The following is a 115,343-nucleotide window of genomic DNA, read 5'->3' as shown; positions in this document are numbered from 1 at the left end:
CGCCTAAGCAATAAGGACAAAAAAACTGTCCAATATGATGTATCCGATTACGAGAGCTTCTTGGAATAATCCATTTTGGACTTCCATTAATAAAAGTATTTTCACCATTAATCTCATATAAAATTGAATACAGAGAATGGCTTTGGAGTTTAACAGAATCATTAATTGATAAACTCGTGATGTCTGTATAAATTTGTGGCTCTATAGACTCAAATCCACGGTCTAAATCGTAAGTCCATAAACGGTATTCACTCCAGTAGAAGCCAGTGAAAACAAGTGGCTCCGTACCACAATCTAATGCTGAGCGAATTAGCCAAGACGTAATACTTTCATCAGGATAAATTGCGGTTTTAATTGAAGAGTCTTTTATCCTATAATTTTTCGTAAGCCTTGTGTTGGTTGTACCCATGAGTGCTTCTCTATAATCGCTAAGGTAATTTGTTCTGTACCACTAGTAATTGCTTCAACAGTACAAGCCACTAATAAACGATGAACATTTCCTAAGTTCCCGCCGGAGATAGTGTGAATTTTAGCTGCCAGTGCAGGGTCCTGTAAGTTTGAACAATTTTGTAGTGGTAATACACTTTGAAACTGAAAAAGCAGTTGTTGGAATTTATGGTCAAGTTTCCAAGTTGGTAGCTCAGCTACATCAAAACGACTAGCGTGTTGTGGATCTGTGTGTAGTACTCTTATCGCGTCCCGAGTGCCTACACCAACGATCGGAATCTGCAATTCATTACACAGCATCTTAATGGCATTCATTACTTGGCGCTGCAAACGAGGCGTACCTACTAATAAAGAATGAAACTCGTCAATAATCAGCATTTTTACTTTGTATTCTCTAAAAAGATGTATAGTCTGATAGCGAAGTTTCACGAGACTGTCTGTTGGTCTATAAGGCACATAGAAGCGCTCAAGCAATGAGACATATAACTCTTTCTCATTTGCACTTGGTGGAGCTTCAGCCAAGATTATAGGGCGTATACCGTTTGAATGGCTGTCAACATGAGATTCCCCATATAAATCATAAAATCGTCTAATTAGCGTAGTTTTTCCGTTGTTAGAATCACCAATAACAAGTAAATTTAACATTCTTGGTCGTTTGGGCTTATTCATCAGAGAAACTAGGTTTTCAATTATGTCTTTAGCGATGTCATAACCAATCCAGCGAGGCTCGTCTAAAAAAGCAATTCGTATATCATTAGGTGCGGTCACTAAATGACGAAACTTTTCATGAACGTATGTATATAATTCATTCATTATTCAACATCTCCAAAACTGAACTCAGCATCGTTTGAAAGTAATCCATCATTTAGCGTTTTAGCTTGCTTCATTACTGGTTCTTGGTCTTTAATATTTTGCACCTTAGTGTTAATGATTGACTTACTTTTCTTGTGCGTTTTTTGTCTTTGTGCTTGCCTACGAGCTTTTTTAGTCCGCTGTGCTGATTCATTAACATGTTCACGCATTGCTGTTAAAGCTTCGTTTATTTGCTGCGTGTGAACGTACTTTTCACTATTATTCTTTTTTATATATGAACGAACTTGCTTGTATTCCCAAATACTCATATCAGGTAAAGTTTGATCTGCAAATGGAATTGGGAAATAACATTTTAATTTGGGGTCATAAAACCAAAGACGTCCAATATTTCGAGGATCACGCCGAAAGAGAAATTTTTTACTCTTGTTATCCTCATCAGTATCATTAATATACATATTTAACGCTACGTCGTAGTAACGTAAACCATCAATTGTTACTCCATTGGGTTGGATGGTACGCCTCATGCTTGGCAGGAAGTCTAATAGTACAGTTTGCTCATCTACAGGCATTTGTGGATAACCACAGCCAATATGATCTTCATCACCAAAAACACCTAAACTCCACTGTTGAACTGGCGATATCCCTAAAGATGAATGTGTTCGCTTATGATAAATATTTACAATAAAATTTAATAACCAGGTTTCAAACTCATCTAATGTCATTATAGATTCAGCTTCTGAGTCGTAATTATCTTTTTCTTTAATATTAGAGAATGTAGTTCCGCCTAAATTATGAACTTCTTTCATAAATGTTCCGATAACACGCTCAATATGCCCCCCAAATTCAGGGCGCCCCACAGGACGAAATTCAAGAGCAATACCATGTGCTTCACAAGACTTTGCTAAATCAAGAGAGCGAAAATCAGCACCGTTATCGACATGGATTTTATTCGGGTACCCAAATACATTCCACTCACCTTTTACATTGTGATCCAGCAATAATTTTTCTTTTGGTAAAATACTGCGAGCAATGCACATCGCGACAGATGTTACAGATGGCTCATCAAGTGATAAGTAGTAGCCGGTAATCATTCGACTATAAATGTCCATTGCTAAGGTTAAATGAGGTCTGCCGATTGGTTTACGATATTTGTTATCTACGATTATTAAATCTACTGGAGTATGGTCGATTTGAATCACACTTAATGGATAATCTGCATTTGGAAAGCTATTTGGTTTTGGGGTGAATTTATTATTGGCTTTCTCTTTTTGTCCCCGCTTTCGTAAGCGCTCATTCTCAGAGATTTGTAAAATACGTTTACGGATAGTTCGCTTGCTTGGACTATTTATTTTCTTAGTACTAGCTATGCGTTGGACTTCTCTAATAGTTTGTTCAATTGTGGGGCGTTGTTTATGAAGATAGAAATCGTTTATCACTTGAGAAACTAATTCGTCTTGTTCTTTATTTAAGCGAGAGCTCCCAGCTTGCCAACCGCGTTTTTGATCAACTAATCCAGCAATAGAGCCGATAGAGTTATAAGCTTGTAACCAGCGATATAGGGTGCGGTCGCTTACACCCACCGTTTGTGCTCGTTTTTTAATTGCATTGGGATTGTATTGTTCAGCATTAAGCAAAGGTTTAATTGCTTCATATTTTTTTAATGCTTTTTCCCAATAGTCTTCGTCGATTGTACTCAAATCAACTGATATATCTTCACGTTCATTGATTTTAATGTTTTCTAATTGATAAATACTAGCAATCTTACTTTTTCGAGTATGGAGGTTACGAATCATTACTTGAGCATTTTCATCTAGATATTCAATTAATTCATATTGATTGCCATCATCACGATGGAGGTAGATATTGCCTTTTTTGAGTATGATTCGCCCGCGCTGCAAACGATTGTGCTCACGTTGTTCTATAATGCCTTTTTCAAATAACTCATTATCCATTTTCATAACTCCATACTTCGCTAAATTCGTTTATTGGATCAAACCAGTTGCAAGCAAGCTTTTTAGTTGCTAATAAGTGATAGATGACTTGTAAACCTTTAGTTCTATAAAGTGAGCCAGTGAAGAAACGAGTTAGTAAATTATCTATATTGGTGCCACCGGTTAACATAACTTGATTCATAATAGCGTCTATATCAGCTTGCTCACATTTCAAGCGTTTGTAACGCTGCATAGAATTGATATTAAAAAGAGCTAAATGCCTGATTTTATTTTCATCATAAACATGAAATACGTATCCATTCTCTTTGCAAACAGCGATAGCCGCTTTCCATTTTTCTTTCCAATCCTGCCAATTAGCTCGCCATTTAGAAGTAGGTTTTACCTCTATTAGCATTGATTTTCTTCCATCATTAAAGCGGACAAAAAAATCAGGTGTATAAGAATATGTCACACCATTTTTAATAAATGGGATACGGGTAGGCTGAGATACTATTTCTTCTACGGATTGAAGGTAAGTGAAGTAAATCAAAAAATCCCGTTCTAAGGTTGATTCATAAGGCAAGCTTATATCGCTCTTAAAAGGTAAATGCCCTGATACACTGTTACGTGTCGGCTTAATTTTGCGAACTTGTTGAAATGTTTTTTCTACACTCATAATATTTTGACAACTATTTGTATATTTGTAGTGGATTTGACAGTTATTTGTAATCTTAACGCCATCTAATTGTATCTTGGCAAGTGTAATGAATAGCTATAAGCTATATTTTACGGTTTTATTCTTTCTGATTATGACACTTATTGGTAACTTCTACAGCTCGTCAAACCCTAAACCGGGTGAAATTTCATTGGCGCATAATGGCGTGCTTTTTTTAGATGAGTTGCCAGAGTTCGAACGTAAAGTGCTCGATTCGCTGCGTGAACCTATGGAAACTGGTACTGTCACTATTTCGCGTGCGGCAAGGCAAATGGAGTTTCCGGCGCAGTTTCAGCTTATTACGGCGCTAAACCCCAGCCCTACAGGTTGCCATAATGATAAGCGGGCAACGCCTGATCAAGTAATGCGTTATTTGTCGCGTGTTTCGGGGCCGTTTATTGACCGTATTGACTTACAAATTGAATTACCAAGGCTAACGAGTGTTGAGTTACAAAGTAGCAAACCCGAAGAAACCAGTGCAGTAGTAAGAGCGCGAGTAGAGGCTGCTTATTATTTGCAGCTAAAACGCCAAGGTAAAGTGAATGCGCGGTTAAACAATAAAGAAATGAGTATACATTGTGATCTCGCTTCCACTGAGTTGCAGTTTTTAGCCAGAGCGAGTGAAAAACTGGCATTATCGCCACGCTCATACCATAGAATAATTAAAGTAGCGCGTACTATTAGTGATTTAAAAGGGGCGGAGCGTATTAGCTTAAATGAGCTAAAAGAAGCACTTAACTACCGCGCCTTTGAGCGCTTACTAGCGCAATTAACTAAGTACTAAATAGAGAGCATATAACCTTTGCCGCGTACGGTAACAATGCGCTTTTGATCTTTTTCATCATTTAATTTTTTACGCAAACGGCCAATTAACACATCAACAGTACGATCGTTTGGGCTCCAATCAGGCTGGCCTATTTCTTCAGATATTTTTTCGCGAGAAGTTGCTTTACCTGCGTTACCAATTAAACAAATAAGTACTTTATGTTCCGCTTCGGTTAAGCGCGATTCAGCACCTGTAGCTGTAATTAGTGTGCGGTTGTCGGGGTGTAATTTAAAGTCGGCATATTCTATAAACTCTTCGCCGTTGTCATCGTTTTTATCATTTTCTGAATTTAAGTGTGCAATGCGTTTATATAAAGCACGCATGCGCAGCTCTAGTTCAAGTAAGTCTACGGGTTTGCATATGTAGTCGTCTGCGCCTTGGGCAAGGCCAGCAATACGATCGGCCTGTGAATCACGGCTCGATAATAAAATTACGCCAATATCGGTAAGGGTATTTAGCTCTTTTGCAAGTTGTAAGCCGTCGCGCTTTGGTAAAACAATATCAATAATGGCTAATGAAAAAGCACCGCGCAAATTAACTCGCGACCTTATAGTGCTCAGTGCATCGGCGCCAGTAGGGTCAACTTCTATTGTAAACTCGGTATTTGTAAAATGATTTTGGATGCGTTTAACGAGTAATTCGTCGTCCTCAACCAATAAAACATGAATAGTCATAATACTTTATTGTTAATGTTTATAGTTTTCTATGGTAGCACCATTAAGTAAAGGCTGAGAAGGGCGTTTATTATTTTTAAGTAAGCTAATGTTTCAAAAGTAGTTAATAAGTTTACAGTTTAGAAAATTTAGCACCTTTAGGGTTTTATTAAAGGTGCTATTTAGCCTGCTGTACTCAGAATAAATATCTTAATCTAAGTTTGCTTAATTATTAAAAATAATTTAGCGATTAGTCGTTAGGGTAAAGATAATCCCACCATTGTGGCTCATTTTTAAGTTTTTTATCAAAATAAGCTAACATGGTATTCCACCAATCAAAACGTTTGTCGCGGGCAATAATTTGATGGTTCGCACCTTTGTATTCTATTAACTCTACATCTTTATTAAGTAATTTAAGTGCAGTGTACATAGTTAAGCTTTCGCCAACGGGTACGTTAGTATCACTGTCACCATGAATGAGTAGCATAGGCGTGGTTACTTTATCGGCATTAAATACCGGGCTATGTTTACTATAAAGCTCGGGGTTATTCCACGGAAAGCTGTTTTTAGACGCTTCGCCAGAATATAAGTAGCCCCACCATCCTTCACCCCAGTAAGATGTGAGGTTAGAAATACCAGCATGAGAAATCGATGCGCTAAATAAGTCGGTTTTAGTTGCTAAATGCATAGTCATAAAGCCACCGTAAGAGGCACCTAAATTGCCTACCTTTTCGCTATCTACATAGTTGTATTTATTTAAAAATGCCTGCGTGCCTGCAATTATATCGTCGCTGGTGTAGTTGCCCCACGCATTAACGTGCTGCGCCGAAAACTTTTGCCCAAAGCCGGTAGCGCCTGTTGGCTGTATTACATAAACCACATACCCGTTTGCCGCCCATAAATTAAACGGATAACGTCCAGTAAAGCCTCGTGTCACTGGCGATGTGCCGCCATAGTAATAAACCAGCGCTGGGTGTTTTTTAGTTTTATCAAGGTTATTTGGGATATAAACACGCCCTGAAATTTCAACGCCATTTTTATTAGTGAAATTAAATTCTTCGAGAGTTGGAATTTGTGTATTTGCATAGCTAAGTGGCTTTGAATCCCAGACTATTTTAGCGGTGTTTTTACTTATATTAAATCGCTTTAATTGTTGTGGACTAGAAGCAGTGGTGCCACTGAGTAATATTTCAATGTTGCGCTCGTTTGAGTAGCTAAACTGCTCAACAATATCTAAACCGGTATTTAATTTTTTAAAGCGCTGCTTACTTAAATCAAATAGGTAGAGCGGTTGGGTGTCGTGCTCAGTAACCTTTAGCAATGCGTCGCCATTGTTTAAAACACTCAGTCTTCCAATTGCTGGATCAAACTGTTTACTGAGTGCTTTAACGTTTTTTCCGCCGTCTGTAAGCAGGTAAAGTTGACCGTCGTAGTTATTCGCTAGCATTTCTTTTGGCAATGCTCTACCTGCCCCATTTTTAAAGTCGGGACCTGCAACAACATACACGTCCTTATTGGCGTACTTGGCCTGATTAAAAGTTTTAAATTTACCCAAAGAAGTAAGCTTATTTGATTTTAAATCAAGCTCTACTAGTTCTGTTTCTGGGTGAGTTGACGCTTGCATAGCGACTACAGGGCGGCTCATTAATAGTTTGCCGCGCTTATTGTTAAAGTCTTCAAAGCTATGCGAAAGCGGCCCTTGGCTGAGTGTTTTTATTAAACCACTTTGCGTATCAAGCATATAAACTTGGCTTACTGAACGTGCGTATGACCAGCGATCTTGTAACCCTTTATAATGCTTCGTGAGTTTGTCATTACCCTTGTCAGATGCAGGGTTAGACCAACTAAATATTACACTGTGCTCGTTATAAAAGGTAAAACCGCTAGCGCCTTCTAAGCGAGTAGAGAGGGTTTTTACTGATAAATTTTTACGGTTAAGTTGTTTTAATTCACCATTTAGTAAATACACTAAAAAGCGGTTATCTGGGCTCCAAATAAGGTTGCTTGGTTGTTCTGCCTCAAAGCGATACAGTGTTTGATTGTCGGTGTTTTTAAGTTCAGTTACATTGTTTGCTTGATTTAGTGTTTTATCATTAAAGCGGCGCGTTGTCGTAATATAGTGCTCTGAGTTTGGCGCTAATGATAAGCCGCTAATAGTGGGAGCATCAAATAATTGTTTTGCCGATAAACGCTTAGTTTGTGAAGTACTAAGGGTAATGTTATCGCTCGGTGTTTTTGGTGCAAAGTCGAGTATTACATCGTGCCAATTTGCAACTTGTTGCGCAACAATAATAGCAGTATGACTACCATTATTTAAGGCGAGTTTGTAGCTGCTGTTGTCTGCCTTTTGCAATTCGCCATTTATAAACAATTGCCCTTGTTCAATGCCTTTTAAGGTTAACGTACCTTGGCTAAAACGCGTGGTTTCTATATTAAACTTAAGTGCCTGTAAGCCGCCTAAAGTGAGTGCATTTATTTTATTAAATGGCTGCCAGCTGTGTTTTTTGTCAAACACCGAAAAGTTAGCTACGGGGAGTTGTAGCTGGGGTAATAAGTTACTAATTATGGTATCGCTTTGGGCCGTTTGAAAAGGCTTTAATTGCATGTTTTCAGCCAGTGGCCCAATAAATTGAATTTTAGATTTATCAAGCGGCGCTGCAAACGCGGTAAAACTTAAGCTGCTAAGAGTAAAAAGGGCAAAGGAGTGTTTAAATAGTTTATTGCTATGACGCCAAAGTGCGTTAAGTTTCATTATTATACCTATTATTATTGAGTCTTTGGCCAAATATAGCATGTATTGTTATCATGCCCATATATTCAATTAAGCGGAGAGCAAATGACATTACTGATAGTTTATATGGTCGTTGCCATTGTTATTTCATTTTTATGCTCAGTAATGGAAGCCGTGCTGTTAAGCATTTCACCTAGTTATGTTGCATTACTGCGTAAAAAGCAGCCTGTATTAGCTAAGCAGCTCGAAAAGCTAAAAAATAATATTGATCAGCCATTAGCGGCTATTTTAACGCTTAATACGGTGGCGCATACCGCCGGAGCCGCTGGAGTTGGCGCGCAAGCAGCTATTGTATTTTCGGATGCAGCAGTAGGGGTTGCCTCTGCAGTGATGACTTTATTTGTGCTGGTGTTTTCTGAAATTATACCTAAAACGTTAGGGGCAAACTATTGGCGAGTACTTACCCCAAGTGTGACTTACGGTTTACGCTTTTTAGTTATATTGCTTAAGCCTTTTGTATGGCTTGCACAAAAGCTGACAAATTTAATGGGACCAAAGCATGACCAAGCCTATTATATTCGCCAAGAAATAGAAGCTATGGCCGATATAGGCACCGAGTCGGGGGCGCTGCATCAAGATGAGTCTGAAATAATTCGTAACTTATTACATTTTAGACATGCCAAATTATGCGACTTAATGACCCCACGTACAGTTATTTTTAAAGTTCATAAAGACTTAACCGTAAACGAATACTTGAACTTGCATGGTTCGTCGTCGTTTTCTCGAATATTAGTGTTTGATAAAGACACTGACGATATTATCGGTTTTGTGCATAAAAACGATATTATGTTGGCATGTCATCGCTTAGGCAGCGATTACAAAATTAGTAAGCTAGTAAAGCCAATTTATACGGTTCCTAGTTCGCAAAATGTGTCGTCGTTGTTACAAACCCTATTAACAGACCGCACGCATATTTGTTTAGTAGTTGATGAGTATGGCGACGTACAAGGGATTGTCACTCTTGAGGACATGATTGAGGCGCTAATGGGGTTAGAAATTGTAGATGAGCGTGATCAGTCCACTAATATGCGTGCAGTTGCGAAGCAGCGTTGGCATAAACGTTTGGCAAATAGTAAAAACTTAGTCACTGAAGAGGATAAACACCCTAGAGGAGACAACTAAAGAGGTCTCCTTATTAGCTTGGGGGTTTATAGTTAATGGTATTTCCTGTCACTTTAATCCAATATTGTGCCCAGTCTATAAATTCACTCTTAGATTTAGGACGACTAAATAAAAATCCCTGTATTGCTAAGCGAGTTTTGTAATGCCTTAAATAGGCAAGCTCTTCGGGGCGCTCAACCCCTTCTGCTACTAGTTCTAAATGCTCTTGAGTGGTAATGTCGATGAGGGAGCTTACAACAACTTGAGAAAACTGATCTGTTTCTATATTACTAATAAGTGTGCGGTCTATTTTTATTTCGGTAAAGGGCAAGTTTTTAAGCTGGCTCATGTTAGTAAAGCCAACGCCAAAATCGTCAAGCGATAAACCAAAACCATGCATTCTTAAGCGGTTTAATGTTTCTAATTGGCTTAGGCTTGAAAGTGCATGTTGTTCGGTTATCTCAATAATAATATCACTAGGTTTAAGCTGGTTAAGTTTTAATATAAGCAATAGCTTATTTGGGCAGCTAAGATCGTTTAACTGCATGGGGGATAAGTTAAATGCCAGTTTTAAATTTTGTCCTAGCTGCTCTTTTATATTTTCGAAATCACTGGTGGCTTTTTCAAAGAGCGCAAATGTAATTTCATTAATTAGATCATGTTGCTCAGCAAGGCTAATAAAACGAGCTGGTAAAATTATACTACCGTCGGTATTTGATACAATACGCGCTAATACTTCAGCACTTTTTATTTTACTGGTATTAATACATATTTTAGGTTGATAAAACGGCGTTATTTCGTCATTTTTTAATGCGTTAATAAGCTCTGTTTTTGAAATAGCAGGTTCTTTTATTAAAGTGTGGCTATTTAAATAGGCAACTTTATTTAATAAGGAGCCTACTTGAGTTAATTGTACGGGCTTAGAAATATTACCGATAAGGTGAGCATTATGCTGCTTGGCTAAGTTGGCAGCTAAACTAATTACCTTATGCTCCATTTCAGAAATAATAATAATGGCGCCTTGGTAATTTAGCTCTCCTAAATGGCGTATTAGCTCCATGCCATCCATTTCAGGCATGTTTAAATCGGTAAAAATGGCATCAAAATAGTTTATGTCACGTTTAACTTTTTCTAGCGCTTTTGTAGCACTTAGGCAAGTGGTTATGGTATCCGACATATCTAACTCAGCGAGGATTGCTTCCATTACAATTAAAATAGCTTTTGAGTCATCAACGACCAGAATATTAGGCACTACTTTTTTCACTGTTATCCCTTTCAATGCATAGTGTGTACTACTGTAAAAGTAGTAGATTCTCATGTGTTTGTCATTCTTTTAATGTGTTTATTAGCCGGCTAATAAAAAGTTGTTATTAATCATGCTCGCTCGTGTTTTTTAGCTGAGTCGGTATACTAGCGCTATTGTTTTAAACGGTTTTAATTATGATAAGAATAGAACTTAAGTTAGCCGAACAGCCTTTTACACTAATGGTTTCTGGGCAAAAAGTTGTGCAGATATTTCATAGTCAACAAGCGATTACTTTTGATAACCCCCGCGACAACTATTATCAATTTACTTTTGATAACAAACTAATAGGTATTGATAGCTCATTGGTAAATGAGCAGAGTATTTCGTTGTTTGTAAACGATGAGTTTGCTACGCAACTTGCTTTACCTGCAGCTACTGGCGATGAAACTAAAAAAGGCTGGCTAGGATTGGCCGCACTTGGTTTTAAGTTATTTAAAAGTGCCAAAGTAATTAAGGTGGTGTTAGCGGGAGCGTCAGTTGCCGGCTATGCCTGGTTATTCAGTATTGAGTTTGCACTTATGCTTATTGCTTGCTTAGTGGTGCATGAATACGGCCATGTGCGTGCCATGCAATATTTTGGCATTAAAACCAAAGGCATTTATTTAATTCCGTTTGTAGGCGGGCTTGCAGTAAGTGATGATAAAATTACCACCCGTTGGCAAGATGTGGTTATCTCACTTATGGGGCCCGCATTTGGTTTGATCACCTCTGTTTTAGGTGTGGTGCTTTATTACGCCACCGAGATGGAGATTTTTGCAGGTGTCGCGGTACTCAGCGCATTACTTAACTTATTTAACTTATTGCCCATTTTACCGCTCGACGGTGGTCATGTCCTAAAGAGCATCAGCTTTTCAATGCGCTCTTGGATAGGCTTAAGCGTGTGCTTGCTTGGTGTGTTATTTGGTTTATGGATAAGTTACACCTTTGGCTTAATGCTATTGGTGTTTTTCTTATTCATTGGTGCGCTGGAAATCGTGTTTGAGTGGCGCGGCCGCCATTATTCGCATTTGTTACCACTGGACAAATACGGACAAGGTTTTTCAGCGGTAATGTATGCACTCGTCGTTGCAGGACACGTCGCGGTGATGATGCACTTTGCTGACTCTGAAAATGCAATTTTAAGCCTACCGATGAAGATTTTATCGAGTTAGCAATAATAACAGTATGATGGCTCAAAATTTATTCATTGTGCTGTTTTTTTTGTTCGGTTGTTGCTGTTTTTAAAGGTTTTTGTATGTTTGTTGTTGTTTTTTGTAACTGAAGATGTAGTGTCCTGATATCGGTATTTATTCAGGAATTGTTCAGGGATGTTGTTTAGAAAGGAAGCTGTCGCTCAGCAAAGTGAGCGTTTAACGGGGGCTATTACCCTCGCACAACCTTTATCAATAAAATTGACTGTGACTATTTTGGCATGTGTTGCTGTCGCGGTCATTACATTCTTATTCACCGCAGAATATTCACGCAAAGAAACCGTGCGCGGTTTTTTAATGCCTAATATAGGGGTTATCCAAAGCTTTGCTAATCAAGGTGGTATGATTGAGCAGCTATTTGTACAAGAGGGCGATGCCGTAAATAAAGGTCAGCCGTTGGCGACCATTATTGTGCAGCAAAATAATAGCCAAGGGGTTGCCTTAAGTACCCAGCTTGTTGAGCAGCTAAGTATGCAAATACAGCTGCTTAATGACGAAATCACACAAAATCATACCTTACAAAAGCAAGAGTCACTAAACTTGCAAGCGCAAAAACGTGCACTGACTAATGAACAAGCTGCATTACAAAGCCAGCTAAAACTGACCGATGAAAAACTAGCACTACTTAACCGCCAGCAGAGCAACCTTAATCAACTTAATAAAAATGGCTTTTTATCAAACATTGAGCGTGAGCAACAACAGCAAGCCCTGTTAGATGCTAAGCAAGAAAAACAAAACCTAGCACGTTTGCTGATGCAGCAAGAAAACCAGTTAAGCCAACTTAACTTTAGTATTGCCAACGTACCACAGCAATATACGCTGCGTATAAATAGCCTTAAACGCCAGCAAGCGGATATTCAAAACCAGCTCACACAAATTAAAAGTAACTACCAATATACAATCACCGCCAGTAACAGCGGTGTGGTGACGGGGATTCAAGTAGTAGAAGGTGAAACACTCACTCAAGCCAAACCATTACTGCATATTATTCCCGAAGGTTCAGAATTAGTGGCTGAATTACTATTACCTACTCGCTCAGCAGGCTTTATACAGCTTGGTAACGATACGCGTTTGCGATTTGATGCCTTCCCTTATCAACGCTTTGGTTTTATTAACAGCAAAATTAGCCGTATTGATAAGGCACTCATTACCCCAAACGAAGTACGCTTGCCTATCGTACTACAAGAGCCAGTGTACCGCTTGCAGGCAACGCTCAGTCAGCAGCAAATGCAGGCTTATGGTAAAGCATTTGAGCTAAAAAGCGGCATGCTGTTTGAAGCAGATATTATGCTAGAGCAGCGCACATTAATTGAATGGTTACTCGAGCCGCTGTATAGCCTAAAAGGGCGAATAAGTTAACTATAGCGTACTACGAAATAAAGAAAAATTTAAAAGTTTTGGTGGTTTGCTAAATGTAAGCAACCGAAAAGGACGGCCAGCTTTAGTTAACTTTAGACGGATATCTAAAGCCAGCCTATTAACCGCTCACCTTTATTGAAAGGGAGCACATTAACAACCCGATGACTTAACTAAAAGCATCGGATATATGGAGTATAACATTATGCGTGAATTAAACGTAAATGAAATCTGTCAAGTACAAGGTGGAGCAATTGCAAGCCCGGGAGCTGTTGGTGCTGGTGGGTTACAAGGTGGAACGATGGGATTCTTAGGTGGTGTTGCTCGAGGTGCTGTAATGGGTTCTGCTAGAGGGGCTATTTTTGGAGGTCTAGGTGGTGCTATTTTTGGTGCCGCCATAGGTGCGGCATTTGTGGTAATCAGCCACTCAATGCGATAGTTTTTTATTAGCCACAACTTCATTGTGGCTAATTTTTTCTAAACTTAAGAAATGGAGTTGGACTATGAAAACCTTGAAAGTTGCAGTTTTGTATTATTTACTATTTTTTGTATCACTTTACCTTCTTAAATTCGTTAGTACATTTTTCGAGATTATCGATTACCCCTATGAGGGTGTTGTTGATATTTTGTTTGCCTCAATTTATTTTACGGTGCTTTTTACGTTGTTCGACCATATTTTCTTTAAGCATTTTTTGAAAAATAAAGATGTATAACGTGGGATTAAATTTTTCTTTGTCTAAATCAGTTCCTCTTATCCTTCAATCCGAAATAGCGGAATGCGGTCTAGCCTCTATGGCGATGGTGGCGTGTTATCACGGCCATAAGTTGGATATGCCTGCTATGCGCAAACGCTTTTCGGCTAACCTAAAAGGTATGAACTTACAGCAACTGATTGAGCTGGGCGATAACTTAGGGCTTGCTAGCCGTGCGCTACAATGCCCTCTTGATGAAGTCCATAAATTACAAACGCCATGTATTTTACATTGGGATTTAAATCACTTTGTAGTGCTGACCAAAGTCTCTGGTAAAGGAGTTGCGGCTAAGTTTGCTATTAACGACCCCGCTGTTGGTAAGCGTAGTTTAAGCGCGGAAGAATTCAGTAAGCACTTTACCGGCATTTGTTTAGAGCTGACTCCAACCAGTCAGTTTGAAGCTAAACAAGAACAAGCAAGAATGAAGTTTACCCAGCTTTGGAGCACCATGAAGGGCTTAAAAGCAGGGCTAATAAAGCTGATTGCGTTATCACTGGTATTGCAGTTATTTGCCTTAATGACCCCTTATTATATGCAGTGGGTGGTCGATGAAGCCTTAATCAGTTTTGATGAATCGTTATTAACGGTACTGGCTATGGGGTTTGCTCTTATTGCGATTATTTCGGTGGTGACTAATGCGGTGCGAAGTTGGCTGATTTTACGGCTTTCAAGTTTGCTCAATATGCAAATGGGCGTGAATTTGCTCAGGCACTTATTGCGCTTGCCAATGAACTATTTTGAGTCACGGCATGTGGGCGATATTGTCTCGCGCTTTGGCTCATTAGCGCAAATACGGGAGCGCATGACTACAGGGTTTGTAGAAACACTGGTCGATGGCGTCATGGCTATTACCGTACTCATTATGATGCTTATCTATTCACTAAAACTTACTGCGGTAGTTGTCGGCGCAATTGTGCTGTATACCTTAGTGCGTTTGGCGCTGTATCGGCCGCTGCACCAAGCCACTGAAGAAATGATTCAAAACTCTGCCAAAGAGCAATCGAACTTTTTAGAAAATATTCGCGGTATGCAAACCATAAAACTGTTTGGTAATGAATCACAGCGCCAAGGCATTTGGCAAAACCGCTATGCCGAGGTAATAAATAGTGAAATCCGTTTAGGACGATTAAACATAAGTTTTGATTCATTTAATAAACTGTTATTTGGCCTTGAAAATGTATTAGTAATTTACTTTGCAGCGTCATTGGTAATGAGCAATAGCCTGTCGGTAGGTATGGTACTGGCGTTTATTGCCTATAAAAACCAGCTGACTAGTCGCTTTGCTAATTTAATAGAGCAAATAATTCAATTTAAAATGATGCGCCTGCACCTTGACCGTATTGCTGATATAGCCCTCACGAAACAAGAAGCTAATCGTGACGGTGAAATGGCCTATATCGGTGACGACGAAGGTAATGTTAAAGGCCAGCTTACCCTTGAAAATATCTGCTTTAGTTACAGTGATGATCAAGCCCCCACTCTAAATAATGTAAATTTAACCTTGAATGCGGGTGACTCGATTGCGATTACCGGGCCTTCTGGTGTAGGTAAAACTACGCTAATGAAAATAATGCTCGGGTTACTACAACCTACCTCAGGTAAAGTGCTGCTTGATGGTAAAGATATTACCCAGCTTGGCCTTAAAAATTACCGTAAAAAAATAGCCGCCGTAATGCAAGATGACACGTTATTAGCTGGCTCAATAGCCGATAACATCAGCTTTTTTGACCCACAGCCTAATTACTTAAAAATAGAGCAGTGCGCTCATCATGCGGCAATTCATGATGATATTACCCGCATGACTATGGGTTATAACTCACTAGTGGGTGATATGGGCTCAAATTTATCCGGTGGGCAAGTACAGCGGTTGTTACTGGCGCGAGCGTTATACCAGTCGCCCTGCGTGTTGTTTATGGACGAAGCAACTAGCCATTTAGATAAAGATAACGAGGCTAAAATAAGTGAGCAAATACAGCACTTACCCATCACACGGATTATGATTGCTCATCGCCAAGAAACCATTAATATGGCAGATAAAGTATTTGAACTTAAAGGTGGAGAGCTGGTGAATATACAACAGCAAACGGAAAGTGCGTAATGTTGGGTAGTAAAAAATAATTTAAAAGTTTTGGTGGTTTGCTAAATGCAAACAACCGAAAAGACGGCCAGCTTTAGTTAACTTTAGCGAGCAGCTAAAGCCAGCCTATTAACCGCTCACCTTTATTGTAAAGGTTGAGCATATTAACAACCCGATGACTTAACTAAAAAGCATCGGATTTATGGAGTATAACAAAATGCGTGAATTAAACGTAAAAGAAATTCAAGAAGTGAATGGTGGCGTTGCACCTTTAGTGATTATAGGAGCAAAACTTGCTGGAAGAGCTTTGTTTGGGCTTGGCATGGCACTTCTTACTTCTAAAAAAGCTTATTAAGTTAGCTTATTGATAGGGAGGGTGGAAACCCTCCTTTTACAGGTCTTATGCTTAAATACAGTAAAAAAGCGACGTTGAGTGGGGCACATGTTACTTTTAAGTACAGTGTTTTAAGTGCTACTTTATCGATTGAGATTGATAGTGAAGTATTTTCAAAGCACTTAATTTGGCTACCTTGGCATAACATTGAAGTACCTATTGGTAATGAGCTTTATGACTTGAGAGTCATTACTTTGCCACTCAATATTTATACTTTAAAACTAAATAGTGAGGTTATTATCTCAGAGCTATTCCCTAAGCTCCGATACGCATCTATTGCGACATTTTTTATTGGTTTAGTAAAGCGAGTCTTATATATTTTACCCGCCTTATTTTAAGGGTAAAAACTTAACATTAGCGCAATAAACACGCCGGTTATAATTAATTGCACTAAACAAAAGCCCATGATGTCTTTGGCTTTTAGGCCGGCAATGGCCAGTACCGGTAAAGCCCAGAATGGCTGAATCAGATTAGTCCAGGCATCTCCCCATGCTACCGCCATAGCAACCCTAGGCATATCGGCCCCTAAAGCCTGTGCGGCGGGTATTACAATGGGGGCTTGTACCGCCCATTGGCCGCCGCCTGATGGCACAAATATATTCACTAAGCCGGCACTTAAAAAGCTCCAAAACGGCAATGATTCTGCGTTGGCTATGGCGATAAAGCCTTGCGAAATTTGTTGTGCTAAACCGGTGTCGACCATAATGGCCATGATCCCTGCATAAAATGGGAACTGAATAATAATCCCTGCGCCGCTGGGCACTGCTTGTTGTAAGCTATTAAGTAAATTATATGGCGTTTGATGCAGTAAAATGGCTGAAAATAAAAATAGCGCAATCACACTATTTAAATTAAGTGAGCCACCACTAAAGATAAAATAATTAGCTAAATAAACTAGCCCAAGCATACCAATGCCCAGTCCTAATAATTTGCTGTGCTCAATTTTATCGGCAGGGCGGGTAGCATTGTTGGGTTTAGGTATCGGTTCTGCTAGTCGGCTTTTATCGACATAGATACTGTCTTCAGCGCTGGGTAACATATAGCGATTAACTAGCGGCATAATAATGAATAAGCCCACCACAATGGCGATATTAAAACCTGAGAACAAGGTGGTGCTGGTGTTTATCACGCCCATACTTTGCTCCGCAAAATGCCCTGGAGTAGCAATGGTTAATGGAATTGAGCCAGCTAAACCGCCATGCCAAACAATAAAACCAGAATAGGCACTGGCAACCAGTAGGCGATAATCGACCGGTGTCTGACGCGCAATTGCTTTGGCAAACAAAGCACCAATCACTAAACCAAAACCCCAGTTGATCCAACTGGCGAGCAATGACACTAAGGTGACTAAGATAATCGCTTTTGGCGCAGTATTAGCAAGTTTTGCCAATTGGGTTAGCAGGCGGCTCATAATTGGTGTGCTTGCTAGCATATAGCCGGTCAGAAGTACTAGTAGCATTTGCATAGCAAAACTGAGTAAGTTCCAGAAACCACAGCCCCATGCTGTTAAAACTTGCTGTGGGCTGGAAGGCGTAACTAGTGTTGCAATTATAAAAGTCAGTAAGGTGAGTAAAATTACAAAGATAAACGGATCGGGCAGATAACGTTCGACTAGTTTAGTAAATGGCTTGGCAATTTTATTGAGCATAATGATGTATTTTTATTATGTGTGTGTTTGCCAATTAATCACGAATGTACTTAATTGGCAAATGCGCTGGTCGTTTTAATATTATATCGCGTATCAAAAGCGTTAATTTAAACATTGGTGCTATTTTTGTTGTTCAAGCACCGCTTTTAAACGTGTTTGTACTTCTTCAACCAGTAAATCAGGCTGGAATTTAGATAAAAACGCATTACAGCCCACCTTTTCAACCATGGCTTGGTTAAAACTACCGCTGAGTGAAGTATTAAGTACCACATGGAGATTTTTTAGGCGGTTATCATTACGAATTTCGTGGGTTAACCGATAACCATCCATCGCTGGCATTTCAGCATCGGTGATCAGCATCAGCAACTCTTTTTCTACATCCATGCCTTTATCGGCCCAGGCTTTAAGCATGTTCAGTGCTTCAAGACCATTACTGGCAGGGATAATCTCAATACCTAACTGTGTTAATGTGTCGCTCACTTGTTTGCGCGCTGTGGGTGAGTCATCAGCATGAAGGATTTTGCGGCCTACAAATTCGTTCACAATGCTTTTATCAAGTATTTCATCAGAAATTTGTACTTCGTACTCAACAATTTCAGCGAGTACTTTTTCTACATCGATGATCTCGACTAATTGTTCTTGGCCATCGCGTTGAATTTTGGTCAATGCAGTCAAGTAATGGTTTTTACCAACAGAAGTCGGTGGCGGCATAATATCGGACCATGTCATATTGACGATTTGATCAACTTTACCTATTAAAAAGCCTTGTACCGTACGATTATATTCAGTGATAACCAGATTACTGTCTTCAATGTGTTTGGCCGCAGGCATACAAATAGCTTGGCGCAAATCAATAACCGGAATAGATTCGCCACGAATGTTAGCAACACCAGAAATTTTCGGGTGAGCGTGAGGAATAATATTTAAGTGAGGCAGTTTAACCACCTCTTTTACCTTAAACACGTTAAGGGCAAATAGGTGTCGGCTGTGTAAATAAAACAGCAATAATTCTAAGCGATTTTCACCAACGAGCTGGGTTCGCTGATCAACAGAAGCTAATACACCTGACATAACACACTCGACTAAATAATTAATAATTCAAGTATAGCTTACACTGTTATGTTTAAAAAAAGCAGCCTAGATACTAATCTTAGTCGTTATGTGCTGCGCAGCCATTGCCATCATTTCAGCATTGCAGTAACTTATCGCATAATTGATAGCTAAATAACCAAGTGTGGGCATGCCATTTATATTTAAACGATTATTTTATTAGTCAGAAATCATATTGATCAGGTTAGCTGGCAAGCTGTGGCTATCGCAACACTGCTGCATATGCTGTTGATCTGGTTGCTGTTGGGTTTAGCTGGTGAAACCGCATTAAGCCCCGTTAGCACCTTTGTTTACTACTATATAGTAACGACTTCAACGGTAGGCTATGGTGATTTTTGTGCCAGCACAGACTTGGGACGATGGATTGTAGCAGTACTGCAAATTCCATTTGGTTTGGCTTTATTTGTCGTTCTGTTAGGTAAAACAGGGCAAACAGTTACTTATTTAATTAGGCGCGCTATGACAGGTGATAAAAGTTTTTCGCATTTTAACAATCACATAATTATTTTTGGCTGGCATCAAATCCGCACTAAAAAAATGATTGATTATATCTTGGCTGATCAAAAACGTATGGATAGACGCATTTTGCTGGCGGTGACAGAGCAAATGGAACATCCCTTTTTAGCTAACGCCCATGTTGATTTTGTTCGCTTATCGAGTTTTACCGACTGTGAGGAGCTTGAACGTGTAGCGATTAAGCAAGCCGATAAAATTATTATTGATGGTCAAGATGATGACCAAACATTTACCACAGCACTGCGTATTAGCAAATTAGTAAAAGACGATTGCCACATTAGCGCGCATTTTAATGATGAGAGTAAAGTTGAAATGCTACTAGAGCACTGTCATAACGTGGAATGTTCGAGCACTAAATCAGCTGAAATTTTAGTACGTTCTATGCAAGATCCAGGTTCTAGCCGAGTGCACGAAGAGCTACTATCAATTTTACATGGCGATACGCAGTTTAGCTTAGCCATTCCAGAGCAAAGCAAAGAGATGGAGTTTGGTACTTTGTTTCATCATTTTAAACATCAGCATGATGCTATTTTACTTGGTGTGGCACACAATTTAAGTGCACAAAATATGGATTTAAATCCGCCACTTGATTATAAAATTAACGCCGGCGACATTTTGCACTACATAGCAGTAGAGCGAGTATTAAGTCGTGAGGTTGACTGGCCGGCTTTGGCAAAAGCATGAACGAAGTTATATTTTTAATCATTCTTTTAATTGCCTATATTTTACCTGTGGTTATTGTACTCAATAGTAAGCGTACTCAAGGCCACGAAAAAAATGCTTGGTTAATTGGCATTGTATTTTTTTCGTGGTTAGGGCTTATTATGTATTTAGCCATAGTGCCTAAACATGGGCGTAAAAAAAGGCAAAATAAAAAGCCTTAAATATAAGGCTTTTTGGCAATAGGAAGTAGTTGTCGCAGTGGTATTAATGGTATTACAAGCCATTAGTTTAAATTTTAGTACTATTCAAGCTCTTTCAGTTTGTGCTTCACAAGAGGGTCGTTTGGCGCTAATTGCTTGGCGACTTCGAGTAATTGGATGGCATCATCGGGGTGCTGCTCTTGATGTTTAAGCGCTACATCAATCAGTGGCTGAATATCAATACTGGCTTGATGCTCCTGTACATGAGCTGTTTTTTCGTCTATCAAAATATTATGTGCAGTACTTAGTAACTCTAGGCGATGCGCCGATTTTTTATTCGCTTTATTGAGCCTTTTGTAATAGTCCTCTTTAAAGCGCAAGGTTTTAGTTTGCAGGCGAAATTGCGCAATATCAATTTGTTGATGGCGCATAAAATCCACAGCTACTTGCTTATAAAAACCAAACTTATTTAAGTAAGTAGCGTGAGTGCCGTGGCCCATACCAAATACCCGTAAATGGTTAAGTTGCTTATAGCGCTTGGCATGTAGTCGATCAATACGATTAGTGGGGTCGTAAATAATATAGCCTTGGGCGTTGCCTAAATCTAAATCGGCATAACTGCCTTCCCAATCATATTGCTGAGCTATATCTGTGCTAGAGCGGTCGTCCCATGGCACTAAGCTTTTGTTTTTAGTGCTAACAGGGTGAAAAAACAATACCTGATCCAGCTGGAGTAATTTTGCAAAAGCACCAACCGCAAAGCCGCCACGGCTTAAGCCATAACCCAATCGAGTCTTAAAAGATGTAAGCAGTGGGGATAATTGTTCCAGAAAAAAAATTAAATTGCGGTTACGAAACCAATTACTTTTCCCTAGGTGCTGAAAGGCAATCACATTTACGTTTTGTTTTTGTGCCAGGTGATAACCCCAGGGCGCGAAGTCTGCGTGAAGGTCTTGCTCCTGCACATCAGTACCAGCAGGCGAAAAGGTAAATAGTAGGGGCTTATTAATATCAATAAAGTCGTACTTAACATATACATCGCCAAGTAAATCTCCCCCAGACATTGGCAGTTTGGCTTGCTGCTCATCACACGAAAGGGTTAACCACTCATCTAACCAATACAGTAACTTCATTTTTCCTCCACAAAAACAAGCGGCGAATTATAGCAAATTATCATAGATAAGAAAAACCAACATACTTTTGTAGTAGTGTCATAGAGTTATATCTGTTGCACAGTGAATTGCTTTATTTATAAATTTACCGCTTATTTTAAATAACTAGAGTTCAAGTTAAGTAATAAAAGACTTTACTCCTCAGCCATGCGGGTAATTACTTGCCAATCACTTTTGGTTACGGGCATTATTGACAATCGCCCGCCTTTTTTAAGCGCTATGTCGGTGATGCGAGGGTTAGCTTTTATTTCTTTTAAGCTCACCAGAGAGTTTAAATGAGATTGATAAGTTACTTCTACCACTACCCAGCGAGGGTTGTCGCTGGTGGCTTTAGCATCATAATAATCACTACTTAAATCAAACTGAGTTGGATCTGGGTAAGCTGCTTTTGTTACTACAGCAATACCTACTACGCCTACGAGCTTGCAGCTAGAATGGTAAATCATTACGAGGTCACCTACTTTTACCTCGTCGCGCATAAAGTTACGTGCTTGGTAATTACGTACCCCTTCCCAAAGTGTGGTTTGATTTTGTGCATTTTTAAGATCGTCAATCGAAAATGCATCGGGTTCAGTTTTAAATAGCCAATACGCCATATCAGGACTCGTAGAATGATTTACATCCCTCTATTGTATAGTATCATTTGGGTATTAGAGAATTGAGGAAGTAATAATGAGCCAAGTATTAGATGATTTATTGTCGTTGTTAACACTTGAAGAAATTGAGCAAGGTTTGTATCGAGGGCAAAGCCAAGATTTAGGTTTTGGTGCTGTATTTGGCGGCCAAGTTATGGGCCAAGCGCTATCTGCTGCAAAAGAAACGCTACCAGAGGGGCGTATTGTACATTCACTCCACTCTTACTTTTTACGCCCAGGCGATGCCACTAAGCCTATTGTGTATGATGTAGAAGCTATTCGCGATGGTAAAAGCTTTAGCACTCGTCGGGTTAGTGCTATTCAGTACGGTAAGCCTATTTTTTACATGACAGCGTCTTTTCAAGGGGCTGAAGAAGGATTATCGCATCAGGCGACTATGCCTGACGTACCTTTACCCGAGGAGCTGCGTTCATCGTTAGAGTTTTATAAAGAAAACGCCGAGCAAATACCCGCAGCTATACGCAATCAATTTATTAGTGAAATGCCAATAGAAATACGTCCGGTGACCTTTCATAACCCATTTAAACCTGAAGCAATGGAGCCTGTTAAGCACATTTGGTTTAAAGCTAACGGTGAAATGCCAGACGATCAACGTATTCATAATTACTTATTAGCGTACGCTTCTGATTTTGAATTTTTGCCAACTGCTTTGCAGCCGCATGGTGTGTCTTTTATGCAACCTAATATGCAAGTTGCCACGATTGACCATGCAATGTGGTTTCATCGACCATTTAGAATGGATGACTGGATTTTATACTCAGTTGATAGCCCAAGTGCAAGCTCTGGTCGAGGATTAGTAAGAGGGCAGTTTTTTGACCGCCAAGGCAACTTAATTGCCTCAACAATGCAAGAAGGGGTTATGCGTCAGCGCTAACTTACGCACTAGTAAAAAGGGTAGTAGGTGCCATATAGATTATGCGGCACCTACATTTAAACAGGTAAGTAAGCGGCGTAGCACTCACTTAAAACTAAGGCTTTATTTACACTGACCTTGTACTATATCGCTAATTGACTGCCAAACACGTGCTGGCAATAATGCTTTAAGATGCATATAAGTTTCACATAATTGCACGCTGCCTATTAAGCCTGCATCACCATCAGTAATTAAAGACTGTGCGCGTAAATTATCAATAAAGCCGACCAGCACCTTTTTATCAAAAAACTCCGGGGTTTTAATCCCATGCAAAGTACCTAAGCGTTGTGCCAGCACTTGGCTTTCTCGCTCTAACTCCGCTTTTTCAATGCCGTTGCTAGTTTGTATAAAGCCAATCACAATGGCATAACGCTGCAACGTAAAGTTTAGTGCTTTACCTAACATATCTAATTTAGCCAAACAGTCGTTGGTATTGGTTATATGAATGTTATCGCCATCAAGTTCTATTAAGTTTTGATCGACAAAATTAGCCAAAATACGCGTAATGTAATCCTCATCTAGCTCTCGTAAATACCATTCTTTAGCAAACAGCGGATAAAACGCCGCAATTAGCTGCTGACACTTTGAAACTGTTGTGGTTTTTTCTCTAAACAAATGCAGTGCAATTAAACTTGGTACGGCAAAAAGATGTAAAATATTATTACGATAATAATTAAAGAGTGTTTTTTCTTTATCGTTAATCGCGATAATTTCGCCAAATTCATCACTTATCACATCAAACTTATTAAGCTTTAATGCATGCGTTAACAGTTGCTCTGGTGTTTCCTCTGGAGCTGTTACTTTATTACTGTAGCTGGCGTCGCGTTGTAAGCGTAAGTAAAAATCAAGTTGCGCTAAAAGTTTTGGCTTACTCAGTGCGTGCTTGTCGTTTACCAGTAAAATCATCGCTAATAAATTAACCGCATTAAGTGCCGCTGCATTGTTAATTTTAACCATAACTTGGTCGGCTAGGTTTGCCACTTGTGGGCCTAACCATTGTGGTTTTTGTACATCGGTAGGGTGTATGTCGTCACGCCAATTGGGTTGGTTGTCGTTTAAGTATTGGTTTATGGAAATAGGGTCACCAAAGTTTAAATAACCTCGACCATAGTTTTTAAGATTTTTAATCGCTTTAAAAATTCCAAAGATAGACTCACCTTTTTTATCATTTCCAGCGAGTTCTTTAAGGTACGTGTTAATTTCCATAACGTGCTCGTAACCAATATATACCGGCACAATAGAAATAGGGCGGTCAATACCACGCAGCATAGCTTGCATGGTCATTGCTAACATACCCGTTTTAGGTGGTAACAAACGCCCGGTGCGGCTACGCCCGCCCTCGGTATAAAATTTAACAGAGTAACCTTTAATAAATAACTGGCTTAAATATTCTTTAAATACTGCAGAGTAGAGCTTATTACCGGCAAATGAACGGCGAATAAAAAACGCACCCGAGCGGCGAAAGATCCCGCCTGCCGGAAAAAAGTTAAGGTTAATACCCGCGGCTATATGTGGTGGTACTAAACCTTGATGATAAATAGCATAAGTAAGTAGTAAGTAATCCATATGGCTGCGATGGCACGGCATATAAATAATTTCGTGGCCTTTATTAGTCAGCTCATGAATTTGCTCTGTGTATTTTATATCTATACCGTTATATAGCTTATTCCACAGCCAAGTTAAAAAGCGCTCAGCTACGCGTATCATTGCCTCTGAATAATTAGCCGCTATTTCATTAAGTAACTTAACCGCATTTTGACGTGCTTGCGCTTGGCTAATATTTTTAGCTTTTGCTTCGTCTTGTATGGCTTTTTTTATTGTTGGAGAGGCTAATAATGAGTTAAATAGCTGCTCGCGCGATGGCATTTTAGGGCCTGTTGCGGCAAGTTTTTGGCGGCGAAAGTGCACGCGGGCTACTCTTAATAGTTTTTGTGGAAGCTCGTTAACGTCCGCTTTTTCGTCTACTAAAAGTGATAAGTCGAGTGGTTGGCTAAAGCGGATAAAGTTATCTCGGCCAGAAAACAACACCACAAATAACTTTCTAAACCAACTTGGTGTTAATGAGTGTGTTATGAGCGTGCTAAGTCCGGGCTTTTCTTTGCCGGGCGCTCGGCCCCATAAAATAGTAACAGGAATAACCTGTACATCTTTTTGACCACTACTTAATAAGTGATCAATAATTTGTTTGCCTTGCGCCAGTGCATTAGTTGGCTTTGCTATGTCACCAATTAATGGAGGTGGGTTTTCAATCCCTATAAAGCGGTCTAAGCGTTGTGTGCCTAATACTTGTTGTTCTCTAGGATCGGGTAATCCATGGCGTTTACATACCCGAGCAAGCGCCGCTAAGTCAAAGCGAGAGTTTAGGCGCACAATATAAAAGGTAGGGTTTTTAGAGTTTAATTCATATTGTTCAGTCGGCTTTTCTGGCAGTACCTTACTTCTTACAAGTAAGCGGCTTACTCCAGCTGATAAAACATTTAAGCAATAATTTACAATACGCATCGACTCACCATATAGAGAGTAATTACCCATATAATTTGGGTATATAAAAGCAAAATTGGCGCATATGATAACATAAGATCTAAAAAAGCCTTTAATTTGCGTTGCCGATTAGTCAGTACGTTATGGCTTAATATATATGCATTACACTTGATTGTAGCTGCTCTATAATAGGTTGCAGTATATTTGAGCAACCAGCAGGCTGTAATTATTTACTAATTAGCTGTTGCATTTATCACCAATGTAATTATAATACGCAGGCTTTCAAAATTCCCAAGGGAACTTGGAAGGATAAATTAAGCTAGGATTTCTAGCTAATAAACAGGAGTTCCGATTTGGAACTCAACGTAGATATAATCTAACAACCGACATCTTAATATTTAAGATTGTTTCGGTCGTTTTTTTATGCTCTTTTAAATGCTCTTTATATTGAGGTTAAGAATGTCAAATCAACGCATTCGTATTCGCCTAAAAGCTTTTGACCACCGTTTGATTGACCAATCAACGGCGGAAATCGTGGAAACTGCGAAACGCACTGGCGCACAAGTACGTGGACCAATTCCACTACCTACACGCTTTGAACGTTTTACTGTACTAACATCACCGCACGTTAATAAAGACGCGCGTGATCAGTACGAGATCCGCACCCATAAACGTCTGATCGACATCGTTGAACCAACTGACAAGACTGTTGACGCTCTTATGCGTTTAGATCTTGCTGCTGGTGTAGATGTTCAAATCAGCCTGGGTTAATCGGAAGATTAGAGAGGTTTTAGGAAAATGGCATTAGGTCTAGTCGGTCGTAAAGTGGGTATGACACGAATCTTCACTGAAGATGGTGTATCTATCCCTGTGACAGTTATTGAAGCGACACCTAACCGCATTGCTCAGATTAAATCTGAAGCAACAGACGGTTATAACGCGCTTCAAGTAACCGCAGGCACTAAAAAAGCAAGTCGTGTAAACAAAGCTTCAGCGGGTCATTTCGCTAAAGCTGGTGTTGAAGCGGGTCGCGGTCTGTGGGAATTCCGCCTAAATGGTGGTGAAGGCGATTTTGAAGTAGGCGCTGAGCTTACTGTTGAATTATTCAACGAAATCAACAAGGTTGACGTAACCGGTACTTCTAAAGGTAAAGGTTTCCAAGGTGGTGTTAAGCGCTGGAATTTCAGCATGCAAGACGCTACACATGGTAACTCTCTATCTCACCGTGCTCCTGGTTCAATCGGTCAAAACCAATCACCTGGTAAGGTGTTTAAAGGTAAGAAAATGGCCGGTCATATGGGTGCTGAGCGTGTAACGACTCAAAACTTAGAACTAGTTCGCGTTGACGCTGAGCGTAATTTGCTTTTAGTTAAAGGTGCAGTACCTGGCGCTATCGGCGGTGACGTTATCGTTAAACCAGCTGTTAAAGCATAAGTCCTGGAGATTTAGTGATGGAATTAGCAATTAAAGACGCTTCTGGCGGTCTTGAAGTTTCTGAAGCTACTTTTGGACGTGAGTTTAACGAAGCATTAGTACATCAAGTAGTTGTTGCATACGCAGCAGGTGCTCGTCAAGGTACTCGTGCTCAGAAGACACGTTCTGAAGTAAGCGGTGGTGGTAAAAAGCCATGGGCTCAAAAAGGTACTGGCCGAGCACGTGCTGGTACGATTCGTAGCCCAATTTGGCGTTCAGGTGGCGTTAGCTTTGCAGCTAAACCACAGGATCATAGCCAAAAAGTAAACCGTAAAATGTACCGCGGTGCGATTAAAAGCATCTTATCTGAATTAGTTCGTCAAGAGCGTTTAATCGTTGTTGAAAGTTTTGCTCTAGCAGCACCAAAAACTAAAGAACTAGTTGCTAAGCTTAAAGAACTTGAGCTTAAAGATGTTCTTATCGTGACTGAAGAAGTAGATGAAAATCTTTTCTTATCGGCACGTAACCTTTATAAGGTTGACACGCGTGATGTAGCTGGTATCGATCCTGTAAGCTTAATTGCTTTCGACAAGGTACTTATTACAGCCGCTGCTGTTAAGCAACTTGAGGAGGCGCTAGCATGATTCGCGAAGAACGTCTTTTAAAAGTGATCGTTGCTCCACATATCTCTGAAAAAAGCACTATTGCTGCTGAAGAAAACAATACTATTGTTTTTAAAGTAGCAAAAGATTCAACTAAAGCTGAAGTTAAAGCAGCAGTTGAGAAGCTTTTTGAAGTAGAAGTAACGGGTGTTCGCACACTTAACGTTAAGGGTAAAACAAAACGTACTGGCGCACGTTTCGGTCGTCGTAACGACTGGAAAAAAGCTTACGTTACTCTTAAAGAAGGTAGCGAGCTAGACTTTGTCGGCGGCGCCGAGTAATAAGGGGATAGAATTATGGCACTTCAAAAGTGTAAGCCTACTTCTGCGGGCCGTCGTCACTTAGTTAAAGTGGTTAACTCTGATTTACATAAGGGTAAGCCGTACGCACCACTATTAGAGAAAAACTCTAAATCAGGTGGTCGTAATAACAATGGTCGTATTACGGTTCGTCATATCGGTGGTGGTCATAAGCAACATTACCGTTTAATCGATTTTAAACGTACTAAAGATGGCATTCCAGCCACTGTTGAACGTTTAGAATACGATCCAAATCGTAGCGCAAACATCGCTCTTGTATTATATGCAGACGGTGAGCGTCGTTACATTATCGCACCAAAAGGCTTAAAAGCTGGCGATGCAATCCAGTCTGGTGTTGATGCACCAATCAAACCTGGTAATGCATTACCAATGCGTAATATGCCTGTAGGTTCGACTGTTCACAACGTAGAATTAAAACCAGGTAAAGGTGCTCAAATCGCACGTTCTGCTGGTGCATACGTTCAAATCCTTGCTCGTGATGGTCAGTATGTAACATTACGTCTTCGTTCAGGCGAAGTACGTAAAGTTGAAGCTGATTGTCGTGCGACTCTAGGTGAAGTAGGCAATGCTGAGCATATGCTTCGTTCACTTGGTAAAGCAGGTGCAAATCGCTGGCGTGGTATCCGTCCGACAGTTCGTGGTGTTGCCATGAACCCGGTAGATCACCCACACGGTGGTGGTGAAGGTCGTACATCTGGTGGTCGTCATCCTGTGTCTCCATGGGGTAAGCCGACTAAAGGTGCTAAGACACGTAAGAACAAGCGTACTGATAAGTTTATCGTACGTCGTCGTACTAAATAATAGTTGAGGAATAGCCATGCCACGTTCTCTCAAGAAGGGTCCTTTTATAGACCTACACTTGCTGAAGAAGGTAGAGAAAGCGTTGGAAAGCGGAGACAAGAAGCCAATTAAAACTTGGAGCCGTCGTTCAATGATCATACCTAACATGATCGGATTGACCATCGCTGTCCATAATGGTCGTCAGCACGTTCCTGTGTTTATCACAGACGAAATGATCGGTCACAAACTAGGTGAATTTGCACCAACTCGCACTTACCGTGGCCATGCTGCGGATAAGAAAGCGAAGAAACGATAAGAGGGGAAGATAAATGCAAGCATTAGCTAAACATAAATTCGCCTCTGGTTCGGCGCAAAAAGCACGTCTAGTTGCAGATCAGATCCGCGGACTACCGGTTGATCGCGCACTAGAAATCCTGGCGTACAGCCCGAAAAAAGCGGCTGTATTAGTAAAGAAAGTACTTGAGTCTGCTATTGCTAACGCAGAGCATAACGAAGGTGCTGACATTGATGAGCTTCGTATAACAACGATCTTTGTGGACGATGGTCCTACAATGAAACGTATTATGCCACGTGCTAAAGGGCGCGCAGACCGCATCCTTAAGCGTACAAGCCATATCACTGTTATGGTTTCAGATAGCTAGGAGATATAAGTAATGGGACAAAAAGTTCATCCTACTGGTATTCGCCTAGGTATATCTAAACCTTGGGTTTCTACCTGGTACGCGAGTTCAAAAGATTTCTCTGCACAGCTTTTTGGCGATCACAAAGTACGTACATTCCTTACAAAGGAATTGAAAACGGCTTCTGTGTCTAAAATCGTTATTGAGCGTCCAGCAAAATCAATCCGCGTAACAATCCACACGGCTCGTCCGGGTGTTGTTATCGGTAAAAAAGGCGAAGACGTAGAAAAATTACGTCAAGCGGTAACTAAAATCGCTGGTGTACCTGCTCAGATTAATATTTCTGAAGTACGTAAACCAGAACTAGATGCACAACTAGTAGCAGACGGCATTGCCTCTCAACTAGAGCGTCGTGTTATGTTCCGTCGCGCTATGAAGCGTTCGGTACAAAATGCAATGCGCATCGGTTCTAAAGGGATTAAAGTTGAAGTTAGCGGTCGTCTTGGCGGCGCAGAAATCGCACGTACAGAGTGGTATCGTGAAGGTCGTGTACCTCTACATACTCTTCGTGCTGATATCGACTACGCAACTTCTGAGGCCTTAACCACTTATGGTATCATTGGTGTTAAAGTTTGGATCTTCAAAGGCGAAGTTATTGGTGGTTTACCACTAGTACAAGAGCAAGAGAAGCCAGCTAAACGCGCACCAAAGAAAGCCAAAAAAAGTGCTAAGTAGAGGTAGCGAGTAATGTTACAGCCAAAACGTACAAAATTCCGTAAAACGCACAAAGGTCGCAACCGTGGTCTAGCGCAAAACGGTAACAAAGTAAGCTTCGGTACTTTCGGTTTGAAAGCTACTGGCCGTGGCCGCATGACTGCTCGTCAAATCGAAGCAGCTCGTCGTGCCATGACGCGTCACGTGAAACGTCAAGGTAAAATCTGGATCCGTGTTTTCCCAGACAAGCCAATCACGAACAAACCGCTTGAAGTTCGTATGGGTAAAGGTAAAGGTTCTGTTGAGTATTGGGTTGCTGAAATTCAGCCTGGTAAAGTACTTTACGAAATGGAAGGTGTTTCAGAAGAGCTTGCTCGTGAAGCGTTTGACCTTGCTGCTCGTAAATTGCCATTCAAAACAACTTTCGTAACTCGGACGGTAATGTGATGAAAGCTAGCGAACTAAAAGATAAAAGCGTAGAAGAGCTTAATACTGAACTTCTAGGACTTCTTCGTGAGCAATTTAATATGCGCATGCAAGCAAGCACTGGTCAGTTAGCTCAGACACACACGCTAAGAACAGTACGCCGCGATATCGCGCGTGTAAAAACAGTTATTAACCAGAAGGCAGGTCAATAATGAGCGATAAAATTCGTACTCTTCAAGGCCGTGTAATTAGCGACAAGATGGAAAAGTCTTTCACTATTGCTATCGCACGTTATGTGAAGCACCCAATTTATGGGAAATTCATTCGACGCACGACTAAGCTACACGTACATGACGAAAATAATGAAGTTCAGGCTGGTGACGTAGTTACTATCCGTGAATGTGCTCCAATTTCTAAGAGTAAATCTTGGACATTCGTAGCAGTTATTGAGCGTCCAAAACAAGCTTAATTTTTAATTAAGTCTGTTTTATAAAAAGCCCCGGCATTTATTTGCTGGGGCTTTTTGTTTTTACGAAGCTGCGAGTTTGAGCTGCAAGCAATCAGCAACTCAGAGTTAATTTAGCGCTCTTTTATGATTGTGGTATTTATACATAACAACAATATTTATCTACTCAATAAAGCTCAGGCACAAATAGCCCCTTTTATCCTTCGAAAATACATTTCTTAATTTGTTTTTAACTATATTTACTAAAGTTAATAACTAAATAGAATATCAAAGTTGATTCTGTTCTTTTTTTAACTCTGCATTGCCCGCTATCCTACAAGCTCAGTAAACCTCAACAGATAGTCTCTGGGTGAGGTAAAACTCATTTTGAACGACGTATAACAGTACGTTGTGTTTAACTTTTAGGGTTACGGGGAATTGATTCATGTTGCTAGGTCAACTAAACGCTGCGGCAAGTCCGCTATCGCAAGAGCAAGTACAAAAGCTGCAAGGTTTAGTGGCTGAGCTTAATCCAATTCAACAAGCATGGGTTAGCGGCTATCTTGCTGCAAATGCTAATACGGCGGCCTTAGGCGGTGCTATGGGCGCAGCTCCAAGTGTTGGTGAGGCAGTTTCATTAACTATTTTATATGGCTCGCAAACAGGTAATGCAAAGGGTGTAGCTGCTAAGTTAAAAGCACAAGCAGAGTCACGCGGTTTAGCCGTAAAGCTAGTGAGCATGGCCGATTACAAACCAACTGCACTAAAAAAAGAAAAGTTTATAACTGTGGTTGTTGCAACTTACGGCGAAGGTGAACCACCAGAAGATGCAGAGGCTTTACACGAATTTTTAACCACTAAAAAAGCGCCTAAGTTAGATGGGGTGAAGGTAGCCGTGATTGGCTTGGGGGATTCGAGCTATGAATTTTTTTGCCAAACAGCAAAAGACTTTGAGCAGCGGTTAAATACACTCGGCGCAGAAACAATTTATCAACGCGCCGATTTAGATGTAGATTACGAAGACGAAGCGACAACTTGGATCACTGGCGCACTGGATGCCTTTGAACCGGATTTAAAAGCACAGCAAGGTAGCTCAGGTGGTCAAGTTATCGCAATGCCGTTTGCTGGGTCAACTACCGTGGCAAGCCAATATACTAAGCAAAACCCGTTTGCCGCAGAACTAGGTTTAGTGCAAAAAATTACAGGTCGCGATTCAACTAAAGATGTCCGCCACGTAGAAATTTCGCTTGAAGGCTCAGACATTAGTTATATACCAGGTGATTCATTAGGTGTGTATTTTTTAAATGACGAAGCCCGTGTTGATGAGTTGCTTACACACACGCAAATTGATGCAGCTAGTTTAGTAAAAGTTGCAGATGAACAGCTAAGTATTCGCGATGCACTGATTGAAAAACTTGAATTAACGCAGTCGTACCCTGGCTTTGTGGAAAAATATGCAATAGCGACAGGCACACCACAACTATTAAAATTGGTTGAAGATAAAGCGGCAATGCATCAATACATTGAGCCGCGCCAAATATTTGATGTAGTTGCACAAAACCCTGCTAAGCTCGACGCGCAAACACTCGTCGATTGCCTGCGTAAATTACAAGCACGTTTATATTCAATTGCCTCTAGCCAAAGCGAGGTTGAAGACGAGGTACATTTAACCGTAGCATTAGTTGAGTTTGATGCCTTTGGTCGTGAGCATTTAGGCGGTTGTTCGGGCTATTTAGCGCGCCGTGCTGAGGAAGGCTGTAAAGTTAAGATATTTAGTGAGCATAACGATAATTTTCGTTTACCAACGAATGATGAAACACCAATCATTATGGTTGGCCCTGGTACGGGAATAGCACCGTTTCGAGCCTTTTTACAAGAGCGTGATGCGCGTGGCGCATCAGGTAAAAACTGGCTGTTTTTTGGCAATCCACATTTTACTCAAGACTTTTTATACCAAGTTGAAATTCAAGGTTACTTAAAGTCGGGTTTACTAAGCAAAGTAGATGTTGCATTTAGCCGCGATCAAGCAGAAAAAGTTTACGTGCAAGACAAGCTACGCCAAAACTCAAAAGACGTATTTGCATGGCTAGAAGCGGGCGCGCATTTATATATTTGTGGTGACGCTAATCGAATGGCAAAAGACGTGCACAATGCGTTGGTTGATATTATTAGCGAGAACACAGGTAAGAGCTATGAAGATGCAGATCAATACTTGAAAGATTTGCGCAGCGCAAATCGCTATCAGAAAGATGTGTACTAACCGCGCTTCTTATTTTATTTAACATCTAATTATCGTAACTGTAATAAATTTAGGATTTAAAATGAGCGAACAAGATAAAAACGTAAAGCTTTCTGATAACGAGCGCTTAAAAGGCGAAAGTAACTTTTTGCGCGGCACAATTGCTCAGGGGTTAAAAGATGAAATTACTGGTGGTTTTACCGCAGATAACTTTCAGTTAATTCGTTTTCATGGCATGTATCAACAGGATGATCGTGATATACGCTCTGAACGTGTAAAGCAGAAATTAGAGCCTTTACATAATGTTATGCTGCGCGCGCGTATGCCTGGCGGTATCATTAAACCCGCACAGTGGTTAGCAGTTGATAATTTTTCCGGTGATAAAACAACGTATGGCAGCATTCGTTTAACTACCCGACAAACATTTCAATTTCATGGTGTATTAAAGCCAGAAATAAAAGGCATGCACCAATTACTCGATAGTGTTGGTATTGATTCTATAGCAACGGCGGGTGACGTTAATCGTAATGTACTTTGTACGACTAATCCTGTTGAATCCGAACTGCATTTAGAGGCTTATCAATGGGCTGTGAAAATTTCTGAGCATTTATTACCAAAAACCAAAGCATACGCTGAAATTTGGTTGGATGGTGAAAAGACAGAAACCACAGAAGAACCCATTTTAGGGGCGACTTATTTACCGCGCAAATTTAAAACTACGGTAACAATTCCACCTAATAACGAGGTTGATATACATGCTAACGACTTAAATTTTGTTGCGGTTGCACAAAACGGCAAGCTAGTTGGTTTTAATGTGTTGGTGGGTGGGGGCCTTGCTATGACTCATGGTGATACTGCAACTTACCCACGCAAAGCTGATGAATTTGGTTTTATACCTCTTGAGCATACATTGAGTGTAGCTGAACATGTTTTATCAGTTCAGCGTGATTGGGGGAATCGCGAAAATCGTAAAAATGCAAAAACAAAATATACGCTCGACCGTGTTGGTAGCGATGTTTTTAAAGCAGAAGTTGAAAAACGTGTTGGTGTTAAATTTGAGCCGATTAGACCTTATAAGTTCACTCATCGTGGCGATCGCATCGGCTGGGTTGATGGCATTGATGGAAAGAGTCATTTAACACTATTTATCCAAAGTGGTCGTATTTTGGATTACCCAGACAAGCCATTAAAAACAGGTTGTCGCAAAATTGCTGAAATTCATCAAGGTGATTTTCGTATGACAGCAAATCAAAATTTGATCATTGCCGGTGTGCCTGCTGATCAAAAAGCAATAATTGAAAAAATAGCGCGTGAACACGGTTTGATTGATGACAAAGATTCAGAGCAACGTAAAAACTCAATGGCGTGTGTATCACTTCCGACTTGTCCTTTAGCGATGGCGGAAGCCGAGCGTTACTTACCGAGTTTAATTGAAAAAATAGAAGGCTTATTGGCTAAGCATGGAGTACCAAATGACAGTATTATTATGCGCGTTGTGGGTTGCCCCAATGGCTGTGGGCGTGCCATGTTAGCCGAAGCGGGATTGGTTGGGAAAGGTCCGGGTAAATATAATGTGTATCTAGGCGGTAACCTTGAAGGCACACGTATTCCTAAATTATATTTAGAAAATGTGGGTGAAGACGTGTATTTAGCTGCTTTTGATGAATTAATTGGTCAATGGGTTAATGAGCGTAATGACGGTGAATGCTTTGGTGATTTTGTGATCCGCAAAGGCATTGTTGCTGAAGTTAAAGTATCAGTTACCGATTTTCACGCATAATAATAAGCCAGTGCAACACACTGGCTAAGGTTTGGAATTTGCCATGAGTGAATTTAAAAACATTTTACAGTTAGATAAACAAAGCCAAACTAGCATGCTAGCAGACGCCAATGGCATACTGAAAAACATGAGCGCCGAGCAGCGCGTGCAATGGGCACTTGAAAACTTACCTGAGACACATTTTTTATCATCGAGTTTTGGTATTCAAGCCGCCGTAATGTTGCACTTAATAACATCACAACAGCCAGATATTCCGGTGGTATTAACAGATACAGGTTATTTGTTTCCACAAACGTATCAATTTATTGAGCAAATGACGGCACGTTTATCACTCAATTTAAAAGTGTACAAATCAGAGCTTAGCCCTGCTTGGCAAGAAGCTAAATTTGGCAAGCTATGGGAGCAAGGAGAGGCCGGAATTAAGCAGTACAATCAGCTTAATAAAGTTGAGCCGATGACTCGCGCCTTAAAAGAAATTAATGCTGGTACGTGGTTTAGTGGCCTGCGTCGCGACCAAGCATCAAGCCGTGCTGATAAGCAAGTAATTGAAATTAGCCGTGGTACAGTAAAAGTTTACCCAATTATTGAGTGGACAAACCGCGATGTATATCAGTATTTAACTAAGCATAACTTGCCGTACCATCCTCTTTGGGAAGAAGGCTATGTCTCTATGGGAGACATACATACTACACGTAAGCTAGAGCCCGGTATGACCGAAGAGGAAACTCGTTTTTTTGGTTTAAACCGAGAGTGTGGTTTGCACATTGATGGTGATGGTATTTAATATTATTGATTATCTCGCTCAATACTTAATAAAACGCAGCCTTGGCTGCGTTTTTTACTTACACAAAAGGATTGCCTGATTGATTGCTTTTGATTAAACTTGGCCGAATAAAGGATTAATTTTAAGCAGGAAGGCTATGAAATACTTTACCTATTTAGCAGTGTCAGTAATGATTATTGCTGTTATTTCTCTGTTTTATTTAAAAAAGCCAAACGGAGAAACATGGCTTAGTACATCTGTTGTGATCAACGAATCTCAGCAAATTAAAGATAAAATAATCTCGTTTACCAGCAATACGTTTGAGCAAGCCGTTAGTAGCGTGTCGAACACACCCTCAACAACCCGCAGTAAAATATTTAAGTGGCAAGATCGGCAAGGCCAATGGCATTTTTCAGATACGCCTCACCCTAATGGTAAAAGTGTTGAAGTAAAACTAGACCCTAAAGATATTAACGTGGTGGTTGCCCAAGATACGGCTATTTTATCGGGCAGTTCCAAATCCTCAGCAGTAAATAGCACTTCAGCTACACCTAGAGTTTATGATCCAGTATCAATTAAAAAGGTGTTTGATGACGCTGAAAAAGCAAAACAAAAATTAGAGCAACGTACTAAACAATTAAATGATTTAAACGGTTTTTAATTATTCATTATTCATTATTTGTGTTTATGGCTATGCGCTTTTAAATAACGCTTTTCTGCTTCCATAAGTAAAATAGTTAAATAAATTTTAGTGGGTAACGATAATAATACGCCAATAGCAATGCAGGCTGCCGCTATAATTATGCCGTTAATACCATGCTGGCGAGTAAAGTAGCTTGATACAATTAACGCATGACCAGTCACAATTAGGCATAACCCAAGTACAATTGATATTTTAAGTAGCCTAATAATTATGATTTGTGACATAGCGCCCTCACTAATAGTCTTACTAGTGTAGGGTGTTTTTAAAGCATGACCTTGATTTATCGCAACTGACGCGCATAAAAAAGCCTAACAAAATTGTTAGGCTATGATTAAATTTTAGGCGTAAGTTTAAGCTGCTATTAGTTAATCGAGCATATTACGAAGTACATACTGTAAAATGCCACCGTGTTTGTAGTAATCCCACTCTTTTGGCGTATCAATACGTACATCGGCACTAAAGCTTACTTTTTTACCTTCACTATTAGTTGCAATAACGCTTACTTCCTTGGTTTTATCAAGCAAGCCTTCAATATCAAACTGCTCTTGGCCGGTTAAACCTAGCGACTCATGGCTTTCGCCATCTTTAAACTGTAGCGGTAAAACTCCCATACCAATAAGGTTAGAGCGATGAATACGCTCATAGCTTTGTGCTATTACAGCTTTAACACCTAAAAGTAGCGAGCCTTTAGCCGCCCAGTCGCGAGATGAGCCGGTACCATATTCTTTACCAGCTAAAATAACCAATGGCGTATCGTTCTTTTGATATTCCATGGCTGCATCATAAATACTGGCAAGCTCATCATCAGGTTGCGTGCGGGTAACACCGCCTTCAGTACCAGGTGCAAGGAGGTTTTTAAGCCTAATATTAGCAAATGTACCGCGCATCATTACTTCGTGGTTACCACGACGCGAACCATAGGAGTTAAACTGCGCTTGTCCTACTTTGTTATCTTGTAAATATAACCCTGCTGGTGAGTCTGCTTTAATCGCACCGGCTGGCGAAATATGATCCGTAGTAACCGAGTCACCTAGTTTTGCTAAACAACGTGCGCCGGTAATGGTTGGAATACCCGGAGGCTCAATACTCATACCATCAAAAAAGGGTGCTTTTTTAATATAAGTTGATGCATCATCCCAATCGTAAAGTTTACCATCAGGTATTTGAATTTTTTGCCAACGGCTATCGCCTTCGTATACGTTAGCATAACTTTTTTCGAACATTTCTCTGGTTACCGTTTCCTTAACTAAATCGCTTACTTCTTTAACACTTGGCCAAATGTTTTTAAGGTAAATATCGTTACCGTTAGCATCTTGTGCCAGTGGTTCGTTATATACGTCAATATCGGTTCTGCCCGCAATGGCGTAAGCTACAACAAGCGGAGGAGAAGCTAAAAAGTTCATTTTTACATCTTGGTGAATACGCCCTTCAAAGTTACGGTTACCCGATAAAATTGAGCTCACAACCAGTTTGTGCTTTTGAATAGCATCTGAAATTTCAGGAGCTAGTGGGCCTGAGTTACCAATACACGTGGTACAACCATAGCCAACTAAGTTAAAGCCTAGGCTTTCTAAATCTTCCATTAGCCCTGCTTTTTCTAAGTAGTCAGTAACGACCTTAGAGCCAGGAGCAAGCGATGTTTTAACCCAAGGTTTTACATTAATCCCTAATTGCTTGGCTTTTTTAGCAACTAAACCAGCCGCTAAAATAACACTGGGGTTAGAGGTATTTGTACAACTAGTAATTGCGGCAATAACACAGGCACCATCGTTTAGTTCAAACTCTTGGCCCTTAAAGTTTACTTTGGCTGCCCCTATAAACGGTGCTTCATTACTTGACTCGTCAGGGTTAGTTGCAGGGCCTTCGCTTTCGATACGTGCTTGCTGTGTATCACTGCTGCTAATTTTTGCTAAACGCTCTTCTTGAAACTCTTTTAAATGTTGGCTAATTGCTTCACCCGCTTTATCAAGTGATATTCTATCCTGTGGGCGTTTAGGGCCAGCAAGGCTTGGTACTACGTCATCTAATATCAGTTCAAGTTTATCGGTGTAATTAGCTTCATCGCCATCGTTACGCCATAAGCCTTGATGCTTAGCATAATCTTCAATAAGTTTAAGCTGTTTCTCATCGCGGTTGGTTAAACGCAGATAGTTAATGGTTTCGTCATCAATCGGGAAAATACCACATGTAGCACCATATTCTGGCGCCATGTTGGCAATTGTTGCTCTATCGGCAAGTGGTAAGTCGGCAAGGCCATCACCATAAAACTCTACAAATTTACCAACGACACCATGGTTACGTAGCATTTCGGTAACGGTAAGTACTAAGTCGGTAGCTGTGGTGCCCTCTGGTAAACGGCCGTTTAATTTAACCCCTACAACCTGAGGTATTAATAAGCTAATAGGTTGGCCAAGCATAGCGGCTTCGGCTTCAATGCCGCCTACGCCCCAGCCAAGTACGCCTAAGCCGTTAATCATAGTGGTGTGCGAATCGGTACCCACTAAGGTGTCTGGGTACGCGTACTTTTGGCCATTACGTTCATCATTAAAAACAACGCGCGCTAAATACTCTAAATTTACTTGGTGCACAATACCGGTTGCTGGAGGGACAACTTTTAAGTTATCGAAGGCAGTTTGGCCCCAACGTAAAAATTCATAACGCTCTTTATTACGGTCATATTCAAGCTTGGCGTTTAAGTCAAACGCACCCTCGTTACCATAGCCATCTACTTGCACAGAGTGGTCAATAACAAGTTCAGCAGGAGAAAGCGGGTTAATTTTTGCAGGATCGCCGCCTAGTTTTTCCATTGCATCGCGCATTGCCGCTAAATCGACAATGGCAGGTACACCGGTAAAGTCTTGCATCACAACACGGGCAGGCGTAAACGCTACTTCAGCAGAGGGTTTAGCTTGAGGGTCCCAATCTAATAGGGCTTGAATGTCTTGTTCTTTAATGTTTTCGCCATCTTCGTTACGAAGTAGGTTTTCGAGTAGTATTTTTAAAGAAAAAGGTAAGCGTTTGGCTTTGTCGCCAAGGCCTTTAAGAGAGTGAATATGAAACTGCTCACCATTAACGGTAAGTTGCTGCTGGGTTTTGAAACTATTATTCATTATTTGCCCCTTTTGTTATTAGATAAGTGTTGTGTAGAGTGACCTTTTATAGTTTGTGAATTGCAAAGTGTATACCAAGATAAAAAACAGTGTTTAAAGCGTGATTTTTAAACAGCCATTACAATAGAGATGATGCTGAAAGTTTTTAATTCAAGGGAGCCTGCTAGACTTACCCAAAAGATATTTTTAATTTGCATACAACCAGCCTTGCTGTTTGCCTTTAAAGCTAATGCAAAGTAGCAATATGGCAATTACTACCACAAACAGTGGCATAAATACCGCACTAGATCCCATTATTTCAACGCTGTTAATAACAATAAAATTGTAATACTGTTGGATTAAAATAGCCATTAACGACACGGTAAATACGGGCAGTGCAAATGACTTTTTAGCGAGCAATAAAGCACTGCCAAGCGTGCCGCCAAAGACTGCAATAGCAAATGCAATGGTTGACCAAACGGGAATGTTAGAATATGCAGCTTGCTGATCTATAGGCATTTTGCTAATTACTTCAGGTGTCATCAGCATTTGTAGTGCGAAGGCAATAACGCCGCATAAGTTCCATATAAGCGCTACCCATGCGAGTGGTTTTAACCACTTAGGAGGGGGGTGTGCAAGCATTTAATTACCTTACTTTTTTTATAGTTAGTGAAGTAATTAAAGATCAAAAAAGCCAACTATACAAGCTGGCTGGTTTTATAAATAAAAAATCAAAAAAAGACTATAATTTAACCGAATGAAATAGGGCGACGACCGGTTTTTTCATCTACTTTAGGTTTTTTAGTACGCTTACGTTTATTTTTTGCAGGCTGACTCGCTGGCTGCGGTGCTGCTTGGCTTGGCTCAGATTGCGGCTGCTCGGCAGGTCGCTCTACCGGTGTTGCATCTTCGGTTAATGCAAGTTGAAAAAGCTCACCATCAAATTCTAGTATGTCGCCACTGTATAGTTTTTTCCGTTTAATTGTACAAATTTCATGGTTAACACCCACATAACCTTCAGCAATTAAGTTTTTTGCTTGGCCGCCGCCTTCTACTAAATTTAGTACTTTTAATAATTTACACAGCTCAATCGGCTCTTCTTCTAATTCAATTTCTATATATTCTTCGTTCATGTTTGCTCTCGGTGGGGTAACGCATTAACGCTAGTATAAAGTGAAGTCACTATTTTTGCATCAAAGTGCGTATACAAATCTAACCATGGTTTTCTATGTGTTCGCTCAACTTGGCAATACGTAAGCTCATACCTTCAATTATTCTATCTTTAATTTTTTCGCGTATTACATTGGGTAAGCGAGTAAGGGCATCAGAGGTAATAGCAAGCACAATTGCATCCGTTTTAGCACGTGCGCTAATGCTGCGTGCGCGGTTATTAATAAAAGCGCCTTCACCAATAAACTCCCCAGGACGTATAGTACCGAGCTCTAATAAATGGTTGTGCTTAAACACTATTAATGCACCGCTAAGCACTATAAATAAGCGCTTATCGTTGTCGTGCTGTTTAAATAAAAATGAATTTTCGCGCACTAAATATAATAAACCAAACGACTCTAAAAGTATTTGGCGCTCGTTAAGGCTAAATTCTTTAAAAAATCCTAAACGGTTGATAATTTCCATCTGTTTAAATAGCGGAATGTTCTCTATTAACTTCATTAATTACCTAAGAGTTATTACGCGCAAAACTAATTAATGTTGCGCTCTTTTAATTTACGGGTCAATGTATTGCGTCCCCAGCCTATTTTTATAGCGGCTTCTTGTTTGTGGCCTGCGCAATTGGCGAGTACTGTTTTTATTAAGCGGGTTTCGAGTTGCGCTTGAATATTAGGCCAAATATTTTCCTTACCTTGTTTAAGTTCCTGATTAAGCCATAACTGGAAGGCATCTAACCAATCGCCTTCTTCTTGAGTTAGTGAGGCATTAATAATTTCAGGTGGCAAGTCTTGCTCGCTAACAAGCTCACCAGGAGCCATAACCGTAAGCCAGCGGCAGGTGTTTTCTAATTGGCGTACGTTACCGGGCCAACTGAACAAGCGTAGCTGCTCAATTGCTTTAAGGCTAAGAATTTTGCTTTCTACTTGCAGATCTTTAGCGCTTTTATGTAAAAAGTGCAGTGCTAGACGCTCAATGTCTTCGGTACGCTCCCTGAGGGCTGGTAAGCGCAGGCGCACTACATTTAAGCGATGAAATAAGTCATCCCTAAACTTGCCTTGTTTTACTAGCTCTTCAAGGTTTTGATGGGTTGCAGCAATAATACGCACATCTACTTTTATGCTTTTATGCCCGCCAACACGGTAAAACTCTCCATCAGATAATACCCGCAGTAGTCGAGTTTGTACGTCGAGGGGCATATCGCCAATTTCATCTAAAAATAGGGTGCCGCCATTGGCTTGTTCAAAACGGCCTTTTCGCACGCTATCTGCACCAGTAAAAGCCCCTTTTTCATGGCCGAATAATTCTGACTCAACCAGCTCTTTAGGGATTGCGGCCATATTTAGCGCAATAAATTGGTTTTCTTTACGTGGACTATGGTTGTGCAGGGCGCTGGCAACAAGCTCTTTACCCGTTCCTGACTCACCATTAATAAGTACACTCATGCTTGAGGCTGCAAGCTTACCTATGGCCCTAAACACTTCTTGCATGGCAGGTGCTTCGCCAATTATATGTGCGCTTTTAGGGGGCGTGAGTTTACGTTTAACTTTTTTTGTAGAATTAGCTCTATAGGCGCTTTCAACTAGGGCAATCGCTTCGTTTAAATCAAAAGGTTTGGCTAAATATTCAAAAGCCCCTTTTTGAAAAGCATTTACGGCGGAATCGAGATCTGAATGCGCGGTAATAATAATAACCGGTAAGCCGGGCACTTGCTCAGCTATTAGCTCCAGCAGTGCCATGCCGTCCATTCCGGGCATTCTTACATCGGAGATCAGCACGCTCGGTTGGCTAAATTTTAATGCATTAAGCACACTTTGTGCTTCAGCAAAGCTTTGTACTGTAAAACCTGCGCGAGTAAGCGCTTTTTCTAATACAAAACGAATAGAGGCATCGTCATCTACAAGCCAAACTGTTTTCATGCATACTCCAAGGCGTTAATCTGCAAAAGGCAGATAAATATTAAATTCGGTGTGACCAGGCCAGCTATCGCACTCAATATAACCATTGTGTTGATCAATTAATGTTTGCGCTATAGAAAGCCCCAATCCAGAGCCGCCATCTTTATTAGTGATCATAGGATAAAACAAAGTATCGCGTACACTAATATCAATCCCTGGGCCATTATCGAGCACTTGAATTAACAAGGCTTTTTTGGGTGCCTTACCGGGCCGGCGGTGCTGATAGTTAATTCGGGTTTTAATTTTTATTTCCCCACCATTAACTAATGCCTGCTGGGCATTACGCACAATATTAAGCACCACTTGCTGCACTTTACTTTGGTCAATATAAACATCGGGAATACTCGGATCGTAATCTTTTACCAAGCGAATATTGTCACTATTATCTAGGGTACTTAATTTGATCACCGACTCTAAGGTTTGATGTATATTGCCATAAGACTTTTGCGGTAATTGGTTAGGCCCAAGCAGTCTATCTACTAATTCACGCAATCGGTCGGCTTGCTCAATAATAAGCTCGGCACATTCATTTCTTTCTTGCTGGTCTACCTCGTATTGCAATAACTGCGCCGCTCCGCGAATTCCCCCTAAAGGGTTTTTAATTTCGTGCGCTAAACCTCGAATTAAATTACGTGCGGCTTGGTATTGGTGCATTTGATTTGATGCTTGATCGAATTTAATTTCATCATCGGTTTGCCGACATTCTAATAAAATATAAAGTGCACCTTGGTATTTTATCTGTTTTGAACTGACTGCTAATTTAGCATGACGAGAATCAACAAATACCACGTCAGCCCTATGCTGGTGGCAATCTACGCCATCAATTAAAGAGTATTGCGCTATGCGTTTTAAATCGATTGAATGGTAGTTAAATAAATCATCAAAAGACTGCCCTAATAAACGCTTAGTGCCTAAACCAAGTAGTTCACTGGTACTGGTATTGGCATAAATAAGCGTAAAGCTTTCGTTTAAAAGCATCACGGCGGTGGTTTGATTTTGCCATATGGCATTGAGTAGCTCAGGGCTAAAGTGTGTTTTACTAAGCATTGTTGCACCATTTTAGTGCGCCTGTGTTTTCAGGCAAGTAATTTAATGAAATTGCACTGCAATTGCTATTTTTAATGTGAATTGGGTGGGAGTTAATTACCTAAGCTTAAGCCTTTTCTATGCATAAAAAATACACTCAATGGGCTTGTCGCAATGACTTGGCTTTGTTTGTTGTACAGCTTAACTTGCAGAGTGTGCTCACCACGCTCTACATCTCTTAAAGCAAAGGTTGAGGTATCACTTGCTGCGCCATAGGCTTTACCATCAAGAAATAGCTGTATCGTAAAGTCGTTTTCAAAGCGGGGGGTAATGCGAGTAGATACATACACAGAGCCGGTGTTTTCACGAATAGTTTGCTGATGCTCAGGCGATGCAATACCAATACTAAATGCAACCGGCTGCGCTTTAGTTTGATTATTTAATATATCAGTATTTGTTGCAGGCATGGTTAAATCTTGGCTGGTGAGTTTTATCTCTTTGGCACCAATATGAGGGGTATCTGAAAACACCAATACGCCATTTTTATCTTTCCATGCGTAAATTTTTTTTTCACCAGCGTAACTACAAATACTTAATAATGAAGTAATTAGTAGTAATAAAATCTTGCTACTCACTCTGCAACCCTGCATTTTTTACATTAACTTTACTTTAGTGGAGAAAGTACTAATTTACCATTAAAAAAGCCCGCAAAGCGGGCTTAAATATATATTTTATAACTGTTAATTAAAATTAACAGCTGTAATACATTTCAAACTCAATAGGGTGCGTTGTCATGTTAAGTCTTTCAACTTCTTGACTCTTAAGTTTAATGTAAGCATCAATTAAATCATTAGAGAACACGTCACCTTGATTTAAAAACTCACGGTCAGCATCAAGAGATGCCAGTGCTTCTTCTAATGAAGAGGCAACGGTTGGAATTTCTGCTGCTTCTTCTGCAGGTAGGTCGTATAAATCTTTATCCATTGCATCACCAGGATGGATTTTATTTTTAATTCCATCAAGGCCAGCCATAAGCATGGCAGCAAAAGCAAGATACGGGTTAGCCGTTGCATCAGGGAAGCGTACTTCAATACGACGACCTTTAGCTGATGGTACTACCGGAATACGAATCGATGCAGAACGGTTACGTGCAGAGTATGCAAGCATTACTGGTGCTTCGTAACCTGGTACTAAACGTTTGTACGAGTTAGTAGAGGCATTAGCAAACGCATTAATTGCTTTAGCATGTTTAATAATACCGCCAATGTAATAAAGCGCATCTTCAGAAAGACCGCCGTACTTATCACCTGCAAATAAGTTAACACCGTCTTTAGCTAACGACTGATGACAATGCATACCAGAACCGTTATCGCCAACAATAGGTTTAGGCATAAAAGTAGCTGTTTTGCCGTATAAATGAGCCATGTTATGAATAACATACTTCATTTCTTGAATTTCATCGGCTTTAATTACCATAGTATTAAAGCGCGTAGCAATTTCGTTTTGCCCTGCAGTTGCTACTTCGTGATGATGTGCTTCAACAACTTGTCCCATTTCTTCTAATACTAGACAAGTAGCAGAGCGCCAATCTTGAAAGTCATCAACAGGAGCAACTGGGAAGTAACCGCCTTTAACGCCAGGGCGATGACCTGTATTGCCGTCTGCGTATTCTTTATCTGAGTTCCAAGCAGCTTGCTTAGAATCGATTTTGTACATAGAGCCAGACATGTCTGTTTTATATTTTACGTCATCAAATACGAAGAACTCTGGCTCTGGGCCAAATAAAACCGTATCAGCAATACCCGTAGAGCGCATATATTCTTCAGCACGCTTTGCTACAGAGCGTGGATCGCGCTCGTAACCTTGTAATGTAGAAGGCTCTACTACGTCACAACGTATAATTAATGTGGCTTCTTCAGTGAATGGGTCAAGCTTAGCTGATTCAGCAACAGGCATTAGCACCATGTCTGATTCGTTTATGCCTTTCCAGCCAGCAATTGAAGAACCATCGAACATTTTACCATCTTCAAAAAAGTCTTCATCAATTTGGTGATGAGGAATTGAAATATGCTGCTCTTTACCTTTGGTATCAGTAAAGCGTAAATCAATGAACTTAACGTCATTTTCTTTAATAAAATCTAAAACCGATTGCGACATGTGTCCTCCAACTATAAGGTTTTGTTATTGCTGCTTAAATGCTTTGTGTTTTATAAGCTGATTTTGTGCCACTATTGTAACTTAATGTTTATAAACATAAAAAATACAAAAGTAATAACGGCTGTTTCTAATGCGCACCATTATGGTGCGTAAATGCTTCAATATAGTGCAACAGTTACAGAGTAAAAAGTTGCTCGCTATTTAATCGTGATAGACTAACATAAAGTAAATACAAAAGACTGACCAAAATAGCAATAAAGTCATTAAAGTGGAGGTTTTTATAAAAATATTAAAAATTTTATTTTTATAATTAGTTAATTTAAAACAGTAGGTTAAATAAAAAAACCAGAAAGTTTGCAAATTTATATTGGATAAACTTTCATCCATTCCATTTATAAGGGATAATATGCGCCCTTTTAAATCCTATGCTGGGACATCTCGTGAAAACGCAGGTGAGTGCGTAAGCCCCTGCAGGATCAATGAGATTCAATTTCTCTGAGTGAATATTAATGAGTATCGAAAAGATAAGAAATATAGCAATTATCGCCCACGTTGACCACGGTAAAACTACACTGGTTGACAAACTGCTTGAGTTTTCAGGCACATTAGAAACACGCGGCGGTAATGAAGAGCGCGTGATGGATTCAAACGATATAGAAAGAGAGCGTGGTATTACCATTTTAGCGAAAAACACCGCTATTTCATGGAACGGCTACCACATTAATATCGTAGATACTCCAGGACACGCCGATTTCGGTGGTGAAGTGGAACGCGTACTTTCAATGGCTGACTCAGTATTACTAATTGTTGACGCTCAAGAAGGCCCAATGCCACAAACGCGTTTTGTTACGCAAAAGGCATTTGCGCAAGGTTTAAAGCCAATCGTAGTAATTAATAAAATCGACAAGCCAAGTGCACGTCCTGATTGGGTTATGGATCAAATCTTTGATTTATTCGATAACTTAGGCGCCACTGATGATCAGTTAGATTTTAAAGTAATCTATGCATCAGCAATCAATGGCTGGGCAACATTAGATTTAGACAAGCCATCTGATAACATGGATGACATGTTCCAAATGATCGTTGACGAAGTATCACCACCAGATGCAGATCCTGAAGGTGACTTCCAAATGCAGATTTCTCAACTAGATTACAACTCATACGTGGGTGTAATTGGTGTTGGTCGTATCAAGCGTGGTTCTGTTGCTCCAAACCAACAAGTAACTATTATTAGTGCTGACGGTACTAAACGTAACGGTAAAATTGGTACAGTACAAAGCTACTTAGGCCTTGAGCGTATTGAAACAGACCGTGGTTATGCAGGTAACATCGTTACTGTAACCGGTATTGGCGAGCTTAAGATTTCAGACACTGTTTGTTGTCCTACTAACGTTGAAGCATTACCACCACTAAGTGTTGATGAGCCAACAGTAACAATGACATTCTCTGTAAATAACTCACCTTTTTGTGGTAAAGAAGGTAAGTTTGTAACGTCACGTAATATCCGTGAGCGTTTAGATAAAGAATTAGTGCACAACGTAGCACTTCGCGTTGAAGATACTGCTAGCCCAGATAGCTTCCGTGTTTCTGGCCGTGGTGAGTTACACCTAGGTATCTTAATCGAAAACATGCGTCGTGAAGGTTACGAGCTTGCAGTATCTCGTCCAGAGGTAATTTTGCGTACTGTTGACGGCGTATTAGAAGAACCGTTTGAAACAGTAACAATTGACTGTCAAGAAGAGCATCAGGGTTCTGTAATGGAGCAAGTTGGCCTACGTAAAGGTGAGCTTACTAACATGTCTCCAGATGGCAAAGGCCGTATGCGTTTAGACTTTATTATCCCAAGTCGCGGCTTAATTGGTTTCCAAACTGATTTTATGACAATTACATCAGGTACTGGTCTTATGTACCATACGTTCGATCATTACGGTCCTCACAAAGGTGGTGACATTGGTGTTCGTAAAAATGGTGTAATGATTGCAAATGCTACAGGTAAAGCACTGACTAACGCATTGTTTAACTTACAAGAGCGCGGCCGTTTATTCATCGGCCACGGTGTTGAAGTTTACGAAGGTATGGTTATCGGTATTCATAACCGTGATAACGACCTTACAGTTAACGCCCTTAAAGGCAAGCAGTTAACTAACGTACGTGCATCTGGTACAGATGAAGCGCAAACGCTTTCTCCGCACCTTAACTATTCACTTGAGCAAGCGCTTGAGTTTATTGATGAAGATGAGTTAGTTGAAGTAACGCCACTAAACATTCGTATTCGTAAGCGTCATCTTACAGAAAACGAACGTAAACGTGCGGGTCGTGCTCCTAAGTCATAATCTATTAATTTAGAATAATGATTTTAAAAGCCGCTGTATTGCAAAATACAGCGGCTTTTTTGTGTTTGTGGGTTAGCTAAATAAAAGGTTAAAGAGGGTAGATTAAAGAAATTACCACCACCGCGATAATTGGTGTGCTGTGCACTTGTTCACTACATTGATTTTTTTCCTCTAAAAGCGCAGCGCCTCTTAACCTCTTTGTGAATAATTCACTTAAAGATCTTTTGTACGCAGAGTGAGCTTAAAACAGCCGATAAGGCTAAGTACTAGTGTTTGTTGGTAAGGTATTTTTCGTTGGGTTTCGCTGCGCTCAACCCAACCTACGTACATTACTTAAAGTTTAATTGTTTCGCCTTCATTTAAAATATACAGCGGTATTGGTGCATTCATTTGTTTATACATATGCAGTAAGCGCGATAGTGCTGAGTGGCTGCTGTGATCGCCCATTTGCCAGCTTGAGTTGCCATATCCCCATGGTATCATTACTTTGCAATTAAGCTCTGTGGCCGCATTAAGGGCATCCTCTGGCGTGGTATGAACGTAGCGATACCCTTTAGCGTTGGTTTTATGGTAATAAGAGGCAATTGGCATTAGGCATAGGTCTATATCACCGTATTTTTGCTGTATGTCTTTAAAGTGTTGTGAATAGCCAGTATCGCCGGCAAAAAATAAGGTGCTGCCATTTTGTTCAAGCAGCCAGCCATTCCAAGAATCTTTATTATCATCTTCGTAAATATAAGGGATAAGCACCCGATTACTAAAGTGATGCGCAGGCACTGCGTGTATGGTTAAGTCCTCAATGCTGGTTTTTGCATACCACGCCATTTCAGTAATATTAAAGCCACCCGTTGGGAAGTTATCTGCCATGCCTAGGGGGGCTAAATAACGTGGTTGAGTACCTAGTTTTTTAATATCTGCTTTATTAAAGTGATCGTAATGAATATGCGAATACATAACGGCGTTAATGTTTTCAAGTGTTTGCTTATTTGGCCATGCTCCGGGTTTGCGATAAAACCCACCGGCAAGCTTAAAGCCTAAATCAACCGGTGAATCAAACTGCTCACTAACCGGATCAAATAAAACATTTTGTCCATTAGGTGTACTGACCACAAAGCTGGCATGCCCTAACCAACGAACCGTATAACCGGTATTGAGCTGCGGCTTAATTTGCTTCCCTTGATACTGGCAGTTGCTGCTGGGTGTTTCGCAAATCAAGTTCGGATGTGGCGGGTAGCAGTTTTGCTCGCAGGTGGTTGGGTAAACCTTTTTGCCTTGATATAAATTATGGTAACGACCTGTTTGGTTGTTAACAGCAATAACTGAGTTTTTATCAGCTATTTTTTGCACCTGATTAGGTGTACTACACGCTGATAAAAAACAGCTTATAAAGATTATAAGGGTAATGTGTTTCATAATTAAATCCGTTTTAAATAGTGCTAAAGCAGCCATGCAGCCATAAAAAAGCCTGCAATAATGCAGGCAAATTTAAATATAATATCAGCTAATTAACCGGCACTATTCATTTGTTCAATAAATTTATTTGAGTCGGCAATCGATTTGTTCATGTCGTTCATAAGCAATTGTATATCGCGTTTAAGGTTAGTGAACTCGCCTTTAATAGCCGATACCGCTTGTGCGTTTAAGTTATGCTTTAAGTATAAAACGTTATCATGAAGCGATGTTAATACCGGCTCCATTTTGCTCTCTGCGCTGCGCATTGAGCGTAATAGCTGATCAAATTGACGCTTAGTCGCGGCTAGCTTTTTACTGCTTTCACGTTTAAGTGATGCGCTTTTATATTGCTCAAGCTCATCGCTCCACTCATCAAATAAGGCTTCTGCTACGTCTTCTACTTTATTGATGTTAGTTGACACTTCGTTAGCGGCATTTAAGCTCGACTCATAGTCATCGTTTAACTGATTGTAAGTGTCTTGCAGTTCGCCACCATTAAAATCAATAAGTGTAGTTAAGCGCTCAAGCGCTGACTTAAACTCTTCTTGAGACTCTTGTTGCGAGTCTTTGGTTTCTTCTACGCGGTCAATAAGAATATCGCGTTTGTGTACGCCTACCTTTTCCATGGCCGAGTAATAAGCCGACTGGCAACCCGATAATGTTAGTGCAAGTGCAAGTACGGTAACACTCAGTAATGTTTGTTTTTTCATTTGCTTTCCTATTTACGTGTGTTAATGCTGTAAATTATGGTGCTGATTGTTATTATGGTCAAAATTATATTAGCACAAGTCAATGTTATGAACGATAAGCTCTCTTATTATAAACAGCAAGTTGGATCTTTTTTACGGCAGCAACCCAGCTGGTGGATGCAATATATTAACCGCTGTATTGATGACCAAATAACCGTTAATGCGGGCTATTTAGCTTATGTAACTTTGCTTTCATTGGTGCCATTAATTGCCGTAGGTGTGGCGATATTTTCGGCTTTTCCGGGGTTTGAATCAACTCGATTAGCAATTGAAAGCTTTTTATTTACTAACTTCGTACCTACCTCGTCAGATGTTATTAAAGAGCATATTAGCTCGTTTGCGGGCAATGCAAATCAAATGACCGCAGTGGGTATTGGTTTTTTAGCTGCTATTGCCTTGTTACTCATTCGTAATGTTGATGCCACGCTTAACCGTATTTGGCGAATTAAGAAAAAGCGTCCAATGATGATTTCGTTTGCCGTTTATTGGATGGTACTCAGTTTAGGACCCGTATTTTTAGGCGGTAGTATTGCAGTTACTTCGTATATTGTATCGCTGGTGTCGTTTGCTGATCAGGGGATTCCGGGGTTTAGTGGCTTTTTATTAAAGTTATTACCGTACGGCATTTCTATGGTGGGTTTTATTATGCTCTACACCTTGGTGCCCAACACTCGAGTGTCGTTTAAAGCGGCGATACCTGGGGCACTATTTGCTGCCATGTTGTTTGAGTTAACTAAAAAAGGTTTTGCGCTTTATATTAGCCACTTTCCATCTTATGAAGTTATTTATGGTGCAGTTGCTACCATTCCTATTTTGTTTGTGTGGATATATTTGTCGTGGGTAGTGGTGTTGCTGGGCGCTGAGCTTACGGCGTGTATTAGCCCTGAAAATGTAGAAGACACGCCCGAAATAGAGCTAGACGAGCAACCAAATACAAAGGATACGCTGTAAAATGCAAGGTTTAATACAACGTGTAAAACATGCCAAAGTAGAAATTAATAACCAAGTAGTTGGCGAAATTGGTCAAGGAATTTTAGTGTTGTTGGGTGTTGAAAAACAAGATGACGAGCAAGCGGCCGATAAGTTGCTGCATAAGATTAGTAATTACCGCATTTTTACTGACGAAAACGACAAAATGAACCTAAGTCTAAAAGATATTGCTGGTGAGCTATTAGTGGTATCGCAGTTTACTTTGGCGGCAAATACTAAAAAGGGCATGCGACCTAGTTTTTCATCGGCGGCAACCCCAAGCCAAGCTAATGAGTTATACGAGTACTTTGTAGCGCAAGCCAAGGCGCTTAATTTAACGGTTGCTACCGGTGAGTTTGGTGCCGATATGCAAGTGAGCTTGTGTAACGATGGGCCAGTGACCTTTAATTTAGCTGTTTAGTGATCACCACAATATGATTTATATAGCCTGCTACCTTTTGCGGGCTAACTTTATAACCAAATACATTAAGTAATACTTGCTGTAACTGTTTTAATTGCGACTCATGTTGCGATAAAAAATTAATAAATAGCGTGCCGTTGTTGTTAAGGGCTGCGTGTATTTTTTGATAAAAAGCGGGGGCGAATAAAAATCGTGGCGCGTCTATTTGGCTAAATAAATCTAAAATAATCCAATCTATGTTGCGGGCGCGCCCCAGTACTTGCTGAGCATCCTCACAAAGTAACCGCTGTGTATTATTACTAGGCACTTGCTGCGTAGTAAAAAACTTTTTATAACAACTAATTATATCTGCATTTATTTCAGCTGAGGTGATTTTTGCGTGTGGATATTGGTGCAGCAAATAATTACGAATTGCGCCGCCGCCAAGCCCCAGCTCGAGTACTTTTTTAGGGGCGCTTAAAGTGTGCCAATGCTGTGCTAAGCACTGTAAGTGTGGAAGTAATAAATTGCTTGGTTGCTGCTGCGTTACCACAGATTGCAGAGTGTCATTTATTAGCAGCCAACGCAGTTGCTGATGTTGGCGTACTTGAATGTGATCGCCCCCATATTTATGCCAATAAAGTAACTGGCCAATACTGTGGCTGTTTTCAATAAAATAGCTATTAATTAGGCCATTTACAGGGTTTATGTATTCGCTCATGTTGCTCAGCATAAACTAGCCGAGGCAAAGCGCAATGGCTTTTGTCATTAATTTTTTACACTTTGTATTTGCCATCACCAAAGTCGTATTGGCAGTTTTTTTTAGATGGAGTATGGTATTTGCCATAATTAAGTGACGTTGTATTTTATTTACGGCTTAACAGCAGGAGTATGTATGTTTCAGGTAAGTACACCGCAAAGTAGTGAAGATTGGCAAGCCTATTATCAATTACGCTGGGAAATTTTACGTGCCCCTTGGGGTGAGCCACGTGGTTCTGAGCAGGATGATTTAGAACAAGATGCCGAGCATCGCTTTATTAAAAATAAAGCGGGTAAAGTATTAGGGGTGGCGCGGCTGCACTTTAATAACCAGCAACAAGCTCAAGTTCGCTATATGGCTGTAGCTGAAGAAAGTCGTAATCAGCATATTGGTAGTCGTTTATTACATGACCTAGAAAAAATAGCATGGTCACAAGACGCTGCAGAGTTAGTATTATTTGCACGCGAGCGCGCACTCGAATTTTATAAGCGCCATGGTTATGAAACACAAGAAAAAGCGCATTTGGCGTACGGCGATGTACAACACTATAAAATGGTAAAACAAAAGCCATCAGAGCCTGGCTGGTTTCGCCACCCTAACTGGACTCAAGTGCTGCAAAACACTTGGCGTGAGTCAATTCCAATTAGTGATGCAATGGGCATTAAAGTAGAGAGCTATACCGACTGGCAATTTACGACTAGCGCAGATTTAGATGCTAATTTAAACCTACATAACACTATGTTTGCTGGTTCTATTTATAGCTTAGCAACCCTTACGGGGTGGGGGGCAACCTACTTAGCACTTAAAGAAGCAGGGCTTGAAGGAAATATTGTATTAGCCGATGCCAATATTAAATATTTAAAACCGCTTAGCAGTGATCCACGCGGCTGTGTTGATATACAAAACTGTAAGGGTAAGCTCAGCGAGCTAGAAACTGAGGGTAAAGCCAGCTATTTAGTACCTGTTATTATTTATGATGGTGATAAGGTAGTGGCTGAATTTGAAGGGCAGTTTGTAGTAAAAAAATAAGCTGTTAGCACTTTATAGTTGAATTAAGCACTAAAAAGCCAAGCAATGCTTGGCTTTTTAATTTGTTTACTTTAGTCGCTCATTAATTAAAGTAAATCGGTAAGTAGTATACCCACACCAATACGTTCTATATCAGCGTTATAATCAATTAAGCTTTCGCCATAGCCATTAAAGTACTGTGCATAACCACGCACTCGGCCCCAAAGCGGAAATGACCAATCGAGCTGTAATGCACCACGATTGTCTGAATTTAAGTTGTTACGGGTCATAAAGCTAAATTCATGTTCATTAAGGCGATACGCACCGCTAAACTCAAAGTAACCCATGTATTTGTAAATGTCAGGGTTGTCGTCGCCTCTTGGATCTAAAGGTGTTTCTTTCTCGCTTTCTGAAATACGATACCAAGGCTTAAAGTTAAATACAAAGCCATTTTTTTCCCAAATAAAGTTAGCGTAAATACGGTTCCATGAACGTGAATTTGGCTGACTATTACCGTTAGATTGATGCGAAATACCCAAAACAACAGCCATTTCGTCGCCCCAAGGAACGTGTTCTGGATCTAAATAGTTAACCCAAAAAACCTCTGGCTCGTAGTTAGTCTCACGAAAAGGTGATGAGCTTTCTTTGTTATAAAGCTGCCAATATGACTGTAATGTAAAGGCAAAAAATATAGCTTGGTCTTTATCTGAAAAGTCATTGAATAGAGGCACTTTAATTGAAAGCTGATATTTGGCTTCTAAGTTATCGAGTGGCTCATCATTTTTTTCGCCAGTTAGCTCGTCAAATGTTTCAAACGAGCTATTGTTCGGATGCGATACATATGAAATAGGTAAAATGTAGTTACGTTTATGTGGCGTAATCACATTACGGTTTTTTTGGCTTACTGCTTCTCGTGCTTTGCGCTTATCGATGGCGGTAAGTTGCTTATCTTCTTCAAGAGCGGAGCACTTTTTACGAAGCTGATCGAGTGTTTGCTTGCCGTCTCCACCAATCACTTCATTTAAAATACATTGTTTTACCAGCTCAATATTACTATTTTGCTCATTGCTTTTAGATTTTTCTTCAGCAAAAACAGTAGTACTAACTAATGTTGAAAGTATGATCAAGTATCGCCAGCTCATTGTAATTCCTTTGTGAGTGTGGAGGGTTTAATAGATTAACGTAATTATAACCTCTTTTTACATATGCAGCGGTGAACTTTTACTGAATTTACGTATATTATTGTATAATTAGATCAAAATAAAAGCGGCCTAAGCCGCTTTTATAATGCAAATTAACTATAGTTAACTTACTCTCACGCAATGAGAAGGGAGAGCTTAAAGCTCAAATACGTTAGTAAAAAACTTATACAGTTCAGTGCCTTGATTAACGCTCGCCGAGGCAAAATGCAGTATGGCAATAGCGTCAGATTCAAGGGAAAGTGTTTGTAGTGGTTGTTCACTTAAATAACGCTCCATGCGCAGTATTTTAGCAATTGGCTCACCGGCTTTTATATGCCCGCCTAGGGGGGCAATATACTCAACCATTCCGCCCATGGGCGCGTAGTAAGCAAAGTAATCGTTTAAATGACACGCGTAGCGAGTAATGTTAGCTGGAGTGTGGGGCGCATTTACAAATACGGCTTTATAATTTAAGTAACTTAAAATACTGTTTGCATCGTTTAGTGCTTCGCTCAAGTCTATTTTTTCTTGGCTGCCTAGCTCTACAGTAAAAGCTTCTACAGGTATGCTGAGCTCGCGGCCTTGCTTGCTCAGTGCTTCGCTTAAATGCCACCACGGACAAAAGTTTGCCTCATCCATCGCACCATCAAAGTCACTTGGAATAAGCAGTACGTGCTCAATATTAAAGTAGCGAGCGCTATTAGTCGCATAGGTTGGGCAGTACAAGTGCTTGCTTGAAATAGGACCTGTGTGTAAATCCAGTACTATATCAGCTTGGTGAGCGAGCTTTTGTAAGTTAAGCGCAATGCGTTTACCAGTATTGAGTAAATAAGCAGGGCCATTAAGTTTACTGTCAACTTCGTCAATAAGTGCCTGTTTGAACACGCTTTTTAATATGGCATCGTCGTATTGCATATGGTTTTGTGCAAACTGAGTGACTAAATCAGTATTATAATGATACATCCTATTCCAATTAGTGCCGGTGATAGGGTCGAACCGACCTAGGGTAAATTCCCCCGACTTTTGATTGCAACCAATAGGGTTGGCATAGGGCACTAAAGTAATATCACCTTTAAGATTAAGGTGCTTTAATTGTTCAAGTAGTTGAAAAATTACCGCGTTACCTTGTACTTCAGCTCCGTGCATGTTGGCCTGAATATACACACTTGGCCCCGTGCCATCGCCTTTTAAACGATACACAGGAATAGTGAGTGGTAAGCCATTGGCAACTTCACCAACGACGATGTTTTCTTGACTAATTGGTGAGGCGATCATGAGTATCTCAACATTTTAATTTTATCTCAGGTACATTATCTTAGGTACATTATCTTAGGTACATTATCTCAAGTAATAACTGGCATCTTCGGCTGCACGCAAACAGCTAAGTTTGTTTTGTTCTAAAACATATTCGCCAGCAAGTTCGTGGCATAAAAAGTACGGCATACTTTCACTAAAGCCATAGGCACCACATTGACTAAACACCAACCAGTCGTGCTCATTGAGATCACTTGGTAATGCGTGCTCGCCCAAGCTATCGAGTGCGGTACAAAGTGGCCCGTATAAGCTCATAGCTTGGGTTGGTGTGTGTGAATCTCGTAGTAATGCTGCTGGAAAGTCTTGACTGGTGACGGCTGGGCGCAATAAGTGGTTTATACCGCCACTTAAAATAACTTGTTGTTGGCCATAGTTTTGTTTGCGCTCTACTACTGGGGCTGCGTAATGTCCGCATTCACCCACGGCATAGCGGCCAAGCTCCATCCATAATTCTTCAACGCCCGCCTGTTTTTTAATTTTAGCGAGGGCAGTTATTAAGTCATCCCAATTAAGCGTTATGTCGTTTTGCGTATACGGAATACCTAAGCCGCCACCTAAATCTAAAATTTTAAGGTTTATATTTAAATCGCGGGCAAGTTGGCTAAGTGGTGCAATCATTTGTGACCACAACTCACTGAGTTTTTGCGTGCTGAGCATATTTCCCCATTGAAAAATATGCAGGCCATCAAAGCTAAGTGCGTCATAGTCGGTAATATTAAGTGCCTGCCACTCTGTACAACCGAGTCCGAATGGCGTGAGGCTATCGCCACCTAGTGGGTTTTTTTCGCCCTCGGGCCAACGTAACTGTACGCGCAGTAATACCTGTAGTTGACAGTTTTGTAGCTTGGCTTGTTCATTGAGCCAGCGAACTTGATTAATACTTTCGGCAACAAAAGTACGTACGCCGCGCTCAATAAAGTGTTTAATTTGTTTTGGGCTTTTAGCTGGCCCGGTGTTGAGCACGCGATCGCTACTAACGCCTTGAGCAAGTACTTGCTCAAGCTCGCCTTTACTGGCTACGTCAAAATTAAACCCGGCGTTATCTAAGCATTGAATAATTTTAGACAGCGGATTCGCTTTAACCGCATACCAAAGTTTTACCTCGGTTTGTGCGACCAATTGTGCCAAGTGACTATTTAGCGTATCTAGGTCGTAAACAAAAAATGGGCTATCGAGTTGGCTTGATAATTCATTAATTGCCGTTTTAACGCCCGTGCTCAAAAAGCTCATTAACGTAAAACCTCTTCAAGTAGTAATGATGCATCACTTTGCTCATCGCGGTACTTAACAATTAACGCGCACGACATGCTTAAACCTTGTGCACGCGCCCATTCGTTTGAAGCAGGGCGAGAGCCTGGTATTACAATAGCGTACTCAGGAATTGGCTCGCCTTTGTCTAGTTGGCGCTCGTTTACACAGTCGTAAACCGGAATTGTGGCCGATAAACGCACACCAGGGGCAAGTACTGCGCCTTTTTTAATTACTACGCCTTCAACAATTACGCAGCCTGCGCCAATAAATGCATCATCTTCAACTACCACTGGGCTGGCACCAATTGGCTCTAACACACCGCCAAGTTGCACGGCTGCGCTAAGGTGGACATTTTTACCTACTTGCGCGCACGAGCCAACTAAAGCGTGACTATCTACCATAGTGCCTTCGTCAATGTATGCGCCAATATTTACATACGCTGGTGGCATAATAATAGTGCCTTTAGCTACATAAGCACCACGGCGAACGCTTGAGCCACCCGGGACCATACGTACGCCATCGGTGGCACTAAACTCTTGCGGAGCTAAGTTATGTTTATCAACAAAGCCACCGACAAATTCGGTGTTTGTACCATTTTTAAAGGCTTCTAAAATACCCTGTTTTACTGCAACGTTAGCCTGCCATTGGCCGCTTTCGTTTTGTGATGCTGCGCGTACTGCGCCCGACTCTAAATTATTTAATAGTTCTAACCAGCTCATTATAAAAACCTATGTTTAATGCCAAGATAAAATGGTGTTGTTTGCTTGTTCAATGCACGTTGTTTGCGTTAATTCGAGGTGAGTTAACGGTGGGCGTAAATACGAACTCGTTAATCGCCCTTGTAAATGCATGAGTACTTTAACGGGAATGGGGTTTGCTACAGTGAACAAGCTACTGATTGCGCTTGACCACTGAGTAAATAAATTGGGGTATTGGCCACTTAGGCTACGCTGTACAAATTCGTGAGTTTGTAGCGGCCAAGCATTAGCTGCTACCGATACCAGCCCTTTAGCACCGGCTTGGGCAAAGTAGGGCATAAGCGCATCATCGCCGCTAAAAATAGCTAAGTTAGGAGCCGCTTGACGGTAAGCTTCAAATTGCGCAATGTTGCCACTGGCTTCTTTTAGTGCCCATAGGTTTTTATGTTGCTGTAGGTTTTGAATGGTTGCCACTGGAATATCGACAGCGCTTCGCCCTGGTACGTTATAAAGCATACAAGGGTGTTTACTTATATTTAAAAGGCTTTCAAACCAATGGGTTTGCCCAATTACACCGGGCTTTGCATAAAGCGGCGAGCCAAGTAAAAAACTATGAATAGGCAAATGGTTGCAGTATTCAACCCAGGCTAATTGCTGTTTGAGGTTCATACCACCTACAGCCACCATTAGGGGTACATTAGGTGATAATTGGCACACGTGCTCAACAATGGCTTGCTGCTCTTTAAGTGTTAGCGCTAAGCCTTCGCCTGTGCTGCCTAGTAATAAAATGGCATTATTGGCAGCAGCTTGCTCAGCAACTAAATTGGTTAAGGTGCCATAGTCGATTGTACCGTTTCGATTAAACGGAGTAACGAGCGCCGTCCAGACTGAGTAGTCATCTAAATTAAAGTTTTTGATCATCTCTCGCGAACTTATAGAATGTTCGGTGAGTTAAGAAGCTATATATGAAAGAGCCACATTAACATCGTTCGAACAAATACCCACGTGTAGGGTATGTTATAATTCGAAGAGCGAATGGGCTTAAATAATAGGGCGCACGGCCTTATTATACTAAGACCAGAAGCTCTCCACCAAACTAATAAGCTACGTTTAAATAGCTATTGGTGACAGTCGCTAGGATTCAACCTAGTCGCCCGAAACAACAATGACACAAATATTGTTGTTTCTCGGCGTTGATTCCCCTTACGTATGCTCAATGGAGTTTGTGCTCCTAACATACGCTACCTGAATAACGCACCTCTTCCAGCCCTTTATATTTGTACTGCTAGCAATACAAATATAATTAAATAGGGTAAGTGCGATGATTAAATCATTTTAGCCATCTGGGTGTCAAGCAGCTAAGTGCAGATAGTGTCATCGATTTTGGTAACGGTTACGTATAAGGACGATTTCCCTTAAACTAGGGGGTAATCGCGGCGCGAAATTTGTAACTGCAAAATAAGGTTTCAAGCAGATGGAAAAATTTAATGATATTTATCAGCGAGCAGTAGAGCGAAAAGGCTCAACACAAATGCTACAGCAACTACTCGCTAAACCTGCATCTAAGCGACAATTAGTAGCTTTAAGTGATGATGATTGGCTTGAAGAGTTTACGCGCAAGGTTTTTCAAAGTGGCTTTTACTGGTCGGTTATTAACAGCAAGTGGGCAGGCTTTAGAGAGGTTTTTTGGCAGTTTAGCGTTGAAAAATTATTAATGATGCCACCCGATATGTTGGAGCAAAAAGCCAGCGACGAGCGTATTGTTCGCAATTATAAAAAAGTAAAAACGATCCCCGAAAATGCGTTCATGATCCATGAGGTTACCCAGCAACATGGTAGCTTTAGTCAGTTTATTGCAGACTGGCCAAGTGAAGATATTATTGGTTTGTGGGCGTACTTAAAAAAACACGGTGCACGCTTGGGTGGAAATACCGGCCCTTATACTTTGCGTGCATTGGGTAAAGATACCTTTTTATTATCGCGGGATGTTGAGAGTTATTTGCGCGCGCACAAAATTATTGATGGTGGCTTACAAACTAAAAAGTCGTTAACTGCAGCGCAAGCGTTCTTTAATGAATTACAGCAACAAAGCGGTTTGAGCATGCAAGAGCTAAGCTTAATTATAGCCTACAGTGTAGGCGATAATCGTGTAGGTATAAGCCAACAACAGTAGAGGGTAGTTATGAATTTAATGCCAAGGTACAGACAAGTAGCCGACAATTTTGCAATTGAAGATCGCCCATCTAAGGTGGCCGCCCCACAGCTATTACTTTGGAATGACAGCTTAGCTAAAGCGTTTAATATTAATGTCGTTCCTGAGTTACGGGCCAGTACTTTTAGCGGCAACGAACAGCAAGTAATTGCAGCGGTTGCACTGGGATACTCAGGGCATCAATTTGGACATTTTTCACCACGTTTAGGCGACGGGCGTGCTCATTTGCTAGGTGCAGTAGAGGATGCGCAAAACCAGTTGTGGGACATTCAATTAAAAGGCTCTGGTGCCACTCCTTACTCTCGTGGTGGCGATGGCCGCTGTGCACTTGGCCCAGCAATTCGTGAATATATAATGAGCGAAGCAATGCAAGCGTTAGGTATAAAAACTACGCGCTGCTTAGCTGTGGTTGGTAGTGGCGAAACAGTGTACCGAAACCCACCTCAACCTGGCGCTATTGTAACGCGCTTAGCCAGTAGCCATATTCGTGTTGGCTCGTTTCAGTATTTAGCAACGCAAGGCGACGTTGCAGGGCTTAAAAACCTTGCCGACTTAGCTATTGAGCGTCATTACCCAAAAATTCAAGCAACAGGACCTGAGCGCTATTTAGCATTTTTAGCTGCAGTGATTAAAAACCAAGTTGAGCTGGTGGTTAGTTGGATGCGAGTAGGCTTTATACATGGGGTAATGAATACCGATAATACGCTGGTTAGCGGCGAAACTATCGACTATGGCCCATGTGCCATGATGAACAGCTTCGATTTTGATACCGTGTTTAGCTCTATTGATAAGCAAGGGCGTTATGCATTTGGTAATCAACCTAATATTGCTAACTGGAACTGCGCCCGCTTAGCTGAGAGTTTAATACCGCTTGTAAATGATGACGACGAACAAGCTGTGGCGTTAATGACCCCAATAATAGATGGTTTTGCTGAGCAATTTAATGTTGAATTTAGTGCAATGTGGGCAACAAAACTGGGCTTAGCTGGCACAGATACAGCCGATAAAGAGTTAATTGCAGAGCTATTACAGTTATTAAAAGAGCACCAACTCGACTATACCAACACGTTTGATGCACTAACCGAGTCTTTAACAGGTGCAATGAGCATACCAAAGGTATTAGTTCAGTGGGCCGGTAAGTGGCAAAAACGTACCGATGATCGCAGCTATACCGTAATGCGCGCAGCTAATCCACGAGTTATTCCTCGTAACCATGTGATCGAAAAAATACTTAGTGAGTATAATAAGACTGGCTCAAGTGAATTACTGCATGAGTTTATGCAGGTTATGCACACACCTTATGAAAATACTGACAAATTGGCAAAATTTCAGGATGCACCTAGCAGCGATAAAGAGTATTATACTTTTTGTGGTACTTAATTATTAGATTGAAATTTAAGTTGCTGATTATAAAAGGTCATTTAGCGGCCGTAGCGCTGCTTTATTATTGAGCACAATAAACTGAGCTGATATTATTGATATGCATTTAAAGCTAGGAGCTTGGAGCTCAATATAAACTCAGCTAGTGAAGTCGGTATGGTTATTTAATAAATTTAGATACCAGCGATAGTATTTATTATCTAGGGATTGGGTAAAGTAATTAATATGTCCTAAACTTACTGATACTTGTATATAGAGTGTTGAAAACGAATTAATTTATCTTTTGTTAAGTATTGATTAATAAAGGATCAGGTAATATTAATAAAACTGGTTGAGCTAGAACGAATTAGCTATATTTTTTTAATTGTTAAAATGGGAAGAAAACAATGAAATTAAAATCACTTACAATCGCAATCGCGTTAGCTGCAACTAGCGCATCAGCATTTGCAGCAGAAAAAACTGAAGGTTTTTACATTGGTGTGTTCGGTGACTATTACGATGCATCTTGGAAAAACTTAAACATGCACCAAAACTTGGAAGTTAATGAATCTGCAAGTTGGGGTGCTGAAGTTGGCTACCGTTTCAGTGATTACTGGAGTGCACGTCTTGAGTATGCAGATATGGACTTTAATGCATTTCTTAAAAATCCGATTCCTAATGGTAATCGTAACGACGTAGACGGCGAGCGTTTTGGTGTTGATGCACTTTACCACTTTGGTGGCGGTCCTTTCTATGGTTTATTTGGTATTAAAGAAGTAAAAGTAGCAACAGATAATACTTTCTTAAACGCAGGTGTTGGTTACCAGCACTTCATTACAGACGGCTTATTTGTTAACGCAGAAACATCTGTTTATCAAGGTCTTGACCGTGGTTATACCGATGTGAACGCTAAATTAGGTATTAACTATTTATTTGGTCAAAGCAGTACGCCTGTTGTGCCAGTTCAACCTGCTCCAGAGCCTGTTGTTGCACCAGTAGACACAGATAATGACGGTGTTATTGATGCTGACGACAAGTGCCCTAATACACCAATGGTAGATGCTGTTGATGCTGATGGTTGTACACTTTATGAAGATAAAGAAGTAACTGTTAAATTATTAGTAACTTTCCCTAATAATACAGCTGATGTACCAAATAAATACTTTGATGATATCAAGCAAGTTGCAGATTTCATGAAGGAAAATAGCGCAGTAACAGTGCAATTAGAAGGTCATGCTTCTGCACCAGGCGATGCTAGCTATAACCAATCACTATCTGAAAAGCGTGCAAAAGATGTAGCTGCAGAGTTAGTTAAAGATGGTATAGAAGAGTCTCGCATTTCTACAGTGGGTTACGGTGAAGACCGTCTTAAAAACCCAGCTAACACACGTGCTGCAAACGCAGAAAATCGTCGTGTTGAAGCGCAATTAACTGCTATAGAAAAAGTAAAAGTTAAGCGTTAATAGCTATTTATTTATATGAACCCAGCTTTACGCTGGGTTTTTTTATGCCTGTTAAAAACTCAAATTAAAAATAAATACTAATGATTCTTACTTAATAAACATTCATAGAAATTGATTTTACTTTATCTACTATTCATAATACTTATAGTCGGTATAATCAGTTGCTGAACTGGATAGATTTTCATCTACCTATAAAAGCTTTATAATTAAGCGTTAGAATACTATAAGTATTGGGTAACATTGCGCTTATGAAGCGCTACCGAATACTTTCACGTCACCAAGAGGGCAATATTGTGCTACAAGAATATCGTAAACACGTAGAAGAACGTGCCGCGTTAGGTATCGTACCAGCGCCATTAGATGCTCAGCAAACGGCTGATCTTATTGAATTAATCAAAACTCCACCGGCTGGTGAAGAAGAATTTATTCTCGACTTATTTGCTAATCGTGTACCGGCAGGTGTTGATGATGCAGCTTATATCAAAGCAGGGTTTTTAGCGGCAGTTGCTAAAGGTGAAACTAATTCTCCACTACTTTCTAAAGAAAAAGCGGCAGAATTATTAGGAACTATGCTAGGCGGTTACAATATCGCACCTATGATAGACCTACTTGATGACGACACACTTGCACCTATCGTAGTAAAAGGCCTTTCAAACACATTATTAATGTTTGATGCATTTTACGATGTAGAAGAAAAAGCAAAAGCGGGTAACACATTCGCTAAGCAAATTATTGAGTCTTGGGCAAATGCAGAATGGTTTACTAATAAACCAGCTGTTGCTGAAAAGATTTCAGTTACTGTATTTAAAGTAACTGGCGAAACAAATACGGATGACTTGTCACCTGCACCAGATGCATGGTCTCGTCCAGATATTCCACTACATGCTTTAGCTATGCTAAAAATTGAACGTGATGGTATCACTCCTGACAAACCAGGCGAAGTAGGCCCAATCACCCAACTAGAAGAATTAAAAACTAAAGGCTTACCACTAGCTTACGTTGGTGATGTTGTTGGTACGGGTTCTTCACGTAAATCTGCAACTAACTCAGTGCTTTGGTTTATGGGCGATGATATCCCGTTTGTACCAAATAAGCGTGTTGGCGGTGTATGTCTAGGTAATAAAATTGCACCAATCTTCTTTAACACTATGGAAGATTCTGGCGCTTTACCAATTGAGCTAAATGTTGATGAACTTAACATGGGCGAGCAAATTGACATCTACCCATACGAAGGTGTTGTTAAGCAGCATGGTACTGATAAAGTAATCTCTAAGTTTGAACTTAAATCTGAAGTGATTTTAGATGAAGTTCGTGCTGGTGGTCGTATTCCACTAATCATTGGTCGTGGTTTAACAGACAAAGCACGTACATCACTTGGTTTAGGTGCTACTGATATATTTAAAGTACCAACAGCAACTGAAGTATCAGATAAAGGCTTTACACTAGCGCAAAAAATGGTTGGTAAAGCATGTAACGTTGCAGGTATTCGCCCAGGTCAATACTGTGAGCCTAAAATGACAACGGTTGGCTCGCAAGATACAACAGGTCCTATGACACGTGATGAGCTTAAAGATTTAGCTTGTTTAGGTTTCTCTGCAGACTTAACAATGCAGTCTTTCTGTCATACATCGGCATACCCAAAACCTATTGATGTAAACACGCATCACACGCTTCCTGATTTCATCATGAACCGTGGCGGCGTTTCACTTCGCCCTGGTGACGGTATTATTCACTCATGGTTAAACCGTATGTTATTACCAGATACCGTAGGTACTGGTGGTGATTCGCATACACGTTTCCCATTAGGTATTTCATTCCCAGCTGGTTCGGGTGCAGTAGCATTCGCAGCAGCAACAGGTGTTATGCCTCTTGATATGCCTGAGTCAATTTTGGTTCGTTTTAAAGGCGAAATGCAACCAGGTATCACATTACGTGACCTTGTACATGCAATCCCTTACTACGGTATCAAGCAAGGCTTATTAACAGTTGAGAAAAAAGGTAAAATCAACGAGTTCTCTGGTCGCGTACTAGAAATTGAAGGCGTTGAGCACCTAACTGTTGAGCAAGCGTTTGAATTATCAGATGCATCTGCTGAGCGTTCAGCTGCAGGTTGTACGGTTAAGCTTTCAAAAGAGTCTATTTCTGAATACCTAGAATCAAACATTGTTATGCTTAAGTGGATGATCTCTGAAGGTTATGGCGATGTACGTACGATTGAACGTCGTATTAATGCAATGCAAGACTGGTTAGCTAATCCTGAGCTTATGGAAGCAGATAAAGATGCTGAATACGCTCACGTAGTTGAAATCGACTTAGCTGAGATTAAAGAGCCAGTTCTTTGTGCTCCAAATGATCCAGATGACGCGCGTTTACTTTCTGATGTTGCTGGCGAGAAAATTGATGAAGTATTCATCGGTTCTTGTATGACTAACATTGGTCACTTCCGCGCGGCTGGTAAGTTACTAGATGGCTTTAAAGGTCAACTACCTACTCAGCTTTGGGTTGCTCCACCTACTAAGATGGACAAAGACCAACTAATTGAAGAAGGCTACTATGGCATCTTTGGTCGTGTTGGCGCACGTATAGAAACTCCAGGTTGTTCATTATGTATGGGTAACCAAGCACGTGTTGCTGATAAAGCAACGGTAGTGTCTACCTCTACACGTAACTTCCCTAACCGTTTAGGTAATGGTGCAAATGTATTTTTAGCATCATCTGAACTTGCTGCAGTTGCGGCAATTATCGGTCGATTGCCAACTGCTGCTGAGTATCAAGAATATGCAGCGAAGATCAATGCAACAGCGTCAGATACATATCGCTACTTGAACTTCCATCGCATGCCTGCTTACACTAAAAAAGCAGACAACGTGATCATTCAACAAGCAGTATAATTTTTACAGCTTATTTAAAAACCCGCTTTTGCGGGTTTTTTTATTGGCAAAAATAAATTTTAGATAGTTAATGTTGTTTTTTTGCATTTATTGTATTAATTTTGGTGGTTAATTGTTTTGAAGTTAAATAATAAAGCAATAAATCCTCTTTGCATGCATTAAAATCTCTGCAATATTATAATTACTATAGCAGGATTTTTATGACCGCTTTAAACCCCCAGAATTTACTGCAGCTGCGTTTTATTAACCAAACAAATATTGATTTGGTTAAGCCTTCTTTTGATAACCTGCCGACTAATCCTTATGCAGATGGTGCCTTTCGTAAACGCCGTTACTCTGTAGTTAAACTACAAAATGGTGAGCTAAAGCTACAAGCAACAAAAGCATTTGTACAAGATGATGCAATTAATACCTTTCAGGGTAATGTTGAGCGTAGTTACGAAAATTTAGAGCAAAGCCTACTTGAGTCAGCGGGCATGAAAAGTATTGTGAATGAGTTTCGTCAAATTACCGGGATTGATGAAGAACGTGATATCGAAATTCACCAATTTCGTATGTTAGCCATTGATAGTGATACGCCTGCAGCGCCAGAAGGCGTGCACCAAGATGGTTTTGATCATGTGTGTGTATGTGGTGTATCGCATGAAAACTTAGAGGGCGGTGAATTGCTTGTATACGAAAACAAGCAAGCCGATCCCTGTTTTAAAATGGCCATAAAAGACGGTATGTTTGCAGTAATTAACGACCGTCAAGTGTGGCATAACGCTACTCCAATGAATAAACTTGATGCCAGTAAGCCAGGTTACCTGGATTGCTTTGTATTAACGTCTTAAGGAATGAGCATGAATATAACGCAATTACGTGAGCAATTTCCGGCATTAATGCAAAGCGTTAATGGTAAATCTCCCGTGTTTTTAGACGGCCCCGGTGGCTCGCAAGTACCGCAATCGGTACTTAACGCTATGACTGCTTATTTGGGTTATTACAACTCAAATTTAGGTGGAGCATTTTTCTCAAGCGATAAAACCGTTGAGCTAATGGCAAATGCTCGCCAAGCTGCTGCCGATTTACTCAATGCGCCCAGCCCACAACAAATTGTATTTGGTCCGAATATGACCAGCTTAACGTTTAGCTTTAGCCGCGCAATTTCACGCGACTGGCAAACGGGTGATGAAATTATTGTCACTAACGCGGATCACTTTTCTAACGTTTCGTCGTGGCAGCAAGCCGCAGAAGATAAAGGTGTTAAAGTTAATACTGCGCTTATTAACGAAACCGACTGCACACTCAATATGGCCCAGTTCGAGAGTTTACTAAACAGTAATACTAAGCTGGTAGCGGTAACTTATGCCTCTAATACCACAGGTTCAATTAACAATATTAAACGTATTGTAGAGCTTGCTCACAACGTAGGTGCGCTGGTATATGTTGACGCCGTACATTATGCACCGCACGAACTTGTAGACGTACAAGTACTCAATTGCGACTTTTTAGCCTGCTCAGCGTACAAATTTTTTGGCCCGCATTTAGGTATGGTTTATGGCAAAAAAGAACATTTAGAAGGGTTTACCCCGTATAAAGTTGAGCCAGCTAAAGACGTAGCGCCAGGTCGCTGGGAAACTGGCACACAAAGCTTTGAAGCCATGGCTGGTTTTATAGCGGCGGTTGATTACATTGCAGCAATTAGCGAGCTTGACGACAGCCATTCACGCCGCGAAAAGTTAAGTGTTGCCTTTGCTAAAACCAAGCAACACGAAATGGCGCTGAGTGAATACTTTTTAACGCGCTTAGTTAATTACCCGCGTATTAAATTGTTTGGTATAGATGACTTAGATCGTTTAAATGAGCGTACGCCTACTTTTGCGTTAACTTTTGAAGGTTTAGAGCCGCGCGCTGTATCTGAATGTTTAGGTAAGCAACATATTTGTGTATGGGACGGCAACTTTTACGCGCAAGGTTTGTGTGAGCAATTAGGCGTACTTGATAAAGGTGGCGTAGTGCGCATTGGTTGCATGCACTACAACACCACCGCAGAGCTTGATCAGTTATTTAATTTGTTTGATGAGCTACTAGGTTAATATACATAAAAAAGGTGCGCTAGCTCTTTGGCGCACCGTATATTTGCTCTGCGCGGTTAAACAGTACCCACGAGGTTAAAATATACTTATCGTTAGATACTGGCTTATTGCCACGGTGAGTGTGAGTAAAGTAGCCGGGCGCTATTACTATAGTGCCTTTTTTAGGCGCAATTTTACGCTTTTGATAATAAAACTCCGTTTCCCCACCTTGTTCAACATCGTTCAAATAAAACATAAACAGCAATACTCTATGTAGCGCCTCGTTATGATTTAACTGCGGATAAACTTCGCTGTGCCAATACGGGTAACCGCCTTTATTAACTTGGTATTTTTGCGCCTGAATATTTCCTAGCCTAAAAATTTGCTGCACTAATAAGGGCAGTTGTGGTTTACCCACTTCATCAAAGTTTGCGTGTGTTAAGTCAACAGGTTCGCCACTTTTAGGGTGATACACTTTTAGGCCAAAGGCACCAATCATAATAAAAATATGTTCTTCAATGTATTTAAAAACATACTGTGCAGTGGTTTGTTGAATGTGTTTTAATTGCTCAACGTATTCCGGATGATTGTTTAAGTGCAAGTCGTGGCTATCTTTTTTATTTAAATCGATACCGCCAGATGTCATCCCTTGTTTTATATGCGGGCTTTGAGAAAAGGTAGTGATAAAGTTATCACAAAAGTCATTGCTGAGCGCGTTATCGTATACGCGAATAAAGTCCGTCATAGTTTACCTTTATATAATTATTATTGGATTATTATGTTTATTGAAAAAGTGATGCCGCGCTTTAGTGAAACAGATGCGCTAGGACATATTAACAATACCGTACTCCCTGTATGGTTTGAAGCTTCGCGTGCGCCTATTTTTAGGTTTTTTACCCCAGATTTAAACCCACATGACTGGAAGCTAATTATTGCCAAAGTCGAAGTGTCGTTTGTTGGTGAGTTATTTTATGGCCATGAAGTAACCATTAAAACCTCAGTAGAGCATGTAGGTACCAGCTCATTTGTATTACGCCAAGAAGCTCACCAGCAAGGTAACTGCTGTGCAGTTGGTAAAACGGTATTGGTACGTTACGATTTTGCAGCAAAAGCAAAGCAATCGCTTTCAGTATCTGAAAAATCGTCACTTAATGAGCATTTAGCCCCGGCTAGCTAGTTTGGTAAATGTTTACAGCGGTATTGAGCCATTATAATTTTGAATATACTGGCTCAGCGCTGTTATTTGCTCAGTATTAAAACGCAAACCTAACTTACTACGACGCCACAATATATCCTCGGCGCAGCGAGCCCACTCGCTATTAACTAAATAATTTACTTCAGTGGCGTATAAACCATGGCCAAAATGCTGGCCTAAATCAGCTACGCTTTGGGCATCTGTAAGTAGGGTATAAGTGCCAGTACCGTAACTGCGTATAAAGCGATTTAAAATAAACTCAGGCAACCATGCGTACTTTACCTGTAGTTGTTGCTTTAATACTACCTTTGATGAAAAGTCGCCACCGGGTAATGGAGTGTTTTTTGTCCATGTTTGGCCCATATGCGGATAAAAGCTGGCGAGTTCGTTTACTGCGTTTTCAGCGAGCTTGCGATAAGTGGTAATTTTCCCACCAAATACACTTAGCAGTGGTGCCTGGTTATTATTGCTCGATAATATCAGTTTGTAGTCGCGAGTAACGGCTTGTGCGTCGCATGAGTTATCATCTAGTAAGGGGCGTACACCACTAAAGGTATGCACTATGTCGTTATGAGTAAGTTGTTTTTTAAAGTAATTATTAGTAATGCCAATTAAGTAATCGACTTCTTTATCGCTAATTTTTACATCTGCTATATTGTCGCTGTATTCTTCATCTGTAGTGCCAATCAGTGAATAGTCATCTTCAAATGGGGTAACAAAAATAATACGCTGATCTTTATTTTGTAAAATATAGGCCTGCGGCTCAGTGTGAATACGCGGCACAATAATATGGCTGCCTTTAACTAAGCGAATATTATGTGGCGACGGCCCAGTAATTACCTCATCAAAAAGTGATGCAACCCAAGGGCCCGCTGCATTAACAACTCCTTTAGCAACTATAGAACATTGCTTTTTGCTACCTTGTTGCTCTAAGGTCACACTCCAATTATTGTTATTGCGAACTACTTTAATACAGCGCGTGCGGCTTAAAATGGTTGCACCTTTTTGCTGTGCTGCTAACGCATTTAAAATAACTAACCTCGAATCATCAACCCAGCCATCAGCGTATTCAAAACCGCGGGTAATAGTATTATTCAATATACTATCGCGGGTAAATTTAATTGATTTTGATGCGGGTAAAGTAATGCGTTTGGCAAGATGGTCGTATATAAACAACCCAATTCTAATCATCCAGTAAGGGCGTAAATGCGCTTGATGTGGCAGCCTAAAAGATAGCGGCCACATAATATGTGGGGCATTTTTTAATAACACTTCACGCTCTTTAAGTGCCTCTTTTACTAGCCTAAATTGGTAATGCTCTAAATAGCGTAGTCCACCATGAATAAGTTTACTGCTACTTGATGATGTAGCAGAGGCTAAATCATTTTGCTCACACAGTAATACTTTTAAGCCTCTACCGGCGGCGTCAGCCGCAATACCAGTGCCATTAACGCCACCGCCAATAACCAGTAAATCATATTCATTATCGAGTAATTTCACTGAATACCTCTTTATTAATTTAATCGATGGCATATCAATAGCCAATAACACTATCGCATTAGCAGTCGTCTTTTGTTGCGTTATTTGAAAGTGTGACTTGTGCTATACAGTGCTGCCATTTTGCGTATAAATCGTTACGTTCATCTATGCTCATGGTTGGTTCAAAACGACGGTCGCATTGCCACATAGTAGTTAATTGCTCCGTTGACTTATAAATCCCAGTTTGCAGCCCTGCTAAATAGGCAACACCCAGAGAGGTTGTTTCTGTTAGCGCTGGGCGTTCCACACTTGCGCCTAAAATATTAGCTAAAAACTGCATGGCCCAATTATTTTTTGCCATGCCACCGTCCACGCGCAAAATACTTGGGCGCAGGCCATCACCTTCCATGGCTTTTTGTAAATCTTTGGTTTGATAGCCAACAGACTGCAGCGCCGCTGCTACTATAGTGCTAATGCCCGAATCACGGGTTAAACCTAAAATAGCACCACGGGCATTGGCATCCCAGTATGGGGCGCCTAAACCGGTAAACGAAGGCACTAAAAATACGCCGTGATCCAGTGGCACGTCTTTGACCATAGCCTCGCTGTCGCCGGCATGTTCAAGTAGCTTTAAGCCCTCAAAAATCCATTGCATAGTGGCACCCGCCATAAAAATACTGCCCTCTATAGCGTAGGTCACTCTACCATTGAGCCTGTAAGCCACAGTAGTTAATAAGCGGTTATTAGAGGTAAGGGCTTTATCGCCCGTATTAAGCATTAAAAAGCAGCCCGTTCCGTAGGTACTTTTAGCCATGCCTTCTTTAAAGCAAGCTTGACCAATTAATGCGGCTTGCTGATCCCCCGCCATAGCGCAAATTTTAATCGGTTCACCAAAAATTTCACTGCTGGTACTGCCAAACTCGGCTGCGCTGTCCATCACTTCTGGAAGCATAGAGTGTGGAATATTAAACTGCGTTAGTAACTCTTCATCCCAACATTGCTGATGTATATTAAATAATAGTGTACGTGAGGCGTTGGTGGCATCAGTACGGTGTACTTTGCCAGCGGTTAAATGCCACAGTAAATAACTGTCAACCGTACCAAATGCTAGCTCGCCGGCTAGCGCTTGTTGCTGTGCATCGGCAACATTATCTAAAATCCAGCGAATTTTAGAGGCTGAAAAGTACGGATCTAATAATAGCCCAGTTTTATCGCTAATTTTTTTACTGAGTTTATCGCTACGTATTTGCTCGCAATACTCGCTGGTACGGCGATCTTGCCACACAATGGCATTATAAATTGGTTGGCCAGTCTTTTTATTCCATACTAAAGTGGTTTCGCGCTGGTTAGTGATACCAATGGCAATGACCTGCTCGGCTGTAACCTGGTTATTAGCCAGTACTGTTTTACAGGTACTTAGTACGGTTTGTAAAATATCGTTAGGGTCATGCTCAACCCAGCCATTATTGGGAAAGTGCTGCGGGAATGTTTGCTGAACAGTATCAACTACCTTGGCATCTTTGGTAAATAAAATAGCCCGAGAGCTGGTAGTTCCTTGATCAATCGAGAGTATGTATTTAGACATAAGCTTAACGTTATTTATCTTAGATACAGATAGCTTGTCTGCAAGTTAAATTAATAGCAATGCTTTTTAAATATTAGGAAGGGCTGTTATAGCTATAACGCTGTAATTTATACCAAGGGTGGTGGCAGTGTATATTAAGAAGCAAGAGTAATAAGAGCCCATAAGTCAGAGGGCTCTTAAATACAATGAGTATAAATTGCGCTTAGCTGGCTTTTAACAATTGTTGATGTAGCCAATCTTTTAACACCACACGGTCATGTTTTAATTGCAGCATTTCCTCGTCATCGATAGGCGCGTCTTGCAGCTCTAAGGTACGAATTTCTTTATCAAGCGCGTTGTATTTTTTGGCTTTATCTGCAAACTCTGGATCATTGCTATTGAGTTTTTTAATGGTATTTAGGTGCTCAGGAAAGTCTTGAGTTAATGAATGATCTTCGCCTAACATAGGTACTCCTTAACGGTGCGTGTAATAAATGTGTTTTAAAAATAACACGCTTAGGGTTTAGTTAAATTCAGATTGTATGGGTATTTATCGAAATTTTCCGAGAAAACCCATTGATCGACGCGAAGCGGCGTCGATGGGTAGTTCACGTACGCCATAATATTAGAGCTGGGGGTTGCTTGAGTATAAATCAACACATAGCCGTTATTAATTATTATTACGGAAATACTTATATATCACTATACAAAGCACTGACACTCAAAGATGCTTAAGTTAGAATACAAAATGCAACAACTCCTCGCAAACAATAACTATTTTGAGTGCTTTATTACATGCTTTTAATGATCGACAATTACGACTCGTTTACCTATAACTTGGTACAGTACTTTCAGCGTTTAGATCAAGAGGTACTGGTTAAGCGCAACGACCAAATAACGCTTGGCCAAATTAAGCAGTTAAATCCTCAACATATTGTTATATCACCCGGTCCTAAAAGCCCAAGCGAAGCGGGTATTTCATTAACTATTGTTGAGCAATTAAAAGGGCAGTATCCTATTTTAGGAATTTGCTTAGGGCATCAAACTATTGCCCAAGCCTTAGGAGCAAAGGTGGTGCGTGCTAAAAAAGTAATGCACGGTAAAACATCGCCAATTTACCATAGCGATCAAGGAGTATTTAAAGGTTTAGCTAAGCCCTTAACGGTATGTCGGTATCATTCTTTAATTGTTGAGGCACAGTCGCTGCCTAAAGAGTTGCAAGTAACAGCCTGGACACAAACCCAGCAAGGTGAGTTTGACGAAATTATGGGATTATTACATACAGACTTAGCACTTGAAGGTGTACAATTTCATCCGGAAGCTATTTTAACTGAGCAAGGTTTAGCGTTACTTGATAACTTTTTAACTCGCTTCTAAGCTTATAGTATTAAGTAAATATCATTACATTAAAGGCAGAGAGCCATGACCGAAATAGTGCAGCAACCGCGTATTGTTAAAATGCTTAATCAACGAGCACATGATTTGTTGCTTGGTCATAACTTTGCTCATCAACAAATTGGCTTTATTCATACGCTAGAAATAGACTATGGCGAACCACTAAAGCAACGCACATTACTTGAAGTAGAGGTTGCCGCTCAGCAAAAGCGCAAGCTAAAAAGTACCGCGCATCATAAATATCGTGCAGCAGCGAGCGAGCAACTGCATAAAGCAATAGAAAAAATGATGTCTGAGCAGCTTAGCGATATAGACAGTGTTATTCAAAACACCATAGGTGTAGAGGACAGCGTATGTGCCATGTTAGATATTTTAGCCACAAAAAGCGCATCGGTTGGGCGCTTAGAGCCTTTAGTTAACGACCTAAGCTGGCTTGGCAGAGAGTTAGTTACTTTAGTTAACTTGCCTTATTATCGTAATCAGCGCAGCAAAAATACCGCAGTGAAAGTAGATAGCCCCGCTTTAGCGCTGCGTTATATTGGCCTAGATAACTTACAGCTAGTAGTACCAACTTTTGCAGTGCGCCATTGGATGCCTTATAGCACAGAGCCTTTTTCGTTACTAAAAAGGCGCTTAAAAGAAAGCGCCATGGCGAATGCTATTGCGGCACAAAAAATTGCTGAAGTTAACGAGGTTAACCCAAGCCATGCTTTTACTTTAGGGATGTTATTAAACGTGGGGCAAATAGCCTTAGTGCGTTTATATTTAAAAGTGTTTGAGCAAATTTGGCAGCGAAAAGTACAATTTGCTCGCACTACAGCGAATAAAGGCTTGCATACTGCATTGTTAGAGCTAAAACCAGACCCTTTATTTTTAACCACCTTACTGAGCGAACAGTCGTTGGCTATTAGCGCTAAAATAATTGAAAAAATGGCCTTTAAGTATTTGCCGTTTAATAGCGTAATGCAGCAACTTGTTAATGGGGTAGAAAAAGGCGATACAGCGCTGCCTTTAACGCAGGTAATGCTAAAAGCACGATGTTACTCTCAGTACTTAACGCTAAAGCAGCATCAGCTAGTTGAACCGGATGAAACGCTTAGTTGGTTTTCGTACTTTAAGTTCACCAAAAAAGAGCTAAAAGCACTCCAAGCAAGCAATTTTAATAATCTTGCTATTCAAATTGATTAAATTTGTTAATTTTTTTGCGACTATCCATTCACTTTTTATTATCTCTTTTCAATACATTTCCCCGTTTAAAGTGAGGCGCGCTCGTTGTTCAGGCGCTTTATTGGCTAAAAACGAGTTGCATAAAGCAAGCAAATAGTTATTCACTATCTATGAAATTATATCTCAAGCCCTTTATTATCAAGGGTTACATGAAAGTTTTTGAAGAGACATAATCAATGTTTTCTGAAATAATAAGCGTCTGAAAATTGAACCACACAGCCCTTTTTAGGCAAATATCGCTATACTGAGTTTGCTAAAAAACACATATGCTACAGGTTACCACACAGCTATTTACGGCTTTGTGATGTACACAATTAAGAGGAAATAAAATGACAGTCAATCGCGAATTATTTGATCACGTAATGGTTCCTAACTACGCACCTTCAAGCGTAATTCCAGTTCGAGGCGAAGGCTCTCGCGTATGGGATCAACAAGGTCGAGAGTTTATCGACTTTGCTGGTGGTATTGCCGTTAACTGTCTTGGCCATTGCCACCCTGCATTAGTAGGCGCATTAAAAGAGCAAGGCGAAAAGCTTTGGCATCTATCAAATGTAATGACCAACGAGCCAGCATTACGCTTAGCTAAAAAAATGGTTGATGTAACCTTTGCCGAAAAAGTTTACTTTGCCAACTCAGGCGCAGAAGCAAACGAAGCAGCACTTAAATTAGCGCGTCGTTTTGCCCTTGATCAATTTGGCGCAGAAAAATCACAAATCATCGCATTCAACAAAGGTTTCCACGGCCGTACATTCTTTACCGTAACTGTTGGTGGCCAAGCGGCATACTCAGATGGTTTTGGTCCTAAGCCAGGCGACATTGTACATTGTGATTACAACGACCTGGCAGCATTTGAAGCACTTATTAGCGACAAAACATGTGCCGTAATGATGGAGCCACTACAAGGTGAAGGCGGTATTGTTTCGCCAACTGACGAATTTGCACAAGGCGTTCGTGATTTATGTACTAAACATAATGCACTGCTTATTTTTGATGAAGTGCAAACAGGTGTTGGCCGTACAGGTAACTTATACGCATACCAAGGTTTAAACGTTGTTCCTGACATTTTAACTACGGCTAAAGCATTGGGCGGCGGTTTTCCTATTGGTGCTATGATCACCACAACTGAAATTGCACAACACCTTAAAGTAGGTACGCATGGTTCTACTTATGGTGGTAACCCATTAGCGTGCGCCGTTGCCGAAGCAGCATTCGATACTGTAAATACCCCAGAAGTACTTGCTGGTGTAACAGCAAAAGCAGCATTATTTAACCAACTACTTACTGAAATTAATAATAAATACCACGTGTTTAGCGAAATTCGCGGCCAAGGTTTATTAATTGGTGCAGTAGTAAGCGAGCAATACAAAGGTCGTGCAAAAGAGTTTTTAGTGGCAGGTACTGAGCACGGTCTTATGTCATTAGTTGCCGGTGCTGACGTGGTTCGCTTTACACCATCATTAGTTATCCCAGAAGCCGACATTCGTGAAGGTATGGCACGCTTTGAAAAAGCAGTAGCCAGTGTTGTAAGCGCTTAACATAGCCAAACAATATCTATTAAGGGCAGACCTAGTTTGCCCTCTAATTTTAATTTACCGTTATAATATAAGGGAGTAAGCGGGTTTATGATGATCCTTCGCCCAATCCAACAAAGTGACTACCCTGCATTAGTGAAAATAGCCCACGAATCGGGTCATGGCTTTACTTCTTTACCTAATAATGAAAAGTTATTGCAAAAGAAAATAGATCATTCGGTTAGCTCATTTGCAAAAGCTGCTACCGAGCCGGGCGACGAAGGTTATTTATTTGTACTAGAGGACACCGAAACCGGTGAAGTAGTTGGCACCTCAGGTATAGAAGCCGCTGTTGGCTTAGATGATGCATTTTATCACTATCATTTAAGTAAAGTGATTCATTCTTCACGCACTCTAAACGTATATAAAGCAGTTGATATTTTAACGCTTTGTAACGATTACACCGGCGCTACAGAGCTATGTACATTATTTTTGAAAGACGCATACCGCAAAAACAGTAACGGTAAATTACTTTCAAAATCGCGTTTTATGTTTATTAAGCAGCATCAGCAGCGTTTTGCACAAACCGTCATTGCAGAAATGCGTGGTGTGTCTGACGACAATGGCAGCAGCCCATTTTGGCAATGGCTAGAAGAGCACTTTTTTTCAATGGACTTTCCAACTGCCGACTACTTAACAGGCATAGGCCAAAAAGTATTTATTGCTGAATTAATGCCTAAGTACCCAATTTACGTTAATTTGCTCAGCAAAAATGCGCAAGCTGTTATTGGTAAAGTACACGACAACACACGCCCAGCAATTGAGCTATTAAAAAGTGAAGGTTTTACCTTTAATGGGTATGTTGATATTTTTGATGCCGGCCCCACAGTTGAAGCAAAAGTAGATAACATTGCCACCATTCGCAATGCTAAACACTTTAAAGTTGAAATAGGTGAACCAAGTGGCGACACCATGGTGTTATTAGCCAACGAAAAGCTTACAGACTTTAGAGCAACTGTAGTGCCTATGACGTTCGATGAGCGCATGAGCAGCATAGTAATAACGCAACAAGTAGCCGATGCACTGTATTTACAAGCGGGCGATAGCGTAAGCGCAACCACGATTTAATTTAGGAGAAAGTATAATGACTCATCCTGCACAATTTATTAATGGTCAATGGTCACAAGGCCAAGGAACCGAATTTAGTTCAGTAAACCCAGCCAATAACAATGTTATTTTCCAAGCAAACTCAGCAACTGCAGAGCAAGTAGACGCTGCAGTTAGCGCAGCGCGCGAAGCGTTTTATGCTTGGGCTGATAAAACATTTGCTGAACGTTTAGAAATAGTTAAAGCATTCGCAGCGCAATTAAAAGAAAACAGCGAAGAGCTAGCCATTACTATTGCACAAGAAACAGGTAAGCCACTGTGGGAAACTCGCACAGAAGCGGGTGCTATGGTTGGTAAAATTGCCATTTCTGAAAAAGCGTTTTTAGAGCGCACTGGCGACGTAGAAAATGCAATGCCACTAGGGCGCGCAATGATCCGCCACAAGCCACACGGTGTTGTAGCTGTATTTGGTCCGTATAACTTTCCGGGGCATTTACCTAATGGCCACATAGTGCCAGCGCTTTTAGCGGGTAACACGGTTATATTTAAACCGTCAGAACTTACGCCTAAAGTTGCCGAGCTTACGCTTAAGCTGTGGGAAAAAGCAGGTTTACCAGCGGGTGTAATTAACCTTGTACAAGGTGAAGTAGCAACGGGTAAAGCCCTTGCTGCTCACAAAGGTATTGATGGCTTGTTCTTTACGGGTTCTTCGCGCACAGGTCATATTTTACATGAACAGTTTGCGGGTCAACCTGGTAAAATTTTAGCGCTAGAAATGGGTGGTAATAACCCACTTATTATTACTGACGTTGAAGATACTAAAGCGGTTGTTCACGATATTATTCAATCAGCGTTTATTTCAAGTGGCCAGCGTTGTACCTGTGCACGTAAACTATTTTTACCAACGGGTAGCAAAGGTGATGTAATCCTGGAGCGTTTAATTACCGCAACTAAAGCGATTAAAGTAGGTAATTATGACGATGCAGATCAGCCATTTATGGGCTCAATGATCTCATCAGCCGCCGCTGCCGGTATGGTTAAAGCGCAAAACGAACTTGTTGAGCTTGGTGCTCAAGTATTGGTAGAGCTTGAGCATACAGTTAATACTGGCTTTGTAACACCAGGTATTATTGAGTGTACAAATATTAGCGACTTCCCAGATGAAGAACATTTTGGACCACTTCTAAAAGTATTCCGCTTTGATGACTTTGACCAAGCAATTGATAAAGCCAACGACACAAGCTTTGGTTTATCAGCAGGTTTACTTAGCGACAGTGCTGCCGACTACGAGCACTTTTTACGCCGTATTCGCGCTGGTATTGTTAACTGGAACCGCCCAATTACTGGCGCATCAAGTGCTGCACCGTTTGGTGGTATTGGCGCATCGGGTAATCACAGAGCCAGCGCGTATTACGCTGCCGATTACTGTGCATACCCAGTAGCATCAGTAGAGCTTGAAAAAGTTGCTATGCCAGCTACATTAAGCCCAGGCTTAAAAATAGACTAAAATTACTACTAAATAATTATAAAAGCAGCTTCGGCTGCTTTTTTTGTATTAGCTATGTCGCTAAGCTAGTAATTATTAGTGCTTTCTGCTTAAATTACTGAATTAATTATTTTTAAGGTATACGTGTAATGGTTTTAAATAGGCAAGGGTACGACGACTTAATTATGTACCTAACTCAAAACTTAGCTTTATTTGAAAAGCCGGGTGAAATAAAACCAGGTGCACCTACGGTTATGGAATTAATCGAAGACGTGATTGCACAAAACGTAATGCTCATATGTCAGCAGCACACAGAGCTCACTACAGAGCAGCGTAGCCAAATTGTGCGTGAAGTTGATGGCATAGTTTACGATTTACAAGAAGTCCTCAGTAGCATCACCTCGCGGCCTGTTACGGTAGAGCAACACATGTTTATTGATGAGTTTGGTGGTTTGGTTAAAAACCTATTTGATAACGCCGTTTCTTAGCCCGCAACCCTTCTATATTTTCCGGTAGCACGCTTTAAATGCGCTGACGGTTTTACCACCCTTGCATAAATTTAAGTGCCTTGATCAAGCTAATTTATATTATTGCTGGGCGCTCACTTATTAAAGCTGATTGGTATACAATCAAGAAAATAATTTTTGAGGTATAACAATGCAAGCAAATGTAAAATGGGTTGAAGGTAATACCTTTATTGGTCGCTCTAATTCAAATCATAATGTTGTATTTGACGGTGGTAGCGACAGTGCTGCACCGAGCCCTATGGAAATGGTATTAATGTCAATCGGTTGTTGTTCATCGGTTGATGTAGTGAGCATTTTAAAAAAAGCCAAACAAGATTTTAGCAACGTAGAAGTACAGTTAACGGCAGAGCGCGCCGAAACTGCCCCACGAGTATTTACCAAAGTTAATTTACACTTTGTAGCAACGGGCAATAATGTGTCTGAAAAGCACCTTGCACGCGCTGTTTCACTCTCTGCTGAAAAGTATTGCTCGGTCGCATTAATGCTTGATAAAACAGTAAAAATTACGCATAGCCACGAAGTTGTGCAAGATCAAGTAAAATAACGCTTTTTCCATGAGTAAAATTCGTATAAAATCCGCGAACTTTTATTCTGCTAGAGCAGATTTCACTAATTTATAGGTTGGTTTATTATGAACAAACCCTTCGATAAACTTAAACTTCATGGTTTTAATAATTTAACTAAAAGTTTAAGCTTTAGTATTTACGACATTTGCTATGCAAAGACCGAGCAACAACGTAAAGAATATATTGAATATATCGATGAGCAGTACAGTGCAGATAGACTAACCGACATTTTAGGTGAAGTTGTTGATATTATAGGTGCTAACATTTTAAATGTAGCGCGCCAAGACTACGAACCGCAAGGTGCAAGCGTAACTATTTTGGTTTCAGAAGAGCCGGTAGAAGAGCAGCAAAATTACGATGCTGACGAAGCTCCAGGCCCATTACCTGATTCAGTGGTTGCCCATTTAGATAAAAGCCATATTTGTGTACACACGTACCCAGAAGCTCACCCTGATGACGGTATTTGTACTTTTCGCGCCGATATTGAAGTGTCAACGTGTGGCATAATATCGCCACTTAAAGCGTTAAACTTCCTTATTCATAGCCTAGAGTCAGACGTAGTAACAATTGACTACCGCGTACGTGGTTTTACCCGCGATATAAACGGCGTTAAGCACTACATCGATCATGCAATTAGCTCAATTCAAAACTTCATGACAGAAGATACCAAAGAAGCGTACCAAATGATGGACGTAAACGTGTATCAAGAAAACCTGTTTCACACTAAAATGATGTTAAAAGAGACTGATTTAAATACCTATTTATTCGGCCTTTCTACGGATGATTTGTCAGATGAAGAAGAGGAAGAAATTCGCTCTAAACTGACCCGTGAAATGCAAGAAATATTCTATGGCCGTAACTTGCCAGACCTAGATTAAATAGCAAAATATAGTCAATAAAAATGGCGCTCAATGAGCGCCATTTTTTTGTGTTAAAAAGCTATAAAAAGCTTATAGCCAGTATATATTTAGTATTATTTAAGCATGCTGTAAAGCAAAGCCATTACCGCCATTGAGCCAACCGCTAATATAAATAAGGTGCTTAAACGATTACGATGCTTGTGTAATGCCGGTACTTTATAAACAGCAATCATGGGCATAATAAATAAAATCATCGCAATAATAGGGCCAGATAACTGATCCATCATATCGAGTATGCTCGGGTTTTTAACCGCGCAAAACCAAATAGCAAAAAACATTAGTACAGCACCTACCTTATCGGCAACTTTAGCGCTTATGTTCGACTGCTTAGTTACTAAGCCAGTAAAGCTTTCGCGTGCACCCAAAAAGTGCCCTAAAAATGACGACATAATCGCAATAAACGCCACCAATGGGCCAAGCGTAGCGATAAACGAATTGTCAGTAATATTGGCAAGGTACGATAAAACCGACACATTTGCCGCTTTCGCCGCCGCCATTTGCTCGCCAGTTAAGGACAACACACACGAAAACACAAACAGCAATACAAAGGTAATTAACAGTAAACTGGTGCGCTTTAATATTGCCTCAGACTTAGCAACCGCTTTATTACCATAATGACCGCGTTGTACGTTTACAAAGCTCGAAATAGCCGCTGCGTGGCTAAACGAAAATACAATAATAGGAATCGACAACCACAGTGTTTTACCAAAGCTGCCCACTTCTGGCAGCGCCATATTCGGCATTTGCCAACTAGGGATTAAATACAAGGATAAAAAAAACAATATGCCCACAAGCGGATAAACTAAAATAGCAAAAGCACGAAGCATCAGCTTTTCGCCGCCCATCATTAAGCCAATCATACCTGCAACCAATACACCAGAAAGCAACACCCGCGAAGGCGACTCCATACCAAGCTGGTTCACCATAAAGCTGTCTACGGTATTGGTTAAACCGACACCATAAATAAGTAAAATCGGAAAAATAGATAAAAAGTACAGTAAAGAGATTAGCCGACCCGCGGTCACCCCAAAATGTTCCTCTACTACATCAGTAAAGTCAGCATCTTTATTTTTTGACGACAGCACAAACCGCGCTAAACCGCGGTGCGCTAAAAAGGTCATTGGAAAGGCCAAGCACGCCATAATAATTAACGGCCAAAAACCGCCAATACCAATATTAATAGGTAAAAATAAAATACCGGCACCAACGGCGGTACCAAATAGGCTTAACGTCCACTGTGTGTCGTGTAAAGTCCAAGAAGACTGTTTTGCTGTAGATGCATTAAAATGCGTAGCATCTTGAGATGGGGGCATAAGCTCACCAGGTTTTTTTTAGAATAATAATGACGGCAAAGCATATAGTTTTTACTTAATGATTTCATTCGATAAACTAGCTTAATATTCGCTTATTTGTAGCGTACCAGTTACGCCTGTAATTAATTTGCAACAGCGTTATAAAAGTGAGCAGAGAATGGCAGTGGCTTTAGCTCAACGTTAAAAATAATAAGCAGGAAAGGTGCACTTAAAAAGAGGGTTAATAGCTTTTCCCCATAAGGTTTAAAGTTTACACACTGCAATCTAGAGTATAATTATTGTAAACTCTACTTTCCACCTAGGTTGTAAAGTGATTAAAAACAGGAGTTTTTGTGATATTTGAAACCTTGTCAATTAAGCATTTAGCTATGTTATTGCAATTTGAATCAGAAAATAAAGCTTGGTTTGAATCAATGCTGCCGCCGAGAGAGGATTACTTTTATCGCGATTTAGGCATTAAAATGCATATTTATGATGCCATTATAAACATGCAATTAGGTACGCATTATTCGGGTGTGCTTATCACGGCAAGATCATTATAAATTGAACTTATAGAGCAAGTAGTGATCAGATCAAGGCATAATAATTACTTGGTCGCATAAATATGAGCACTACTTTTCTGAAACATTTTAATTCAATTACAGATCCTCGCATTGAACGTTGTAAAAAGCATGAACTTATCGATATTCTTCTCCTTGCTATTAGCGCTGTGCTCTCTGGTGCAGAAGGATGGGAAGATATTGAAGACTTTGGGCACCTAAAACTTGATTGGTTAAAAAAATACGGCACGTTCAACGCAGGAATTCCAAAACATGACACGATTGCGCGCGTCATGTGTCGGTTAAAAGCAAATGAAATAGAAAGGGCATTTCAATCTTGGATATCATCACTGATTGAAACCACAGGTGCAGATATCATCGCTATCGATGGCAAAACCGCACGGCGTTCATTTACCACAAAAGACAGAAAAAGTGCCTTACACACGGTCAGTGCATGGAGTTGCCAACACCAGTTAGTGCTTGGGCAGACGGCTGTTGATAATAAAACAAATGAAATCACCGCAATACCAGAATTACTCACCCTGCTCGATATTGAAAACAGTATCATTACGTTAGATGCGATGGGATGCCAACAAGAAATAGCAAAACAAATCATCCAACAAAAAGCAGATTATATTCTTGCACTTAAAGGTAATCATTCAGGCATGCAAAAGGAACTAGAAGCGTGGTGGCACAAGTGCGAGCGTGAAAGGTTAACTAAGCATAATTGTGATGAACATACCGAAATAAGCTCAGGACATGGGCGTGTTGAAACACGTACATGCCAGCAGTTACTTATAGATAAAAGCTGGTTAGGCAAGGATTATCGTTGGCCTGGCTTAACGAGTATTATTAAGGTCAGGGCTGAAGTTCATGATAAGTCGGCAGGGTCGGATACCACTGAAACACGCTGGTATATAAGTTCATTAGACTTAAATGCAGCGCAAGCACTCAATGCGGTACGCAGTCACTGGCAGGTTGAAAGCATGCATTGGATGCTTGATATGAACTTCAGAGAAGATGAATCGAGAATACGCAAACTTCAAGGGCCATTAATGTTTAATGTAATGCGAAAGATAGCCATGGCGCTTTTTAAACAAGATGCATCTAAGTCAGCAAGTATGGCGAGGAAAAAGAAAATGGCAGGGCTAGACGATGATTACCGCTCAACCCTGTTAGAGTCTGGGATTAAAATGCGCTAGCCGTGGTGTGCTTATTGTTAATGAGAAATTGTTGCGCGCGCAAATTTAAAAGATATAACAGGGCAAACAAACACTGCCGCAGTGGGTTATCGAGTTGCTAAAAATAGCATAGGTAAAGGCTACGCCAGTTTTTGCCTTAACGAATTAATTAGCATAGCCGCTCAGCATTATGCAGTTAACAAGTTAGAAGCCTTAGTGCTAGATAATAACCCCGCCTCAAAAGCCGTACTATTAAAGTGTGGTTTTAAAGCCCAATCACATAAAGACAATTACATGACAATAAACGGACACACATTAGGCGTTACACACTTTTTACGCGCACCGATTTAAGTGTTTTTTGAGGTGAAATTGGAAGATTAAAATATTGTGGTTAACAGCGGTTATGCGTTGGGTTTCGCTTCACTCAACCCAACCTACGGTGTTTAAATTGACATAGAGCTGCTAGTAGCTAAAAGCCCGCAGCTCTAGGCGCTTTATTCTTCAATAGCTGAAACAATAAAATACGGATTCAAATACTCATCTTTGGTGTTGTAAATTAGCGGGCTACCATCAAGTTTAGTCACTTTAGCGCCGGCTATTGCGGCAATGGCATGGCCTGCACCGGTATCCCACTCACAGGTTGGGCCTAAGCGCGGGTAAATATCGGCGCTGCCTTCGGCCACTAAACATAGTTTTAGTGAGCTGCCTTTTGAAACCATTTCTACCTCGTCAAAGCGTTTTACAAATTCGGCTAAATCGGGTGAGGGGTGTGAGCGACTGCCAACTACGCGTATTAACCCTGTGTTTGGCTTGGTAGTTACTTTTAGCTCTATGCGCTCATCGCCTTTGTCTTTAAATGCGCCTATGGCTTCGCTTGCTAAGTAAGATACGCCAAGGGCTGGGGCGTCTACTACGGCTAAAACCGGAATACCATTTTCGATAAGTGCGATATTTACGGTGAATTCACCATTTTTTTTAATAAACTCTTTGGTGCCATCGATAGGATCTACTAGCCAGTAACTTTTCCATGCCTTGCGAACTTCCCAGCTTATATCGGCGTTTTCTTCACTTAATATAGGAATGTCGGGAGTGAGCTGCTGTAGCCCTGCGACAATAATTTTATGAGCTGCTAAGTCGGCGTCGGTTACAGGGCTTTCATCGGCTTTGTATTCAACGTTAAAGTCCTTTTGATAAATTCCCATTATGGCGCTACCCGCTTTGCGGGCAAGGATCAGGGTTTCTTCTAGCAGTTCGGTTTGGTTCATTGGGGTTAACCTATATTATGTGCTGTTGTTTTAGATACGTTATCAGCTGAACAACCGATTGGTCTAGCGTGTTTTTACTGGTATCTAAAATTATTTCTGGATTGATGGGTATTTCGTAACTGGAATCAATGCCGGTAAAGTGTTTAATTTCGCCAGCGCGGGCTTTTTTGTATAAGCCTTTAGGATCGCGGCTTTCGCATACATCGAGTGGGGTGTCGATAAATACTTCAATAAACTCCTTGTCATCTACTAAGCTGCGTACCATGTCGCGCTCTGCTCTAAAAGGCGATATAAACGCAGTAAGCACTAACAAGCCAGCGTCAACCATTAGCTTTGCTGTTTCGCCTACGCGGCGAATATTTTCAACTCGGTCTGCGTCGCTAAAGCCTAGGTCTTTACATAAACCGTGGCGTACGTTGTCGCCATCGAGCAGGTAAGTATGAATACCTTGTTGATTAAGTGCGGCTTCTAGCGCGTTTGCTACAGTGCTTTTACCGGAGCCCGAAAATCCGGTAAACCATATAATAGCGCTCTGATGCTTTTTTTGCTCACTACGTTGTGCTTTAGTGGTTGCGTAGTTATGCCAAACAATATTTTCATCCATAGTGAGTTATCTCTTTATGCTGTGCGTGCCGGTATTAAAACGGAAATACTAGCGGGATCAAGGTTAATACTGTTATTGAATAAATAATAGAAAGGGGCAAACCCATCACTACATAATCTTTTAAACGATAGTTACCCGCGCTGTAAACCATAAGGTTAGTTTGATAACCAAACGGCGATATAAAACTTGCTGATGCGCCAAACGCAACCGCCATAATAAATGGCAGTGGGTCTACGTTAAAGCCAACGGCAAGTGAATAGGCAACCGGAAACGACAATGCTGCAGCGGCGTTATTGGTTATCAGCTCGGTAAATAATACTGTCATTAAAAATATTGCGATAAAGGCGCTGTATGGGCCAAAGTCGCCAAGTACTACAAACATAGCCGCCGATATTTGCCCAGCAAGTCCGGTGCCTATCATTAGTTTTGCTAAGCCTATGGCGCTGCCTACTACGGCGAGTAACTCAATAGGAAAGCGACGTTTTACTTCGCTAAGCTTAATAGTACCGCAAAGCATAAAGCCAATCAGTAATACTAATAAGCCTTTAACTAGCGGCACTAAGCCAATAATACTTAAGCCCAGTACAGCGGCAAAGCTTAGCAGCACAATGTTTGACTGTTTAGGCGCTAGGTGAGTTTGTAAATCAAATCCCGATATATACACAAATTCGCGTTTTAAATTAGGCAAACTGTAAAAGTTTTTACCCGGGGCGAGTATTAGTGAGTCGCCTGCTTGTAAGTGCACTTGCCCTAAACCACCTTGCAGGCGATCGTGGCCGCGGCGAATAGCAATAACCGCCGCATGAAACTGCTCTCTAAAGCGGGCTTCTTTTACGGTTTTACCAATAAATTTTGAAGACTGACTTACAACAACTTCTACTAAGTGTTCTATGTCTTTTTGATGATTGTCGTGCACTACTTTTAAACCATCGAAACGCGTAAGTAGGGGGACTGATTTTATATCGCCCACAAAAAGTAATATGTCGTTTTGTTTAATTATTTGCTGTGGCGTGACCGCACAAATGCGTTGGTTATCGCGAATTATTTCGCCTAAAAATAAGTCTTTAAGTTCACGCAGGCCATTTTCTTCTACGGTGCGGCCAATTAACTTTGAACCGGCTTGTACTTTACCTTCAAGATAAAAAGGCACGACTTCTTGGTCGCTTTTACCGTTGTCGGGTAAGTATTTTAACATGACTAAAATAGTGATTAAGCCCACACTTAATGCGCCTAAGCCCACTAAGGTAAAGTCAAAAAAGCCCAGTGGCGCCATGCCCGCATCTACGGCAAAACCATTTACGATTAAGTTGGTAGATGTGCCAATAAGGGTAATAGTGCCGCCTAAAATAGCAGTGTACGATAGTGGTAATAGTAACTTTGATGGCGAGTGATTGGGGTTGTCTTTTATCGCGGTAATTAAGGAAGCAACCACGGCGGTGTTATTGGTAAACGACGATAAAAACGCGGTCGAAAGCCCCAATTTAGTCACTGATTTAACTAAACTACCACTCGATAGCGATTGCGCTAATTTTTGAATAAGGGTGGTTTTTTCAATCGCAATTGACACTAATATTAATAGCACCAAAGTAATTAGCGACGGGTTAGTATAATTAACTAACATGCTTTCTAAATCTATTAGCCCTGCTAAGTAGCTGCTACCAATGGCTCCCACAAATAGCCATGCAGGATTAAGCCGAGTGCCAAAAAGGCACCCGACTAAAGTAAGCATAATGCCTGTTAAAATGAGCTGATCTATCATGCTTTATATCCTATAACAGGCTAAAAAGTATTATAACTTTGATATATCAAGCGCTTGCCAATGCGGAAAGTGCTTGCGTACTAAAGTGTTAAATTCAACTTCAAAAGCACTAAAGTTACTTTGCTGCGCTTGGCTTTGCAGTACTTGCTCTATCATACCGGCTGCAATAGTTAAGTTAGATAAGCGATCGATAAGTATAAACGAGCCGGTTTCGTGATTACTGTGATACTCATCAGCCAAAATAGTTTCGCTAAGTTCTAGCGTTACAATAGCGATTTCGTTTAACTGTAGAGTGTCGCTGCTACCATGCTCTAAGGTATTTACATCGATAGTGTGATCAATCTTAGTAACTTGAGCAGAGGTGTTTTTGCTACCAAGTTTAAAGTTATAGCTTTTACCTAGTTGCAGCGGCGTTTCGTGCATCCATACTAATTTAGCTTGTAGCTGGTTGGTAACTATTGCCGTAGAGCTTGCTGGTACAATGACATCGCCTCGGCTAATATCAATTTCGCTATTTAGCGTAACGGTAATTGCTTGGCCAGCTTGTGCACTGTCTAGGTTGCCATCAAAGGTAACAATTTCTTTAATGCTAGAAGTTTTGCCCGATGGTAGTACTTTTATTGCATCGCCCACTTGTAACTTGCCTGAGGCTAGCGTGCCCTGAAAACCACGAAAGTTTAAGTTAGGGCGCGCCACATATTGCACCGGTAAACGTGCTTCAAAGTCAGTGTCGATTTGCGCTGCTGGCGAGTCTTCTAATAACTCTAGCAATGGCTTGTCGGTGTAATAAGGCGTATGTACAGAGCGAGTAACTACGTTATCGCCTTTAAGCGCCGACATAGGTACAAATTTAATGTTACTTACATTAAGTTGCTCGGCAAATTTTAAGTAGTCAGCTTTAATTTTTTCATAAACAGTTTCGTCAAAATCAACGATATCCATTTTATTAATAGCCACAACAAATTGCTTAATACCAAGCGAGTCACAAATAAAGCTGTGACGTTTAGTTTGTACTTGCACGCCGTAACGTGCATCCACCAAAATAATGGCCACATCGCTGGTTGATGCACCCGTTACCATGTTGCGCGTATACTGCTCGTGCCCTGGGGTATCGGCAATAATAAACTTGCGCTTAGCGGTCGAGAAGTAACGGTACGCTACGTCAATGGTAATACCTTGCTCACGCTCAGCTTGTAGGCCATCAACAAGTAATGCTAAATCAAGGTCATCACCTGCGTTACCTACTTTTTCGTTATCTTTATGTAGTGCTGCTAACTGATCTTCATAAATTTGGTGGCTGTCGTGCAGTAGGCGGCCAATGAGTGTTGATTTACCGTCATCTACGCTGCCACAGGTAAGCATGCGTAATAAGCTTTTGTCTTGCTGACGTGCTAGGTAAGCGTCTATGCCTATTTCTTTTACTTCGTTAAATGTGTCGTTATTTTGATTAGCCATTAGAAATACCCTTCACGTTTTTTCTTTTCCATTGAGCCTGCCGAGTCATGGTCAATAACCCGACCTTCACGTTCAGATGACGTAGATAGCAGCATTTCTTCAATAATTTCGGTTAATGAGCTGGCCGTTGATTCCACTGCACCGGTAAGTGGATAGCAGCCTAAAGTCCGAAAACGTACCGACTTCATCATTGGCACTTCACCCTCCAAAAGTGGCATACGTTCATCGTCAACCATAATTAAGGTGCCGTCGCGATCAACCACTGGGCGCTCTTTAGCAAGATACAAAGGCACCATGTCGATGTTTTCTTGATAAATATATTGCCAAATATCCAACTCGGTCCAGTTAGACAGTGGGAATACACGAATACTTTCACCTGGATTTACTTGGCTGTTGTACGTATTCCAAAGCTCTGGGCGTTGGTTTTTAGGATCCCAGCGGTGGTGCTTATCGCGAAATGAATAAACACGTTCTTTAGCGCGTGACTTTTCTTCGTCGCGGCGTGCGCCACCAAAGGCGGCATCAAAGCCATATTTGTCGAGTGCTTGCTTTAAACCTTGAGTTTTCATTATATCGGTATGTTTACCAGAGCCATGCTCGAATGGGCTTATACCAATTTCCATGCCTTCTGGGTTTTTATGCACTAGTAGCTCAAAGCCGTATTCTTTGGCAATACGGTCACGAAATTCAATCATTTCGCTAAACTTCCAATTAGTGTCTACGTGTAATAACGGAAACGGAATTTTTGCAGGGTAAAATGCTTTACGCGCTAAGTGCAAAAGTACCGACGAATCTTTACCAATTGAGTAAAGCATTACTGGGTTCTCAAACTCAGCGGCGACTTCGCGCATGATTTTGATACTTTCAGCTTCAAGCTGCTGAAGGTGAGTTAAAGCCATTGTTAGTCGTCCTACTAAAATAATTAAAAGTTAAAATCTAATAAATGTATAAAGCTTATGCCACATCGGTAAGTGGTTGCGCAAAACTGCTAGTTTGCGCTTTGGCACCAAACCAATGTAACTCTTGGTGCAAGGATGCTACTTCGCCAATAATAAGCAGTGCAGGAGAAACCACACTGTTACGCGTAATTAAATCGGCAAGCTCGCCCAGCTTTCCAGTAATTACGCGTTGATTTTTACGGGTGCCGTTTTCAATAATGGCAACGGGTGTATTGGCGTTGCGGCCATGCTTTAAAAGCTCAGCTTGTATATGTGGCGACTTTATCACGCCCATATAAATAGCTAAGGTTTGATTTGGTTTAGCCAGCGATTGCCAATCGAGTTCTTGGCCGTCTTTTTTACAATGCCCGGTTACAAACTGAATCGCTTGTGCGTGGTCACGATGGGTAAGCGGAATACCCGCATAGGCACTGCATCCTGCAGCGGCAGTTATACCAGGTACAATTTGATAATTTACCTTGTTAGCCGCAAGTACTTGTACTTCTTCGCCACCACGACCATAAATAAACGGGTCGCCACCTTTAATACGGCATACTTTTTTACCTTGCTTGGCTAAATCGACCAGCATTTGGTTAGTGTCTTGCTGCGCTACGCTGTGATCGCCTAAACGCTTGCCTACACAAATAAGGTCGGCATCGCGGCGCACTAACTCCATGATCTCGTCAGACACTAAATAGTCATAAACCACTACATCGGCTTGTTGCATAAGTTGCAGTGCCTTAAGTGTCAGCAATTCAGGATCGCCAGGGCCTGCACCTACTACATAAACCTCGCCTTCGGGCTCGGCTTTAGCATTTAGCATGTGTTCTAACTGTTGCTCTGCGGCTTGGGTGTCGCCGGTTTGTACTTTACTAACAACAGATGAGTCGAATACGCCTTCCCAAAACTGGCGACGATCGGCAAAGTGCTTAAAGCGTTGTTTTACTTTGCTTCTAAAGCCACCCACAAGCGTTGCCAGCGGGCCAATATGTTGCGGTATTAGGGTTTCTAGTTTTTCGCGTAAACGGCGCGCTAATACCGGGGCAGTGCCTGCGCTGGATATAGCAATTGTGATTGGGTTGCGATCGACAATCGATGGAAATATAAAGGTGCACTTAGGCTGATCGTCAACTACATTAACAAAAATGTTATGAGTATTAGCCAGTTCAAACACTTGGCTATTTACATGCTCTAAATCTGTAGCAGCAATTACCAGCATCATATTTTTTAAATGTTGCTCGCTAAAGTACTCATGTATAAGCGTTACTTTATTTTCGCTAGCAAGTTCAATGAGCTGTTGGCAAAATTTGGGAGCGACTAAAGTAATACTGGCACGCGCTTTTAAAAGCGCGCTGCATTTGCGCAACGCAACATCTCCACCGCCAACAACCAATACAGGTTTGTTGTCGAGTTTGGTAAAGATAGGTAAATACTGCACGTTAATCACACCCCTAAAATAAATGGCTCGTTTAGCCTGATAGCCACAATATAGCGCCACACACTAAGTAAAAAATAATTAAAACCCACTCGTTATAACTAAAAGTTATAACGAGTGGGTTTTTAAGGCCGAAATCTTAATTAGTAAGGCTTTGCGGTCGGTTGCATGTAAAACTAAGGGCTTAGAGTGTTTGGTTATGAGCTATAGCAAGTTTAGGTTACTATAATTACAGGTATTAAATCACGGTATAAATATGATGAGGTTACTATGATTAAACAACAAAAAGAGGCTGCTTTGGCTGTCGCCTTAATGGATTTAACCAGCTTAAATAGCAACGATGATAGTGCCGCTATTAATACGTTAGTGAACAGCATTAACCCTAAATTAGGCACGCCCGCTGCAGTATGTGTTTACAGTGATTTTGTAGCAGAAGCAAAAATAGCCTTAGCTACCAGAGAGCTAAGCCATATAAAAGTAGCCACAGTAACTAACTTTCCAACGGGTGACGCACCTTTAAATACCGTAATAAACGAAACACTAATTGCCATAGAGCGCGGTGCAGATGAAATTGATTTAGTTATTCCATATAAAGCGCTAATAGCGGGTGATAAAAGCCGTGTGCTTAAGTATGTTACCGAGAGCAAAAAAGTCTGTGGGTCGCGCGCTCTACTTAAAGTTATTATAGAAAGCGGCGAGTTACAAACACCTGATTTAATCGCATCAGCCACATTATTAGCTATTAAAGGCGGTGCCGACTTTGTAAAAACCAGTACCGGTAAGGTCGCCGTTAATGCCACGCTTGATGCGACAAAAACTATACTCAATACCATTAAAGAATCGGGCAAGCTAGTTGGCTTTAAAGCGGCGGGAGGAGTTAAAACAGTTGCAGATGCGAGCGATTACTTAACCCTTGCAAGCACTATTATGGGTAATGACTACTTACAAGCAAATACCTTTAGATTTGGCGCATCAAGTTTATTAACTAATGTGTACGCGGTATTAAATGAAGCGTGATAGCGAACAAGAAAAACAACAGTTAGAGCACGAGGCAGCGAGGTTGTTTTTACGTTGTTATGAGCAGCAATATGGCATTCATATGCGCCATATTTGGCATAATGAGCCCAATAAGCCCGACGTTAGCTGCTACAAAGGCGATCAGCAACTTGATATTGAAGTTGCGCATTTATATGCCAGTGAAACCGAAGCAATGGCAGTGCTTGGCCGGCCACTGTCAATTCCAATGCAACGGGCATTGGCCGATATGGCGCAAGCCCCAAGTGAGCAAAGGTTACGCCTAGCGTTAGAGAGATTACTGGAGCAAAAAGCCACTAAATCTTATCATTCAGCGCGAACTTGGTTATTAATTCGCAATGCCAGCACTATTTGGCATAAAGCCGACTTTGATGCTCAGCTTAAAATGATTAGTGTGCCGCAAACGCATGCATTTGAGCAAATTTGGTTGCTACGCGATTTCTATCGTGGCGAGTTGGTACGTTTATTTTGATTTTTTTACGGTAACTCATTGCAGGAATGACTTTTTATTGCATAAATAAATATTAATTTAGCGGGTTAAGTGGTTAAATAATGCGGTGTGTAAATTAACGGTGAAGATTTTATCAGATGACAATCTTTACTCTTGTGTTAATGAACTGCGTAAGTATAATAGGCATCCACTTTGCAGGGGCGTAGTTCCAATTGGTAGAACAGCGGTCTCCAAAACCGACGGTTGGGAGTTCGAATCTCTCCGCCCCTGCCAATATTACTCGCGATGCGGGTAAGTCTGGGGTTAAAAATCGGTTTAAATAAGTCTGTTTTTAAGTTTAGATTTTAATGGATTAACCCTATCATAGCGTAGGGTTGTTGTGTCTGTAGTTAAGGTAATAATATTATGAGCACGAATGTAGAAACGCCATCAAGTGCGATGGAGTCAGTAAAGTGGTTAGTAGCAATAGTGCTACTTGCAGGCGCAGTTGTTGGTAATCACATGTTTGCAGATCAGTCTGTATTACTACGTGCGATTGGCGTTGTAGTTGCAATAGCAGCTGGTTTAGCAATTGCCTCGCAAACAGCTAAAGGACGTACTTTCCTTACTTTTGCTAAAGAAGCAAGAATTGAAGTGCGCAAAGTAATTTGGCCAACGCGTCAAGAAACTACCCACACGACATTAATTGTAATGGTTGCAACAGTGATAATGGCACTTATCCTTTGGGGATTAGATGGCATTTTATTCCGCGCTGTAGGCTTTTTAACTGGATTGGAGATCTGATCCCATGTCGGATGAGAACGAGAACAAAGAAATTAAGTTACGTTGGTATGTAGTACAGGCCTTTTCTGGTTACGAAAAGCGTGTAGCTCAAACGTTAATTGAACATATTAAAATCGAAGGTCTAGAATCGAGCTTTGGTGAGATACTAGTACCAACTGAAGAAGTTGTTGAGATGCGCGCTGGCCAAAAGCGTAAATCTGAGCGTAAATTCTTCCCAGGTTATGTATTAGTACAAATGGATATGAATGACGCAAGCTGGCACTTAGTGAACAGCACAGAACGCGTTATGGGCTTTATTGGCGGTACGTCTGATCGTCCTGCTCCTATCAGCCCTAAAGAAGCTGAGCGCATTCTTAATCGCCTACAAGAAAATGCTGAAGCACCTAAACCTGCTACCTTATTTGAACCAGGTGAAGTTGTTCGTGTTACTGACGGTCCATTTGCTGACTTTAGCGGTGTTGTTGAAGAAGTTGACTACGAAAAGAGCCGCGTTAAAGTGTCGGTACTTATTTTTGGTCGTTCTACACCGGTTGAACTTGAATTTGGTCAAGTTGAACAAGATAAGTAATTGATTAAAAAAGTGATGCTAATTTTTCTATAAAATTTGGCACGAAGCTTGAAAAAGGCCGCTGATTAACTTATAATCAGCGGCCTTTTTGTATTTGGGTAAATTAATTTACGCTACAAAAAGTACGAAACAATTTTTTAAATTGGGGAGCCGTTAGAGTACGCGTCCTCGCGCGCACAAGGCTGAGACCCACTTAATGAGGTATTTATAATGGCTAAAAAAGTTGAAGCTCTAATCAAGCTACAAGTTGCCGCTGGTATGGCTAATCCTAGTCCACCAGTAGGTCCTGCACTAGGTCAACACGGTGTGAACATCATGGAATTCTGTAAAGCGTTTAACGCACGTACAGAGTCTATCGAAAAAGGCGCTCCAGTTCCTGTAGTGATCTCTGTTTACGGTGACCGTTCTTTTACGTTCGACATGAAAACTCCACCTGCAGCATACTTGCTACTTAAAGCAGCTGGCGTTAAATCAGGCTCAGGCCGTCCTAACACTGAAAAAGTAGGCACAGTAACTCGTGCTCAACTTGAAGAGATTGTTGAGACTAAACGAGCTGACCTTACAGCTTCTGATTTAGAAGCTGCGGTTCGCACTATCGCAGGATCTGCTCGTGCGATGGGCTTGAGCGTAGAGGACTAAGAATATGGCTAAATTAACTAAACGTATGCGTACTATCCGCGAAAAAGTGGAAGTAACTAAAGATTACGAAATCAACGAAGCGATCGCGCTTTTAAAAGAGTTAGCGACAGCTAAATTCGTAGAAAGTGTTGACGTTGCTGTTAACCTTGGTATCGATGCTCGTAAATCTGATCAAAACGTTCGTGGTGCAACTGTACTACCTAACGGTACTGGTCGTGACGTTCGCGTTGCAGTATTCACACAAGGCGCTAACGCAGAAGCTGCGAAAGAAGCCGGTGCTGAATTAGTAGGTATGGAAGATCTTGCTGAGCTAGTTAAAAAAGGCGAGATGAACTTTGACGTTGTTGTTGCATCACCAGACGCTATGCGTGTTGTTGGTCAACTAGGTCAAATCTTAGGCCCACGTGGTCTAATGCCAAACCCTAAGACTGGTACAGTAACACCTAACGTTGCTGAAGCAGTTAAAAATGCAAAAGCGGGTCAAGTACGTTACCGTAATGACAAAAATGGTATCATCCATACCACTATTGGTAAGGTTGATTTCACTGCTGAGCAATTACAACAAAACCTTGAGTCACTAATTGTTGCGCTTAAGAAGGCTAAACCTTCTCAAGCTAAAGGTGTTTACGTGAAGAAAGTAAGCATCTCTACAACAATGGGCGCAGGCGTTGCTGTTGACCAAAACACGTTAAGCACTACTGTATCTTAATCGGTGTTTACATGGCGTGAAATTTGTACTATAATTTCGCGCCATTTTGTTGGTTAATTCGTTTTTCAGCAAAGTAAAGAATTCGGGTTGAAGTCCATAATTTCGTTGCACCTTAGGGTAAATCGATAAATTGGACTTCCGTCCAAGACCGTAGGTGGCTTCGGCCTTAATACTCACCTACGTAGACGGTGTAGACCCCAGATAGATTTTTCCTAATCCTTCTGGCTCTCGCCGTAAAAAGCATCTCTATCTTGTTTGATAGGGAAGAGTAGAACAGGGGACACCGAGTGTCGGTAACCCCATTAAACCAGGAGTAACACCCATGGCTTTAAATCTTCAAGGCAAACAAGCAATAGTTGCTGAAGTCAACGAAGCAGCCAATGGTGCTCTATCTGCAGTTGTTGCAGATTCTCGTGGTGTAACAGTTGGCGCAATCACTGCCCTTCGTAAAGAAGCTCGTGCAAATGGTGTTTGGATGAAAGTTGTCCGTAACACTTTAGCAAAACGTGCTCTTGAAGGAACACAGTTTGAGTGCCTTTCTGATTCATTTGTTGGTCCAAGCTTAATCGCTTTCTCATCAGAGCACCCAGGTGCTGCTGCGCGTATCTTTTCTGCTTTTGCAAAAAAGAACGAGAAATTTGAGCTTAAAACGGCCGCTTTTGAAGGAAATGTTGTTGATGCAGCAATGCTTGCTACATTACCTACATACGACGAAGCTGTTGCACGCTTAATGAGCGCTATGAAAGAAGCGTCTGCTGGTAAATTGTGTAAAACAATTGAAGCAGTACGTGTACAGAAAGAAGAGCAAGCTGCTTAATTTTAAGCTGTTTAATCCCTTTCGGTGTAAAATTTATTTGGACTTAAAGTCCGTTAATTATTAGGAAATTTGAAATGTCTGTATCTAAAGACCAAATCCTTGACGCAATTGCTGAAATGTCAGTAATGGACGTTGTTGCTCTTATCGAAGCAATGGAAGAAAAATTCGGCGTAACTGCTGCTGCTGGTATGGTAGCTGGTCCAGCTGCTGAAGCAGTTGAAGAAAAGACTGAATTTGATGTAATCCTTACTGGCGCTGGCGCTAACAAGGTTTCTGCAATCAAAGCAGTTCGTAGCGCAACTGGCCTAGGCCTTAAAGAAGCGAAAGCTCTTGTTGAAGCTGCACCAACACCTGTTAAAGAAGGTATCTCTAAGGAAGAAGCTGAAGCTCTTGCTAAAGACCTTACTGAAGCTGGTGCTGAAGTTGAGGTTAAGTAATTTAGCTTTTGCTAAGTTCGCTGCCTGAGAAATCAGGCAAGGGCTGGTGATTATTTAATCACCGGCCTTTTTGCGCTATAGAGTGATGCACTCTTTTAGTTCAAATAAAATCTGGTTTTTTCTTTACTTTCAACGCTTTATAGTTTGCTAGTGTTAAAGTGGGACTAAATTAGAACAACAATCAAATGTTGTAAATCTTGGCATAGATGCCAGTTAAGTCTGTTCTTACAAGAACAGGTCGGGTCAAAGATCAGCAAGCTGAGGAACCCCATGGCTTACTCTTATTCTGAAAAGAAACGTATCCGTAAGGATTTTGGTAAACGTCCACAAGTTTTGGATATACCTTTCTTACTATCTACACAGTTAGAATCGTTTAAAAAATTCTTAGTGCCTGACGCTGATGGCGATCATGGTTTGGAAGCAGCCTTCCGTTCTGTGTTCCCAATTAAAAGCTACTCAGGAAATTCTGAGCTGCAATACGTAAGTTATCGTATTGGCGAGCCAGTTTTCGATGTAAAAGAATGTCAAATTCGCGGTGTGACTTATTCTGCTCCACTTCGCGTGAAATTGCGTCTTGTAGTTATGGACAAAGAAGCTCCAGGCACAGTTAAAGACATTAAAGAGCAAGAAGTTTACATGGGCGAAATTCCGCTCATGACCGATACCGGTACCTTTGTAATCAATGGTACAGAGCGTGTTATCGTTTCTCAGCTACACCGTAGCCCTGGTGTATTCTTTGATAACGACCGCGGTAAAACTCACTCATCGGGTAAAGTGTTATATAACGCACGTGTTATCCCATATCGTGGTTCATGGTTAGACTTTGAATTTGATGCAAAAGATAACTTATATGTACGTATTGACCGTCGTCGTAAATTACCGGCGTCTATTATCTTACGTGCACTTGAGTACTCGAGTGAAGACATTCTTGGTATTTTCTTCGACAACACTACGTTTGAAGTAACTGACGGTAAAGTTCTTATGGAACTGGTACCTTCACGTTTACGTGGTGAAACCGCCGCTTTTGATATTAAGAGCGAAGACGGTGAAGTGTTTGTTGAAAGTGGTCGTCGTGTTACGGCTCGCCATATCAAGAACATCGAGAAAAAAGGCATTAAGCAATTAGAAGTACCACATGAGTACATCATTGGTCGTGTATTAGCGAAAAACTATGTTGATGAGTCAACAGGTGAAGTTGTAGCTAATGCAAATGACGAGCTAACGCTTGAATTAATGGCTGAATTGGTTAAAGCCGGTCACACTAAAATTGATACGTTATATATCAATGAAGTGGACAGCGGTGCTTACATGTCAAATACCTTGAACATTGACTCTTCAAGCAGCCGTTTAGAAGCATTAGTAGAAATTTATCGCATGATGCGCCCAGGCGAGCCACCGACGAAAGACGCGGCTGAAGCCTTATTCCAGAACTTGTTCTTCTCAGAAGAGCGCTATGACTTATCAACGGTAGGTCGTATGAAGTTCAATAGCCGTGTCGGTTACGATACCGATACAGGCCCAGGCACATTAAGCAAAGAAGACATCGTGTCGGTTATGAAGGTATTGATTGCTATTCGTAACGGTGTTGGCGATGTAGATGATATTGACCACTTAGGCAACCGTCGTATCCGTAGTGTTGGCGAAATGGCTGAGAACCAATTCCGTGTAGGTTTAGTACGTGTAGAACGTGCTGTACGTGAGCGTTTAAGCTTAGGTGACCTAGATGCGATAATGCCACAAGATCTTATTAACGCTAAGCCTATTTCGGCAGCGGTTAAAGAGTTCTTCGGCTCGTCTCAGTTATCACAGTTTATGGACCAAAATAACCCGCTATCAGAAGTAACGCATAAGCGTCGTATTTCTGCATTAGGGCCGGGCGGTCTAACTCGTGAGCGCGCAGGCTTTGAAGTACGTGACGTTCACGTAACTCACTATGGTCGCGTATGTCCAATCGAGACTCCTGAGGGTCCAAACATCGGTCTAATTAACTCATTATCTACGTACGCACGTACTAATGATTATGGTTTCTTAGAAACACCTTACCGCAAAGTGGTAGACGGTGTTGTAACTGATGAAGTTGATTACCTATCAGCCATTGAAGAAGGTCAGTTTGTTATCGCACAGGCGAACTCAAACTTAACCGAAACCAATGAGTTTGTAGATGAACTTATTCCATGTCGTCACAAAGGTGAATCTACCTTTATGGGACGTATGGACCAGCAATATATGGATGTATCACCACAACAGGTGATCTCTGTAGCGGCAGCACTTATCCCGTTCCTAGAACACGATGATGCTAACCGTGCATTGATGGGTTCAAACATGCAACGTCAAGCAGTACCAACATTGAAAGCGGATAAGCCGTTAGTAGGTACTGGTATTGAGTTAACACTAGCGAAAGACTCTGGTGTTACTATCGTTGCAAAACGTGGTGGTGAAGTAATGTATTGTGACGCAAGTCGCATCGTTGTTAATGTACATGAAGAAGAACGCGTTCCAGGCGAAGCGGGCATCGACATTTACAACTTAACCAAATACACACGTTCTAACCAAAATACATGTATTAACCAAAAACCAACTTGTATGGTTGGCGAACCGGTTACTCGTGGCGATGTGTTAGCAGATGGTCCTTCGACTGACTTGGGCGACTTAGCTCTTGGTCAAAACTTGCGCGTGGCATTTATGCCATGGAATGGTTATAACTTCGAGGATTCAATCTTACTATCAGAGCGCGTAGTTGAAGAAGATCGTCTAACGACTATCCACATTCAAGAACTACAGTGTATTGCCCGTGATACTAAATTAGGTTCTGAAGAGATCACTGCAGATATCCCGAATGTGGGCGAATCTGCACTAGGCAAGCTTGATGAATCAGGCGTTGTTTATATTGGTGCTGAAGTTAAAAGCGGCGATATTCTAGTAGGTAAAGTGACTCCGAAAGGCGAAACGCAATTAACTCCTGAAGAGAAGCTACTACGAGCTATCTTCGGCGAAAAAGCGTCTGACGTTAAAGACAGCTCTTTACGTGTACCAAATTCTGTAACTGGTACTGTAATTGACGTGCAAGTTTTCACCCGTGATGGTGTTGAAAAAGATAAGCGTGCGTTAGAAGTTGAAGAAATGCAGCTTCGCGATGCGAAGAAAGACTTCAACGAAGAGTTCCGTATTCTAGAAGCTGGTGTATTAGACCGTGCGCGTAAGTTACTTATCGCAGCTGGCTTTGATGAAGACAAATTAGCGTTATTAAATGCTGAGAAGCTACTTACGCAAAGCCTTGCTGAAGAAGACAAGCAAGCTGAGCTTGAGCAATTAGCAGCCCAGTATGACGAGCTTAAAGCTGAATACGATAAGAAATTTGAAAACAAACGTCGTAAAATCACTCAAGGCGATGACCTAGCACCTGGCGTACTTAAGATTGTTAAAGTATACCTAGCTGTTAAACGTTGTATCCAACCGGGTGATAAAATGGCGGGTCGTCATGGTAACAAAGGTGTTATCTCGACTATCGTACCAGTAGAAGATATGCCATACGATGATAAAGGTCGTACGGTAGATATCGTACTTAACCCACTGGGTGTACCATCACGTATGAACATCGGTCAGATCCTTGAAACACATATGGGTCTAGCTGCACGTGGTATTGGTGAACGCATTGAAGAAATGATGAAAGAGCAACGTGAGCTGCATGAGTTACGCGCCTTCATCAAGCAAGCCTACGAAATTGGCGAATCTCGTCAAGTAGTAGACATTGATAGCTTTACAGATGACGAAATTCGTCGTTTGGCTGAAAACTTAAAAGGTGGTTTACCAATAGCTACTCCAGCATTTGATGGCGCGAAAGAAAACGAAATCAAAGACATGCTAGAGCTTGCGGGCTACCCAAGAAGTGGTCAGGTTACACTTTATGATGGCCGTACTGGCGATCAGTTCGAACGTCAAGTAACCGTTGGTTACATGTACATGCTGAAACTGAATCACTTAGTTGATGACAAAATGCATGCGCGTTCTACTGGTTCTTATAGCCTTGTTACTCAGCAGCCGCTGGGTGGTAAAGCACAGTTCGGTGGCCAGCGTTTTGGTGAGATGGAAGTATGGGCACTTGAAGCTTACGGTGCTGCTTACACTCTACAAGAAATGCTAACAGTGAAATCGGATGACGTGAACGGTCGTACTAAGATGTATAAAAACATCGTTGATGGTAACCATAAAATGGAACCAGGTATGCCAGAATCGTTTAACGTATTGTTAAAAGAAATCCGCTCACTGGGTATCAACATCGAGTTGGAAGAAAATTAAGCCAATTAGATGCTGCAGTTAACGCTGCAGCATCTGTTACGGCCGAATAGAATGTAGGGACGAGACTACCCGTCCTCAAGATTAACTCCGACAGGAGAGCTAAGGTGAAAGACTTACTTAAGTTTCTGAAGCAACAAAATAAGACCGAAGAATTCGATGCAATTCGCATTGGTCTTGCTTCACCAGACATGGTTCGTTCGTGGTCATACGGTGAAGTAAAGAAACCTGAGACCATTAACTACCGTACTTTCAAGCCTGAGCGCGATGGCTTATTCTGTGCCCGTATTTTCGGCCCAGTGAAAGATTATGAATGCTTATGTGGTAAATATAAGCGTCTTAAACACCGCGGTGTGATCTGTGAGAAGTGTGGCGTTGAAGTTACACTCACTAAAGTGCGACGCGATCGTATGGGTCATATTGACCTTGCGAGCCCAGTTGCGCATATTTGGTTTTTAAAATCATTACCGTCACGTATCGGCTTAATGCTAGATATGACGCTTCGTGATATTGAACGTGTTCTTTACTTCGAATCATTCGTAGTAACTGAGCCTGGTATGACAACGCTTGAGCGTGGTCAGCTATTAGGTGAAGAAGAATACTTAGATGCACTTGAAGAGCATGGTGATGAGTTTGAAGCTAAGATGGGTGCTGAAGCAGTTTTAGACTTGCTTCGTGAACTCGATCTTGCACAATTAATTGCTGAAATGCGTGAAGAGTTACCAACAATTAACTCTGAAACTAAGCGTAAAAAAATTACCAAACGTCTTAAGTTAATGGAATCGTTCCACCAATCAGGTAACAACCCTGAGTGGATGATCATGACAGTACTTCCAGTATTGCCACCTGATCTACGCCCATTAGTACCACTAGACGGTGGTCGTTTTGCGACGTCTGATCTAAATGACCTTTACCGTCGTGTTATTAACCGTAATAACCGTCTTAAGCGTCTACTAGATTTAGCAGCACCAGACATTATTGTACGCAACGAAAAACGTATGTTACAAGAAGCGGTAGATGCGCTACTTGATAACGGTCGTCGTGGTCGTGCAATTACAGGTTCTAACAAACGTCCTCTTAAATCTCTTGCCGATATGATCAAGGGTAAGCAAGGTCGTTTCCGTCAGAACTTACTTGGTAAGCGTGTAGATTATTCAGGCCGTTCTGTAATTACAGTGGGTCCTACACTTAAGCTTCACCAATGTGGTCTTCCTAAGAAGATGGCACTTGAGCTATTCAAACCATTCATCTATGGCAAACTAGAGCGTCGCGGCATGGCTACGACAATCAAAGCTGCGAAGAAGATGGTTGAACGTGAAATGCCGGAAGTATGGGATGTGCTTGACGAAGTAATTCGTGAACATCCAGTATTACTTAACCGTGCACCAACACTTCACCGTTTGGGTATCCAAGCGTTTGAACCTGTGCTTATCGAAGGTAAAGCGATTCATTTGCATCCATTAGTATGTGCGGCCTACAACGCCGATTTCGATGGTGACCAAATGGCGGTACACGTACCGCTAACAATTGAAGCGCAGCTTGAAGCTCGTGCCTTAATGATGTCTACAAACAACATTCTATCTCCTGCGAATGGTGAGCCAATCATCGTTCCTTCACAGGATGTTGTATTGGGTCTTTATTACATGACTCGTGACCGTATTAACGCTAAAGGCGAAGGCGCGATATTTAAAGATCCAAAAGAAGCAGAAAAAGCATACCGTAGTGGCAATGCAGACCTTCACGCAATTGTGAAAGTACGTATTAGTCAATCAGTTAAAAACGAAAACGGCGTAGTAGAAGATACTATCACTGTTATCGATACAACTGTTGGTCGTGCAATTCTGTCGCTAATTTTACCAAAAGGCATGCCGTATGAGTCAATCAATCAGCCGCTAGGTAAAAAGCAGATTTCTGGCTTAATTAATGAGTGTTACCGTCGTCTTGGTCTTAAAGACACCGTTATGTTTGCTGACCAAATTATGTACACCGGTTTCCATTATGCAATGAAGTCAGGTGTTTCAATCGGTATTGATGACTTAGTTATCCCACCGGTTAAAGCGCAGATCATTGAAGCAGCTGAAGCTGAAGTTACTGAAATCAACCAACAATTCCAATCAGGTCTTGTAACGGCTGGTGAAAAGTACAATAAAGTTATCGATATTTGGTCACGTGTAAATGAAAACTTATCACGTGAGATGATGTCTAACTTGTCGAAAGACACAGTTATTAATGCACAAGGTGGAGAAGTAGAGCAAGCGTCATTTAACTCAGTGTTTATGATGGCCGACTCAGGTGCTCGTGGTAGTGCTGCTCAGATCCGTCAGTTGGCGGGTATGCGTGGTCTAATGGCACGTCCAGATGGTTCAATCATCGAGACACCAATCACAGCTAACTTCCGTGAAGGTCTAAACGTACTTCAGTACTTCATCTCAACGCATGGTGCGCGTAAAGGTCTTGCCGATACAGCACTTAAAACAGCTAACTCTGGTTACCTAACGCGTCGTCTAGTAGACGTTGCACAAGATTTGGTAATCAATGAAGATGACTGTGGCACAGAAGATGGCTTAACAATGAAACCGCTTATTGAAGGTGGTGATGTTGTAGAAGCGCTTCGTGAACGTGTTCTAGGTCGTGTTGTTGCTGAAGATATTGTTATTCCAGGTACTAATACAGTACTTGTTGAACGTAACATTATGCTTGACGAAAAACTGTGTGACCTTTTAGAAGAGCATTCAGTAGATGAAGTTCGCGTACGTTCTGTTATCACGTGTGATAATGACTTTGGTGTTTGTGCTAACTGTTACGGTCGTGACCTAGCACGTGGCCATATCATCAACGCAGGTGAATCAGTAGGTGTTATCGCGGCACAATCAATTGGTGAGCCAGGTACACAGTTAACGATGCGTACATTCCACATCGGTGGTGCGGCATCTAGAGCGTCTGCTGAGAATAATGTACAAGTTAAAACTAACGGTACATTAAAGCTTCACAACGCTAAGTACGTATTAAATACAGACGGTAAGATTGCTATTATTTCGCGTTCTACGGAAATTACTATCATTGATAGTTATGGCCGTGAAAAAGAGCGTTATAAAGTACCTTACGGTGCAGTATTAACAGTACAAGACAATGCAGAAGTTCAAGGTAACGACATCGTTGCTACTTGGGACCCGCATAGTCACCCAATCGTACTTGAGCATAAGTCAAAAGTATCGTTCAGCGATATCGATGACTCGAATACTGAAACACAGACAGATGAACTAACCGGTTTAACCCGTATAGTTGTTAAAGATCTTTCTAAAGCGAATGCGAAAGAACCTAAGCTTATCATTGAAAGTGAAGAGCGCGGCTTACACGAAACACGTCTTCCTTCATTCACTACGATTGAAGTAGTTGACGGCACGACAGTAAACCCAGGTGACGTATTAGCACGTATTCCGCAAGAAGGTTCGAAAACTCGTGATATCACGGGTGGTCTACCACGCGTAGCCGATTTATTCGAAGCTCGTAAACCGAAAGAACCAGCTATTTTAGCTGAAATTACCGGTACAATTAGCTTTGGTAAAGAGACTAAAGGTAAGAAGCGTTTAGTTATTACTCCAGATGAAGGTGATCATTACGAAGAGATGATCCCTAAATGGCGTCAACTTAACGTGTTTGAAGGTGAACGAGTGTCTAAAGGTGAAGTTATCGCCGATGGTCCAGAATCACCGCATGACATCTTACGTTTACGTGGTGTGACTCATGTTGCTAACTACATTGTTAACGAAGTGCAAGAGGTTTACCGTTTGCAAGGCGTTAAGATCAATGACAAGCACATTGAAACTATTATTCGTCAAATGTTACGTAAATGTACTATTATGCACGGTGGTGATACTGACTTCTTAGCCGGTGAGCAAATTGAAGTGGCACGCGTTAATATCGCAAACCGCGACCTTGAAGCTCAAGGTAAGATCCCAGCTAAGTTTGAAATCCAGTTAATGGGTATCACAAAAGCATCACTAGCAACAGAATCTTTCATCTCTGCAGCCTCTTTCCAAGAGACAACACGTGTTTTAACCGACGCAGCAGTGAATGGTAAGAGCGATGAGTTACGCGGTCTGAAAGAAAACGTAATAGTGGGTCGATTGATCCCAGCCGGTACCGGCTTTTCGTATCATCAAGAACGTATGGCTCGCCGTAAACAAAGCAAAGTAGTAGAAGAGCAGACTGTAAGTGCAGAAGAGGCAACTCAAGCGCTAACTGATGCTTTAAATGCGGATTTATCTGGAAATCAATAAACTAAACTAAATCAATAGATTAGGTTTTCGCAAGGTAGATATCTTCTACCTTGCGAGCGGTTTAGGTTGACAGGTCAATCTTTGCTCATTAAAATTCCGCCACCCATTTACCTGTGCGTTTAAAACAAACTTGTAAAAACGGGCGGATTTTTTATTTTTTCAGTAGTAATTCTAATTTCAGGAGCTATTTAAATGGCAACTATTAACCAGCTAGTGCGTAAGCCACGCCGTAGCAAGGTTACGAAAAGTAACTCAGCTGCGCTTAAAGCGTGTCCGCAAAAGCGCGGTGTATGTACTCGCGTATATACAACTACACCTAAGAAACCAAACTCGGCGTTACGTAAAGTAGCTCGTGTACGTTTAACTAACGGTTTCGAAGTAACTTCATACATTGGTGGTGAAGGTCATAACCTTCAAGAGCACAGTGTAATCCTAATCCGTGGTGGTCGTGTTAAAGATTTACCAGGTGTGCGTTTTCACACCGTTCGTGGTGCACTTGACTGTGCAGGCGTTAGCGATCGTCGCCAAGCTCGTTCTAAATACGGTACTAAACGCCCTAAAGGCTAATAGTTCTCCGTTAGTAAGGCCAAGCACTAAATATTTTTAATTATTGTTTTGGGTTATTGACTCGATAAGAGCAAACCTGAATAAACCGGAGATACAAAATGCCTAGAAGACGCGTAATAGGTCAACGTAAAATTCTTCCAGATCCTAAGTTCGGATCGGAGCTTCTTGCGAAATTCGTAAACATCGTAATGTTAGATGGCAAGAAATCTACTGCTGAAAAAATCGTTTATGGTGCGCTAAATGTGGCTGCTGAGAAATCAGGCAAGTCGCACCTAGAAATCTTTGAAACGGCACTTGATAATATCCGCCCACAGGTAGAAGTTAAATCTCGCCGTGTTGGTGGTTCAACTTACCAAGTACCAGTTGAAGTACGTCCAGTTCGTCGTAATGCATTAGGTATGCGTTGGTTAGTAGACGCTGCTCGTAAGCGTGGCGAAAAATCTATGGGCTTACGTTTAGCTCAAGAAATCGTTGACGCTGCTGACAACAAAGGCACTGCGGTTAAGAAACGTGAAGACGTTCACCGTATGGCTGAAGCGAATAAAGCATTCGCTCATTACCGTTGGTAATCTGCCCTTAACCTTTAAGAGGATTTTATGGCACGTACAACTCCACTTGAGCGCTATCGCAATATCGGTATTTGCGCTCACGTAGATGCAGGCAAAACCACCACAACAGAACGTATTCTGTTTTACACAGGTCTTTCTCATAAGATCGGTGAAACGCATGATGGTGCTGCAACTATGGACTGGATGGAGCAGGAACAAGAGCGTGGTATCACAATCACTTCTGCTGCAACTACGTGTTTCTGGAAAGGGATGGACGCTCAATTTGACGCTCATCGTATCAATATTATTGATACTCCAGGACACGTTGATTTCACTATCGAAGTAGAGCGTTCTTTACGCGTATTAGATGGTGCGGTAGTTGTTCTTTGTGCTTCATCTGGTGTACAGCCGCAAACTGAGACAGTTTGGCGTCAAGCGAACAAATACGAAGTTCCAAGAATGATCTTCGTAAACAAAATGGATCGCACAGGCGCTGACTTCTTTGCAGTTGTTGACCAGGTGAAATCTCGTCTTGGAGCAACGCCTGTTCCAATTCAGTTGCCAATAGGCGCTGAAGACGGCTTTAAAGGTGTTATTGACCTGATTAAGATGAAAGCTATTAACTGGAACGAAGCGGACCAGGGAATGACTTTCACTTATGAGGCAATACCGGCAGAACTTCAGGAATTAGCCGATGAATGGCGCTCTCATTTAGTTGAAAGTGCTGCTGAAGCTACTGAAGAAATAATGGATAAATACTTAGAGGGTGAAGAGTTAAGTGAAGCCGAAATAAAAGAAGCTTTACGCCAACGTACATTAGCAAACGACATTGTTCCTATGACGTGTGGTAGCGCATTTAAAAACAAAGGTGTTCAAGCAGTGCTTGATTGCGTTGTTGAATACATGCCTGCTCCTACGCAAGTGAAACAAATTCAAGGTATCCTAGAAGATGGTACCGAAGAAGAGCGTCCTGCTGATGATAAAGCGCCGTTTGCTGCACTTGCATTTAAAATTGCAACGGACCCGTTTGTTGGCACCTTAACTTTTTTCCGTGTTTACTCTGGTACTGTTAAACAGGGTGACGCGGTATACAACCCAGTTAAAAGTAAGCGTGAGCGTCTTGGTCGTATCGTACAGATGCATTCAAACTCACGTGAAGAGATCAAAGAAGTCTTCGCAGGCGACATCGCGGCGGCTATTGGTCTCAAAGACGTAACAACAGGTGAAACACTGTGTGATCCGAAATCCATTATTACGCTTGAGCGTATGGAATTTCCTGAACCAGTAATCTCTGTTGCGGTTGAGCCTCGCACAATCGCTGACCAAGATAAGATGGGGATCGCGCTGGGTAAACTAGCGGCTGAAGATCCATCTTTTCGTGTACAAACCGACGAAGAATCGAGTCAGATTATAATATCTGGCATGGGTGAACTTCACCTCGATATCCTCGTCGAACGTATGAAACGTGAATTCAGTGTTGAATGTAACGTTGGTAAGCCGCAGGTTGCATACCGAGAAGCTATCCGTTCAACTGTTAAAGTTGAAGGTAAGTTTATACGTCAATCAGGTGGTCGTGGTCAATATGGTCACGTCTGGCTTAAACTTGAACCGATGGATATTACGGATGACGAAGCACCAATTTACGAGTTCGTTAACGAAACTGTAGGTGGTTCTATTCCCAAAGAATACGTCCCTGCGGTAGACAAAGGCATCCAAGAGCAAATGTCTCAAGGTGTGCTGGCAGGCTACCCATTACTTGGCGTTAAAGCGACTTTATATGATGGTTCATTCCATGATGTAGACTCGAATGAAATGGCATTTAAAATAGCAGGTTCATTGGCAATGAAGCAAGGCGCGCTGCAAGCGAGCCCGGTACTTTTAGAGCCAGTAATGAAGGTTGAAGTACTCACTCCTGAAGCAAACATGGGTGATGTAGTTGGTGACTTAAACCGTCGCCGCGGCATGATCGAAGGCATGGAAGATGCATTAGGTGGACTGAAGCAAATTAATGCACAGGTTCCCCTTTCTGAAATGTTTGGTTATGCTACTGACTTACGATCTGCAACACAGGGTCGTGCTTCATACTCTATGGAGTTTTTGAAGTACGCCGAAGCATCGAAACATGTTGCAGAGACAATAATTTCAGCTCGCGCTGTAATATGATTTTTAGCTTGTTTAACTCAATAGTGAGTTAGACTTTAATTTCTTTATAGGAATTTTTTAAGATGGCAAAAGCAAAGTTTGAACGCGTAAAACCGCATGTAAACGTAGGTACAATCGGCCACGTTGACCACGGTAAAACTACACTAACTGCAGCAATCACTAACGTACTTGCAAAAGTATACGGCGGTGTTGCTAAAGATTTCGCATCAATCGACAACGCTCCAGAAGAGCGCGAGCGCGGTATCACAATTTCAACGTCTCACGTTGAATACGATACGCCTACTCGTCACTACGCACACGTAGATTGTCCTGGTCACGCCGATTATGTTAAAAACATGATCACTGGTGCTGCTCAAATGGATGGCGCTATCTTAGTAGTTGCTGCGACTGATGGCCCTATGCCACAAACGCGTGAGCACATCCTACTTTCTCGTCAAGTTGGCGTTCCTTACATCGTCGTGTTCATGAACAAATGTGACATGGTTGATGACGAAGAGCTACTTGAGCTAGTAGAAATGGAAGTTCGTGAACTTCTTTCAGAATATGATTTCCCAGGTGATGACTTACCACTAATTCAAGGTTCAGCACTTAAAGCGCTTGAAGGCGAGAAAGAGTGGGAAGATAAGATTGTTGAGCTTGCAAACGCACTTGATTCTTACATTCCAGAGCCACAGCGTGACATCGATAAGCCATTCATCATGCCTATCGAAGACGTTTTCTCAATTCAAGGCCGTGGTACTGTTGTAACTGGTCGTGTTGAAGCTGGTATTATCCGCATCAACGACGAGATTGAAATTGTTGGTATCCGTGATACAACTAAGTCAATCTGTACTGGTGTTGAAATGTTCCGTAAACTGCTTGACGAAGGTCGTGCTGGTGAGAACATTGGTGCACTTTTACGTGGTACTAAGCGTGAAGACGTTGAACGTGGTCAAGTACTAGCTAAGCCTGGTTCAATCAAGCCACACACTACTTTTGAATCAGAAGTATACGTACTTTCAAAAGATGAAGGTGGTCGTCATACTCCATTCTTCAAAGGTTACCGTCCACAGTTCTACTTCCGTACAACTGACGTAACTGGTGACGTACAGTTACCAGAAGGCGTAGAAATGGTAATGCCTGGTGATAACGTTAAGATGACAGTTACTCTAATCGCGCCAATCGCGATGGACGAAGGTCTTCGTTTCGCTATCCGTGAAGGTGGTCGTACTGTAGGCGCTGGCGTTGTTGCAAACATCGTAGCGTAATAATTAGCCTAGCTAATTAGTACTAAAAAAACCGAGCTTACGCTCGGTTTTTTAATGCCTGATATAAAGTAAACCTTTTAGAACCTAGCTATAAAAAGAGTGCTTAGTGATTTTAAGAGGGGCTATTTAGGCAGGCTTACGATGGGGTAGCTAAGTGGTGTTTTGTCGCTGTGATTGATACTGTGTACTGTATTGGCATTGTAAGAAGTAAGGCTGGGCTGTAGTGCTAAATTAAAGTCCTGTTATTACCTTTGCTACATTAAGTCACTTAGGCTTGATTGGTTGGCTAATACTCTCTTTTAACTTTGGTCATTTATATTTATGGCTGGGATCAAAAACGCCAGCGTTAAGCTGGCGTTTGTTATGCGAGGTTAAAGCTATTATGCTTTAGGTCCTGCATTTTTAATTTCGTCTGATACGTCATATTTAGTGAAGTTTTCAGTGAAATCGGCTGCAAGTTTAGCTGCATATTCAGCATACTTAGCTTTGTCTTCCCAGGTATTAATTGGGTTAAGTAAGTTGCTGTCTACACCTGGAACTGCTACCGGTACGTCTAGGTTTAAAACATCAATGTGTTGAGTTTCTACGCCAGCTAATTTACCCGATACAATAGCATCTACTACAGCACGTGTAGTTGGAATATCAAAACGCTTACCAGTACCGTAAGGGCCGCCAGTCCAACCTGTGTTAACTAGGTATACTTTAGCGCCAAACTCACGTACACGCTTCATTAGAAGCTCAGCATAAACACCTGCTGGACGTGGGAAGAATGGTGCGCCAAAACAAGTTGAGAATGTTGACTCAATATCGCTTGTAGAACCAATTTCAGTAGAGCCCACTTTTGCAGTGTAACCACTTAAGAAGTGAAATGCTGCCGCTTCTTCAGTCAGTATTGATACTGGAGGAAGTACACCACTTACGTCACACGTTAAAAATACCACTGCTTTTGGCTCGCCTGCGCGGTTTTCTACTTTACGTTTTTCAACGTGCTCAAGAGGGTACGCAGCACGGCTATTTTGTGTAAGGCTAGTATCGTTAAAGTCAGGTACACGATTTTCATCAAGCACTACGTTCTCTAAAATAGTACCAAAGCGGATCGCATCCCAAATAACAGGTTCATTTTTTTGTGATAGGTCGATACATTTAGCGTAACAGCCGCCTTCAATGTTAAACACACTACCAGATGCCCAGCCGTGTTCGTCATCGCCAATTAAAAAGCGAGTTGGATCTGCTGAAAGTGTTGTTTTACCTGTACCAGATAAGCCAAAGAATAAAGCGGTATCGCCTGCTTCACCTACGTTTGCAGAGCAGTGCATTGGTAACACACCTTTCGCTGGAAGTAGGAAGTTCTGTACAGAGAACATTGATTTTTTCATTTCACCGGCATAACGCATACCAGCAAGTAACACTTTGCGTTGTGCAAAGTTAATGAGTACCGTACCGTCACTGTTTGTGCCATCGCGCTCAGGCTCACATACAAATGAAGGAACGTTCATTACTTGCCACTGAGGTACGTCAGATGAGTTGTAAGATTTAGGTTGAATAAACATATTTTTAGCAAAAATATGATGCCATGCAGTTTCTGTAGTAACAACAACAGGTAGATAGTGCTCTGGATCAGCGCCTACTTCAAGGTGAGAGATGAAGTGATCATTACTTTGTACATACGCTTCTACGCGTGCCCACAAAGCATCAAACTTATCTGCGTCGAATGGACGGTTTACGTTGCCCCATTGGATTTCGTTTTCAGTACTAGATTCTTGAACAATAAAGCGATCTTTTGGAGAACGACCGGTGCGATGACCAGTATTTGCTACAAAAGCACCATTGGCTGCTAAAGTACCCTCGCCACGACGGATCGCGTGTTCGACAAGTTCAGCTGCAGTTAGATCGACAAAACGAGTAGCGCTTGAAGTCATGTTTATACCTAAATTGTGTGAGATTGAACGGGATAGCCTGGGTCTTGTTAACCTTTAAGCTGCGATAATAGTAACAGATGAGCTAAGGATATTCGAGCTTATGAAGGTGTTAAAAACACATATATTGGGTAAAAAACATGAATAATTTCAATGACACCGGTATCATAAAAACGGCTATTTTTATGATACCGGTGTCATTTTGAAATTATAAAAAAAGCCACATGGTATGTGGCTTTTTTATAATTTACTTTTAATGCGCGATTAGTTAAAAATGTTTTTCACATCTTGCTCATCAAAAAGATAATCTTTTAGACAGTAATGGCAGCTAATTTTGATTTCGCCATGCTCAGCAACATCATCAAGTAGCGCTTGTTGGCCAATATTAACTAATGCAGTCATGGTTTTTTCGCGGGTACAACCACACTTAAATTGAATGCTTTGTGGCTCAAACACACGCGGGTTATCTTCGTGGTACAAACGAGTTAGTACGGTGTTAGCATCAAGCTCTAATAGTTCTTCATCTTTAATAGTATGGCTAAGAGCTTCTAAATGGGCAAAGTCTTCAATAGATTTTTGTTTATCAACGGGTAAAACTTGTAAAAATAAACCACAAGCTTTGGCATTCCCCTCGGTTGTATCGGTTGCAAACCAAAGACGCGTTTTTAATTGCTCTGATTGCTCAAAGTAAGCCTCTATACATTCACTTAAGGTTTCATGCTCTAAAGGTACTATACCTTGATAGCGCTCCCCTTTGGTTGGCGTAATAGTAATCACCATATAGCCTTGGCCTATCAACTCTTTTATTGTGCTTCCTGTGACTTCACTTTGTAAGCGAGCTATACCACGCATGTTTTGTTTGTCGTCGCCATTAATTACTGCGTATTTAACCGGCCCATCACCTTGTAGTTGAACAGCTATTTCGCCTTCAAATTTTAAGGTGGCTGTTAATAAACAGGTCGCAACAAGCAGTTCACCCAATAATGCTTTAACAGCGTCAGGGTAATTATGATTGGCGATCATTTCGTTGTAGGCATTCTCAATTTGTACGAGTTCGCCACGAACATCGAGATTGTCGAATAAATAACGGTGGAGTAAATCTTGTTGCATGAGCGACTATACCTAACTTAATTTCAATTTTAAAAGTTCGCGTCTTTGCTTCTTATCCGGTTTTTTATCCGGATGAGGTGCAAAAAGGCTGTTATTTTTGCGCGCGATAGAGTTTTCTTCGCGTTTAGCAATACTGGCATCAGATTCTTGATACAAGGTCTGTGCAATGGGGGCGCTTTGGCGTTTTTCAAGTATTTTGAGCACAGTTACTATTTTTTCATCTACCCCTTGGGCTAATTTTATAGTAGCGCCTATTTCTACTATTTTACCTGCTTTGGTACGCTGGCCATTATAATGCACTTTTCCGCCTTGTACCATTTCGCGAGCCGCAGCACGTGTTTTATAAAATCGTGCCGCCCATAACCATTTGTCTAATCTAATTTTTAGCTCATCTTTATGTTCTAAATTAGGGTTAGCATTACTTTTTTTAGCCATAAAGCACCTTTAATAAGTGTTTGCCTAGATTTTAAAATTTACCATAAAAGCTATTTGCGATGAAGGATTACTACAACAGCTGTTTTTATACAGCGGCTAAATTAAAATCAATCTGTTTACAAAGTTTAATATTAGCATGCTTGTTGAATGAAAAATGAAAAGGTACTATGCATAGCGATTAGGTAAAAACCAAAATAAGAATACTATTTATGGAACAGCAAGTTCAACAATTTAAACATTTTATAAGCCGTTTACCGCATGCCAAATTGAGTGCGGTTGTTACATTACTAGTTGTTGTTTATATTGCTTTTTTATCGTCTAAACTCGTTTGGCTTATGTGGCCAAATCCTATTGTGTCACCACTCACGCCAATCTACTACGGACAACATTCAACTGCAGCAAGTAACAATTATTCTCAACATATAATTGAGCAATTTATGTTTGGTAAAATAATTGTTAAAAGCAAGAGCGATGATCACGCTGCAAAAGTTGTAAATGATGCCCCTGAAACGCGCTTAAGTATTAATCTTACTGGTATTGTTGCAGTAAGTAACGACGATAAAGCGGGGCTCGCTATTATAGAGTCACAAGGCAAGCAAGAAACTTACCTAGTAGATGAAGCAGTGCAAGGGACGCGAGCTAAGCTAGCGCAGATATTACCCGACCGCGTTATTTTAACGGTAAACGGACGATTTGAAACATTAATGTTAGATGGTCTCGACTTTACAAAAACGGTATCTATGCCGGTTTTAGCTGCGCGTGATGAAGCTGAAATGGGCCCACAATTAGGGCCTACCCCAAGTGAGCAACAAATAGATATAACTGCCGATCCACACATTAAACAGGCTTTAATCGAAACCCGTGAAGAGTTACTCGAAGAGCCCGGTAAGTTATTTGACTATATTCGCGTGTCACAAGCGATGAGCGATGGGGAACTTATTGGTTATCGCTTGAGTCCAGGTAAAGAGCCTGAGCTATTTAAGCAGATGGGATTACAAAATAACGATTTAGCTGTTGCAATTAATGGCTATCAACTAACAGATTTAAAACAGGCCATGGCAGCCATTAATGAGCTGCGTAACAGTACAGATGCCACTATCACTATTGAACGTGATAACCAGCAAATAGACGTACAATTTAGTCTGCAATAACTTAGCATTGGAGTTTTAATATAATGGTTCAGGCGCTACACCTCACAAAAATTAAAAAAGGGTTAGCTAAGTACGCAGCACTTTTTCTAGCAGCAAGTATTTCGTTTTCTGTTGCTGCAGTTGAATACGCTGCTAACTTTAAAGGCACTGATATTAATGAGTTTATTAATATTGTTGGTAAAAATCTTAATAAAACAATAATTATTGACCCTAACGTACGTGGCAAAGTAAATGTGCGTAGTTATGAGTTAATGGGCGAAGCGCTTTATTATCAATTCTTTTTAAATGTATTAGAAGTTTATGGCTATTCAGCCATTGAAATGGACAATAATATAATAAAAATTGAAAAAAGCTCGGATGCTAAAAAGTCAAACGTACCGCTAATTACTGATGGCAGTGAAGCCAGTGGCGATATGATGATTACCCGAGTTGTACGGGTTAAAAACGTAAGCGTGCAAGAGCTAGGTCCTTTGGTTCGTCAATTTAGCGACCAAAAAGATGGCGGCCATGTTGCCAACTTTAATGCCGCAAACGTAATGATGCTCACCGGGCATGCTGCATCGGTAAACCGCTTAGTTGAAATAATACGCTCGGTTGATCAAGCGGGCGATAAGCGCGTTGATATTGTAAAGCTTAA

105 protein-coding genes, 1 tRNA gene, 1 pseudogene and 1 riboswitch (2 of these 108 cut by a window edge) are annotated in these 115,343 nt (G+C 41.0%); of the genes and pseudogenes, 64 read left to right on the top strand and 43 right to left on the bottom strand.

All coding sequences use genetic code 11. The annotated features are described in order from the left end of the window. The 4 genes in view from CIK86_RS12575 to CIK86_RS12560 are tightly spaced (each overlapping or abutting the next) and all read right to left on the bottom strand, a layout consistent with a single transcriptional unit that may run on beyond the window. Window positions 1-409 carry the 5' portion of a TniQ family protein gene (locus CIK86_RS12575; RefSeq protein WP_086993689.1) on the bottom strand. 713 nt of this gene lie to the left of the window's left edge, so 409 of the gene's 1,122 nt are visible here — the first part of the coding sequence; its start codon is at window positions 407-409; its stop codon lies off the left edge, out of view. Continuing rightward, window positions 367-1,260: a TniB family NTP-binding protein gene (locus tag CIK86_RS12570; protein ID WP_086993692.1), complete on the bottom strand. Its 894-nt coding sequence runs from the start codon at window positions 1,258-1,260 to the stop codon at window positions 367-369. Before CIK86_RS12570 ends, CIK86_RS12575 begins: the two co-directional genes overlap by 43 nt. Beyond that, the gene (locus tag CIK86_RS12565) at window positions 1,260-3,212 is read right to left on the bottom strand and encodes a Mu transposase C-terminal domain-containing protein (RefSeq protein WP_086993695.1); all 1,953 of its coding nucleotides are present in this window, start codon (window positions 3,210-3,212) and stop codon (window positions 1,260-1,262) included. The genes CIK86_RS12570 and CIK86_RS12565 overlap by 1 nt, the downstream gene beginning before the upstream one ends. Next, the gene (locus tag CIK86_RS12560; protein ID WP_086993698.1) at window positions 3,205-3,867 is read right to left on the bottom strand and encodes a TnsA endonuclease N-terminal domain-containing protein; all 663 of its coding nucleotides are present in this window, start codon (window positions 3,865-3,867) and stop codon (window positions 3,205-3,207) included. Before CIK86_RS12560 ends, CIK86_RS12565 begins: the two co-directional genes overlap by 8 nt. Window positions 3,868-3,955: 88 nt before the next feature. Here CIK86_RS12560 and CIK86_RS12555 point away from each other — a divergent pair, with 88 nt between their 5' ends. Beyond that, window positions 3,956-4,690: an ATP-binding protein gene (locus CIK86_RS12555; RefSeq protein ID WP_254910708.1), complete on the top strand. Its 735-nt coding sequence runs from the start codon at window positions 3,956-3,958 to the stop codon at window positions 4,688-4,690. Here the strand turns inward: CIK86_RS12555 and CIK86_RS12550 are convergent. Further along, window positions 4,687-5,406, bottom strand: a complete 720-nt coding sequence (locus tag CIK86_RS12550; RefSeq protein ID WP_086993704.1) for a response regulator transcription factor — start codon at window positions 5,404-5,406, stop codon at window positions 4,687-4,689. The genes CIK86_RS12555 and CIK86_RS12550 overlap by 4 nt on opposite strands. Before the next feature lie 229 nt (window positions 5,407-5,635). After that, entirely contained in the window at window positions 5,636-8,137 is a 2,502-nt protein-coding gene (locus tag CIK86_RS12545; protein ID WP_086993707.1) for a prolyl oligopeptidase family serine peptidase, read from the bottom strand. An 84-nt stretch (window positions 8,138-8,221) separates the two neighbouring features. On the opposite strand from CIK86_RS12545, the gene CIK86_RS12540 reads away from it, so the two are divergent. Continuing rightward, complete coding sequence (locus tag CIK86_RS12540) at window positions 8,222-9,298, top strand: hemolysin family protein (protein WP_086993710.1); 1,077 nt, start codon at window positions 8,222-8,224, stop codon at window positions 9,296-9,298. Between the two features lie 13 nt (window positions 9,299-9,311). Here the strand turns inward: CIK86_RS12540 and CIK86_RS12535 are convergent, their stop codons facing one another. After that, window positions 9,312-10,541 carry an EAL domain-containing response regulator gene (locus tag CIK86_RS12535; protein WP_086993714.1) on the bottom strand — a complete coding sequence of 410 codons (1,230 nt, stop codon included), beginning with the start codon at window positions 10,539-10,541 and terminating at the stop codon, window positions 9,312-9,314. Window positions 10,542-10,717: 176 nt separating this feature from the next. Here CIK86_RS12535 and CIK86_RS12530 point away from each other — a divergent pair, with 176 nt between their 5' ends. The 6 genes from CIK86_RS12530 (at window position 10,718) to CIK86_RS12500 (ending at window position 16,690) form a co-directional block, all read left to right on the top strand. Beyond that, window positions 10,718-11,734, top strand: coding sequence for a site-2 protease family protein (locus CIK86_RS12530; RefSeq protein WP_086993717.1), 1,017 nt, complete (start codon window positions 10,718-10,720; stop codon window positions 11,732-11,734). Between the two features lie 156 nt (window positions 11,735-11,890). Continuing rightward, window positions 11,891-13,132: an HlyD family efflux transporter periplasmic adaptor subunit gene (locus CIK86_RS12525; RefSeq protein WP_086993721.1), complete on the top strand. Its 1,242-nt coding sequence runs from the start codon at window positions 11,891-11,893 to the stop codon at window positions 13,130-13,132. A gap of 202 nt (window positions 13,133-13,334) precedes the next feature. Continuing rightward, the gene (locus tag CIK86_RS12520; RefSeq protein WP_140391170.1) at window positions 13,335-13,568 is read left to right on the top strand and encodes a hypothetical protein; all 234 of its coding nucleotides are present in this window, start codon (window positions 13,335-13,337) and stop codon (window positions 13,566-13,568) included. 266 nt (window positions 13,569-13,834) lie between these two features. Continuing rightward, a complete protein-coding gene (locus tag CIK86_RS12510) occupies window positions 13,835-15,979 on the top strand; it encodes a peptidase domain-containing ABC transporter (RefSeq protein ID WP_086993734.1) in 2,145 nt (714 codons plus the stop codon). A gap of 196 nt (window positions 15,980-16,175) precedes the next feature. Then, window positions 16,176-16,313 (top strand): class IIb bacteriocin, lactobin A/cerein 7B family, encoded by a 138-nt coding sequence (locus CIK86_RS12505; RefSeq protein ID WP_225741025.1) that lies wholly within the window; start codon window positions 16,176-16,178, stop codon window positions 16,311-16,313. Window positions 16,314-16,360: 47 nt separating this feature from the next. Continuing rightward, window positions 16,361-16,690: a hypothetical protein gene (locus CIK86_RS12500; RefSeq protein WP_086993740.1), complete on the top strand. Its 330-nt coding sequence runs from the start codon at window positions 16,361-16,363 to the stop codon at window positions 16,688-16,690. On the opposite strand, the gene CIK86_RS12495 is transcribed toward CIK86_RS12500, so the two are convergent. Together CIK86_RS12495 and CIK86_RS12490 are read right to left on the bottom strand one after the other, a co-directional pair. After that, the gene (locus tag CIK86_RS12495) at window positions 16,687-18,000 is read right to left on the bottom strand and encodes a TIGR00366 family protein (protein WP_086993743.1); all 1,314 of its coding nucleotides are present in this window, start codon (window positions 17,998-18,000) and stop codon (window positions 16,687-16,689) included. The genes CIK86_RS12500 and CIK86_RS12495 overlap by 4 nt on opposite strands. A 120-nt stretch (window positions 18,001-18,120) precedes the next feature. After that, complete coding sequence (locus CIK86_RS12490) at window positions 18,121-19,071, bottom strand: chemotaxis protein CheV (RefSeq protein WP_086993746.1); 951 nt, start codon at window positions 19,069-19,071, stop codon at window positions 18,121-18,123. Between the two features lie 169 nt (window positions 19,072-19,240). Here CIK86_RS12490 and CIK86_RS12485 point away from each other — a divergent pair. Both CIK86_RS12485 and CIK86_RS12480 read left to right on the top strand, forming a co-directional pair. Beyond that, window positions 19,241-20,310 (top strand): annotated as a pseudogene (locus tag CIK86_RS12485) (potassium channel family protein). Further along, window positions 20,307-20,510, top strand: coding sequence for a PLDc N-terminal domain-containing protein (locus CIK86_RS12480; protein WP_011326860.1), 204 nt, complete (start codon window positions 20,307-20,309; stop codon window positions 20,508-20,510). Before CIK86_RS12485 ends, CIK86_RS12480 begins: the two are co-directional and overlap by 4 nt. Window positions 20,511-20,590: 80 nt before the next feature. Here the strand turns inward: CIK86_RS12480 and CIK86_RS12475 are convergent, their stop codons facing one another. Beyond that, entirely contained in the window at window positions 20,591-21,622 is a 1,032-nt protein-coding gene (locus tag CIK86_RS12475) for a cytosolic protein (protein ID WP_086993752.1), read from the bottom strand. A 173-nt stretch (window positions 21,623-21,795) separates the two neighbouring features. Beyond that, window positions 21,796-22,257 (bottom strand): EVE domain-containing protein, encoded by a 462-nt coding sequence (locus tag CIK86_RS12470; RefSeq protein WP_086993755.1) that lies wholly within the window; start codon window positions 22,255-22,257, stop codon window positions 21,796-21,798. 76 nt (window positions 22,258-22,333) lie between these two features. Between CIK86_RS12470 and tesB the strand changes: the two genes are divergently transcribed. Then, window positions 22,334-23,191 (top strand): acyl-CoA thioesterase II, encoded by an 858-nt coding sequence (gene tesB / locus CIK86_RS12465; protein WP_011326863.1) that lies wholly within the window; start codon window positions 22,334-22,336, stop codon window positions 23,189-23,191. A gap of 102 nt (window positions 23,192-23,293) precedes the next feature. On the opposite strand, the gene plsB is transcribed toward tesB, so the two are convergent. Further along, the gene (gene plsB, locus CIK86_RS12460) at window positions 23,294-25,732 is read right to left on the bottom strand and encodes a glycerol-3-phosphate 1-O-acyltransferase PlsB (protein WP_086993759.1); all 2,439 of its coding nucleotides are present in this window, start codon (window positions 25,730-25,732) and stop codon (window positions 23,294-23,296) included. Between the two features lie 438 nt (window positions 25,733-26,170). On the opposite strand from plsB, the gene rpsJ reads away from it, so the two are divergent. The 15 genes from rpsJ to CIK86_RS12385 all read left to right on the top strand — a co-directional run bounded on the left by rpsJ (window position 26,171) and on the right by CIK86_RS12385 (window position 36,555). Then, a complete protein-coding gene (gene rpsJ / locus CIK86_RS12455; protein WP_002957900.1) occupies window positions 26,171-26,482 on the top strand; it encodes a 30S ribosomal protein S10 in 312 nt (103 codons plus the stop codon). Window positions 26,483-26,509: 27 nt separating this feature from the next. Then, window positions 26,510-27,145: a 50S ribosomal protein L3 gene (gene rplC / locus CIK86_RS12450; protein WP_011326865.1), complete on the top strand. Its 636-nt coding sequence runs from the start codon at window positions 26,510-26,512 to the stop codon at window positions 27,143-27,145. Between the two features lie 17 nt (window positions 27,146-27,162). After that, complete coding sequence (gene rplD, locus CIK86_RS12445) at window positions 27,163-27,768, top strand: 50S ribosomal protein L4 (RefSeq protein WP_002957897.1); 606 nt, start codon at window positions 27,163-27,165, stop codon at window positions 27,766-27,768. Next, window positions 27,765-28,067 carry a 50S ribosomal protein L23 gene (gene rplW / locus CIK86_RS12440; protein WP_011326866.1) on the top strand — a complete coding sequence of 101 codons (303 nt, stop codon included), beginning with the start codon at window positions 27,765-27,767 and terminating at the stop codon, window positions 28,065-28,067. The genes rplD and rplW overlap by 4 nt, the downstream gene beginning before the upstream one ends. A gap of 15 nt (window positions 28,068-28,082) precedes the next feature. Further along, on the top strand, window positions 28,083-28,907 hold the full coding sequence (gene rplB / locus CIK86_RS12435; protein WP_011326867.1) for a 50S ribosomal protein L2: 825 nt from the start codon (window positions 28,083-28,085) through the stop codon (window positions 28,905-28,907). Between the two features lie 16 nt (window positions 28,908-28,923). Then, window positions 28,924-29,202, top strand: coding sequence for a 30S ribosomal protein S19 (gene rpsS, locus CIK86_RS12430; RefSeq protein ID WP_010376377.1), 279 nt, complete (start codon window positions 28,924-28,926; stop codon window positions 29,200-29,202). A 13-nt stretch (window positions 29,203-29,215) separates the two neighbouring features. Next, window positions 29,216-29,548: a 50S ribosomal protein L22 gene (gene rplV, locus CIK86_RS12425; RefSeq protein ID WP_002957892.1), complete on the top strand. Its 333-nt coding sequence runs from the start codon at window positions 29,216-29,218 to the stop codon at window positions 29,546-29,548. Between the two features lie 12 nt (window positions 29,549-29,560). Further along, window positions 29,561-30,262: a 30S ribosomal protein S3 gene (rpsC, locus tag CIK86_RS12420; protein WP_011326869.1), complete on the top strand. Its 702-nt coding sequence runs from the start codon at window positions 29,561-29,563 to the stop codon at window positions 30,260-30,262. A gap of 12 nt (window positions 30,263-30,274) precedes the next feature. Further along, on the top strand, window positions 30,275-30,688 hold the full coding sequence (rplP, locus tag CIK86_RS12415) for a 50S ribosomal protein L16 (protein ID WP_011326870.1): 414 nt from the start codon (window positions 30,275-30,277) through the stop codon (window positions 30,686-30,688). After that, window positions 30,688-30,879 (top strand): 50S ribosomal protein L29, encoded by a 192-nt coding sequence (rpmC, locus tag CIK86_RS12410; protein ID WP_011326871.1) that lies wholly within the window; start codon window positions 30,688-30,690, stop codon window positions 30,877-30,879. The genes rplP and rpmC overlap by 1 nt, the downstream gene beginning before the upstream one ends. After that, window positions 30,879-31,136: a 30S ribosomal protein S17 gene (gene rpsQ, locus CIK86_RS12405; RefSeq protein ID WP_011326872.1), complete on the top strand. Its 258-nt coding sequence runs from the start codon at window positions 30,879-30,881 to the stop codon at window positions 31,134-31,136. Before rpmC ends, rpsQ begins: the two co-directional genes overlap by 1 nt. A 421-nt stretch (window positions 31,137-31,557) precedes the next feature. Next, window positions 31,558-33,372 carry an assimilatory sulfite reductase (NADPH) flavoprotein subunit gene (locus CIK86_RS12400; RefSeq protein ID WP_086993762.1) on the top strand — a complete coding sequence of 605 codons (1,815 nt, stop codon included), beginning with the start codon at window positions 31,558-31,560 and terminating at the stop codon, window positions 33,370-33,372. 61 nt (window positions 33,373-33,433) lie between these two features. Next, window positions 33,434-35,131: an assimilatory sulfite reductase (NADPH) hemoprotein subunit gene (gene cysI / locus CIK86_RS12395; protein WP_086993765.1), complete on the top strand. Its 1,698-nt coding sequence runs from the start codon at window positions 33,434-33,436 to the stop codon at window positions 35,129-35,131. 43 nt (window positions 35,132-35,174) lie between these two features. Continuing rightward, window positions 35,175-35,915, top strand: a complete 741-nt coding sequence (locus CIK86_RS12390) for a phosphoadenylyl-sulfate reductase (RefSeq protein WP_058372320.1) — start codon at window positions 35,175-35,177, stop codon at window positions 35,913-35,915. Window positions 35,916-36,051: 136 nt separating this feature from the next. Beyond that, the gene (locus CIK86_RS12385) at window positions 36,052-36,555 is read left to right on the top strand and encodes a DUF4124 domain-containing protein (protein WP_086993768.1); all 504 of its coding nucleotides are present in this window, start codon (window positions 36,052-36,054) and stop codon (window positions 36,553-36,555) included. Between the two features lie 14 nt (window positions 36,556-36,569). Here CIK86_RS12385 and CIK86_RS12380 read toward each other — a convergent pair whose 3' ends face one another. From CIK86_RS12380 to glnA, 9 genes are all read right to left on the bottom strand, one after another. Continuing rightward, complete coding sequence (locus CIK86_RS12380; protein WP_011326877.1) at window positions 36,570-36,821, bottom strand: hypothetical protein; 252 nt, start codon at window positions 36,819-36,821, stop codon at window positions 36,570-36,572. A gap of 141 nt (window positions 36,822-36,962) precedes the next feature. Continuing rightward, window positions 36,963-39,707 carry an aconitate hydratase AcnA gene (acnA, locus tag CIK86_RS12375; RefSeq protein ID WP_086993771.1) on the bottom strand — a complete coding sequence of 915 codons (2,745 nt, stop codon included), beginning with the start codon at window positions 39,705-39,707 and terminating at the stop codon, window positions 36,963-36,965. A 186-nt stretch (window positions 39,708-39,893) separates the two neighbouring features. Further along, complete coding sequence (locus CIK86_RS12370) at window positions 39,894-40,328, bottom strand: hypothetical protein (protein WP_086993774.1); 435 nt, start codon at window positions 40,326-40,328, stop codon at window positions 39,894-39,896. Window positions 40,329-40,435: 107 nt separating this feature from the next. Beyond that, window positions 40,436-40,819, bottom strand: a complete 384-nt coding sequence (locus CIK86_RS12365; protein ID WP_011326880.1) for an RNA-binding S4 domain-containing protein — start codon at window positions 40,817-40,819, stop codon at window positions 40,436-40,438. Window positions 40,820-40,898: 79 nt separating this feature from the next. Further along, on the bottom strand, window positions 40,899-41,357 hold the full coding sequence (locus CIK86_RS12360) for a cyclic nucleotide-binding domain-containing protein (RefSeq protein ID WP_011326881.1): 459 nt from the start codon (window positions 41,355-41,357) through the stop codon (window positions 40,899-40,901). Between the two features lie 29 nt (window positions 41,358-41,386). Beyond that, the gene (ntrC, locus tag CIK86_RS12355) at window positions 41,387-42,772 is read right to left on the bottom strand and encodes a nitrogen regulation protein NR(I) (RefSeq protein WP_086993777.1); all 1,386 of its coding nucleotides are present in this window, start codon (window positions 42,770-42,772) and stop codon (window positions 41,387-41,389) included. Between the two features lie 15 nt (window positions 42,773-42,787). Continuing rightward, window positions 42,788-43,858: a nitrogen regulation protein NR(II) gene (gene glnL, locus CIK86_RS12350; RefSeq protein WP_086993780.1), complete on the bottom strand. Its 1,071-nt coding sequence runs from the start codon at window positions 43,856-43,858 to the stop codon at window positions 42,788-42,790. A 92-nt stretch (window positions 43,859-43,950) separates the two neighbouring features. Beyond that, window positions 43,951-44,472 carry a DUF4124 domain-containing protein gene (locus CIK86_RS12345; RefSeq protein ID WP_086993783.1) on the bottom strand — a complete coding sequence of 174 codons (522 nt, stop codon included), beginning with the start codon at window positions 44,470-44,472 and terminating at the stop codon, window positions 43,951-43,953. 115 nt (window positions 44,473-44,587) lie between these two features. After that, complete coding sequence (gene glnA, locus CIK86_RS12340; RefSeq protein ID WP_086993786.1) at window positions 44,588-45,994, bottom strand: glutamate--ammonia ligase; 1,407 nt, start codon at window positions 45,992-45,994, stop codon at window positions 44,588-44,590. 509 nt (window positions 45,995-46,503) lie between these two features. On the opposite strand from glnA, the gene typA reads away from it, so the two are divergent. Next, window positions 46,504-48,327 (top strand): translational GTPase TypA, encoded by a 1,824-nt coding sequence (gene typA, locus CIK86_RS12335; RefSeq protein ID WP_086993789.1) that lies wholly within the window; start codon window positions 46,504-46,506, stop codon window positions 48,325-48,327. A gap of 333 nt (window positions 48,328-48,660) precedes the next feature. On the opposite strand, the gene CIK86_RS12330 is transcribed toward typA, so the two are convergent. Further along, a complete protein-coding gene (locus CIK86_RS12330; protein ID WP_086993848.1) occupies window positions 48,661-49,740 on the bottom strand; it encodes an MBL fold metallo-hydrolase in 1,080 nt (359 codons plus the stop codon). 92 nt (window positions 49,741-49,832) lie between these two features. After that, entirely contained in the window at window positions 49,833-50,489 is a 657-nt protein-coding gene (locus CIK86_RS12325; RefSeq protein ID WP_086993793.1) for a DUF2959 domain-containing protein, read from the bottom strand. Between the two features lie 87 nt (window positions 50,490-50,576). Here CIK86_RS12325 and CIK86_RS12320 point away from each other — a divergent pair, with 87 nt between their 5' ends. Together CIK86_RS12320 and dtd are read left to right on the top strand one after the other, a co-directional pair. Continuing rightward, window positions 50,577-51,479, top strand: coding sequence for a virulence factor BrkB family protein (locus tag CIK86_RS12320; RefSeq protein ID WP_086993851.1), 903 nt, complete (start codon window positions 50,577-50,579; stop codon window positions 51,477-51,479). A gap of 1 nt (window position 51,480) precedes the next feature. Next, on the top strand, window positions 51,481-51,918 hold the full coding sequence (dtd, locus tag CIK86_RS12315) for a D-aminoacyl-tRNA deacylase (RefSeq protein ID WP_058372331.1): 438 nt from the start codon (window positions 51,481-51,483) through the stop codon (window positions 51,916-51,918). Here dtd and CIK86_RS12310 read toward each other — a convergent pair. Then, window positions 51,902-52,630 carry a fused MFS/spermidine synthase gene (locus CIK86_RS12310; protein WP_086993798.1) on the bottom strand — a complete coding sequence of 243 codons (729 nt, stop codon included), beginning with the start codon at window positions 52,628-52,630 and terminating at the stop codon, window positions 51,902-51,904. The two genes, dtd and CIK86_RS12310, sit on opposite strands and share 17 nt — an antisense overlap. 162 nt (window positions 52,631-52,792) lie before the next feature. Here CIK86_RS12310 and CIK86_RS12305 point away from each other — a divergent pair, with 162 nt between their 5' ends. Continuing rightward, window positions 52,793-53,686, top strand: coding sequence for a bifunctional GNAT family N-acetyltransferase/hotdog fold thioesterase (locus CIK86_RS12305; protein WP_086993800.1), 894 nt, complete (start codon window positions 52,793-52,795; stop codon window positions 53,684-53,686). Between the two features lie 86 nt (window positions 53,687-53,772). Here CIK86_RS12305 and CIK86_RS12300 read toward each other — a convergent pair whose 3' ends face one another. The 5 genes from CIK86_RS12300 to dapA form a co-directional block, all read right to left on the bottom strand. Next, window positions 53,773-54,807, bottom strand: coding sequence for a phospholipase A (locus CIK86_RS12300; RefSeq protein WP_086993803.1), 1,035 nt, complete (start codon window positions 54,805-54,807; stop codon window positions 53,773-53,775). Window positions 54,808-55,002: 195 nt separating this feature from the next. Then, window positions 55,003-56,121, bottom strand: coding sequence for a succinylglutamate desuccinylase/aspartoacylase family protein (locus tag CIK86_RS12295; protein ID WP_086993806.1), 1,119 nt, complete (start codon window positions 56,119-56,121; stop codon window positions 55,003-55,005). A gap of 63 nt (window positions 56,122-56,184) precedes the next feature. Continuing rightward, window positions 56,185-57,390 carry a PLP-dependent decarboxylase gene (locus CIK86_RS12290; protein ID WP_011326896.1) on the bottom strand — a complete coding sequence of 402 codons (1,206 nt, stop codon included), beginning with the start codon at window positions 57,388-57,390 and terminating at the stop codon, window positions 56,185-56,187. Beyond that, window positions 57,390-58,130, bottom strand: a complete 741-nt coding sequence (locus tag CIK86_RS12285) for a 2,3,4,5-tetrahydropyridine-2,6-dicarboxylate N-succinyltransferase (protein WP_086993809.1) — start codon at window positions 58,128-58,130, stop codon at window positions 57,390-57,392. Before CIK86_RS12285 ends, CIK86_RS12290 begins: the two co-directional genes overlap by 1 nt. Before the next feature lie 15 nt (window positions 58,131-58,145). Beyond that, entirely contained in the window at window positions 58,146-59,030 is an 885-nt protein-coding gene (gene dapA / locus CIK86_RS12280) for a 4-hydroxy-tetrahydrodipicolinate synthase (RefSeq protein WP_086993812.1), read from the bottom strand. 152 nt (window positions 59,031-59,182) lie between these two features. Next, window positions 59,183-59,380: riboswitch (Lysine riboswitch) on the bottom strand. A 203-nt stretch (window positions 59,381-59,583) separates the two neighbouring features. Between dapA and CIK86_RS12275 the strand changes: the two genes are divergently transcribed. The 6 genes from CIK86_RS12275 to CIK86_RS12250 all read left to right on the top strand — a co-directional run bounded on the left by CIK86_RS12275 (window position 59,584) and on the right by CIK86_RS12250 (window position 68,112). Next, window positions 59,584-60,282, top strand: coding sequence for a DNA-3-methyladenine glycosylase I (locus tag CIK86_RS12275; protein ID WP_011326899.1), 699 nt, complete (start codon window positions 59,584-59,586; stop codon window positions 60,280-60,282). A 9-nt stretch (window positions 60,283-60,291) separates the two neighbouring features. After that, window positions 60,292-61,701: a YdiU family protein gene (locus CIK86_RS12270; RefSeq protein WP_086993815.1), complete on the top strand. Its 1,410-nt coding sequence runs from the start codon at window positions 60,292-60,294 to the stop codon at window positions 61,699-61,701. Between the two features lie 386 nt (window positions 61,702-62,087). Then, window positions 62,088-63,143 (top strand): OmpA family protein, encoded by a 1,056-nt coding sequence (locus CIK86_RS12265; protein ID WP_086993818.1) that lies wholly within the window; start codon window positions 62,088-62,090, stop codon window positions 63,141-63,143. 293 nt (window positions 63,144-63,436) lie between these two features. Beyond that, window positions 63,437-66,034 carry a bifunctional aconitate hydratase 2/2-methylisocitrate dehydratase gene (acnB, locus tag CIK86_RS12260; RefSeq protein WP_011326902.1) on the top strand — a complete coding sequence of 866 codons (2,598 nt, stop codon included), beginning with the start codon at window positions 63,437-63,439 and terminating at the stop codon, window positions 66,032-66,034. A gap of 200 nt (window positions 66,035-66,234) precedes the next feature. Beyond that, window positions 66,235-66,867: a 2OG-Fe dioxygenase family protein gene (locus CIK86_RS12255; RefSeq protein WP_011326903.1), complete on the top strand. Its 633-nt coding sequence runs from the start codon at window positions 66,235-66,237 to the stop codon at window positions 66,865-66,867. A 9-nt stretch (window positions 66,868-66,876) separates the two neighbouring features. After that, window positions 66,877-68,112 carry a cysteine desulfurase-like protein gene (locus CIK86_RS12250; RefSeq protein WP_086993821.1) on the top strand — a complete coding sequence of 412 codons (1,236 nt, stop codon included), beginning with the start codon at window positions 66,877-66,879 and terminating at the stop codon, window positions 68,110-68,112. A 19-nt stretch (window positions 68,113-68,131) separates the two neighbouring features. On the opposite strand, the gene CIK86_RS12245 is transcribed toward CIK86_RS12250, so the two are convergent. Next, window positions 68,132-68,836: a 2OG-Fe(II) oxygenase gene (locus CIK86_RS12245; RefSeq protein WP_086993824.1), complete on the bottom strand. Its 705-nt coding sequence runs from the start codon at window positions 68,834-68,836 to the stop codon at window positions 68,132-68,134. Between the two features lie 33 nt (window positions 68,837-68,869). Between CIK86_RS12245 and CIK86_RS12240 the strand changes: the two genes are divergently transcribed. Next, on the top strand, window positions 68,870-69,268 hold the full coding sequence (locus CIK86_RS12240; protein ID WP_011326906.1) for an acyl-CoA thioesterase: 399 nt from the start codon (window positions 68,870-68,872) through the stop codon (window positions 69,266-69,268). Between the two features lie 12 nt (window positions 69,269-69,280). On the opposite strand, the gene glpD is transcribed toward CIK86_RS12240, so the two are convergent. The 3 genes from glpD to CIK86_RS12225 all read right to left on the bottom strand — a co-directional run bounded on the left by glpD (window position 69,281) and on the right by CIK86_RS12225 (window position 72,795). Next, window positions 69,281-70,786 carry a glycerol-3-phosphate dehydrogenase gene (gene glpD, locus CIK86_RS12235; RefSeq protein ID WP_086993826.1) on the bottom strand — a complete coding sequence of 502 codons (1,506 nt, stop codon included), beginning with the start codon at window positions 70,784-70,786 and terminating at the stop codon, window positions 69,281-69,283. A gap of 58 nt (window positions 70,787-70,844) precedes the next feature. Next, window positions 70,845-72,350, bottom strand: a complete 1,506-nt coding sequence (glpK, locus tag CIK86_RS12230) for a glycerol kinase GlpK (RefSeq protein WP_086993829.1) — start codon at window positions 72,348-72,350, stop codon at window positions 70,845-70,847. A gap of 202 nt (window positions 72,351-72,552) precedes the next feature. Next, window positions 72,553-72,795: a YdcH family protein gene (locus CIK86_RS12225; protein WP_011326909.1), complete on the bottom strand. Its 243-nt coding sequence runs from the start codon at window positions 72,793-72,795 to the stop codon at window positions 72,553-72,555. A gap of 329 nt (window positions 72,796-73,124) precedes the next feature. On the opposite strand from CIK86_RS12225, the gene CIK86_RS12220 reads away from it, so the two are divergent. From CIK86_RS12220 to speD, 8 genes are all read left to right on the top strand, one after another. Continuing rightward, a complete protein-coding gene (locus CIK86_RS12220) occupies window positions 73,125-73,706 on the top strand; it encodes an aminodeoxychorismate/anthranilate synthase component II (RefSeq protein ID WP_086993832.1) in 582 nt (193 codons plus the stop codon). 45 nt (window positions 73,707-73,751) lie between these two features. Continuing rightward, window positions 73,752-74,912, top strand: a complete 1,161-nt coding sequence (locus tag CIK86_RS12215; protein ID WP_086993836.1) for an HDOD domain-containing protein — start codon at window positions 73,752-73,754, stop codon at window positions 74,910-74,912. Between the two features lie 368 nt (window positions 74,913-75,280). Beyond that, window positions 75,281-76,486 carry an aspartate aminotransferase family protein gene (locus CIK86_RS12210; protein ID WP_086993839.1) on the top strand — a complete coding sequence of 402 codons (1,206 nt, stop codon included), beginning with the start codon at window positions 75,281-75,283 and terminating at the stop codon, window positions 76,484-76,486. A gap of 87 nt (window positions 76,487-76,573) precedes the next feature. Then, complete coding sequence (gene astA / locus CIK86_RS12205; RefSeq protein ID WP_086993843.1) at window positions 76,574-77,590, top strand: arginine N-succinyltransferase; 1,017 nt, start codon at window positions 76,574-76,576, stop codon at window positions 77,588-77,590. Window positions 77,591-77,606: 16 nt separating this feature from the next. Beyond that, the gene (astD, locus tag CIK86_RS12200; protein ID WP_011326914.1) at window positions 77,607-79,076 is read left to right on the top strand and encodes a succinylglutamate-semialdehyde dehydrogenase; all 1,470 of its coding nucleotides are present in this window, start codon (window positions 77,607-77,609) and stop codon (window positions 79,074-79,076) included. Window positions 79,077-79,204: 128 nt separating this feature from the next. After that, window positions 79,205-79,543: a DUF3802 family protein gene (locus CIK86_RS12195; RefSeq protein WP_011326915.1), complete on the top strand. Its 339-nt coding sequence runs from the start codon at window positions 79,205-79,207 to the stop codon at window positions 79,541-79,543. A gap of 169 nt (window positions 79,544-79,712) precedes the next feature. Then, window positions 79,713-80,126 (top strand): OsmC family protein, encoded by a 414-nt coding sequence (locus CIK86_RS12190; protein WP_011326916.1) that lies wholly within the window; start codon window positions 79,713-79,715, stop codon window positions 80,124-80,126. 87 nt (window positions 80,127-80,213) lie between these two features. After that, a complete protein-coding gene (speD, locus tag CIK86_RS12185) occupies window positions 80,214-81,026 on the top strand; it encodes an adenosylmethionine decarboxylase (protein WP_011326917.1) in 813 nt (270 codons plus the stop codon). A gap of 95 nt (window positions 81,027-81,121) precedes the next feature. On the opposite strand, the gene CIK86_RS12180 is transcribed toward speD, so the two are convergent. After that, window positions 81,122-82,381, bottom strand: coding sequence for an aromatic amino acid transport family protein (locus tag CIK86_RS12180; RefSeq protein ID WP_011326918.1), 1,260 nt, complete (start codon window positions 82,379-82,381; stop codon window positions 81,122-81,124). A gap of 332 nt (window positions 82,382-82,713) precedes the next feature. Between CIK86_RS12180 and CIK86_RS12175 the strand changes: the two genes are divergently transcribed. Both CIK86_RS12175 and CIK86_RS12170 read left to right on the top strand, forming a co-directional pair. Beyond that, window positions 82,714-82,923, top strand: a complete 210-nt coding sequence (locus CIK86_RS12175; RefSeq protein ID WP_086993846.1) for a hypothetical protein — start codon at window positions 82,714-82,716, stop codon at window positions 82,921-82,923. Between the two features lie 62 nt (window positions 82,924-82,985). Further along, the gene (locus CIK86_RS12170) at window positions 82,986-84,122 is read left to right on the top strand and encodes an ISAs1 family transposase (RefSeq protein ID WP_008466968.1); all 1,137 of its coding nucleotides are present in this window, start codon (window positions 82,986-82,988) and stop codon (window positions 84,120-84,122) included. A gap of 473 nt (window positions 84,123-84,595) precedes the next feature. On the opposite strand, the gene cysQ is transcribed toward CIK86_RS12170, so the two are convergent. From cysQ to cysG, 6 genes are read right to left on the bottom strand one after another with little or no spacing between them, the layout of a single operon-like run. After that, window positions 84,596-85,366: a 3'(2'),5'-bisphosphate nucleotidase CysQ gene (gene cysQ / locus CIK86_RS12160; RefSeq protein ID WP_086995166.1), complete on the bottom strand. Its 771-nt coding sequence runs from the start codon at window positions 85,364-85,366 to the stop codon at window positions 84,596-84,598. A 10-nt stretch (window positions 85,367-85,376) separates the two neighbouring features. After that, window positions 85,377-85,970 carry an adenylyl-sulfate kinase gene (gene cysC, locus CIK86_RS12155; protein WP_011326927.1) on the bottom strand — a complete coding sequence of 198 codons (594 nt, stop codon included), beginning with the start codon at window positions 85,968-85,970 and terminating at the stop codon, window positions 85,377-85,379. 34 nt (window positions 85,971-86,004) lie between these two features. Beyond that, window positions 86,005-87,729, bottom strand: coding sequence for an SLC13 family permease (locus tag CIK86_RS12150; protein ID WP_086995169.1), 1,725 nt, complete (start codon window positions 87,727-87,729; stop codon window positions 86,005-86,007). A 30-nt stretch (window positions 87,730-87,759) separates the two neighbouring features. Beyond that, window positions 87,760-89,184 (bottom strand): sulfate adenylyltransferase subunit CysN, encoded by a 1,425-nt coding sequence (gene cysN / locus CIK86_RS12145; protein WP_058372356.1) that lies wholly within the window; start codon window positions 89,182-89,184, stop codon window positions 87,760-87,762. Next, window positions 89,184-90,083, bottom strand: coding sequence for a sulfate adenylyltransferase subunit CysD (gene cysD, locus CIK86_RS12140; RefSeq protein ID WP_011326930.1), 900 nt, complete (start codon window positions 90,081-90,083; stop codon window positions 89,184-89,186). The genes cysN and cysD overlap by 1 nt, the downstream gene beginning before the upstream one ends. Window positions 90,084-90,138: 55 nt before the next feature. Next, the gene (cysG, locus tag CIK86_RS12135) at window positions 90,139-91,560 is read right to left on the bottom strand and encodes a siroheme synthase CysG (RefSeq protein ID WP_086995194.1); all 1,422 of its coding nucleotides are present in this window, start codon (window positions 91,558-91,560) and stop codon (window positions 90,139-90,141) included. Window positions 91,561-91,827: 267 nt separating this feature from the next. Here cysG and deoC point away from each other — a divergent pair, with 267 nt between their 5' ends. The 15 genes from deoC to tuf all read left to right on the top strand — a co-directional run bounded on the left by deoC (window position 91,828) and on the right by tuf (window position 110,094). Continuing rightward, entirely contained in the window at window positions 91,828-92,574 is a 747-nt protein-coding gene (deoC, locus tag CIK86_RS12130; protein ID WP_086995174.1) for a deoxyribose-phosphate aldolase, read from the top strand. Then, window positions 92,564-93,064: a hypothetical protein gene (locus CIK86_RS12125; protein WP_041454316.1), complete on the top strand. Its 501-nt coding sequence runs from the start codon at window positions 92,564-92,566 to the stop codon at window positions 93,062-93,064. The genes deoC and CIK86_RS12125 overlap by 11 nt, the downstream gene beginning before the upstream one ends. A 175-nt stretch (window positions 93,065-93,239) precedes the next feature. Then, window positions 93,240-93,316, top strand: a tRNA-Trp gene (locus tag CIK86_RS12120). A gap of 132 nt (window positions 93,317-93,448) precedes the next feature. Beyond that, the gene (gene secE, locus CIK86_RS12115; protein ID WP_086995177.1) at window positions 93,449-93,826 is read left to right on the top strand and encodes a preprotein translocase subunit SecE; all 378 of its coding nucleotides are present in this window, start codon (window positions 93,449-93,451) and stop codon (window positions 93,824-93,826) included. 4 nt (window positions 93,827-93,830) lie between these two features. Beyond that, window positions 93,831-94,394 carry a transcription termination/antitermination protein NusG gene (gene nusG / locus CIK86_RS12110; RefSeq protein WP_002958878.1) on the top strand — a complete coding sequence of 188 codons (564 nt, stop codon included), beginning with the start codon at window positions 93,831-93,833 and terminating at the stop codon, window positions 94,392-94,394. 210 nt (window positions 94,395-94,604) lie between these two features. After that, window positions 94,605-95,033 carry a 50S ribosomal protein L11 gene (gene rplK, locus CIK86_RS12105; RefSeq protein WP_058372361.1) on the top strand — a complete coding sequence of 143 codons (429 nt, stop codon included), beginning with the start codon at window positions 94,605-94,607 and terminating at the stop codon, window positions 95,031-95,033. 4 nt (window positions 95,034-95,037) lie between these two features. Beyond that, window positions 95,038-95,742, top strand: a complete 705-nt coding sequence (rplA, locus tag CIK86_RS12100) for a 50S ribosomal protein L1 (RefSeq protein WP_086995181.1) — start codon at window positions 95,038-95,040, stop codon at window positions 95,740-95,742. Between the two features lie 322 nt (window positions 95,743-96,064). Then, window positions 96,065-96,559, top strand: a complete 495-nt coding sequence (rplJ, locus tag CIK86_RS12095; protein WP_011326938.1) for a 50S ribosomal protein L10 — start codon at window positions 96,065-96,067, stop codon at window positions 96,557-96,559. Window positions 96,560-96,633: 74 nt separating this feature from the next. Then, on the top strand, window positions 96,634-96,996 hold the full coding sequence (rplL, locus tag CIK86_RS12090; RefSeq protein ID WP_011326939.1) for a 50S ribosomal protein L7/L12: 363 nt from the start codon (window positions 96,634-96,636) through the stop codon (window positions 96,994-96,996). A gap of 270 nt (window positions 96,997-97,266) precedes the next feature. After that, window positions 97,267-101,292 carry a DNA-directed RNA polymerase subunit beta gene (rpoB, locus tag CIK86_RS12085; RefSeq protein WP_086995185.1) on the top strand — a complete coding sequence of 1,342 codons (4,026 nt, stop codon included), beginning with the start codon at window positions 97,267-97,269 and terminating at the stop codon, window positions 101,290-101,292. 104 nt (window positions 101,293-101,396) lie between these two features. Continuing rightward, the gene (rpoC, locus tag CIK86_RS12080; RefSeq protein ID WP_086995188.1) at window positions 101,397-105,569 is read left to right on the top strand and encodes a DNA-directed RNA polymerase subunit beta'; all 4,173 of its coding nucleotides are present in this window, start codon (window positions 101,397-101,399) and stop codon (window positions 105,567-105,569) included. A gap of 192 nt (window positions 105,570-105,761) precedes the next feature. Continuing rightward, entirely contained in the window at window positions 105,762-106,136 is a 375-nt protein-coding gene (gene rpsL / locus CIK86_RS12075; protein ID WP_008165517.1) for a 30S ribosomal protein S12, read from the top strand. Between the two features lie 98 nt (window positions 106,137-106,234). Further along, window positions 106,235-106,705, top strand: coding sequence for a 30S ribosomal protein S7 (gene rpsG / locus CIK86_RS12070; protein WP_011326942.1), 471 nt, complete (start codon window positions 106,235-106,237; stop codon window positions 106,703-106,705). 27 nt (window positions 106,706-106,732) lie between these two features. Further along, entirely contained in the window at window positions 106,733-108,847 is a 2,115-nt protein-coding gene (fusA, locus tag CIK86_RS12065) for an elongation factor G (RefSeq protein WP_086995191.1), read from the top strand. A gap of 62 nt (window positions 108,848-108,909) precedes the next feature. Next, window positions 108,910-110,094 carry an elongation factor Tu gene (gene tuf, locus CIK86_RS12060; RefSeq protein WP_096317100.1) on the top strand — a complete coding sequence of 395 codons (1,185 nt, stop codon included), beginning with the start codon at window positions 108,910-108,912 and terminating at the stop codon, window positions 110,092-110,094. A gap of 380 nt (window positions 110,095-110,474) precedes the next feature. Here the strand turns inward: tuf and CIK86_RS12055 are convergent, their stop codons facing one another. The 3 genes from CIK86_RS12055 to hslR form a co-directional block, all read right to left on the bottom strand. After that, window positions 110,475-112,013: a phosphoenolpyruvate carboxykinase gene (locus CIK86_RS12055; RefSeq protein WP_086996712.1), complete on the bottom strand. Its 1,539-nt coding sequence runs from the start codon at window positions 112,011-112,013 to the stop codon at window positions 110,475-110,477. A 261-nt stretch (window positions 112,014-112,274) separates the two neighbouring features. Continuing rightward, window positions 112,275-113,120: an Hsp33 family molecular chaperone HslO gene (gene hslO / locus CIK86_RS12050; protein WP_086996708.1), complete on the bottom strand. Its 846-nt coding sequence runs from the start codon at window positions 113,118-113,120 to the stop codon at window positions 112,275-112,277. Between the two features lie 12 nt (window positions 113,121-113,132). Continuing rightward, window positions 113,133-113,555 (bottom strand): ribosome-associated heat shock protein Hsp15, encoded by a 423-nt coding sequence (hslR, locus tag CIK86_RS12045; RefSeq protein WP_011326947.1) that lies wholly within the window; start codon window positions 113,553-113,555, stop codon window positions 113,133-113,135. Window positions 113,556-113,764: 209 nt separating this feature from the next. On the opposite strand from hslR, the gene gspC reads away from it, so the two are divergent. After that, window positions 113,765-114,706, top strand: a complete 942-nt coding sequence (gspC, locus tag CIK86_RS12040; protein WP_086996705.1) for a type II secretion system protein GspC — start codon at window positions 113,765-113,767, stop codon at window positions 114,704-114,706. A gap of 23 nt (window positions 114,707-114,729) precedes the next feature. Then, on the top strand, window positions 114,730-115,343 hold the 5' end (the start) of the coding sequence (gene gspD / locus CIK86_RS12035) for a type II secretion system secretin GspD (RefSeq protein WP_086996702.1). The gene runs 1,453 nt beyond the window's last position; the window shows 614 of its 2,067 coding nt (coding positions 1-614); it begins with the start codon at window positions 114,730-114,732; the stop codon falls past the right edge of the window.

Origin of the sequence: Pseudoalteromonas sp. JB197 (genome assembly GCF_002332205.1) — a bacterium.
Lineage (GTDB): Bacteria > Pseudomonadota > Gammaproteobacteria > Enterobacterales > Alteromonadaceae > Pseudoalteromonas > Pseudoalteromonas nigrifaciens.
This window is presented reverse-complemented; position numbering and strand designations above follow the sequence as displayed.

Excerpts from the sequence above, each read along its gene's own strand:
- CIK86_RS12570 (WP_086993692.1), bottom strand. The coding sequence starts at position 1,260 with ATGAATGAATTATATACATACGTTCATGAAAAGTTTCGTCATTTAGTG.
- CIK86_RS12565 (WP_086993695.1), bottom strand. The coding sequence starts at position 3,212 with ATGGATAATGAGTTATTTGAAAAAGGCATTATAGAACAACGTGAGCAC.
- CIK86_RS12560 (WP_086993698.1), bottom strand. The coding sequence starts at position 3,867 with ATGAGTGTAGAAAAAACATTTCAACAAGTTCGCAAAATTAAGCCGACA.
- CIK86_RS12555 (WP_254910708.1), top strand. The coding sequence starts at position 3,956 with ATGAATAGCTATAAGCTATATTTTACGGTTTTATTCTTTCTGATTATG.
- CIK86_RS12550 (WP_086993704.1), bottom strand. The coding sequence starts at position 5,406 with ATGACTATTCATGTTTTATTGGTTGAGGACGACGAATTACTCGTTAAA.
- CIK86_RS12545 (WP_086993707.1), bottom strand. The coding sequence starts at position 8,137 with ATGAAACTTAACGCACTTTGGCGTCATAGCAATAAACTATTTAAACAC.
- CIK86_RS12540 (WP_086993710.1), top strand. The coding sequence starts at position 8,222 with ATGACATTACTGATAGTTTATATGGTCGTTGCCATTGTTATTTCATTT.
- CIK86_RS12530 (WP_086993717.1), top strand. The coding sequence starts at position 10,718 with ATGATAAGAATAGAACTTAAGTTAGCCGAACAGCCTTTTACACTAATG.
- CIK86_RS12525 (WP_086993721.1), top strand. The coding sequence starts at position 11,891 with ATGTTGTTTAGAAAGGAAGCTGTCGCTCAGCAAAGTGAGCGTTTAACG.
- CIK86_RS12520 (WP_140391170.1), top strand. The coding sequence starts at position 13,335 with ATGCGTGAATTAAACGTAAATGAAATCTGTCAAGTACAAGGTGGAGCA.
- CIK86_RS12510 (WP_086993734.1), top strand. The coding sequence starts at position 13,835 with ATGTATAACGTGGGATTAAATTTTTCTTTGTCTAAATCAGTTCCTCTT.
- CIK86_RS12505 (WP_225741025.1), top strand. The coding sequence starts at position 16,176 with ATGCGTGAATTAAACGTAAAAGAAATTCAAGAAGTGAATGGTGGCGTT.
- CIK86_RS12500 (WP_086993740.1), top strand. The coding sequence starts at position 16,361 with ATGCTTAAATACAGTAAAAAAGCGACGTTGAGTGGGGCACATGTTACT.
- CIK86_RS12495 (WP_086993743.1), bottom strand. The coding sequence starts at position 18,000 with ATGCTCAATAAAATTGCCAAGCCATTTACTAAACTAGTCGAACGTTAT.
- CIK86_RS12490 (WP_086993746.1), bottom strand. The coding sequence starts at position 19,071 with ATGTCAGGTGTATTAGCTTCTGTTGATCAGCGAACCCAGCTCGTTGGT.
- CIK86_RS12480 (WP_011326860.1), top strand. The coding sequence starts at position 20,307 with ATGAACGAAGTTATATTTTTAATCATTCTTTTAATTGCCTATATTTTA.
- CIK86_RS12475 (WP_086993752.1), bottom strand. The coding sequence starts at position 21,622 with ATGAAGTTACTGTATTGGTTAGATGAGTGGTTAACCCTTTCGTGTGAT.
- CIK86_RS12470 (WP_086993755.1), bottom strand. The coding sequence starts at position 22,257 with ATGGCGTATTGGCTATTTAAAACTGAACCCGATGCATTTTCGATTGAC.
- tesB (WP_011326863.1), top strand. The coding sequence starts at position 22,334 with ATGAGCCAAGTATTAGATGATTTATTGTCGTTGTTAACACTTGAAGAA.
- plsB (WP_086993759.1), bottom strand. The coding sequence starts at position 25,732 with ATGCGTATTGTAAATTATTGCTTAAATGTTTTATCAGCTGGAGTAAGC.
- rpsJ (WP_002957900.1), top strand. The coding sequence starts at position 26,171 with ATGTCAAATCAACGCATTCGTATTCGCCTAAAAGCTTTTGACCACCGT.
- rplC (WP_011326865.1), top strand. The coding sequence starts at position 26,510 with ATGGCATTAGGTCTAGTCGGTCGTAAAGTGGGTATGACACGAATCTTC.
- rplD (WP_002957897.1), top strand. The coding sequence starts at position 27,163 with ATGGAATTAGCAATTAAAGACGCTTCTGGCGGTCTTGAAGTTTCTGAA.
- rplW (WP_011326866.1), top strand. The coding sequence starts at position 27,765 with ATGATTCGCGAAGAACGTCTTTTAAAAGTGATCGTTGCTCCACATATC.
- rplB (WP_011326867.1), top strand. The coding sequence starts at position 28,083 with ATGGCACTTCAAAAGTGTAAGCCTACTTCTGCGGGCCGTCGTCACTTA.
- rpsS (WP_010376377.1), top strand. The coding sequence starts at position 28,924 with ATGCCACGTTCTCTCAAGAAGGGTCCTTTTATAGACCTACACTTGCTG.
- rplV (WP_002957892.1), top strand. The coding sequence starts at position 29,216 with ATGCAAGCATTAGCTAAACATAAATTCGCCTCTGGTTCGGCGCAAAAA.
- rpsC (WP_011326869.1), top strand. The coding sequence starts at position 29,561 with ATGGGACAAAAAGTTCATCCTACTGGTATTCGCCTAGGTATATCTAAA.
- rplP (WP_011326870.1), top strand. The coding sequence starts at position 30,275 with ATGTTACAGCCAAAACGTACAAAATTCCGTAAAACGCACAAAGGTCGC.
- rpmC (WP_011326871.1), top strand. The coding sequence starts at position 30,688 with ATGAAAGCTAGCGAACTAAAAGATAAAAGCGTAGAAGAGCTTAATACT.
- rpsQ (WP_011326872.1), top strand. The coding sequence starts at position 30,879 with ATGAGCGATAAAATTCGTACTCTTCAAGGCCGTGTAATTAGCGACAAG.
- CIK86_RS12400 (WP_086993762.1), top strand. The coding sequence starts at position 31,558 with ATGTTGCTAGGTCAACTAAACGCTGCGGCAAGTCCGCTATCGCAAGAG.
- cysI (WP_086993765.1), top strand. The coding sequence starts at position 33,434 with ATGAGCGAACAAGATAAAAACGTAAAGCTTTCTGATAACGAGCGCTTA.
- CIK86_RS12390 (WP_058372320.1), top strand. The coding sequence starts at position 35,175 with ATGAGTGAATTTAAAAACATTTTACAGTTAGATAAACAAAGCCAAACT.
- CIK86_RS12385 (WP_086993768.1), top strand. The coding sequence starts at position 36,052 with ATGAAATACTTTACCTATTTAGCAGTGTCAGTAATGATTATTGCTGTT.
- CIK86_RS12380 (WP_011326877.1), bottom strand. The coding sequence starts at position 36,821 with ATGTCACAAATCATAATTATTAGGCTACTTAAAATATCAATTGTACTT.
- acnA (WP_086993771.1), bottom strand. The coding sequence starts at position 39,707 with ATGAATAATAGTTTCAAAACCCAGCAGCAACTTACCGTTAATGGTGAG.
- CIK86_RS12370 (WP_086993774.1), bottom strand. The coding sequence starts at position 40,328 with ATGCTTGCACACCCCCCTCCTAAGTGGTTAAAACCACTCGCATGGGTA.
- CIK86_RS12365 (WP_011326880.1), bottom strand. The coding sequence starts at position 40,819 with ATGAACGAAGAATATATAGAAATTGAATTAGAAGAAGAGCCGATTGAG.
- CIK86_RS12360 (WP_011326881.1), bottom strand. The coding sequence starts at position 41,357 with ATGAAGTTAATAGAGAACATTCCGCTATTTAAACAGATGGAAATTATC.
- ntrC (WP_086993777.1), bottom strand. The coding sequence starts at position 42,772 with ATGAAAACAGTTTGGCTTGTAGATGACGATGCCTCTATTCGTTTTGTA.
- glnL (WP_086993780.1), bottom strand. The coding sequence starts at position 43,858 with ATGCTTAGTAAAACACACTTTAGCCCTGAGCTACTCAATGCCATATGG.
- glnA (WP_086993786.1), bottom strand. The coding sequence starts at position 45,994 with ATGTCGCAATCGGTTTTAGATTTTATTAAAGAAAATGACGTTAAGTTC.
- typA (WP_086993789.1), top strand. The coding sequence starts at position 46,504 with ATGAGTATCGAAAAGATAAGAAATATAGCAATTATCGCCCACGTTGAC.
- CIK86_RS12330 (WP_086993848.1), bottom strand. The coding sequence starts at position 49,740 with ATGAAACACATTACCCTTATAATCTTTATAAGCTGTTTTTTATCAGCG.
- CIK86_RS12325 (WP_086993793.1), bottom strand. The coding sequence starts at position 50,489 with ATGAAAAAACAAACATTACTGAGTGTTACCGTACTTGCACTTGCACTA.
- CIK86_RS12320 (WP_086993851.1), top strand. The coding sequence starts at position 50,577 with ATGAACGATAAGCTCTCTTATTATAAACAGCAAGTTGGATCTTTTTTA.
- dtd (WP_058372331.1), top strand. The coding sequence starts at position 51,481 with ATGCAAGGTTTAATACAACGTGTAAAACATGCCAAAGTAGAAATTAAT.
- CIK86_RS12310 (WP_086993798.1), bottom strand. The coding sequence starts at position 52,630 with ATGCTGAGCAACATGAGCGAATACATAAACCCTGTAAATGGCCTAATT.
- CIK86_RS12305 (WP_086993800.1), top strand. The coding sequence starts at position 52,793 with ATGTTTCAGGTAAGTACACCGCAAAGTAGTGAAGATTGGCAAGCCTAT.
- CIK86_RS12300 (WP_086993803.1), bottom strand. The coding sequence starts at position 54,807 with ATGAGCTGGCGATACTTGATCATACTTTCAACATTAGTTAGTACTACT.
- CIK86_RS12295 (WP_086993806.1), bottom strand. The coding sequence starts at position 56,121 with ATGATCGCCTCACCAATTAGTCAAGAAAACATCGTCGTTGGTGAAGTT.
- CIK86_RS12290 (WP_011326896.1), bottom strand. The coding sequence starts at position 57,390 with ATGAGCTTTTTGAGCACGGGCGTTAAAACGGCAATTAATGAATTATCA.
- CIK86_RS12285 (WP_086993809.1), bottom strand. The coding sequence starts at position 58,130 with ATGAGCTGGTTAGAACTATTAAATAATTTAGAGTCGGGCGCAGTACGC.
- dapA (WP_086993812.1), bottom strand. The coding sequence starts at position 59,030 with ATGATCAAAAACTTTAATTTAGATGACTACTCAGTCTGGACGGCGCTC.
- CIK86_RS12275 (WP_011326899.1), top strand. The coding sequence starts at position 59,584 with ATGGAAAAATTTAATGATATTTATCAGCGAGCAGTAGAGCGAAAAGGC.
- CIK86_RS12270 (WP_086993815.1), top strand. The coding sequence starts at position 60,292 with ATGAATTTAATGCCAAGGTACAGACAAGTAGCCGACAATTTTGCAATT.
- CIK86_RS12265 (WP_086993818.1), top strand. The coding sequence starts at position 62,088 with ATGAAATTAAAATCACTTACAATCGCAATCGCGTTAGCTGCAACTAGC.
- CIK86_RS12255 (WP_011326903.1), top strand. The coding sequence starts at position 66,235 with ATGACCGCTTTAAACCCCCAGAATTTACTGCAGCTGCGTTTTATTAAC.
- CIK86_RS12250 (WP_086993821.1), top strand. The coding sequence starts at position 66,877 with ATGAATATAACGCAATTACGTGAGCAATTTCCGGCATTAATGCAAAGC.
- CIK86_RS12245 (WP_086993824.1), bottom strand. The coding sequence starts at position 68,836 with ATGACGGACTTTATTCGCGTATACGATAACGCGCTCAGCAATGACTTT.
- CIK86_RS12240 (WP_011326906.1), top strand. The coding sequence starts at position 68,870 with ATGTTTATTGAAAAAGTGATGCCGCGCTTTAGTGAAACAGATGCGCTA.
- glpK (WP_086993829.1), bottom strand. The coding sequence starts at position 72,350 with ATGTCTAAATACATACTCTCGATTGATCAAGGAACTACCAGCTCTCGG.
- CIK86_RS12225 (WP_011326909.1), bottom strand. The coding sequence starts at position 72,795 with ATGTTAGGCGAAGATCATTCATTAACTCAAGACTTTCCTGAGCACCTA.
- CIK86_RS12220 (WP_086993832.1), top strand. The coding sequence starts at position 73,125 with ATGCTTTTAATGATCGACAATTACGACTCGTTTACCTATAACTTGGTA.
- CIK86_RS12215 (WP_086993836.1), top strand. The coding sequence starts at position 73,752 with ATGACCGAAATAGTGCAGCAACCGCGTATTGTTAAAATGCTTAATCAA.
- CIK86_RS12210 (WP_086993839.1), top strand. The coding sequence starts at position 75,281 with ATGACAGTCAATCGCGAATTATTTGATCACGTAATGGTTCCTAACTAC.
- astA (WP_086993843.1), top strand. The coding sequence starts at position 76,574 with ATGATGATCCTTCGCCCAATCCAACAAAGTGACTACCCTGCATTAGTG.
- astD (WP_011326914.1), top strand. The coding sequence starts at position 77,607 with ATGACTCATCCTGCACAATTTATTAATGGTCAATGGTCACAAGGCCAA.
- CIK86_RS12195 (WP_011326915.1), top strand. The coding sequence starts at position 79,205 with ATGGTTTTAAATAGGCAAGGGTACGACGACTTAATTATGTACCTAACT.
- CIK86_RS12190 (WP_011326916.1), top strand. The coding sequence starts at position 79,713 with ATGCAAGCAAATGTAAAATGGGTTGAAGGTAATACCTTTATTGGTCGC.
- speD (WP_011326917.1), top strand. The coding sequence starts at position 80,214 with ATGAACAAACCCTTCGATAAACTTAAACTTCATGGTTTTAATAATTTA.
- CIK86_RS12180 (WP_011326918.1), bottom strand. The coding sequence starts at position 82,381 with ATGCCCCCATCTCAAGATGCTACGCATTTTAATGCATCTACAGCAAAA.
- CIK86_RS12170 (WP_008466968.1), top strand. The coding sequence starts at position 82,986 with ATGAGCACTACTTTTCTGAAACATTTTAATTCAATTACAGATCCTCGC.
- cysQ (WP_086995166.1), bottom strand. The coding sequence starts at position 85,366 with ATGAACCAAACCGAACTGCTAGAAGAAACCCTGATCCTTGCCCGCAAA.
- cysC (WP_011326927.1), bottom strand. The coding sequence starts at position 85,970 with ATGGATGAAAATATTGTTTGGCATAACTACGCAACCACTAAAGCACAA.
- CIK86_RS12150 (WP_086995169.1), bottom strand. The coding sequence starts at position 87,729 with ATGATAGATCAGCTCATTTTAACAGGCATTATGCTTACTTTAGTCGGG.
- cysN (WP_058372356.1), bottom strand. The coding sequence starts at position 89,184 with ATGGCTAATCAAAATAACGACACATTTAACGAAGTAAAAGAAATAGGC.
- cysD (WP_011326930.1), bottom strand. The coding sequence starts at position 90,083 with ATGGCTTTAACTCACCTTCAGCAGCTTGAAGCTGAAAGTATCAAAATC.
- deoC (WP_086995174.1), top strand. The coding sequence starts at position 91,828 with ATGATTAAACAACAAAAAGAGGCTGCTTTGGCTGTCGCCTTAATGGAT.
- CIK86_RS12125 (WP_041454316.1), top strand. The coding sequence starts at position 92,564 with ATGAAGCGTGATAGCGAACAAGAAAAACAACAGTTAGAGCACGAGGCA.
- secE (WP_086995177.1), top strand. The coding sequence starts at position 93,449 with ATGAGCACGAATGTAGAAACGCCATCAAGTGCGATGGAGTCAGTAAAG.
- nusG (WP_002958878.1), top strand. The coding sequence starts at position 93,831 with ATGTCGGATGAGAACGAGAACAAAGAAATTAAGTTACGTTGGTATGTA.
- rplK (WP_058372361.1), top strand. The coding sequence starts at position 94,605 with ATGGCTAAAAAAGTTGAAGCTCTAATCAAGCTACAAGTTGCCGCTGGT.
- rplA (WP_086995181.1), top strand. The coding sequence starts at position 95,038 with ATGGCTAAATTAACTAAACGTATGCGTACTATCCGCGAAAAAGTGGAA.
- rplJ (WP_011326938.1), top strand. The coding sequence starts at position 96,065 with ATGGCTTTAAATCTTCAAGGCAAACAAGCAATAGTTGCTGAAGTCAAC.
- rplL (WP_011326939.1), top strand. The coding sequence starts at position 96,634 with ATGTCTGTATCTAAAGACCAAATCCTTGACGCAATTGCTGAAATGTCA.
- rpoB (WP_086995185.1), top strand. The coding sequence starts at position 97,267 with ATGGCTTACTCTTATTCTGAAAAGAAACGTATCCGTAAGGATTTTGGT.
- rpsL (WP_008165517.1), top strand. The coding sequence starts at position 105,762 with ATGGCAACTATTAACCAGCTAGTGCGTAAGCCACGCCGTAGCAAGGTT.
- rpsG (WP_011326942.1), top strand. The coding sequence starts at position 106,235 with ATGCCTAGAAGACGCGTAATAGGTCAACGTAAAATTCTTCCAGATCCT.
- fusA (WP_086995191.1), top strand. The coding sequence starts at position 106,733 with ATGGCACGTACAACTCCACTTGAGCGCTATCGCAATATCGGTATTTGC.
- tuf (WP_096317100.1), top strand. The coding sequence starts at position 108,910 with ATGGCAAAAGCAAAGTTTGAACGCGTAAAACCGCATGTAAACGTAGGT.
- CIK86_RS12055 (WP_086996712.1), bottom strand. The coding sequence starts at position 112,013 with ATGACTTCAAGCGCTACTCGTTTTGTCGATCTAACTGCAGCTGAACTT.
- hslO (WP_086996708.1), bottom strand. The coding sequence starts at position 113,120 with ATGCAACAAGATTTACTCCACCGTTATTTATTCGACAATCTCGATGTT.
- hslR (WP_011326947.1), bottom strand. The coding sequence starts at position 113,555 with ATGGCTAAAAAAAGTAATGCTAACCCTAATTTAGAACATAAAGATGAG.
- gspC (WP_086996705.1), top strand. The coding sequence starts at position 113,765 with ATGGAACAGCAAGTTCAACAATTTAAACATTTTATAAGCCGTTTACCG.